At 63.9% G+C, this 115343-nt stretch carries 96 protein-coding genes, 2 rRNA genes and 1 pseudogene (1 of these 99 cut by a window edge); 48 read left to right on the top strand and 51 right to left on the bottom strand.

All coding sequences use genetic code 11. The annotated features are described in order from the left end of the window. Together C1931_RS02240 and C1931_RS02235 are read right to left on the bottom strand one after the other, a co-directional pair. Window positions 1-2734: the 5' portion of an XVIPCD domain-containing protein gene (locus C1931_RS02240; protein ID WP_108755256.1), read on the bottom strand. The gene continues 725 nt to the left of window position 1, outside the view; only the first 2734 of its 3459 coding nucleotides appear in the window; the start codon lies at window positions 2732-2734; its stop codon lies off the left edge, out of view. A gap of 51 nt (window positions 2735-2785) precedes the next feature. Then, window positions 2786-3418, bottom strand: a complete 633-nt coding sequence (locus tag C1931_RS02235) for a DUF1629 domain-containing protein (RefSeq protein WP_234412722.1) — start codon at window positions 3416-3418, stop codon at window positions 2786-2788. A 468-nt stretch (window positions 3419-3886) separates the two neighbouring features. Here C1931_RS02235 and C1931_RS02230 point away from each other — a divergent pair. Further along, a pseudogene (locus tag C1931_RS02230) lies at window positions 3887-4102 on the top strand (transposase); the annotation flags it as partial. Here the strand turns inward: C1931_RS02230 and C1931_RS20395 are convergent. From C1931_RS20395 to C1931_RS02200, 7 genes are all read right to left on the bottom strand, one after another. Then, complete coding sequence (locus C1931_RS20395) at window positions 4053-4250, bottom strand: hypothetical protein (RefSeq protein ID WP_199912443.1); 198 nt, start codon at window positions 4248-4250, stop codon at window positions 4053-4055. The pseudogene C1931_RS02230 and the gene C1931_RS20395 sit on opposite strands and share 50 nt — an antisense overlap. A gap of 47 nt (window positions 4251-4297) precedes the next feature. Next, on the bottom strand, window positions 4298-4927 hold the full coding sequence (locus C1931_RS02225) for a DUF1629 domain-containing protein (protein WP_108755255.1): 630 nt from the start codon (window positions 4925-4927) through the stop codon (window positions 4298-4300). 258 nt (window positions 4928-5185) lie between these two features. After that, window positions 5186-5815 (bottom strand): DUF1629 domain-containing protein, encoded by a 630-nt coding sequence (locus C1931_RS02220; RefSeq protein ID WP_108757624.1) that lies wholly within the window; start codon window positions 5813-5815, stop codon window positions 5186-5188. Window positions 5816-6017: 202 nt separating this feature from the next. Next, window positions 6018-6650, bottom strand: coding sequence for a DUF1629 domain-containing protein (locus C1931_RS02215; protein WP_108755254.1), 633 nt, complete (start codon window positions 6648-6650; stop codon window positions 6018-6020). A gap of 249 nt (window positions 6651-6899) precedes the next feature. Next, window positions 6900-7541 carry a DUF1629 domain-containing protein gene (locus tag C1931_RS02210; protein WP_108755253.1) on the bottom strand — a complete coding sequence of 214 codons (642 nt, stop codon included), beginning with the start codon at window positions 7539-7541 and terminating at the stop codon, window positions 6900-6902. A gap of 41 nt (window positions 7542-7582) precedes the next feature. Then, window positions 7583-7831, bottom strand: coding sequence for a hypothetical protein (locus C1931_RS02205; RefSeq protein WP_108755252.1), 249 nt, complete (start codon window positions 7829-7831; stop codon window positions 7583-7585). Between the two features lie 279 nt (window positions 7832-8110). Continuing rightward, window positions 8111-8755 (bottom strand): DUF1629 domain-containing protein, encoded by a 645-nt coding sequence (locus tag C1931_RS02200; RefSeq protein WP_108755251.1) that lies wholly within the window; start codon window positions 8753-8755, stop codon window positions 8111-8113. Window positions 8756-8961: 206 nt separating this feature from the next. Here C1931_RS02200 and C1931_RS02195 point away from each other — a divergent pair, with 206 nt between their 5' ends. Next, complete coding sequence (locus C1931_RS02195; protein WP_108755250.1) at window positions 8962-9591, top strand: hypothetical protein; 630 nt, start codon at window positions 8962-8964, stop codon at window positions 9589-9591. A 5-nt stretch (window positions 9592-9596) separates the two neighbouring features. Here the strand turns inward: C1931_RS02195 and C1931_RS02190 are convergent, their stop codons facing one another. Beyond that, the gene (locus C1931_RS02190) at window positions 9597-10607 is read right to left on the bottom strand and encodes a lytic enzyme (protein WP_234412864.1); all 1011 of its coding nucleotides are present in this window, start codon (window positions 10605-10607) and stop codon (window positions 9597-9599) included. A gap of 15 nt (window positions 10608-10622) precedes the next feature. After that, entirely contained in the window at window positions 10623-11240 is a 618-nt protein-coding gene (locus tag C1931_RS02185; protein WP_234412863.1) for a hypothetical protein, read from the bottom strand. Between the two features lie 365 nt (window positions 11241-11605). On the opposite strand from C1931_RS02185, the gene C1931_RS02180 reads away from it, so the two are divergent. The 19 genes from C1931_RS02180 (at window position 11606) to C1931_RS02090 (ending at window position 34517) form a co-directional block, all read left to right on the top strand. Then, window positions 11606-12160 carry a hypothetical protein gene (locus C1931_RS02180; RefSeq protein ID WP_108755249.1) on the top strand — a complete coding sequence of 185 codons (555 nt, stop codon included), beginning with the start codon at window positions 11606-11608 and terminating at the stop codon, window positions 12158-12160. Window positions 12161-12356: 196 nt separating this feature from the next. After that, window positions 12357-13118, top strand: a complete 762-nt coding sequence (locus C1931_RS02175) for a hypothetical protein (RefSeq protein WP_108755248.1) — start codon at window positions 12357-12359, stop codon at window positions 13116-13118. A 50-nt stretch (window positions 13119-13168) separates the two neighbouring features. Beyond that, a complete protein-coding gene (locus C1931_RS02170; RefSeq protein ID WP_108757621.1) occupies window positions 13169-14554 on the top strand; it encodes an NAD-dependent succinate-semialdehyde dehydrogenase in 1386 nt (461 codons plus the stop codon). Between the two features lie 316 nt (window positions 14555-14870). Then, window positions 14871-15368: a hypothetical protein gene (locus C1931_RS02165; protein ID WP_108755247.1), complete on the top strand. Its 498-nt coding sequence runs from the start codon at window positions 14871-14873 to the stop codon at window positions 15366-15368. Between the two features lie 189 nt (window positions 15369-15557). After that, on the top strand, window positions 15558-16067 hold the full coding sequence (locus C1931_RS02160; RefSeq protein ID WP_159095437.1) for a hypothetical protein: 510 nt from the start codon (window positions 15558-15560) through the stop codon (window positions 16065-16067). Window positions 16068-16280: 213 nt separating this feature from the next. Beyond that, window positions 16281-16781 carry a hypothetical protein gene (locus C1931_RS02155; RefSeq protein ID WP_159095436.1) on the top strand — a complete coding sequence of 167 codons (501 nt, stop codon included), beginning with the start codon at window positions 16281-16283 and terminating at the stop codon, window positions 16779-16781. A 587-nt stretch (window positions 16782-17368) separates the two neighbouring features. Next, window positions 17369-17869 (top strand): hypothetical protein, encoded by a 501-nt coding sequence (locus C1931_RS20220; RefSeq protein ID WP_159095435.1) that lies wholly within the window; start codon window positions 17369-17371, stop codon window positions 17867-17869. 1146 nt (window positions 17870-19015) lie between these two features. Further along, the gene (locus tag C1931_RS02145; RefSeq protein ID WP_159095434.1) at window positions 19016-19516 is read left to right on the top strand and encodes a hypothetical protein; all 501 of its coding nucleotides are present in this window, start codon (window positions 19016-19018) and stop codon (window positions 19514-19516) included. Between the two features lie 151 nt (window positions 19517-19667). Further along, window positions 19668-20168 carry a hypothetical protein gene (locus C1931_RS02140; RefSeq protein ID WP_108755242.1) on the top strand — a complete coding sequence of 167 codons (501 nt, stop codon included), beginning with the start codon at window positions 19668-19670 and terminating at the stop codon, window positions 20166-20168. An 11-nt stretch (window positions 20169-20179) separates the two neighbouring features. Then, window positions 20180-23161, top strand: coding sequence for an XVIPCD domain-containing protein (locus tag C1931_RS20215; protein WP_159095433.1), 2982 nt, complete (start codon window positions 20180-20182; stop codon window positions 23159-23161). 34 nt (window positions 23162-23195) lie between these two features. Then, entirely contained in the window at window positions 23196-23420 is a 225-nt protein-coding gene (locus C1931_RS02130) for a hypothetical protein (protein WP_108755240.1), read from the top strand. Window positions 23421-23566: 146 nt separating this feature from the next. Beyond that, complete coding sequence (locus C1931_RS02125) at window positions 23567-24433, top strand: hypothetical protein (RefSeq protein ID WP_234412862.1); 867 nt, start codon at window positions 23567-23569, stop codon at window positions 24431-24433. Window positions 24434-24435: 2 nt separating this feature from the next. Beyond that, window positions 24436-25824, top strand: coding sequence for an XVIPCD domain-containing protein (locus C1931_RS02120; protein ID WP_108755239.1), 1389 nt, complete (start codon window positions 24436-24438; stop codon window positions 25822-25824). 190 nt (window positions 25825-26014) lie between these two features. After that, the gene (locus tag C1931_RS02115; protein WP_108755238.1) at window positions 26015-27694 is read left to right on the top strand and encodes a hypothetical protein; all 1680 of its coding nucleotides are present in this window, start codon (window positions 26015-26017) and stop codon (window positions 27692-27694) included. After that, window positions 27691-29208, top strand: a complete 1518-nt coding sequence (locus C1931_RS02110; RefSeq protein WP_108755237.1) for a hypothetical protein — start codon at window positions 27691-27693, stop codon at window positions 29206-29208. The genes C1931_RS02115 and C1931_RS02110 overlap by 4 nt, the downstream gene beginning before the upstream one ends. Window positions 29209-29262: 54 nt before the next feature. Then, window positions 29263-31536 (top strand): hypothetical protein, encoded by a 2274-nt coding sequence (locus tag C1931_RS02105; protein WP_199913902.1) that lies wholly within the window; start codon window positions 29263-29265, stop codon window positions 31534-31536. A 4-nt stretch (window positions 31537-31540) separates the two neighbouring features. Continuing rightward, entirely contained in the window at window positions 31541-33088 is a 1548-nt protein-coding gene (locus tag C1931_RS02100) for a nuclease domain-containing protein (RefSeq protein WP_108755236.1), read from the top strand. Between the two features lie 627 nt (window positions 33089-33715). After that, a complete protein-coding gene (locus C1931_RS02095; protein WP_108755235.1) occupies window positions 33716-34084 on the top strand; it encodes a hypothetical protein in 369 nt (122 codons plus the stop codon). Between the two features lie 52 nt (window positions 34085-34136). Next, window positions 34137-34517: a hypothetical protein gene (locus C1931_RS02090; protein ID WP_108755234.1), complete on the top strand. Its 381-nt coding sequence runs from the start codon at window positions 34137-34139 to the stop codon at window positions 34515-34517. Window positions 34518-34645: 128 nt separating this feature from the next. Here the strand turns inward: C1931_RS02090 and C1931_RS02085 are convergent, their stop codons facing one another. Beyond that, entirely contained in the window at window positions 34646-36001 is a 1356-nt protein-coding gene (locus tag C1931_RS02085; protein WP_159095432.1) for a hypothetical protein, read from the bottom strand. Beyond that, window positions 35998-38130, bottom strand: a complete 2133-nt coding sequence (locus tag C1931_RS02080) for an ATP-binding protein (protein ID WP_108755232.1) — start codon at window positions 38128-38130, stop codon at window positions 35998-36000. Before C1931_RS02080 ends, C1931_RS02085 begins: the two co-directional genes overlap by 4 nt. Before the next feature lie 404 nt (window positions 38131-38534). On the opposite strand from C1931_RS02080, the gene C1931_RS02075 reads away from it, so the two are divergent. Then, a complete protein-coding gene (locus C1931_RS02075; RefSeq protein WP_108755231.1) occupies window positions 38535-40007 on the top strand; it encodes a DNA cytosine methyltransferase in 1473 nt (490 codons plus the stop codon). A gap of 1413 nt (window positions 40008-41420) precedes the next feature. Here the strand turns inward: C1931_RS02075 and C1931_RS20210 are convergent. The 3 genes from C1931_RS20210 to aceE all read right to left on the bottom strand — a co-directional run bounded on the left by C1931_RS20210 (window position 41421) and on the right by aceE (window position 47454). Further along, a complete protein-coding gene (locus C1931_RS20210) occupies window positions 41421-42359 on the bottom strand; it encodes a hypothetical protein (protein ID WP_159095431.1) in 939 nt (312 codons plus the stop codon). Further along, window positions 42356-44497, bottom strand: a complete 2142-nt coding sequence (locus tag C1931_RS02065) for an AAA family ATPase (protein ID WP_159095430.1) — start codon at window positions 44495-44497, stop codon at window positions 42356-42358. The genes C1931_RS20210 and C1931_RS02065 overlap by 4 nt, the downstream gene beginning before the upstream one ends. 269 nt (window positions 44498-44766) lie before the next feature. Then, the gene (gene aceE, locus C1931_RS02060; RefSeq protein WP_108755228.1) at window positions 44767-47454 is read right to left on the bottom strand and encodes a pyruvate dehydrogenase (acetyl-transferring), homodimeric type; all 2688 of its coding nucleotides are present in this window, start codon (window positions 47452-47454) and stop codon (window positions 44767-44769) included. A 577-nt stretch (window positions 47455-48031) separates the two neighbouring features. Between aceE and C1931_RS02055 the strand changes: the two genes are divergently transcribed. The 3 genes from C1931_RS02055 to C1931_RS02045 all read left to right on the top strand — a co-directional run bounded on the left by C1931_RS02055 (window position 48032) and on the right by C1931_RS02045 (window position 50004). Beyond that, window positions 48032-48595, top strand: coding sequence for a PadR family transcriptional regulator (locus C1931_RS02055; RefSeq protein ID WP_108755227.1), 564 nt, complete (start codon window positions 48032-48034; stop codon window positions 48593-48595). 63 nt (window positions 48596-48658) lie between these two features. Then, window positions 48659-49456: a siderophore-interacting protein gene (locus tag C1931_RS02050; RefSeq protein ID WP_108755226.1), complete on the top strand. Its 798-nt coding sequence runs from the start codon at window positions 48659-48661 to the stop codon at window positions 49454-49456. A 146-nt stretch (window positions 49457-49602) separates the two neighbouring features. Beyond that, on the top strand, window positions 49603-50004 hold the full coding sequence (locus C1931_RS02045) for a hypothetical protein (protein WP_108755225.1): 402 nt from the start codon (window positions 49603-49605) through the stop codon (window positions 50002-50004). A 474-nt stretch (window positions 50005-50478) separates the two neighbouring features. On the opposite strand, the gene C1931_RS02040 is transcribed toward C1931_RS02045, so the two are convergent. After that, entirely contained in the window at window positions 50479-51186 is a 708-nt protein-coding gene (locus C1931_RS02040) for a YceI family protein (RefSeq protein WP_108751972.1), read from the bottom strand. 83 nt (window positions 51187-51269) lie between these two features. Then, entirely contained in the window at window positions 51270-51860 is a 591-nt protein-coding gene (locus tag C1931_RS02035; RefSeq protein WP_108751971.1) for a malonic semialdehyde reductase, read from the bottom strand. Window positions 51861-51990: 130 nt separating this feature from the next. Between C1931_RS02035 and C1931_RS02030 the strand changes: the two genes are divergently transcribed. From C1931_RS02030 to C1931_RS02020, 3 genes are all read left to right on the top strand, one after another. Then, window positions 51991-52950 (top strand): mitochondrial fission ELM1 family protein, encoded by a 960-nt coding sequence (locus tag C1931_RS02030; protein WP_108755224.1) that lies wholly within the window; start codon window positions 51991-51993, stop codon window positions 52948-52950. Between the two features lie 104 nt (window positions 52951-53054). Continuing rightward, a complete protein-coding gene (locus tag C1931_RS02025; protein WP_159095429.1) occupies window positions 53055-53555 on the top strand; it encodes a hypothetical protein in 501 nt (166 codons plus the stop codon). Between the two features lie 100 nt (window positions 53556-53655). Next, window positions 53656-54219 (top strand): queuosine precursor transporter, encoded by a 564-nt coding sequence (locus C1931_RS02020; RefSeq protein WP_108755222.1) that lies wholly within the window; start codon window positions 53656-53658, stop codon window positions 54217-54219. Between the two features lie 506 nt (window positions 54220-54725). On the opposite strand, the gene glnE is transcribed toward C1931_RS02020, so the two are convergent. Beyond that, window positions 54726-57521, bottom strand: coding sequence for a bifunctional [glutamate--ammonia ligase]-adenylyl-L-tyrosine phosphorylase/[glutamate--ammonia-ligase] adenylyltransferase (glnE, locus tag C1931_RS02015; RefSeq protein ID WP_108755221.1), 2796 nt, complete (start codon window positions 57519-57521; stop codon window positions 54726-54728). A 412-nt stretch (window positions 57522-57933) separates the two neighbouring features. Here glnE and C1931_RS02010 point away from each other — a divergent pair, with 412 nt between their 5' ends. Continuing rightward, on the top strand, window positions 57934-59448 hold the full coding sequence (locus tag C1931_RS02010; RefSeq protein ID WP_108755220.1) for an acetyl-CoA hydrolase/transferase family protein: 1515 nt from the start codon (window positions 57934-57936) through the stop codon (window positions 59446-59448). 112 nt (window positions 59449-59560) lie between these two features. On the opposite strand, the gene C1931_RS02005 is transcribed toward C1931_RS02010, so the two are convergent. The 9 genes from C1931_RS02005 to C1931_RS01965 form a co-directional block, all read right to left on the bottom strand. Then, on the bottom strand, window positions 59561-60922 hold the full coding sequence (locus C1931_RS02005; protein WP_108755219.1) for a VOC family protein: 1362 nt from the start codon (window positions 60920-60922) through the stop codon (window positions 59561-59563). Between the two features lie 469 nt (window positions 60923-61391). Further along, the gene (locus C1931_RS02000; protein ID WP_108755218.1) at window positions 61392-61880 is read right to left on the bottom strand and encodes a hypothetical protein; all 489 of its coding nucleotides are present in this window, start codon (window positions 61878-61880) and stop codon (window positions 61392-61394) included. Window positions 61881-61911: 31 nt separating this feature from the next. Continuing rightward, window positions 61912-62661: an HAD family hydrolase gene (locus C1931_RS01995; RefSeq protein ID WP_108755217.1), complete on the bottom strand. Its 750-nt coding sequence runs from the start codon at window positions 62659-62661 to the stop codon at window positions 61912-61914. A gap of 93 nt (window positions 62662-62754) precedes the next feature. Continuing rightward, entirely contained in the window at window positions 62755-63177 is a 423-nt protein-coding gene (locus tag C1931_RS01990) for an EF-hand domain-containing protein (protein ID WP_108748269.1), read from the bottom strand. Window positions 63178-63404: 227 nt separating this feature from the next. Continuing rightward, window positions 63405-63776: a hypothetical protein gene (locus C1931_RS01985; protein WP_108751963.1), complete on the bottom strand. Its 372-nt coding sequence runs from the start codon at window positions 63774-63776 to the stop codon at window positions 63405-63407. Window positions 63777-63987: 211 nt separating this feature from the next. After that, window positions 63988-64707 (bottom strand): M15 family metallopeptidase, encoded by a 720-nt coding sequence (locus tag C1931_RS01980; protein ID WP_108755216.1) that lies wholly within the window; start codon window positions 64705-64707, stop codon window positions 63988-63990. Then, window positions 64634-66181 carry a serine hydrolase domain-containing protein gene (locus C1931_RS01975; RefSeq protein WP_108757618.1) on the bottom strand — a complete coding sequence of 516 codons (1548 nt, stop codon included), beginning with the start codon at window positions 66179-66181 and terminating at the stop codon, window positions 64634-64636. Before C1931_RS01975 ends, C1931_RS01980 begins: the two co-directional genes overlap by 74 nt. A gap of 101 nt (window positions 66182-66282) precedes the next feature. Next, window positions 66283-69306, bottom strand: coding sequence for a TonB-dependent receptor (locus tag C1931_RS01970; protein WP_108755215.1), 3024 nt, complete (start codon window positions 69304-69306; stop codon window positions 66283-66285). 42 nt (window positions 69307-69348) lie between these two features. Continuing rightward, on the bottom strand, window positions 69349-70824 hold the full coding sequence (locus C1931_RS01965) for a transglutaminase-like domain-containing protein (protein WP_108755214.1): 1476 nt from the start codon (window positions 70822-70824) through the stop codon (window positions 69349-69351). A gap of 133 nt (window positions 70825-70957) precedes the next feature. On the opposite strand from C1931_RS01965, the gene C1931_RS01960 reads away from it, so the two are divergent. From C1931_RS01960 to C1931_RS01935, 6 genes are all read left to right on the top strand, one after another. After that, window positions 70958-72391 (top strand): SH3 domain-containing protein, encoded by a 1434-nt coding sequence (locus C1931_RS01960; RefSeq protein ID WP_108757617.1) that lies wholly within the window; start codon window positions 70958-70960, stop codon window positions 72389-72391. Continuing rightward, window positions 72388-73482: a dipeptide epimerase gene (locus C1931_RS01955; RefSeq protein WP_108755213.1), complete on the top strand. Its 1095-nt coding sequence runs from the start codon at window positions 72388-72390 to the stop codon at window positions 73480-73482. The genes C1931_RS01960 and C1931_RS01955 overlap by 4 nt, the downstream gene beginning before the upstream one ends. Before the next feature lie 514 nt (window positions 73483-73996). Beyond that, window positions 73997-74845 carry a MurR/RpiR family transcriptional regulator gene (locus tag C1931_RS01950; RefSeq protein WP_108755212.1) on the top strand — a complete coding sequence of 283 codons (849 nt, stop codon included), beginning with the start codon at window positions 73997-73999 and terminating at the stop codon, window positions 74843-74845. Between the two features lie 13 nt (window positions 74846-74858). After that, a complete protein-coding gene (locus C1931_RS01945; protein ID WP_108755211.1) occupies window positions 74859-75638 on the top strand; it encodes a L,D-transpeptidase family protein in 780 nt (259 codons plus the stop codon). Further along, window positions 75635-76933: an amino acid permease gene (locus C1931_RS01940; protein WP_108755210.1), complete on the top strand. Its 1299-nt coding sequence runs from the start codon at window positions 75635-75637 to the stop codon at window positions 76931-76933. The genes C1931_RS01945 and C1931_RS01940 overlap by 4 nt, the downstream gene beginning before the upstream one ends. 120 nt (window positions 76934-77053) lie before the next feature. Then, window positions 77054-77365: a hypothetical protein gene (locus C1931_RS01935; protein ID WP_108755209.1), complete on the top strand. Its 312-nt coding sequence runs from the start codon at window positions 77054-77056 to the stop codon at window positions 77363-77365. A 97-nt stretch (window positions 77366-77462) separates the two neighbouring features. Here C1931_RS01935 and yiaA read toward each other — a convergent pair whose 3' ends face one another. Further along, entirely contained in the window at window positions 77463-77915 is a 453-nt protein-coding gene (yiaA, locus tag C1931_RS01930; RefSeq protein ID WP_108755208.1) for an inner membrane protein YiaA, read from the bottom strand. A gap of 166 nt (window positions 77916-78081) precedes the next feature. On the opposite strand from yiaA, the gene C1931_RS01925 reads away from it, so the two are divergent. Then, window positions 78082-79248 carry a PQQ-dependent sugar dehydrogenase gene (locus C1931_RS01925; protein WP_108755207.1) on the top strand — a complete coding sequence of 389 codons (1167 nt, stop codon included), beginning with the start codon at window positions 78082-78084 and terminating at the stop codon, window positions 79246-79248. A gap of 57 nt (window positions 79249-79305) precedes the next feature. On the opposite strand, the gene C1931_RS01920 is transcribed toward C1931_RS01925, so the two are convergent. The 4 genes from C1931_RS01920 to folB form a co-directional block, all read right to left on the bottom strand. Continuing rightward, window positions 79306-79833 (bottom strand): hypothetical protein, encoded by a 528-nt coding sequence (locus tag C1931_RS01920; RefSeq protein ID WP_108755206.1) that lies wholly within the window; start codon window positions 79831-79833, stop codon window positions 79306-79308. A gap of 143 nt (window positions 79834-79976) precedes the next feature. Beyond that, on the bottom strand, window positions 79977-82151 hold the full coding sequence (locus C1931_RS01915; protein ID WP_108755205.1) for a glycoside hydrolase family 3 N-terminal domain-containing protein: 2175 nt from the start codon (window positions 82149-82151) through the stop codon (window positions 79977-79979). 138 nt (window positions 82152-82289) lie between these two features. Further along, complete coding sequence (locus C1931_RS01910) at window positions 82290-83561, bottom strand: mechanosensitive ion channel domain-containing protein (protein ID WP_108748255.1); 1272 nt, start codon at window positions 83559-83561, stop codon at window positions 82290-82292. A gap of 64 nt (window positions 83562-83625) precedes the next feature. Next, window positions 83626-83979 carry a dihydroneopterin aldolase gene (gene folB / locus C1931_RS01905; RefSeq protein WP_108751949.1) on the bottom strand — a complete coding sequence of 118 codons (354 nt, stop codon included), beginning with the start codon at window positions 83977-83979 and terminating at the stop codon, window positions 83626-83628. Between the two features lie 353 nt (window positions 83980-84332). On the opposite strand from folB, the gene C1931_RS01900 reads away from it, so the two are divergent. Then, complete coding sequence (locus C1931_RS01900; protein WP_108755204.1) at window positions 84333-84986, top strand: hypothetical protein; 654 nt, start codon at window positions 84333-84335, stop codon at window positions 84984-84986. Between the two features lie 65 nt (window positions 84987-85051). Here C1931_RS01900 and tsaD read toward each other — a convergent pair whose 3' ends face one another. Next, window positions 85052-86077, bottom strand: coding sequence for a tRNA (adenosine(37)-N6)-threonylcarbamoyltransferase complex transferase subunit TsaD (gene tsaD / locus C1931_RS01895; RefSeq protein ID WP_108751947.1), 1026 nt, complete (start codon window positions 86075-86077; stop codon window positions 85052-85054). A gap of 166 nt (window positions 86078-86243) precedes the next feature. Between tsaD and rpsU the strand changes: the two genes are divergently transcribed. From rpsU to C1931_RS01865, 6 genes are all read left to right on the top strand, one after another. Continuing rightward, entirely contained in the window at window positions 86244-86459 is a 216-nt protein-coding gene (gene rpsU, locus C1931_RS01890; protein WP_002808376.1) for a 30S ribosomal protein S21, read from the top strand. A 133-nt stretch (window positions 86460-86592) separates the two neighbouring features. Continuing rightward, on the top strand, window positions 86593-87036 hold the full coding sequence (locus C1931_RS01885) for a GatB/YqeY domain-containing protein (RefSeq protein WP_108755203.1): 444 nt from the start codon (window positions 86593-86595) through the stop codon (window positions 87034-87036). 161 nt (window positions 87037-87197) lie between these two features. Beyond that, window positions 87198-88124 (top strand): YihY/virulence factor BrkB family protein, encoded by a 927-nt coding sequence (locus C1931_RS01880; RefSeq protein WP_108748250.1) that lies wholly within the window; start codon window positions 87198-87200, stop codon window positions 88122-88124. Window positions 88125-88182: 58 nt separating this feature from the next. Beyond that, a complete protein-coding gene (dnaG, locus tag C1931_RS01875; RefSeq protein ID WP_108755202.1) occupies window positions 88183-89925 on the top strand; it encodes a DNA primase in 1743 nt (580 codons plus the stop codon). Between the two features lie 22 nt (window positions 89926-89947). Then, complete coding sequence (locus tag C1931_RS01870; protein ID WP_108755201.1) at window positions 89948-90448, top strand: sulfur transferase domain-containing protein; 501 nt, start codon at window positions 89948-89950, stop codon at window positions 90446-90448. Window positions 90449-90476: 28 nt separating this feature from the next. Continuing rightward, a complete protein-coding gene (locus C1931_RS01865) occupies window positions 90477-91448 on the top strand; it encodes a bile acid:sodium symporter family protein (protein WP_108755200.1) in 972 nt (323 codons plus the stop codon). A gap of 108 nt (window positions 91449-91556) precedes the next feature. Here C1931_RS01865 and cyoE read toward each other — a convergent pair whose 3' ends face one another. The 4 genes from cyoE to C1931_RS01845 form a co-directional block, all read right to left on the bottom strand. Beyond that, window positions 91557-92450 carry a heme o synthase gene (gene cyoE, locus C1931_RS01860; protein ID WP_108755199.1) on the bottom strand — a complete coding sequence of 298 codons (894 nt, stop codon included), beginning with the start codon at window positions 92448-92450 and terminating at the stop codon, window positions 91557-91559. Between the two features lie 4 nt (window positions 92451-92454). Beyond that, window positions 92455-93618 (bottom strand): COX15/CtaA family protein, encoded by a 1164-nt coding sequence (locus C1931_RS01855; RefSeq protein WP_108755198.1) that lies wholly within the window; start codon window positions 93616-93618, stop codon window positions 92455-92457. Window positions 93619-93628: 10 nt separating this feature from the next. Next, complete coding sequence (locus C1931_RS01850) at window positions 93629-94198, bottom strand: hypothetical protein (RefSeq protein ID WP_108751940.1); 570 nt, start codon at window positions 94196-94198, stop codon at window positions 93629-93631. A gap of 109 nt (window positions 94199-94307) precedes the next feature. Next, the gene (locus C1931_RS01845; RefSeq protein ID WP_108755197.1) at window positions 94308-95015 is read right to left on the bottom strand and encodes an SURF1 family protein; all 708 of its coding nucleotides are present in this window, start codon (window positions 95013-95015) and stop codon (window positions 94308-94310) included. A gap of 57 nt (window positions 95016-95072) precedes the next feature. Between C1931_RS01845 and C1931_RS01840 the strand changes: the two genes are divergently transcribed. Continuing rightward, the gene (locus C1931_RS01840; RefSeq protein WP_108748240.1) at window positions 95073-95291 is read left to right on the top strand and encodes a twin transmembrane helix small protein; all 219 of its coding nucleotides are present in this window, start codon (window positions 95073-95075) and stop codon (window positions 95289-95291) included. Between the two features lie 20 nt (window positions 95292-95311). Here C1931_RS01840 and C1931_RS01835 read toward each other — a convergent pair whose 3' ends face one another. From C1931_RS01835 to C1931_RS01815, 6 genes are read right to left on the bottom strand one after another with little or no spacing between them, the layout of a single operon-like run. Further along, window positions 95312-96187 carry a cytochrome c oxidase subunit 3 gene (locus C1931_RS01835; protein WP_108748239.1) on the bottom strand — a complete coding sequence of 292 codons (876 nt, stop codon included), beginning with the start codon at window positions 96185-96187 and terminating at the stop codon, window positions 95312-95314. Between the two features lie 13 nt (window positions 96188-96200). After that, entirely contained in the window at window positions 96201-96791 is a 591-nt protein-coding gene (locus C1931_RS01830) for a cytochrome c oxidase assembly protein (RefSeq protein WP_108751938.1), read from the bottom strand. Next, a complete protein-coding gene (locus tag C1931_RS20205) occupies window positions 96788-97054 on the bottom strand; it encodes a hypothetical protein (RefSeq protein ID WP_108770947.1) in 267 nt (88 codons plus the stop codon). Before C1931_RS20205 ends, C1931_RS01830 begins: the two co-directional genes overlap by 4 nt. Before the next feature lie 8 nt (window positions 97055-97062). Beyond that, the gene (gene ctaD / locus C1931_RS01825) at window positions 97063-98670 is read right to left on the bottom strand and encodes a cytochrome c oxidase subunit I (RefSeq protein ID WP_108751936.1); all 1608 of its coding nucleotides are present in this window, start codon (window positions 98668-98670) and stop codon (window positions 97063-97065) included. A 59-nt stretch (window positions 98671-98729) separates the two neighbouring features. Next, window positions 98730-99662 (bottom strand): cytochrome c oxidase subunit II, encoded by a 933-nt coding sequence (gene coxB / locus C1931_RS01820; protein ID WP_108751935.1) that lies wholly within the window; start codon window positions 99660-99662, stop codon window positions 98730-98732. A gap of 11 nt (window positions 99663-99673) precedes the next feature. After that, window positions 99674-100150 carry a DUF2244 domain-containing protein gene (locus C1931_RS01815; RefSeq protein ID WP_108748234.1) on the bottom strand — a complete coding sequence of 159 codons (477 nt, stop codon included), beginning with the start codon at window positions 100148-100150 and terminating at the stop codon, window positions 99674-99676. 273 nt (window positions 100151-100423) lie between these two features. Here C1931_RS01815 and putA point away from each other — a divergent pair, with 273 nt between their 5' ends. After that, window positions 100424-103642 (top strand): bifunctional proline dehydrogenase/L-glutamate gamma-semialdehyde dehydrogenase PutA, encoded by a 3219-nt coding sequence (gene putA, locus C1931_RS01810; protein WP_108755196.1) that lies wholly within the window; start codon window positions 100424-100426, stop codon window positions 103640-103642. 101 nt (window positions 103643-103743) lie between these two features. Here the strand turns inward: putA and C1931_RS01805 are convergent, their stop codons facing one another. The 3 genes from C1931_RS01805 to C1931_RS01795 form a co-directional block, all read right to left on the bottom strand. Next, window positions 103744-104814 carry an AAA family ATPase gene (locus C1931_RS01805; protein ID WP_108755195.1) on the bottom strand — a complete coding sequence of 357 codons (1071 nt, stop codon included), beginning with the start codon at window positions 104812-104814 and terminating at the stop codon, window positions 103744-103746. Further along, window positions 104801-105409 carry a nicotinamide riboside transporter PnuC gene (gene pnuC / locus C1931_RS01800; RefSeq protein WP_108755194.1) on the bottom strand — a complete coding sequence of 203 codons (609 nt, stop codon included), beginning with the start codon at window positions 105407-105409 and terminating at the stop codon, window positions 104801-104803. The genes C1931_RS01805 and pnuC overlap by 14 nt, the downstream gene beginning before the upstream one ends. A gap of 376 nt (window positions 105410-105785) precedes the next feature. Next, on the bottom strand, window positions 105786-107213 hold the full coding sequence (locus tag C1931_RS01795) for an outer membrane protein transport protein (RefSeq protein ID WP_108755193.1): 1428 nt from the start codon (window positions 107211-107213) through the stop codon (window positions 105786-105788). A gap of 225 nt (window positions 107214-107438) precedes the next feature. Here C1931_RS01795 and C1931_RS01790 point away from each other — a divergent pair, with 225 nt between their 5' ends. Next, window positions 107439-108131, top strand: coding sequence for a rhomboid family intramembrane serine protease (locus tag C1931_RS01790; protein WP_108748229.1), 693 nt, complete (start codon window positions 107439-107441; stop codon window positions 108129-108131). A 342-nt stretch (window positions 108132-108473) separates the two neighbouring features. Here C1931_RS01790 and C1931_RS01785 read toward each other — a convergent pair whose 3' ends face one another. After that, window positions 108474-109886 carry a S41 family peptidase gene (locus C1931_RS01785; protein WP_108751930.1) on the bottom strand — a complete coding sequence of 471 codons (1413 nt, stop codon included), beginning with the start codon at window positions 109884-109886 and terminating at the stop codon, window positions 108474-108476. Window positions 109887-109993: 107 nt separating this feature from the next. Continuing rightward, complete coding sequence (locus tag C1931_RS01780) at window positions 109994-111295, bottom strand: peptidoglycan DD-metalloendopeptidase family protein (RefSeq protein ID WP_108755192.1); 1302 nt, start codon at window positions 111293-111295, stop codon at window positions 109994-109996. Between the two features lie 94 nt (window positions 111296-111389). Between C1931_RS01780 and C1931_RS01775 the strand changes: the two genes are divergently transcribed. Both C1931_RS01775 and C1931_RS01770 read left to right on the top strand, forming a co-directional pair. Further along, the gene (locus C1931_RS01775; protein ID WP_108757616.1) at window positions 111390-112052 is read left to right on the top strand and encodes a hypothetical protein; all 663 of its coding nucleotides are present in this window, start codon (window positions 111390-111392) and stop codon (window positions 112050-112052) included. A 79-nt stretch (window positions 112053-112131) separates the two neighbouring features. After that, window positions 112132-113844: a M28 family metallopeptidase gene (locus C1931_RS01770; protein WP_108755191.1), complete on the top strand. Its 1713-nt coding sequence runs from the start codon at window positions 112132-112134 to the stop codon at window positions 113842-113844. Between the two features lie 1127 nt (window positions 113845-114971). Here C1931_RS01770 and rrf (C1931_RS01765) read toward each other — a convergent pair. Both rrf (C1931_RS01765) and rrf (C1931_RS01760) read right to left on the bottom strand, forming a co-directional pair. Beyond that, window positions 114972-115086 (bottom strand): 5S ribosomal RNA (rrf, locus tag C1931_RS01765). 134 nt (window positions 115087-115220) lie between these two features. Beyond that, window positions 115221-115335 (bottom strand): 5S ribosomal RNA (gene rrf / locus C1931_RS01760). Window positions 115336-115343 lie beyond the last annotated feature (8 nt).

Here is a 115343-nt window from a genome sequence, read left to right as displayed (position 1 = left end):
CGTGGGCCATGGGCTCGCGTTCAGTGGGCTCGTCCCGCACAAGCTGCGCAGTGACAGGCGCTGCCTCGGCCTGCGTTGGCAGTGACTCAGGCGTAGTGTCGTGGCTCGGCTGCAGCGACGGCTCGGCAGCCACTGGCGTGGAATGCGTGGTAGCGGGACGTTCGGCCTCTACCTGCGGCGGCGGGTGCTGCGCCGCTTCGGTGCGCCGCTCGGGCTTTGCAGCTTCCTCAACCTGCCGGGATGGCTGGGAGGTGCGTGGGTCATCCGTTGTCAGCAGTGCATTGGGATCGCGCTCCCGTGTTGGGCCAGCCGGCAGCACCGGTGGCGCAGCTGCAGCCGTCGGCTCAACGGGCGTGGGCGGGCGATGCCGTTCCGCTGCGCGCTGTGCTTCGGCGACGGCGTCGGGTGCGTCGGCAGGTGCGGGATCGTCCGGCCGCGCATGCTGTGCAGCAGCCGACGCCACCTGCCCTGCATCCACCGTGGCAGCGCCCTGCCGATTCGCCTCCTGCAGCGCCTGCTGGTACGCCTCCTGCTCGCGCGGCGACAGTGCGGCAATACGCAGCTCGGGCGGCTCGGGTATCGGCGCCTGCTCGCCAGCGCGCTCGCGCACTTCGCGCCACGCCGCCTGCAGCTCTTCGGTGGTTGTCGTGGCAACCGGCCGGGCCACGCCGTCTTCGCCCACCTGGTAATGGATAATGGCGCGCGATTCACCCGCGACGCCGTCCACCGCGGGCGCAAATTGCTGCAGCGTGGGCCCATTGATGCCGTGCTGGCTGCGTGTACGCTCCATTGCCAGCTCGATGGCGTCCAGCCACTGCGGCGAAGGCGTGATGCCGGCCGAGGCGTATCTATGCCGGACCTCGTTGCGGTTCATCTCCGCGTTCGTGGGCGCCGGCCTGGCCTCCAGTTCGGCAAGGCTGCGCTCGAGCGCATCCAGCGATGGCTGCTGGATGGTGCGGGTCAGCTCCAGCTCCAACGCCATGTTGCCCTGGGCCACTACGCCCTGGTGCGACCATTGCCCAGCCGCATCGCGGTGATACAGGGTGTTGTCCGACCCAAGAATGGCATCGGGCTTGGCGCGCGCCGCGTCCACGGCGTCCGGCACCAAGGGCACGAAATCACTGGCGCGGCTTGCCGCGCGCGCTTCCAGGTAGCTGGCTGCGATTGCCGCCTTGCCATGCGCGATGTTGTCTTCAATGCGCTGCACGGCCTGCCGGTTCAACTCGGCCGCACGTTCCGGGGTGGCTAACTGGGTTTCGTACACGCCGCGATCGTTGGCCCCCACCACGTCTGTCTTGACCTGTCGGATCCATTGCTCGGTCTGCGGATCGCGCTGCCAGTTCTGGTTATCCAGACCGTTCACATCCTGCGGGCCAGCGGGAAGGTTGAACGGGTTCTGCGGCTCGGGCGCCTTGCCCAGTGCCAACTCGACAGCGCTCGCGCTGGCCTTGGCCCCCAGCTCACGCGCCTTTTCATAGCTGGCACCCACGCTGAACTCGACAGCGTTGGGCGAACGTTCGGCGGCATCCTCCAGCTTCGCCTGGCGCTGCCAGTTCAGCCTGTCGAACTTCCAAAGCACACCCGCCGCGTCTTCCTGCTGATACACCGCACGGTTGTCGAGCAGATCGGCGCCCTTGTCGAAGGCCTTGCTCATGAACAGCGCGTCGGCCGCCACCACTGCCGCCGGCACGAAGCTGGAGGTTCCGATGAGCGATGCCGTGGCCATGCCGCCCAACCAGCCCCCGCCACTGCGTGCGAGTGTGTGGTTGAACTCGGACTGGGCGGCGGTGCCATTGCCTTGCTGCAGGTGCTCGGAGATGCGCTGGGTGGTCAGGATGGCGTCCACGCCGGAGGCGAGGAGACCGCCGGAGCGGACGAGCTGGCTGGCGGAGGCTTCGCCTATGAGGAGGTCGAGGGTAACGAAGCCGCGTTGCGAGACGGGTTTGTATGCATGGGTCGCTGTATGGGTAAGATCATAGAGGTCTGCCCGGGCTCTACCGATGCCGGGAAGGTCGTCCACCAAGGTCTGCTGAACGCGAGCACGCGTCGCTTCGGAAAGCGCCAAACGGCCAGACTGCTCCGCATCCGATACCGCAAGCCGCATTTCCATTCGCCCAGCGACTTCACGCGCCAACGCATCACGCTCGCCAGGACCTGCCACAAGATTCTGAGGTTTGGCGAGAACCTCATCGAGCAAGCGCCCAACCCGCGAGTCCGACCGGACCATTGCCGCCCACTCTGACTCAACGGGACGCATGCGATTGAGCTCATTCAACTGATCAGCGTGATCAATCCTATACTGCGCTCTGGCACCAATCGTGCGAAGGTTGACCTCGTCGGTTTCACGCGATGTCATGAAGTTCGGCGTGGTAGCGAATAGGTCACCATTGATCAACGCCACCTTCAACGTGTCACGCAGCTCTTCGACCCGAGAGGCGACGCGCTTCAGTGCAGCTAGATCGTCGTTCAGGGCGGCGATACCGTCTCCAGATCTACCGATCGCGTTGATGGCATTGGTCACACCTGACGTATACGAGCTGCGCGTACGGCCCCGGTGCGGCGATGCTTCAAGATCTTCAGCGAGCCCACCGTTTACCGCAAGGTACAGGCGGTTGGCCGACGAGTCTGGATCCATCAAACCCCGCTCAACCAGCTTATCGAGCAGTTCGTTGTTTACGAACAGGCTCTTCTCAAGAACATGGTGGCTTTGCAGGATCACTCCATTGGACTGCATTCTCGCGATCTCCTTCGCAATGACTCTCGTGCAGAATTGCTCGCTGGGCGATCAAAGGCTGGCGGCATCCATCAGCCACACTCCACGCGTGAGGGGAGTGTTTCCAAATCCAGACTCAATCATCGCGTCACGCATGACGCGATCGCAGTACACATCTGCAGTGAACGGAGTCCTGAACACATGGGATCCAGCTACGACGTCCTTGCGAAAGGCGAGATTGGCGCCACCGGCTATGTCATAGAACTTGCCATTTGGATATCCATCCACGAGCACTTCCACGTTGGATGCTGCCTGATCAATTGCATCCAAGGTGCGAACGACTTCACATAGAAAGTATGAATTGTCCGCAGAGAAATCCGCAGATACAAACGCGCACTTCTTGAACTCGAACCCCTCCGGATCAACTCTTTCAAGTACATTCTTGAAAGCCTCGGAGACTAGCCAATAGCCTTTGAATCCTCCCTCAAGATCACGGGGCATTTCTCCAATCGAACTGTCATAGCGAAGGCACGGGACATCCCTCAGGCCCGAGAGCCCCCCGCTTCCGGGCGGCAGACTGAGGTGGCGTGCCAGCGGGATGTCCTGTTTGTTCTCCAACACTAATCCTCGTCCGCGGCCACCACCCCTGGTATCCGGCGTTACGAGGTAGAACTCGCCACTCCTCGGCGCGTTGACTTCTTTCACTCTGATCTCCCGATTCGAAGCATTCTCTGCCGTACACACGCCTTGGTGCCCCGGCCTCATCCGCCGCCGATTTCTCCGCCTTCTCGCATACAATTCCGTGCCAAGGCAAATCGCGTGCGCCGGCAACCAACGGCAGCTATGTTTGGACGGCTTCATCCACGATGGCCGGCAACGGCCCCCTTTTTACTCGGGGCTGGGCCTTCGGGCAATCGGAATGCAATGAAACCCCATATGGAACGGACCTGCGTCACACCCAGCGCCCGCCCTCACGGAGAGGAACCCATCGCCGGGCCAGGTCTCCAAGGCACCGGGCTGAGAACTCGAATACAGCCGTGACCAGCGCAGGGAGGTACTCTGGCCTTGCGGGTGGGGACCATAGCCCCCGGCAAAGGCCAGGACCCTCAAGGAGTTCAACATGCAAGGAAGACAGCTGATCTTGGCAGCTACGCTCGCGCTGTTCAGCGGAACATTGAGCTGCACGTGGTGAAGCTGCAGGAAGCGAAGAAGGGTTTTGTGCTTCTACCATGTCGCTCGGTGGTCGAAAGCAGTTTGGGTTGGGTCAACCGCTTCAGGCGTCTGGCCCGGGACTACGAGCGCCTACCTGAGACATTGGCTGGGCTCCACTTGGTCGTCTTCAGTATCCTGCTGCTGGGAAACGCCGCCAGCCTTCTTCAACGTCCATAACACGCTCTAGGTCCCCATTCCTTGGCTGATAGATTCTGTTAGCGGATTCGTGCTTCTCAATGAATCCCTCCTGCGCCAATAGTTGCAGGAGAGAATGACTGTCAAACTCAGCTTGCTCAAAAACATGGTGGCTTTGCAGAATTGTCATTGAGATCGCTCCTTCCTTGGCAGCAGAAACCAATCTATCGACAGAGATCAGTAGTCAGCTGAATCCTCCAACCAGACCCCGCGCGGATGCTCGCACCCACCAAACCCGCTCTCCACAAGGGCATCCCTCATGACTCTGTCGCAGACGATTCGTCGAGAATGAAGATCCATGAAGAGATGCGATCCACGGGTAACATCCTTATGGAACGCAAGACGCGCCCCGCCTGCAAGGCTGTAGTACTTGCCGCCAGGGTACCCGGTGCGCACGTTGACCACTGACGCAGCTTCGTCAATGGCGCCGAGGGTCCTCACAACCTCGCAGAGAAAGCGCGCATCTCCCTCCTGATGATTATCCTGGACGTACTCGCAGCGAGCGAAGGAAACCGCGTCCGGATCTACAGATTCAAGCACCCGCTTCAACGAATCAGATACCAGCCAATAGCCTTTGAACCCGCCTTGCAGGTCAAGAGGCAGTTCGCCCTTGCTGACGTCGAAGCGCAATTGCGGCATGACCGCCAGCGCTTTGAGCCCACCACTACCCGCAGGCAAGCTCAGAGCCTCAGCGAGTGGAACATCATCGGCATTGCTCAGCGTGATCCCGTGACCGCGCGCGCCTCCTCGGGTGTCTGGGTCGATCAGATAGAACTCGCCCTTCTTGGACGCATGCTGATTGGCCATTCTCTGTCTCTCACGTCTGTCACCGCAGTTACACTGCGTATCCTCTCTGAAATAGGCTGCCGCCAGAGCTCGGCGAGCCCCTAGCTCGCCCATTGGACCTCGCTCCCTCAAGTCTTGTCACAACGACTTCCGTGCGCTTGCGAACCGACCAATGAGAGACCGATGGCGTCCATCAGCCAAGCGCCACGCTTGAATGGACTGACGCCAAATACAGATTCGATCATGGAACTCCTTTCCAACTGGGAAGTCCGTCTGGCGCTAGTAGTCCGCAGCGTCTTCAATCCAGATACCGCGCGGATTCGCTGCCGTCCCAAATCCGTGCTCAACCAAGCAGTCGCGCAACACCCTATCGCAGTACACCCGGCTACCTGAGTGGATGTCCATGAACACATGTGCCGCACCTACCTCAGCAACTTTGAATGACAACTTTGCTCCACCGGAGAGGCTGTAGTACTTACCATTCGGGTAGCCTTCAAGGACCTTCACGCTGGATGCCTCTTCATCAACAGCGTCCAGAATCCGCCTGATTTCACATAGGTAATGTGGCTCACCTTCCGAGCCATCCTCAAGCTTGAAAGTGCACCTCGCGAAAGAAAAACCATCTGCGTCCGCTTGCTCCAAAACATCCTTGAGCGCCTGCGATACCAGCCAGTAGCCTTTGAAACCGCCATGCAGATCCGAAGGCATGTCGCCGATCTGGCTATCGTAGCGAAGCCTGGGAACCGTCTTCAGCGAAGTCAGTCCACCGATTCCAGCCGGATCGCCCATGAATGCAGGCCAGGGGATCTCATCCTCATTGTCCCACTCAACCCCGTGCCCCCGACCAGGCGCGCCGATATCGGGGCTGAGCACATAGAACATGCCTTTAGGCGGGTCAACCTTACTCATGTCTACCTCTTTCATCCTCGAGCTACTTTGCTGGGACGAACGCGAGCCAAATCTTGCCTGCAGGCGTCGCATGCTGGCAGCGCCGTTCTGTAGAACACCTTGGCGACCACAGGGCAACCACTACATTTCCGCCGGCTGGCTTTCGTTCCGATGCTCCCTGGGGCAACAGCCGTGCGTTCGCTTCTCAACGAACCCTCCAATGTCAGCCGGTCACCACGTCATGGAACCAGACCCCGTTTGAAGAGCTCTTGGTGACTATTCCGGCGGCTTCCACCGCCTCCTTGAAGACGCGATCACAGAACACACCTTCGTAGTACGGGAGGCGGAACACGTGTGCATCGCCAATGACCTCCCGTTTGAACGCCAAGCGCACATCGCCGGTAAGTCCATAGTACTTACCCTCTTCGTAGTCATCGCTGACAATGATCTTCAACTGAGATGACTCTTCGTCCAGCGCGTCCAACGTTCTTACGACGTCACATAGAAAGTACGAATCTCCGCTTGCTCCGTCGGCGTAGCGGTAATCGGTTTCGTTGAACGCAAATGCCGCGGGATCCACCGTCTCCATGACATGTCGAAGCCGTGCTGAGACAAGCCAATACCCACTCATGCCTGCCTCAAGATCCTGAGGTGGCCACCCCTCCGTCTCGTAGTACACAAGACGGGGAACTTCGCGGAGAGCTGGGAAGCCACCGCTATCCGGACGCAGTAGAAAGTGTGGAGGCGTCTTGAGTTCCGGTTCATTCACAAAGATTACGCCATGCCCCTTGCCGCGACGCCTTGCATCTGGCCGCAACTCGAAGTACTCACCCTTCTTCGGAATATTCGATGTCATGAGGGGCTGTCCTAGCGAATGATCGAGAGCTCGCAGTCATCGACTGCAGAGGACAAGGCTGCCAGATTTCCAGGCGAGCGCCTAAGCAGAAGCGTGCGCAGGCCTGGGAGGTTCTCAAACACCACACCCTGTCGCCTTCCCCGTCGGCTGGCATCCGGCATCAGTAGGACGAACTCGCACCACTCAGGATGACTCATGCGCGAAGGCTCCATTCCATGCAGATCATCATTCATTCCCTTTCCACGATGATCAGATGCGTGCTGCATCGATGAAGGAGATCCCACTCAGCCTTGTGGCCGTGGGAATCCCCGCCGCCCGGATGACGTCGACGAAGCAGCGGTCGGCGATGACAAACGTACTGAACGGAGTAAGGAACACGTGTGCGCCGCTCAGAGCGCTCCTGTTGAACGCCAGGCTCGCCCCACCGGTGATCGAGTAGAACTTTCCATTCACGAAGTCGTCGTCCACCTCTATGTCCAGCCGGGATCTGTCCTCATCGAGTGCGTCCAACTCACGCACGACATCGCATAGGAAGTAACGCGGTCCCCGCGCGCCGTCCGGCATGCGGATCTCACACTCCACAAATGCAAACGCTTCCGGGTCGACCGCGCACATGGCATTGCGTAGACGCTCGGAGACAAGCCAATAGCCATCGAAGCCACCCTCCAGATCGCGCGGCGTGGGCCCTAGAGATGCATCAAAGATGATGCGCGGCGTCTCGCGCAACTCGGGAAAGCCACCCCCCTCCGGACGCAGGATGAGTCGGGGCGGCGTAAGCAGCGCCTGCACATTGTCGAAGACGGCACCTCGAAAAGGATGATTCGTCTCCAGATCAGGCGCGAAGAGGAAGTACTCTCCCATCTCGGCCAGGCCATCGTCTGTGGGCTCCATCGCGTGCCTCCTTGGCATCCCTGTAGCGCTGCAACTCGCTTCTATACGGCCAGCACCAGATCCCCATTGATCAGCGCGACTTTCACAATGTCCTGCAAGTCCCGCACAGCGCCCACTGCCCGTGCAACCGCGGCCGCCTCGGCAGGCAGGTTGAGCCGGTTCTGCGAGGCATTCATATCGAAGGCTCCGGCCACGTCCAGACGCCGAAGCAGTGGGATGCCGGCAACGATGGTCGGCCCAATTATCAGTTGCAGGTCGAACCGCCCTTCCTGTTCATCACTATTGGACATGCTTCTCCCTTCCAATGGGCATAGGCAAGATGGCCAGCAACGGCCTCTTTTTACTCGGGGCTGGGCCTTGGGGCAATCGGAATGCAATGAAACCCCATATGGAACGGACCTGCGTCACACCCTGCGCCCGCCCTCACGGCGGGGAATCCACCACAGGGCCGAATACCCAGGGCACCGGCCTGAGAACTCGAACACAACCCTGTCCAGCACAGGGAGGTACCCGGGCCTTGCGGCTGGGGCCATCGCCCCCCGGCGGAGGCCAGAGTTCTTCTTGCAGCTTCAGATATCTGTTGCGTCCGTAAACCACAGCCCTCGGGATACTTCCCCGCCACCGATTCCAGCGGCCAGAACCGCAATCCGCAGTGCGCTGTCGCAGAACACCAGATTTCCTGAGTAAGGCGTCCGGAAAATATGCGAGGCTCCAATCACATCCTTGCGGAACGCCAAAGAGCTTCCTCCTCGAAGGTCGTAGAACTTGCCTCCTGGATAGCCTTCGTCTCGAACAATACGAAACGTTGAAACGTCTTCGTCGACCGCGTCTAGGACGCGAGTAACATCACATAGGAAGTACCTTGGCCCCTTGGAGCCATCAGCAAGCCTGTAGTCGCACGCCACAAATTCAAATGCGTCCGGGTCGAATGAGACGAACACGTCACGCAGGCGGGCCGAGACCAGCCAGTAGCCACTCATTCCCCCCTCGAGGTCCTCCGGAGGTTCACCCTTCTTGGGCGAGTAGACGAGTAGCGGTTTTTCGATCAGCGGAGGAAATCCCCCTCCCTCAGGACGGAGAACAAGCCGTGGAGGAACCCTAAGGTTTTTGACATTCTCGAACACCACGCCGTGCCCCCTCCCGCCACGAGTTGTGTCAGGCATCAGCATGAAAAACTCCCCACGCTTTGGCAGGTTTGACTTCGACGGCTCCATACTTCTCATCTTCCCCTGAATACCGGCTTCCAGCCTAATTGCAGGTGGAAGTTGCTGGAAGAGGTATTCATATCGAACACATCCCCCTGTTCAAGGCACCGGCCTGAGAACTCGAACACACCCCTGTCCGGCGCCGGAAGGTACTCTGGCCTCGCGGATGGGGGCCATAGCCCCCGGCAACGGCCAGGAATCTCAAGGAGTTCAACATGCAAGGAAGACAACTGATATGGGCCGCTGCCCTCGCGCTGTTCTGCGGAACAACCCATGCCCAGACCTCCGCCTCCGCCGCCGCTGCCGATGCAGATCTAGACGCGGAAATGGAAATCGTTACCCGCAACTACATCACTGAGAACCCCAGCGTTTCGATCGATGACGCCATCACACGGCTCACCATCCAGGGCGAACTCAATCCCACGTTCGAAGCGCTCAGGGACGAGTTCGCGGACCGCCTTTCCTCCCTTTCGTTGCGGCATGCCCCCGATCAGCACATCTTCGTGGAACTGACCGGAACCGACCCGGTGCCCAACCGGGTAGTGAAGACCGAAAGTGGAAGCACGCGCGTGGTGTTCGAGACCGGGAACGTGCACACGGAAGCGGAGTTCGATCGGATACTGGAACGGAACAACCCGCTGATCTTCAGCTCGATTCCAGGGTTGACAGGCATCTCGGGTTTTCCCGGCGAAAACCGCGTGCTGATCATGATCGAGGGCGATGCGGAAATGGCCAGAAGCCTGGACCCGCAGGTGAGGCAGCTGGCGCGCGCCATGGGGCTCCAGGTCGACATTGAGCCGACCCACGGCAGGTCACGCAATCTCTACACTGGACCTGAAAATTGAGAACCTCACGACCAAGCCCCGCCAGCCTTCCAGTTCGCTAACCCCATGCGCATGCCTCCCGCCGTCTGCACGCCAGCATCGCGCTGCTGCCTCTCCTGCTGACGTTGCTCAGCCAATTGCACGTCGATCCGCTGGCTGCGATTCACTTCGTCGGCAAGCGTCTGCTGCGGCTGGTTCAGATCGACCATCGCCCGATATCCGGGTGTCGTGCCCAAGACAAAAATCTTCCCCTCGTGAAGCACCGCCTCGCGCAACTGCTCTGGTTTCTGTATGCCGGCTTCCCTTGCCGCATTGACGGCAGAAAGCACCTGCCCATCACTAACAGTGGTCGCCAGCTCTGAACGCATGCGGTCATACAGTTGTTGCGAGTCCTTCGAGAGTGCAACTCGCTCAGGAGGCTGCGACCCTTCTACCTCGGTCAGCAGCTTTTGCAAGCGCGTTGGCTTCTTCGGAAGCGGATTCTCCTCAAGCGTATTGAGCTTGCTATTGGGGAATGGCTTGGGAATGCTCTTCAGCGCATCCAGATTTGGCAGCACCTTCATCGTCCCATCGAAGTCCCGGTCCGGACTGTCGAGCTTTGGCCGCAGCCCCGCTTGACGCAGGCCCGTCCATACGAAGTCGACGCAGCTGTTCGATGCTCCGTTGTAGTACAGGCCAAATTGCTTTTCGCTTCTATCGACACCAGCCTCGCCGTACGCCTTCAACTTTTCGTACTGTTCCTCGGTGATCTCCAACCGATAGGCGTAGCGCGGGTTCTGATACGTCTTGTACTCGTCCTTTACCACCTGACCGGGACCCATGACGCCGGTACTGATGGGAGAGAATCCATAGCCATCCTTGTCTTTCGAGTTGGATACCATGAAGTACGCGTGGCCAGCGGAGGAGGAATGGAGCGATCCGTCCTGGTTCGCCACCGTGGTACCCGGCGCTGCCAGATACACAGTCACGGTATAGGGGCCCTTGCCCTCTCCAGCGTGTGCCACGCCACCGGTACCAGCCTGGGATGAGTTCTGCATTTGACTCTCCATGTCTTACTTCACGTTGTAGTTGGCAACAAGAAGCTCAACCTTCAGATGTGCGATGCGCGGATTCTCCTGCAGGTTGGTCACCTGCAGACGATATCGTCCAGGCGACAAGCTCCCGGCTGTCGCACTGGCCACCTCGAATTGGCGATAGGCCATGGACATGTCGTATTTTCCGACCTTCACCAGGCTGTTTGAATCGGCTCCTGTCGGCGAGCGCAGCGGAAAAACGTCACTGCTTGCTTGAATGAAGACGGGGCTTCCGGGCACTGTCGAGGGGTTGAGCCGATGCAGGACCACCGGCGTCTCGTCGCTCCCATCCACCTTCCACAACTGCACTCGTAGGGGCAGCTCCGCCTTGTCCAGAAAATCCGCATCGCCGGGCTTCATGTCTGGGCGCCCCGGTGGGCCGCCCGTGCGGAAGCCAATCAGGAATGTCCGAGGCCGGGGATCATCTTCCCAAGGCGGCGGCAGCTCGAACCGCGCCTCCACTACGGCACCTGCGTGAACAAGATCCATCGGCTTGGCGACCGGGAAACCATCGCCATAGACAGGAGGTTGCTTGCCACCGCACGCGGCCAGTAGCAGCGGCAAGGGCAGCATCCATTGCTTGAACAGGTTCCTCATCCTCACCTCAGACCGTGGAGATACGTCGCGAACATAACGCGCGGCTTGTTTATACACCCCCATTGCCGTGGAACGCCTGAAGGATGCCTCCGAACGCCAGGGACTGAGCGCTGCGTCTCCGTTGCTCGTACGCGAAGGGTCTCTGTGCCTTGGAATGTGTCGACGGATCGACCTGATCCGTGCCAATTGCGACTCGTGAGAAGCATGAGCGATGGGAGGAGACCTGTTCGTATCCGTATAGTGGCTCCATCACTGGAATGGACCTGATGATGGACACTGTCATGCCGTTCAACTTCGATGCCCGAGAAAGTCCGCCGTAGTAGAACGGAGCGGAATCTCCATCTTCCACCTCAGGACGCTTCGAGATGCTCAGTTTGGTGGCGGCGATGGTCGCCAGCACCGCACCAACGACCATGAAGGATCAAAACATGCCAAGTACGTTCTATCCAGATGCGAAATCAGAAGCCGAGATGCGGAACGCGGTAAGGGTCAGCCTTTCCCGCCTGCAGGGCGGCGGGCCATCACCTGCAGAATATTGGTTTGTGTTCTTCCGCAACGACGAGCGCGTAGCTGTCGCGGGGGCGCAAGGAGGACTTGATTGGCCCATCAGAGAAGAGGGGTGTCGGGAGACAATTTACTCGCTCGATTTCACACATCCGCAGTCATTGAAATGCTTGCTCAGCGAGAAATCAGCACTGGGTAGCACCGAGGACGATTTTTCGTTTCTGCGCAGGATCGTTCATGCGCTGCTAGCGGCTGCTGGCTCCGGCGTCAGCTCACCGATCACCGTTCGCTACGTCGCCTTGACCACCCACGATGCCTTGGCCGGCGCGGGGGTGCCCGCGAACGCGCATCACGTGCTGGATTCGCTGGACAGCTACCTGCTTCTCGCCAGCCTGGAGATTCCGCCAAGGGATTGAGGACGGAACGCCTCAAGGGCCCGGCAAGGCGCCCGTGGTATGCGTCTATGAAAAGGGGGCGAACCCCAATGCCCCCGCCGCCCCTGACATCCCCATCACCCGCTTTCACGCCGCTGGAATCGCGGCCTGCGCACGATCAGTCACACCCCCAAGCAGACCCCAGCGACGGCCCCTAAAGCCTCGCCATCTGATCGTGATGCAGCAACTCGCCCCCGATTTCCGGAACCTGCGCGGCACCTTCAAGGTCGCCGGGCTGCTCGACGTAGGTACGCAGCTTTCCGTACTCCGCCGCAGCAATGGCCGCTTCGTGGTGCTGGACAGCTACACCCCCAGTGACGCCCAGCGCCAGGCCCTGCTCGGCCTTACCGCCGGCGGCACATTGGTGGACGCGATCATCAACGTGCGTCCGTTCCATACCCTGCACTGCGAGCCGCTGCACCGGCTGCTGCCCGCTGCCCGCCTGATCGGCACCCGTCGTCATCTGCAGCGGGCGCCGCACCTGCCGTGGGATCCGCACGTGATCGAGGACGTGGCCACCCAGGCCGACTTTGCCGACGACCTGGATTTCTCCATTCCCGCCGGCCTGGATCTGGTGCCGGCCAATGACAGCGCGCACGCCGGTTCGGTGCTGGTCCGCCATCGCCACAGCGGCATTGTCCATGTGGATGACACGCTGAACGTGCTGGCAGCGCCCGGCACGCTGGGCAGGTGGCTGCCGCAGTCGCGCCTGAAGTTCCACCCCACGCTGGCGCGCGCCCTGCAGGCCCGCGCCGGTGCCGCTGATGCGTTTGATCGCTGGGCCCGCGCATTGGCCGAGCGCTGGGCCGGCACCCCGTTTGTCTGTGCCGCCCATTCGGCGGTGCGCGAGCTTCCGGCCAACGGCTGGCGCGACGAACTGCTGAAGGCCCTGCACAACCTGCAGGGTGCGCTGGACCGCCATCGCCGTCGCTACGGCTGACACCGCTACTACCCACGCCCTTCCTTCCCCAAGACAAGGTGGACCTGACCATGACCAAGCAACAGCTCACGACCATCAACCCGCTTACCGAACAGGTGCTGGATACCTACGCCTACATGTCCGACGCGCAGGCAGCGGACACCGTCAAAGCCTGCCACGAGGCCTTCCTGCAGTGGCGCCTGCGCAGTCTGGAAGAACGCGCCGCGGTGGTGGCAGCCATTGCCCGCAAGCTGGAAGAGAAGAAAGAAGCCTTCGCCCAGCTGATGACCAACGAAGTAGGCAAGCTGATCGGTGACAGCCGCAGCGAAGTTGATCTGTGCGTGGCCATCTGCAAGTACACCGCCGAGCAGGGGCCGACGGTGCTGGCCGATGAAGAGCGCCCCTCGGCCAATGGCGTTGGCATCGTGACCCACTCGCCCATCGGCGTGGTGTACGGCATCCAGCCGTGGAACTTCCCGGCCTACCAGGCGGTACGTTACTCCATCGCCAGCTTGATGGCAGGCAACGGCGTGCTGCTGAAGCATGCCGAAAGCTGCACCGGCAGCGGCCTGCTCCTGCGCGATCTGTACGAGGAAGCCGGCCTGCCCAAGGGGCTGTTCGGCGTGCTGCTGATCAGCCATGACCAGTCCGATGCCATCATCGACCACGACCTGGTGCGCGCGGTAACGCTCACTGGTAGCGAAAAGGCGGGGCGCACCGTGGCCGAGAAGGCCGGCAAGGCACTGAGGAAGACCATGCTCGAACTTGGCTCCAACGATGCCTATCTTGTGCTGGACGATGCCGACCTGGAGCTGGCGGTGAAGACCTGCGTGAAGGGGCGCCTGTTCAACAACGGCCAGACCTGCGTCAATGCCAAGCGCTTCATCGTGACCGAGAAGAACTACGACGCGTTTGTTGAGGCGTACGCAAAGCAGTTCGAGCAGATCCGCATGGGCGACCCGAATGACGGCAAGACCCAGCTCGGCCCGATGGTGTCCAAGGCCCAGCGTGACACCCTGCACGAGCAGGTCAGCAAGAGCGTTGCCCAGGGCGCGCGGCTGGTGGTGGGGGGCGAAGTGCCGGCCAGGACCGGTTGGTTCTACCCGGCCACGGTGCTGGCCGATGTTGCGCCAGGCCAAGTGGCGTACGAGGACGAGCTGTTTGGGCCCGCTGCGGCCATCATCAAGGCGAAGGACGATGATGACGCCATGCGTATTGCCAACGACAGCCGCTACGGGCTGGGCGGCGGCATCTTCAGCCGCGATGTGAAACGCGCGCGTGAGCTGGCCACCACGTACTTCGATACCGGCATGGTCTGCATCAATGGCTTCAACGTGGCCGGCCCCACCCTGCCCTTCGGCGGGGTGAAGGCATCGGGCTACGGGCGTGAGCATGGGCCCGAGGGGCTGAAGGAGTTCGTCAACATCAAGTCGATTACGCTGCCGGCGGGGGCGTGATGTGGGCGGCTTCTGGAGGGTCACGGAGCGGGACGACCTCCCTTCAGGTGAGCGAATCGTTGATCGAACTGTGAACTCGAGAGCACTTCTGATCATGGCAAGCCTGCGCTGCTCACGCTGCACGCCATATAGTGGCCAGACCGCTGCAATGGATGTGCTGATGATCAGGAGTTCTCTACGGGCGTTGGGCGCTCGAACCGCCACATGTGGGCTTGTGGCTCTCTTGGCGATCGGAGTGGGTTGCGCGCGAACACCTGGTGCGTCCAGCGCCGGCGAGCGGAGCTCAGGACCTGAAGCACAGCCGTCCAGCATTCCGATGGCCGAGCTGCAGGCGCGCATCCTCACTTACGCAGATTCACTCAGGTCGCGCGCGGACATCAGTCCCGAGAAGTTCGGCGAGGCAATTGGATTCACTCTATTGCCCGTCCAAGGAAACAGCATCAAGACGCAAGCAAGGAATCTTGGCGTGGCGGAGGGCTACAACTACAGCGCGTCCTATTTCTCTGGCGAAGCGCCGGATGACTATCCCATGCACTCGATCATCTTCTATCAGGCGGGGAAGCCATCTGTCACCGAATCGCCCGACGGCGTCTGCTACTGGGACGCAGACAAAGCGGGGCGCGAGCTGGAACGGTTGGGGTACTCCGGGGGAGAGGAATCTCCATTCCAAAGAGGCGGTATCAGGAACTTTTGGCGTGCAGGTGGTGAGGGGAAACAAACGCTGAGGACCAGTCTACTCACCTACGCGAATGGGACGAGCCCACGTGCAGCAAGGTGCGTCTATGAAGTGCGGTTCGGAGGAGCTGACCAGTGACGGTAGGACAACCTGAAATCGAGCCACTGCTGGCAGACCTGAAGTCGGACAAGCAGCTGCCGATGTGTAGAGATGGATGTGCGGCGCGTGATGCTCTGCTTTCAGGACGCAAGCCTTTGGAGAGACGTGGATGCTGAGCGTACGATCAGAGCACACTGGCCAATGGGTTGAGTCGGAACGACTATGCCAATGGACTTCAAGCCACGCGGAAGTTCTGCGATTGACCCCAGCAGCGGCGTATCCATCCCGCAGCCTCGCATGCTACCCGCAATTCTGCCGGAAGGCGGAACAGGCATCGAGTTCCAGTACGCATTCCGTCGCAATGGCGATCGAGTGGGCGGTTTAGGGATCTTCGGAATCGAGACTGCATTGGTGATCAATGGTCACCGCGAGTGGCTGTACAAGCTCGAAATCACGCACCATTCGGCCTTCGATTCGATTTTTAGACTGAAGCGAAAGATTGGAAACACGGATGATGATTTCATCTTTCTTTCCGCCATTGCCCAGGGTCTTGTAGCTGTATTTGTAGGCAGCGCCAATAGCACCGAGCCACAGAGAAATGTGGTTGTGACTTCTCTCAACGCCCTCAGTCAGCATGGAGTTGCGCTGCCCCAGCACATTCCATACTCAGCGAATGGCGAGGTTGTCTTGGCAGAGGCATGCGTTCCCGACAGCCAATCGCAGGCGGTGGACCCGTAAGCAGATGCGTGTTCAGTTGCTTTTCCGCACAACCTCGCGGGGACCGACCAACAGAGCGGAGGGAAGTCCGCTATCGCCTCATCAGGTGGAGCGAGTTACCGGCTACATCGATGCGTTGGAACGTCATGCCCCTCCTTTCAGTCGCCCTCCCCTCCGACCCAGCTTTTCCCAAGAACGGGTCCCGATAGCACAGCAGATATGGTAACCACTATCATGCCTTTCAATTTTGAACCTAGAGAGGCGTCTGCCGTAGATGAGCAGAGCGGAATCTCCATCCTGCGACCCAGGATGCTCCCAGATGCTCAGCTGGATGGCAGCGTAGGCATTGAATACCAGTACACGTTTAACCGCGACAGCAAGACTGTGTGGGCCACTGGCTTCTTTGGCAAGCAGGCACTCATCAGCACGAACGGCGGTCGCGAACGCCGTTACACACTGGATCTTGGCCCTGATTGGGTACTCAATGACATGCTCAAGTTCAACGACTCACTCGGCAGTTTAGATGAGCCATTTGCGTTCATTCAGAGCCTTGCACAGGGTCTTGTGAATTCGTTCGCTGTACAGGTCGGCAACCTGCAGAACCTGCGCTTTGTAGCTTTCACCCACGCCGACGCACTGACACGAGCTGGGGTACCGGTCCCGGAGGGAACTCCAATCTGCGATGACGGCTCCATCATCCTCGCCAGCGTCTTCATCCGCGCTCACCAAGTCTGAGGGGGACCTTCATGGCCAGCTCAACCTTTGATGACTACGCCAGGACAACGTTCTCTGTAGCGACAAACGTAGCCGACGACAGCGCTATCAATACACAGAAGATGGACGAGGTGATCGACTATCTGAAGTGACCTCGCTCTGGCCCCAATGGCGCGGCGAGTGTTTCGGAATAGGTGAAAGGGAGGCTGCACAGCTTCCTCGACTCATCAAGCATTACACCGCTTGGGGTATGGGCCTCAGGAGCGCTCCAGGACACCATCTGGAAGGGAGGGGGCTTGCAGGCAACTGGAGGCGGGGCGGGTGACGCAATTGGCTTGCTGAGTGTGTGACACAGGGAGCACTCCTGTGCGTCCGCCCGCCGGGGTGTGGAGTACAGCAGGAACGCCTCATATAGTTGGCGCATGTGAAGCAAGAGACTCGCTTATGGGCCGCATCGTCAGACCGCCGACGCTGCTACCGTTGAATGAACGTTCGCGTGGGCGACCGGTCTGTTACCGATGGCGAAGCCCTCCTTGTTCCTGTGAACTCCGATTGGCCAATTTGACTGGTCATCACCAGTAGTCTCACCACGAAATGCAGGAATTGAGATGCCCTTCCACTTCCACGCCAAGCCCTACTCTTCGCTCGATCCGATCAGCGAAACAGAGATCCCCCTTCCAAGAATTGGACCGACTGTCCTTGAGGACGGCCGGCAAGGGACTGAATATCAGTTTTCCATCTATCGAGGAGATTCGCGGGTAGGCGGAGTAGGGTTCGATGGGTGGAATGAAATGACCCAGGATGTGGATCGCCCTGTCCACTCATTCGTCTTCGACCTTAGGCACCCTCAGGTCATCCAAGCCATGCTGAGATACAAGGAGAGGTTGGGTAGCATTGATGACGACTTCACCTATCTTCAAGGCCTTGCAGAAGGTTTCGCAATGTCATTCGCAGGTCGTACTGGCCATGATGAGGCCCTACGGTACCTCGCTGTGACCAGCGCACAGGCGCTAATGGAATCGCAGGTCCTTGTGCCTGCAACCGTCGCTCAAGGAGGCGATGGTTCCATTGTGCTGGCCAGCATCGACGTCCATGCACCCGGCGACTGAGGTCATATTCCATGGAGAGATTCATCGTCGATGATTCTGTAAAGACAACAATTGGCGGCAACTCGTCACGCGGCTATTGCGAGAATCGACGTTGCGACCTTTGACGTGCAGCTGAGCTCTACGCAGCGGCACTGCCCGCAAGCGGGTGAACGCAGAGTCAAGGCGCGGAACTATCATCATTTCCAGAGAGATAGAATGCCCATAGAATTCAGACCGGATTCGAACTCCGCATTCGATGCAGCGAGTGCAGTAAGAATCTCTTTTCCACGGGTTCTACCGGCAACTCTACCCGACGGAAGCGAGGCCATTGAGTACCAATACACTTTCCGTCGTGACGGAGAGCGGGTTGCGTCGCTCGGAGTTCTCGGCACCGAAACGCTTTCGGTTCATGTCAATGGAGACGAGCGCCTTTGCACATTGGACCTTAGCGCCAGTGAACTACTGGAGTCCATCTTGCGTTTCAAGGAGAGGATCGAGAATTCAGACGATCCCTCCCCCTTCGTCCGCGCTGTCGCGCAGGGACTGCTGAACGTATTCTCCAATCAACCTAGCACTTCTGAGAGCGTTCGTTACGTCGCCTTTGCTCGGGTTGACTCATTGATTCAACACGGCATAGCAATAGCTGAAAACAGCCTGCAGCTATGCGATGGAATGGTACTCCTGGCCAGCCCTTCTGTTCCGCAGCAGCGAGCCGAGGTTGGCTAGTACGCCTCTAAGTTTCCTACGAAATCCTGGACGGTCCATTCCCCTTCCAAGTGGGGTCCGTAGGAGCACTGCAGGACATCATGTGGAACGTAGGTGGGTTCACGGGCGACTGGAGGCGGGGCGGGTGACGCAATTGGCTCATCTAATGTGTGAACTAACGCGCACTACCAGCGCCGCCAAACGCTCGCCGGTGAAGTGGCTCGAAGTACAGCCGTATAGTGTTTCAGCCACTGCAAAGGAACTGCTGATGAAGAACGATCGGACGCATGCTCCGGACTTTGTACCAACGGTTTCATACGCTTTCGGTGACCATGTTCACGTCGATTCGCGACACAGTCTGCCTAGAGATTTGGTGACTTGGCAGACAGGCAGCGATTAAGCGCTGCGCTGACGAAACCGCACAACTCAAGTTCGACCCCGAAGGCCCCTCAGGAAAGCTCCATGCCTATCCGATTCATTCCAGTCGAGAACACCGCGTTTGACCCAGAAAGTGGCGTGACCATTTCCAACCCAAGAATTCTGTCCGCGATCAACCGGGATGGGAGCGAAGAGATTGAATACCAGTACGTGTTTCGTCGCAATGGGGAGCAGGTTGGCGGGACAGGATTCTTTGGCACCAAACAGGTCGTCGAACAGCATGGACGTCGCGAAGTTCGTTACACGCTGGAATTGAGTCCACACCAGGTTCTCGAGTCCATCCTGAGACTGCAGAGGGCATTGGGAAATGCAGAGGAAAAGTACTCCTTCATCCGCAATGTTGCGGAGGGACTGGTGAATGTGTTTTCCGGCCAAGTCAATAACTTCGAGGATCTTCGATATGTCGCTGTCACCACCGCAAGTGCGCTGGCATCTGCAGGCGTGCGCATCCCGGATCAGAATCTAGTCGGCTCCAACGTCCATGTTGTTCTTGCCGAGGCGTATGTACCCGCGGATGCGACCTGACGCGTGACATCATGAGGCATGACGGCTTGGCCCGGCGCCATCAGACCAAACGAATGGTCGGCAGCAAAAGGCCTACTTCCTCACGCAGAAGGCATTACGTCGTCATCAACTTGCCCCCATCGAATTCTTCATCTGAAAGCAGGACAAGATCGTGCCCATTGAGTTCACTCCGCAAGCTAGAACTGCCTTCGACGCGTTCAACGGCATAACCATTTCGTTCCCAAGAATCGTCGCATCAGACCTGCCAGATGGAAGCGAGGCCACGGAGTATCAGTACACCTTCCGACAAGGAGAGCGGATCCTTGCAGCCATGTCTGTACTTGGAACAGAGGAACGAACTGGGGAGGGTGAGCATTGGGGCTGGAAGCACACTCTGGACCTGAGCTCAACCCACACCTTGGCGTTGATTGCCAGGCTCAAGGCCGACCTCGGCAGTACCGATGACCCAATGGAATTTTTGCGGGCTATTGCGAAGGGGCTGCTGGCTGTTTTCGTCAATCAAACTGACAACTTTCGGGAAGTGCGTTACGTCGTTATCACGCGAGCAGGCGCCCTGACACAAGTTGGCATCGACGTCTCTGAAGGTGCCGCGTTGGTATCCGATGGCCAGATCATTCTGGCCGAGCTAACTATCCCAGCTCACGTCTTCTGAGGCGAGACAACATGGCCCAGTTCGCGTTCAAGGAATTTGTACTAGCCACATTGGAACCGGCAACGAATGTGGCTGATGGTAGTCGGCTTTCCGATCAGCAGAAGGCGATTGTTGTTGAGTATTTGACTTCTCCCGGCTCGGGCCCAGACGGTTCAACGAGCTACGAGGATTTCGTCAAGGAAAAGATGCACGTCCATCCACCTCGCCTTCCGAAGGATGTGGAGTACATTGCGTTCTCAGGGATCGACGGAAGAGAGATCTCAAACTTCGACAACGCAACCGAGTATCAACGAAACATTGGCGGCAGAGCAGCGATCATCGGCGGTACGCCGTGGGGACGATACATTGATTCGCTGAATGAGCACCCTGAGCACCATCAGGGCTTCCATGCCGTCAAGGACAAGTTCCGAGACTTCATGCATGCTCATGGATTCGTTCCCAGGGGGGAGCCAATCAGCGCTCTCCAAGACATGATGTGGAACGCTGGCAGCTCCCAGTTCCTCGAGAACGCCATCGGCACAGGCAAGCCCTTGGTAGCGTTTGTCGATGGGGCAAAACCCGGACGTGGGTTCGACAAATTTGAGCTACCCACCGCCCTCGAACACCCCCAGCTCCGCATCAACGGCTACCCCATAAGCGCCTTCGGTCCGGACCCGCTCACCTTTGCCAGCCAGTCAGCCGCCGAGTACCAGACCCTAGAGCGCACCCTCGCCCAGCACGCCACCACCAACACTGGCCAAGCGGTCGACGTCGCCCAGGTACGCCTGCACCTGAAGCCTATCGATGGCTATGACGCCATGGGCAAGACCCTCTTCGAAAAGCCCCTGCACGACTACAGCGCTCTAAGCCTTCACGAGATGTCCACCACCCGCGCGGAATGGGTCGCTGCTCGCTCGGCGCTGTCTACGGGCCCGCGTCTGTTCGCCGATCTTCCCGAGCCACTGCCCCATTCGCCGCTGCAGCCGGGCGCACCGCGCGGGCCTCCGGGCGTGGCAGTAGCCGAGGCAGTACCTCACGGGGTGAACCCCGGCATGAAGGCACTTGGCGTGGCCGGCGTCGCCCTTATGGCGCACGACTTCGCCACTTCCGGCCATAAGTGGGTTGAACTGAACTCGCAAGGCAACACCGCAGGGGCCGATTCCACTTCGGCGCATTTCGTCGGCCGCAACCTGGGCGGTGCGCTGGGCGGCTTCGCTGCCGGTGCGGGCATTGGCCTCGTAACCGGCTCGTGGTCGGGCCCCGGCGCTGTCGTTGCGGGCATCGCTGGTGGCGCGCTTGGCGCCCATCTGGGTGAACAGTGGGCCGCACAGAAGGACATCGAGCGGATCTATATCCAGCGGGACCCGTTGCACCGCACCTGGACGCGTAGCCCGGCAGACCCGGAGGGCCGCTGGCTGCGCGGCGCCGAGCAACAGCAGGTGCAGAGCGCCGATCTGGGGACTGGCGTGGAAGTGCGGCCCGTGCAGACGGCACAGGGCGCCGATGTCACCTTCAAAGCCGACTATGTGGCCACCGGCACGCTGGAGCGCCAGTTGAACTGGCAGGCCGCCCGCGCCTCTTACGAGCTGGGCCTGGCCAACCTGCCGCCGCCGCAGAATCCCTATCGACTGAATGCCAGTGGCTTGAATGAGCCGCCACCCAGCGCCTTCGAGACCGGAAGGGAGTTCGTACGCGATACCGTCTCCCGGCAATGGGAGCTGGAGATACGGGAAGTCGTTGATGGGCGCACGCCCATCACCCGGCGCGAACCCGTTCCGCCGGAACGCGAACTGGCCCTGGATGAGCAATCGCGCACCGTCATCGCGCAGAACGCGGCCAACACCCCCGCGTCGGTGGCGTCGCGCTACATGGTGGCCCACGAGCAGGGCCGCTGGAGTGATTTCGGCGACGCGCAGAACCCGTCCGTTCCGCAGGCAATCCGCAAGGCGCAGGGCGGCGCCGATACCCTGCGTGCAAGCGACGGCCGCAGCTACAGCCGCCATGCGGATGGCCAGTGGGTCCACGAGGGCGTGGCCTACGACACTCAGGCCAATCGCAATATCGGCGATGAGCTGGAGATCACCTGGCAGAGCCAGAACGCCGGCATTGCAGACATGGGCAGGATGGCCGAGCAGATCAAGGCCACCGTACACATCGCGCCTGAGGGCGTTCGCGGCCAAGTGGAGGCGCTGTACGCAAAGCACGGCATTCCCCGCACGGAGGAGCAGCTTGCCGCCACTACCGCTGCGGTGGAACAGAAGCTGGCCGCCGTTGGAAAGCAGACCGACATCACGCTGGAACTGATGCCCGACCCGCGCACGCACGCGCCCAGCGCGGACAGCGCCATCGCCTCCTTCGGCACTGCCCCGGGCAACCGCATGGAGCTGACCTCCACTACCACCGTGGAGGACATGGCGCACATGCAATCGGCCCATGGGGCCCCGTCCCCTACCCTGCCGCAGATGGATGGGCAGCAACGCGAACACCCGACCGATCCCGCCGTGGGACAGGAACTGGAACGCCGCACCCATACAGTGCAAGGCCACGCCGGCAAGGCAGCGGAGGAAGCCCAAAATGCAGGCAGCCCGCTGTTGCCGGGCCACCCCGACTACCCACTGTACGAGCAGATTCGCGATGGAGTAGCTGCCCTGGATGCCAAGCAAGGGCGCAGCTTCGACGCGATCAGCGAACGCATGAGCGCGAGCCTGCTGGTGCTGGCCAAAGACAGCGACCTGTCACGCGTGGACCACGTGGTGCTGAGCAACGCGACCGCGCAGGGCCCTGCAGGACAGACGGTGTTTCTGGTGCAGGGCGAGTTGAACGATCCCTCGCATCTGCGTTCTTCGATGCCCACAGCGCAGGCCGTGCAGACGCCGGTTGAGCAATCGCTGCAGCGGTATGAAAGCGTGAGCCAGGAAGCGCAGCAGCGTGCGATGAGTCGTGAGCTTGAGCAGCAGTCGCAGGAAGAGCGGATGCAGCAGGAGGTGAGAGGGCGTGCGGCGAGTATGGGGTGATCCCCCCCGGTACCCACGAATACCCTCTTGGACCATGACCGTGCTACCGATCGATCCCGCCTGGCTGGCCGCCTTCGATGCCGAGCTTCGCTACCTGTTCGCCATCGACCACCACGATGCTGGCATGGATGCCTCTCTGCTGGGCTGCTACGCCGATCTGCCGCCGCGCGAGGCGGCGCTGGCGTTTGGCAGTGACTACGATCTGGAGCGCGACGATGCGCTCTGGCCGCGCCCTGGGTTGGGCATCAGAGTTAAGTAAGTGACGCAATCGGCTTGCTGAATGGATAACTGAACTCATTCGACCTCAACTGGAACCCATTGAAAGATCAATCCTGTCGATAGTGGTCGACGCGCCAACCGCACGGCACGTATATTTCTCAGCTAGATGAGCAATGGATTGACTCCATGAAGATTGCTGCTTTCAGCTTCCGCTGTGCTGTCACGGCAGTGCTGACACTGGGCGCCGGCGGATGTATGAATTCCTCATCCATGGAATCGCAAAGCAAGGAGGCTGAAATGAGTGAAGATCCCGGCGTGCGCCGCACGATCAAAGGGCACACCTACACCACTGAACCTGTGGAGGCCAGGATCGGCCCGCACCGATTCATGTTCCCCGCCAACTACTACGACAACCAGATCGGCCCGTACTTCGATGGCAGCGTTGGGCTGACGGTTCTGTGGCCCGACCTGGGCCCCGCCCCACCGGGCACCCGCCCGGATCGTTCGATGGAAGACTTCCAGCGCTCTGTGGTTATTGGCCTGCAGCATATTGATCGCACTCCTATCAGAGGCTTGTTGAAGCGCTATGCCAGCACGGAGCAGACCTCGACGCCGACATCGGTACTGCGCAACGACCCAACCGAACGGCTTGATCTGCGGATTCCCCAGCCAGAGCGCTTCGGCCTGGTGCCCTATGCAATCAACGAAGCATTGATGCCTGCGTTCCAGAAGGCACTGGAGCAGGAAACGAAGATGCCCCAGCCCCGCAATCTGCGCATGGAGAAGGATTGGTACGTCGCTCGAAATGGCGATGGCGAACTTACAACCTTCATCAAGTGCGAGAGCGAAGCTCACTTCCCCGACGGTCTCACCATCTCCGGTGATCGACTGGCCGACACGGAAGACAGCCGGGTAGCCGGCTGCATTCACTACTTCGTGGACGTTGAGGACAGCATCTCGATCACTGCAACCTATCCCCGGGTCATTCTGAAAGACTGGAAGCGCATCGAGTCTGCTGTGCGCACCACCCTTGCCAAGTACAAGAGGTCCTGACAATGGCCGCTCAAGGAACAACTGACGCCCCCGGCCTGAGCCAACGCGATATTGATGTTCTGACCGCCTACGCGAAGTCTGGAAATCGCGAGCTCTACTGGAACTACCTGGCACAGCATGAAGGGTCAGATGGATACGGGAAGCTGGCCTTGGGCGTGGTGCGCAACGACAACATGCCCGGCGCCACCGCCAACAGCTATGCCCAGGAGTTTGCAGCGGACCAGCATGGCAAGGGCAGCGGCTTCGCTAACCGCGTTCTGAGCGAAAGGCAGTGGGACGACTTCGGTCAAACGCTGCTGTTGAGGGACCTGGAACAGCGCCAAAAGATGATGGAGGAGAACCGGCCTGACCTCGCCCTCAACCTGCCGGTAGCACGCGTGCAGCAAGCGCATGACGATGCGTTCAAGGATCACAAGCTCGACCCAAACTGCTGGACACCCCGGCTTCTGCTTGAGGCCGCCTATGCAAAGGGTGGCACGGAGGCGACACAGGCCATCTGGAAGAGCATGCTGGACAATTCTACGTATGGCGTCATCCGCGGTAAGGACACCGTGGTCAACGTCGCTCAGTACATGGAGCCAGCAGACGCTGCGGCCTACAGCGCTAGCCTGCTAAGGGCGGGCGCGCTGGCCAGCATCAGCGAAGCGAGCGTCGACCCGAATCACATCGGCAACAAGATCCGGATGCATGAATACTCGCCGGAACAGGACCAATGGCGGGTGGGCGCGGGTGAAGCCGTAAAGGCAAGTAGCCCCGTCGCCCGTGCACTGGGGCAGATCACGATTGAGGAAACCGATCGACAGACCATTGATCGGCTCAATGAAACACGGGAACTCCGCCTCGAGCGTCAGCAGAAGTCGCACGCGTTCCATCCCGACGATCCGCACCGGACGATCATGAAGAGCCCGGTGACCTTGGCGTCCGAACAGGTCCCCCTGCGCGAGGAATCCTTGGCAAGCGCCCAAGGCCTGCCGGCGGGCCACGAGAACGCCGCACTGCATCAGCAGATCAAGCAGCATGTTGCCGAAATCGACGCCGGGCTGGGCCGCCCCTTCGATGAAACCAGCGAAAGGCTGGCGGCGAGCCTGACCGTGAAGGCCGTCGAGGCGGGCATGCACCGGGTGGACCACGTCGCCCTCAGCAATGCCAGTCACCAGGCCCCCGCTGGCCACACGGTCTTCGCCATCCAGGGCGACCCGGCTGACCCGTCCCATCTTCGCGCGGCCATGCCCACAGCGCTGGCGGTACAGACGCCGGTCGAGCAGTCCATGCAGCAGCTTGAGGGGCTTCGTGTTGCAGGCCAGGAACGTGCGCTGGCGATGCAGAAGGAGCAGCAGAGCCAAGATGCACGCGCCCAGGAGACCCCACCCCATTCCATGCGGATGGGCTGATCGCCCACTGTCAGCAAACCCCGGCCGCAGCCTGATGGATGTCAGGCTAATCCCGACACCACATCAGACAAATCTGATGTTCTAAAGATGAGCAACACGTCACACTCTTGGCGGGGCCAGGCCGGGTCCTGCTCTCCCTGCTCGGATGAGCACCCTGCCAGGTAGATCATCTGTCGCAACAGGGGCTTATATGGGCAACATCAACGTATTCCTTCGGGAACGCCTTGTGGAGATCTCCGCGAAGCGGATTTACATCGCACCGAACATCGAAGAGAAGAAGCTCAACAACGCCATCGGCGCCTTTGACTACGCAGGAAAGCCGGGAAATGTGGTTGCGGTCTACGACGACACCCTGCTCGGCAGCGCAAAGGAAGGCCTCTTGTTCACTGGCGAACAAGTCATCTACCGCTCCCTGTTGGGCAAGCCCCAGCGGTTCCCCTACTCCGACCTGCTGAGCGCGCAGTATCTCGAGGTCCCCATTGAAGGCAAGGCCGGGAAGGTGGATAAGCTGGTCCGCCTTTCGCAGGTCAATGGCGCCAGTATCGATATCCGCGGCGCCTACCTGAATCTACCGCCGCTTGCCGATATTCTCCAGCAAGCCATCAGCAACTTCGAGAACCACCAGGAAGAGGCCCAGTCCATTCCTATCGAGGACATGGCAGAGTCGCTGAAGGTGGCATATGTCAAGATTGCAGTGAACGCGCCCCACGAGAACCGGCAGGAGCTCGGCCACAAGGTGTTCGCCGAGCTCATGCTGCTGATGACGCGCCTGAATCTCAACGAAGAATCGCGTATGGCTGTACGCTTGTATATCGCTGCAAGCGACCAGCGCGAGCTCGTTGAGAAGCTCGTTGCAGACCTCGACCAGGCCTGCCCTGATGGCCAGATTCACCTCGTCCACGTCTCATTGGTGAAGGAGCTCATCAACCTTCATCACTGTATGACTGGGCGCTATCGAGATCAGTTCGCCTTCCTCGACCTACACCAGCAGCTGTTCCGCGTCTCCGCGGCAGACATTGAACTGGTTGTACTCGCGATCAAAAGCGAGCACGACATGCTGAAGGAGGATGTCACCGACGATCAGCTGACAGAAACCATGAAGCTTCTGTCAGCCAAGGCCGCCGCGGTCGGCACGCCCTTGGCTGCTGTGTATCTGTCCGGGTCGGTCATTGGCATGTCTGCGGCTGGCATGACATCCGGGCTGGCCACGCTGGGCTTGGGCGGCATCCTTGGTCTTTCCAGCATGGCCACCGGCATTGGCGTGGCTGTACTCATTGGCGTCGGGACGTACGCAGGTATCCGCAAGCTGACCGGGGCCAATGAACTGACCCGATTCAAGCGAAGGGGCCTGATGCTTGCGGAAGTCATCAAGCAGACCCAGCTAACCCTTTCGCTGCTCGTATCGGACATCAACAGCGTCACGCTTCGGCTGAATGACCAAATCAAAATGCACGGCGCGCAAAGCGACAAGATCGAGAAGCTGATGCGGCTGATGACCCAGCTTACAGGCGCAGGCAAAGTGCTTAACGAGCGTTCTGAGGCCGCACAGAGCAGCGCAACAAAGCTTAGTTGCGCCCGCTATCTTGATGAGGAACGGGTTCGTAGCCTCACACGCGACCCCACCCGACAGGAGCTGGGGGAATGGATCATCAGCCACTATGAGCCCCGCATGGTGCAGGAGACCAAGGACGAGACCACCGTGGAGGTGGAACGACTTGTATTGAAGGCAGATTACGGCGTTCGGGAGCTGGAGGATCTCGCCCAGTCGTTCCAGGCGATTGGTTACTTCAGTGTGTCCGATGTGGTTGCCGGCAAGGTAACAGATCTTGCCAGCAAGGCCACCCGGGGCATTTCCAACCTGTGGTCATGACTCCGGACGAAGAGCTGGATGCGCACGGCAATCGCGTGCGTGTCCAGCTGCACCAGGTCGCCGCAATCGAAGCACAGCTCGGCAACATCTCGTCTGTGCTGGATACCATGGCGTTGGCCCAGGTCGAGCAGGACGTTCTACTGGACGACGCCATTGCGCTGGCAGAAGCAATGCTTGCCAGTGCCGATGCCTCTGTATTTTTCCCCGGGCAAGATACAGAGCTCTTACTCAACATTCATGCCGAGTTGCATTGCGAACCCGATGCCCAGCCCGGAGCAATAGCGCCGCTCTCGTTGATTGATGGCATTTCGATCTCTCCCGATACTTCGGACGAGGCGTACGAGGCGCAGTTGATTGCCTATGCGGCACGGAACAGGATCGACCTAACGGAAGATCCGTTCGCAGACCTGATGACACCCAGTCAACGCGTGGCATTCGAGAAGATGGTGCTCGAGGACTTCTCGTTGAAGGCCGCGGACTGTGATAAGTACGACTACATGCTGGCAGGTGCTTGCGGCGTAATCGGCGGCCTTGTCGATGTGCTTTTTGTGGGTGCGGCAAGCGCGACAGGAGGCAAGGATGCCAGCCCACTGGGCAACGCAGCTGACTCCTTTGTTCACGGGGCGGTACGGCAGTTTGCCCGCCTGATGGGCTGGAAGGGCCCCGCCGAAGGCAGCGATCCTACAAGAAGCGCGATAGGCTGGCTTGAGCGGACCTTTGGTATCAACTATGACCACCGCCATGGTGGCGATGTTGGCGGTCTGTTCAAGATGAGTACCCGCAACCACCACATCAAGAGCCTGGGTCATTCGCCTGACCTGGTCGGCCTGTTCTTCTCCATCCTTGATCAGTTCTGCAGCACCGCGCACTTCGTTGCCGATGGGAAGTTGGTCTCGGTGGATACGGAGACCTTCGAGCTGAAAGGCCGAACGCTTTCGGCAAAGATCTTCGCCGGTTTCGTCAACTGGATCGGCCACTTGTTCTCTGACGTTGCCGGGTCATCTGGGGCGCAGGGGCGCGGCTCCGGTATTCCGATGCCGTTCTATTCTCTGCTTCAGTTTGTGAATGCAGGAAGCTTCGGCAAGGATCGGCAGACCTTCGCCACCATTGCGGTCAGGGTTTTCGAGCAAGGCTATGATTTCCGCCATGGCCTGGCGATGGCAATACCGGTGATGCTGACCGAAGTTCTAACCCGCATTACCTGGGTGGTTAAGCAGTGGGCGGTGCATAACCGCCCGCTGTCGCAGTGCATGCCATTTGGCAGCATTCCCGAGCTTCGGAGAATGCTGCTCGTCAGCCATGGCAGCCTCTGCCTGGTGGATGTCGGCGACGCAGCACTACGCTTTGGCGGCGACATCATTGGCTTCCTGCTTAGAGGAAACATGGTGGCATGGGTGCGCTTCGGGTGCGTGTCGTTGACTGAGACGAAGGCACTCATCGCCGCCGGCAGCCTTGATCACGACGCCGTTGATGAGTACCTCGATGCCGAGTACGCACGCCTGCTGCGGGCATGACCGCGCACGGGCTTTCTTGTAAATTTTGTTCGATCTGCCAAGGGGATGGCTGCAATGGCCTTTGATCTGATTAATGACGCCGGACTGCGAGAAGCTAGCGCAAGAGCGCTGGAGCTACACCGGAATGGGCACAGCCTGGATAGCTGGATCTCGCGCGTCGCCGAATGGCTTGTTCATGTGGAAGGCGCTGACCACGACACGTTCGTCGGGCGCGACTTCCAACACCAACTTTGGGAAGTCCAGACCATCGCGGCTACCGGGCAGGGCCACATTGATGTGTCTGCCGTCATTGCCAACAAGGAAATCGCCGAGAAGCTCTGGTCACTCAAGCAAGCCAAGTTGCCCGACTCCTTCAGCGAGCGTGTTGCCTGGCTTGGCGCGGCGTGGGAAGAAGTAAGCGCGCTGGTCGTTGCGCTGACTGACCGCAAGCCCAGACTGAAGCAGTACCGCGTTTTCGCCTCTCTGTGGCCGCAGGACTTCACCACTGTTGCGCACTATCAGAAGCTGAAAAGCCTGGCCAGAGCGTTGGGGCTGAGCATTGGCTCCGACCACCGCACGGAGCTGCATCAACGTATCCTGCAACGGCTGGATAGCGCTGGCATCGTATTCCGCAGCCGCGAGGAACGCATGACCCTTCCGTGGGTCCTGTACGTGCACTACGTTCAGGAGAATGGCAGCGAGGCGACTGAGCTTCCCAGCGAGTCTGCTGGCGACCTCCGGCTCAACCCACTGCCCGCGGGACGCCGCCGGCGCGGCATGCTGGCTATCAACGGATCGGTTGCCAGCGTGCTGGCGATGCTGGAGTTTGCCAAGGGAGGGCGCAAGCGTGCGGACTTCCTTGAACATATCCGCTCGGTGAATCCAAAGCTGGCGACCAACTCGCTGGGTACCAACTTGAACGCGTTGATCGCTGAATGGGGCGCATTGCGCTCGTCTGGCGACGATCTGTTCCTGACACCGCGAGGCGAGGCCTTCCTGGAATCGGGCGAAACAGAGGAGGTCTCTGACTGGCTGCTCACCCAGATCCTGGGCTTCGACAATCTCCTTTACATGCTCAACCAGGCCCCCCTTCCGCAGAAGCAGGCGATCAGCCGCCTGCAGAAGGTCAATCCCGGCTGGACCAGCAACTTCGCCCCGACCGTGCTCATCAACTGGATCAAGGGAATGGAACTGGCCGAGCTGGATGCCGGGAAGGTCCTGCACCTGACCCAGCGGGGCCGTGCGTGGGCGTCCCGTATCCATTGGACACCGGGCGAGCTGTCCCCCGTAGTGAAGGATGCCGACGAGGTACGGACGGATTCGCCCGTCGATGAAGTTGAGGACCTCTGGTCGAACCTGCCCTCGCTTAGCGAGATCACCGCATCGTTCCCCGCCGATCTGGCTTTCGACCCCAGTCTGATTGCGCAGTTGCACGCCGGGCTGTGGAACCGCAGACACCCGCGCCGCCACTTCGCCGTACTGACCGGGTTGAGCGGCGCCGGCAAGACTCAACTTGCTCTGGGCTATGCAAAGGCACTGTGGGCTGGCGTGGCTGAGGCCGATCCAGGGCAGCGTGGGTACCACATTGTTGCCGTACAACCGGGGTGGCATGACCCGAGCAGCCTGCTTGGCTATGTCAATCCGATCGACACCGATGTGTACATGCGCACCGGCTTCCTGGAGTTCCTGCTGCGTGCGATTGCAGATCCTGACCGTCCCTACGTTGTGCTGTTGGATGAGATGAATCTCTCCCATCCCGAGCAGTACCTGGCGCCCCTGCTGTCGGCCATGGAGAGCGGCGATGCGGTTGAGCTGCATGCGCTTGGGGATGAGGTTGGCGATGTGCCCGGACACATCGACTATCCGTCCAACCTGGTCATCATCGGCACGGTGAACATGGACGAGACCACCCACGGGCTGAGTGACAAAGTGCTGGACCGCAGTGCCGTGATCGAGTTCTGGGACATACCGGTGAACGACTACCCCGGCTGGACATCTTCGGCGTTGGGCGCAGAAGCACTGGCACAGGTAAAAGCTGTACTGAACGCACTGATGACGCCGCTGCGTGCCGTTCGACTGCACTTCGGCTGGCGCACGATTGCCGATGTGCTGGGCTACGTGGAAGCCGGCGTGGAAGGGGGTGCTCTCACCGCGGCCCAAGCCTTGGATCACTCTGTGTATGCCAAGATCCTGCCCAAGCTGCGTGGTGAAGACACCAAACGGCTACGGGATGCCTTTGATGCGGTCGCAGGCGTGCTGGAAAGCCATGGGTTGAGCAAGTCTGCCGGCAAGGCACGCGAACTCTGTGCGGATCTGCGCGAGCAGGGAAGCGCGCGGTTCTGGCGCTAATGCGATGACAGCACTGATCTGCCTGGACCAGTCGGGCGTCGAATTCCACCTGATACCTGGCGCCGTCTGCGGCGGCTTTCGTGAGCGGGGGGTCTACCAATTCCCGGCAGTTCCGGCAAACGCCTTGCTCTATATTGACGAGGCGTTGCTGGATACGGTGAGTACCAGCAGCGGACCGATGCTGCAGTGGTGCCCCGGCTTCTATGCCGGCCAGGTGTCTGTCGAGCTTGTGGATAGGGCCGGCCACCGGCTGGCCACGTACCACCTGGATGTGGCACCTGACGAAGGAAAGCTGGGGTCCGACGTGTTCCAAGGCATGTTGGACGACCTTTACGCGTTCGATCCTGCACTGGTTCTTGGCACCGAGGCCGCCCAGTCTGCAATCGGCGTGACCGGCGATCTGACAACGGTGTTGCTGCAGTACGCGCGATTGAGGCGCCATGCTGATGCCGCACTTGCCGCCTTCACAGCAGTAGCCGAGCGCCCTCTTACCCGGCTACGGCACGAGCGCCGGCGGATCCCTTTTCACCAGGTGAAGCGCATCGATGCCACATCAGCGCGAAGGATGATGCGTCATCCAGATGCTGGCGCCGTTCTCCGCCGGCAGCCGGGGTTGGATACGTGCGCGCCGCCGATGGAGGTGATGCACTCCTACGAGCACCTGGACAACCCCGCGAACCGTGCGCTGGCCCGCGCGTTGGCCGCGTTGCGTCTGCGCTGCAGCAACGTGGAAGAGGCCCTTCGGCGGATAGCACAGCACGAGGACGCCGAAGGCGCTCGCACGCCGCTGGCTACTCGCATGGGTAGAAAGTTGATGTTTCTGAATGCCTTCTCTGCACGACTGCGCAGCCTGGCAACGCGCGATCCGTATGCTGCAGTCGCGCGCGCAGAGGTCGATGCATCGGGACTGACTGCAATCTCCGCCAACCCCACTTATGCAAGAGCGTACCGCCTGGGATGGGCAGCGCTTCGCCCGGGCGTGGATGGACCGGATCGAAACGAATCGCTATGGCTGAGTCCTACCTGGGAGATCTATGAACGCTGGTGCTTCGTGCAGGTCGTTCAGGCAGTTCGCGCCCTCTTCCCCGGGCTGACATGGGCATGCAAGCGCAGCGCGACGGTAGATATCGTCCGGCACGTGGGCACATGCGAGGGGACTCGCGTAGAAGTCTTGTTGCAGCGAACCTTCTCCACAGCGGAACAGGGCACATCGGGCATGAGCAGCGTTTCGCTGCAGTTGAAGCCTGACATTGTGGTAACCACCGAGATTGGAGCAGACAAGAGGATGCTGGTGCTGGATGCCAAGTACCGCACCTCGCGGAAGAACGTACTGCACGCCATGCGTTCCGCGCACGTTTACCAGGATGCGCTGCGTTGGAATGGGCAGCGCCCCGACTGCTCACTACTGTTGGTGCCACGTGCCGGTGGAGCCCCGTGGCTGGAGGATGTGGCGTTCCACGCCAGCCATCGAACTGGCGTGCATGTACTGTCGCCTGACCAGGGGCCAGATGAACTGCTGGAGATGCTGCGAAGGTGGGTAGGGCCGGCTTAGGTTGTCTGGCGTGGCCCCCTCACGCCATCCCATAGCAACCGGCCGCGCCTGGATATCCTGCTGCTACGCCGACCTGCCGTCGCGCGAGGCGGCGTTGACGTTTGCGCTCTGGCCACGCCCTGGATTGGGCGTCAGTGTTAAGTAGGTGACGCAATCGGCCCATTTTGATCGCGGGCGCTGGATTAGGGTGTGTCGCAATTGAGCAACTCGCCTGGCGAGAAGTGCGCTACGCGTTCGACGTCGCGGTGGCAGCTTAACTTTCGCCGCAACCACTGTGCCGCAAGGGGTTTCGCGGCTTTTCTCCCATGCCACAATGCTGGAAGCGTCAGAACTCACGGCCTTTTGGGCTGCGGTGTCTTGGCATCTCGCTAGCACGCGGGTACACCTTGGGGTGCCATCGATGAAGGGTGGCCGGGTGTCGAAAGCCCGTTCTATAGCGATGTGTTTACGCTTGTCAGCCGGCGTCACCTTTGCGTGGCGCCGGCTGACAATCCGTTCGCGTTCCATGGCGGGCGGTGCGTGGGGGTCTTCGGACCCACCGGCTTCGCTATAGACCGGCTTTCGAACCACGCACCGTCCGCCGCCCTTCGGGGTGGCGCTGCCGTCTGTCCTGTACGGAGCACTGCCATGAACGCATCGGAATTCCGCCCCCTGCACGCTGCCATCGACCCGGCCAATGCCGAGCCCGAATTGGACAGCGCTGCAGACCCCACCGCCTTCCTCGCTACACTGCGGCCCATCCAGAGCGGTGCCACCGCCGATGGCCAGCCGTGGCCAGAACGCTCGGCAGCGCCGGGCCGCCGTATGGCCCTGGCCGATGCAGATTGCGCCCTGGCCGGCCTGCGCGTGGTGCAGGAGATGCTGTTGGCCGGAGAGCGCGCGCGACAGAACGGAGAACCCGCGCAGCACCTGGGCGACCGCACGATGGAAGGGCTGATGCTGGCGTGCGTGGCGCTGACTGCGCAGGCCAGCGCTTGCCTGCAGGTGCGCGGGTAATGCCTGCGCTGTGGGGCTGGCGCGCTGCGGCTTGGTTGCCGCAGCGCGGCCCATGAGGGTGCCGCCTGTTGTTGTAACCAGCACGCTCATGGTGATGGGCCTGGTGATTTCGGACTACTACCTTCCCCAGGCAACGCTGGAGGTGAGGGCCTACCGCAGCCTGTCGGATTACTCCTTCGGGGTCATGCGGCAGGAGGCTGAGGCGTTTGCGGAAGCGCGCGGTGGCGTCCGGTTGGAGGAGAGCCCGAGGGATGGGAGTGAGCGGTACTTCGTACTGCTCGCCGACGGGCAGCCGGTGATGCTGGTGGACAACTCTTCGATGCAACTGGTTGTGATGGTTGCCGGGGATGCGGGGGAGCGGGCTCCGGATCTGCGGGACTTGCGGGAGCAGTGGCGGGTGCGAACTCGGCCGGATTGGGATCGGTGGCGCTAGCAAGCATTTCTAGTGATGTCGATGATGCTATGAAAAGACCCATGAGCAGAGCACCGGACCTTTGGCTCACATCCTTCGACACAGTGGCTGCGCTAAGCGCCGTCGTCTTTGCAAGGGCGCCAGTACCACTAATCACCGAAAAATCTCAGAACCCCCGGCCGGCGAGCATGCGTAGCATAGTGATGTGCCAACTCCTCAACCACCGCCCTGCGAAGGCGATATCGCGGCGTCACTCCGAGGAGCTGGGCTCCAGATCGCGCGACAAACCGATTACATGAAATCAGCAATCTGTGATCCGAAACATCCTCTCCGGACGCCAAAGAAATCACGCCGACGTCAAACACGGCCAACGAGTTAAACCTCCCCTTCTTCTTCGAATAGTAATTTTCCAATTTCAACTCAGAGCTTTTGAAAATAACCCCAAACAGATATCGATGAGATAGCACCTTCCCCTGCACATCATCACACTCGGGCGTGAGCGTGACCAAAACTGGCCTAAGCGACTCCGGCAACTCGCCCCATTTCTCTTCAAATATAAAATCATTTCTGACCAAGTCCGTCCAGCACGAACTGAACTCTGACTTGAAGTTGCCGTCCCAAGACGATACGTCTACAACCGAAACCACACCTCTGGCCGCAGGCCCTAACGTAGAATCTTCTCCTAGAACCTCAAGAAGATAATGCCCGTTCAGCAAAGAGGCGGAAACCGCCTTCGGCCTATCACCCAAGTGCCCTCTCAGCACGTCTTGAAGCTCATGATCTGCGGACAGTGAAGAGTTCAAAAGCCTGTCTTCAAGAAGAGGAAGCAGGGCAAGATCCATCGCCTTTACGGGCAAACCTTCGGCCTCCTTCCCCACTGTCTCCTTCGCCAAGTACCCCAACAAAGCCAACCACGAGTCAAGCTTATCGTGCTGATCATTGTGCCGCCCGGTGGCGAGCTCATAGATTCTAGACGTCGAACTCGCCGCCGCTTGAAATACCCTTTCCTCCCAAGAAACCGAGAGCATCAGTGGCCCACACTTCTTTACCTCCCTAGCTATCAGATCGACCAATTGCTCTCGCAGCCGGTCGTCGTCACCGGCATTGAGAACCAAATTCTTGTCAATACATCCAAAATGGGTCGGGGGTGATACACCTGCGGCGGCGACTCGATCGACGACCTGAGCAAACATCTCCTGAGCGTCATCAGGATACTGGGTCCAAAACACAATTGCGTATGGCCCATCCCCCACCACTCGCTTCAAAAGCGAAATCAGCGCCTCAGCATGTGTGGCGACCCCATGCATGCGTCCCTCGGCGAGATGGATGTCGGAGAAGATCAGCCTGATCCCCCCAACTGAACCTTCTGGACTTGGAACCAACACACCCGAATCGAACCAGATTGGCATCACCCAATAACCAGCAGAAGCCAAGGCAGAATAGATCTTCTTGAGGTGATCTTCGTCATTATCGATTGCTACGACCCGCATATTATTTGGGATCATTTCCGGCCACCAAATTTCAGCATTACAGCAGCCCCATCATAAGCTTCCGAAAGTCCATATTCATCTCTAACGGCTTCAGCGGTTGTCAGCTCGAGCCCGCCACCTATGGAATCCATTACGAGCTTCGCGTAGTAAAGACCAAGCCCCATACCATCGGGGCGATTGGTCACAAACGGAATTCCCAATTGATCCAACGGAAGCTCAAACCCGGGCCCGTTGTCCACTACACCAAGGACTCCGCCACTCGCCTCATCCCAACTGGATACGAATGCGATTGCCGCCCTTCGACCACACACTTCGCTTTGATATCTTGACCAATATATCGCGTTGTCGAGGACATTATTCAAAGCCCCGATAATGACATTGATTGGACCCTCAACATCAAAAGACGGAGTGCCATCTACCACACTAACCCTATCAGACAGAACGATATTGTGGCGATCAAATCGCCCCGCGCTCATCCCTAGAACTCGCGAAATTACGTTCTTTACACTTATTTTTCTCTGCTTTTCACGAGAAAGTAGAGGCTTGAATGTGTCTAGAAGCTTGCGGAGATGCGTAACTGTTTTGTGAATATCTTCCCGACTGACGTTCCCCTCTAACTGCCTCGCAACTGAATCGACTCCGTGAACCATTTCATGAAACGCAAGCGACAAATTCAAGCCTGCCATTCCAGATGTAACCATTACATCGCGGAAACCATCCAGCTGCTGCTGGATAGACGCGACAATAGGTCGAACCTCTTTCTCAACATTTGCAGACTTGGCAATTTCTGAGAGACGCGATAATGCTTCATTTATTGGAAGTGACTCTGAATCGCCTTTTAGCGCAGCATCGACTTTCCGGCGGTCGGGACCATGAATTCGCTCAAATTTATCGAATATGCTTAGTACTACTCGATGGAAAGCGGCAAAGACAGAATTTTCGTCAAAACCTTCTCGATTGGTCTTCTCAATCAGCCCACTGCTAAGTCCCTTATCAAGGTCCACATGTGCAACTAGGCTGTCCGCGCCAAGCTTGCCCGTTGGACGTGCAATCCTTCTCGCGTTCAGCCCAAGCCAGTCATCACCGGACTCTCCGTAATTGAATACACGAACTCCATCTCTGTACACCCGAACTCCGGCCTGAGAGCGCATCCATTCTTTGAACTGCTTTATCGCGCCAAGCTCCCTCAGAATCTCTGGTCGCTTGTGAAATGCATAGATCTCCCCACTTATTGGACCAATCCCGGAGAGCAATCCTGGATCAATAGTGATTTCCGATGCTGAAGCGCCACTAATTTCGTCCCCGTCCTTAACCAAGCTAAGGCGCTCTTCAGACGAGTCCTCGCGCTCCTCCAGAGCCTTAAATTTCGGAGGCGAAAACCGGTATGACCAATGCAGTATTCCGTTCAAATCCAAGGTGAACTTAAATACCCAAACTGCTGATCGGAGCAGCTCCTGTACAGACGGCAAGCCCTCTAGGTACTCTTCGTTCCCCGGCACAGTTAGCTTGACGTCAAAATGGTCTAGTTTTCTTACCGGGCTACTGAGCGACGTAACCAATCTGTAAAGCTCTCTTATGTCTCGACGGGACCATTCCGGCCTAGAGAGATTAGTGATCCTAACTAAGGTTCCCGAACTTTCCCCATGGAAGATCTCAGGAACTTCACGCGTCACCACACTTACGCTGAGTCCATCACCCAAATACTTAGAGGAACCAACGAGCTCATTCCAGTCCACGCGGAAGGTGAACTCACTACCCCCTTCTCTCTTGGTGACTACTTCAACAGTTCCACCAAGCTTCTGAACGGCCAATCGACCGACCCCCTTTTCCCCAAGGGGCAGCCTTCCGTACTTTGGGGATCGTCGAAGGTTGGCTTCATTCCGCTTATAGTCCGTACCGATCTCCAGCCAGCCACGCTCGATGTCCTGGTCAGACATGCCGCTTCCATCATCCCGCACCTGGATGTACGGCTGGCCGTCGAGCAGATTGAGTTCGACCTCGACGTTGCTCGCATCGGCGTCGTAGGAATTCTTTACAAGCTCAAAGACTGCAAGACGATCATGACCGATCAATTGGTCACCCAGAAGCTTCAGAATGTGCGACTGAACCCTCAATTTCTTTTGATCCGACACGATCTCCTCCATCGGGACAGGTTACTCGGGCAATGCGTCCGTCACCATAGCGGCAATCGCACCTCGCATCTTGAGCGTCGCCAATCTACTCATACAGCACGCAAACTTCGGGATCTACTCCGGAACTGCTTCTTGGCTGCTCCCGACCTTCAATGCTAAGGCGCGCACTAGCGCCGCGTCATGTGCTCGGTCCACTCCTCCCACAAGAATGCTTGGACTACGGTGATTCCCAGCGACGGCTGGTTGAACTGAGCGGTCGTCTGGACAAAAGTCGGTACAGAGCTTCGTCAGATGTTCTTTGCTAGCCGAATTTGAACTAGGCTCAGGCGATTGTCCACCTCGGCCGTTGACACTGGCTTTTAGCGAGCGATCGAATCAGAATGGTCACTGTGCGGCATCTGATTGACAGCTGAGATATGGATAGAATTCTTGATCAAAAAATACGCCGAATTGCAAGTGGTGAAGCGCCACGCGTCCTAGACCTGTTCTCTGGTTGCGGCGGCATCTCCCTCGGCTTTCATCGTGCCGGGTTCGACATCCTCGGCGCCGTTGAGATGGACCCCGATGCGGCTCGATCACACGCAATCAACTTTCACAACAGTGACCCGTCGCACAGTGGTCCAGTAGATATTACCAACACCTCCCCGCTGGAGCTAGCGGAGACCCTACAGATTGATTCTGCTGAACGGTCAATTGATATCATAACCGGCGGTCCGCCGTGCCAGGCTTTTGCGCGAGTTGGTCGCTCGAAGTTGCGGGAGATTGACGCACATCCTCATGCATTCCTGCACGACCCACGCGCACAGCTATTCCGACGGTACTTGGCATATGTCAGAGCTTTCATGCCAGTTGCGGTACTGATGGAGAATGTTCCGGATATATTGAATCATGGCGGCCACAATATCGCTGAGGAAGTGTCCGAGAATCTCACCAACCTTGGCTATGTCGTTCGCTACACTTTGATTAATGCCGCCTTGTACGGCGTTCCTCAGATGAGAGAGCGCATGTTTCTCATTGCCTACAGGAAAGAGCTCGACGTAGTTCCAAAGTTCCCAGTCCCCACACACTGGACCGAACTCCCGCCCGGCTATCACGGATCCAGAACAGTTGCGCTTAAGGCACTGAGAGGCATGGCGGTGCCATCGAGATTTTACTCTCCTGCCCCCTCTCCAGCCCCATCGCTTCCGCCATCAGTAACAGTTGGCGAAGCAATCGATGACCTCGCTGAAATAGATCCGGAGAAATTAATAGCCGATGGAAAGCTCGGCCGAAGGAAAGCCGATCTATCCACGATTTCGAGATACCGGCTGCCTAGTCCCACCACCTATCAGCGGCTAATGCGTGAATGGCCCGGGTTTATCGGCGACAACAATGGAGCAACCGCTCATGTTGTCCGCTATCTACCGAGAGACTATAGAATTTTCTCAGAAATGCGGCAGGGCGACCAGTATCCTGAAGCATGCGCCGTTGCTGAAAGAATCTTTAGAACTGAGCTACTTAACCTACGCCTTCGCGGGGTCTCGATTAATGAGGGCTCAAAGGGTTATGCGTTGCTCCGGGCACAGTTTGTACCGCCATATGATCCGAATAAATTTCCGAACAAATGGAGAAAGATATGGAGGGACAAGCCGGCACGGACCCTGATGGCCCATCTTGGCAAGGATAGCTACAGTCATATCCACTACTCCCAAGGCCGCACCATTTCGGTTCGCGAGGCAGCTCGACTCCAGTCGTTTCCGGACGGGTTCCAGTTCAGCGGAGCTATGAACGCGGCGTTCAAGCAGATCGGAAATGCAGTTCCTCCCGTCCTGGCGTATGAACTTGCCAAATCCATCAAGGAATCGCTCATCGAAGCGGCTGCTCGAAAGTTGGAGGGTGCGGCCAGCTAGCTCCGGATGACGTTGAATAGATAGACAGTTTTTGTCGTAATTGGCACGGCGAGGCTACAATCTCGTCATGACTACTGATCCTTCACATCCCGTTGCCGATGCCTGCGAAGACTCAATGGCTCGCCCCACGTCCCTGTCGTCGGCATCGCTTACCGTCGACTCGATTTATCGGGGCGGGCGCAGGGGGAACGCGGGCGATGACCCCCTAGTTCCGTTGCTTGGCGTAAGCAATCAGGGAGGTTTTAGGCACCTCGGGAAGCGGGAGTGTCCGAGGATGGTCGTCCTGACAACCACTATGAGCGAACCGGACTGGCCGGATTCCTTAGACCTCGAGACAGGCGTCTTGACTTACTACGGTGACAATCGCAAGCCTGGCCAGGAGCTTCATCGCACTCGGCGCTGGGGCAATGAGATGCTCAGAGATATGTTTGGTCGAAGTCATGATGAAATTCTTCGAAGACAAGTTCCGCCTATACTAGTATTTCGGAATTCCGGAACGTATAGGGATGTTGTTTTTGTTGGGCTTGCTGTGCCCGGTGCAATTGGCGTTAGACAAACAGAGAGCCTCGTGGCGACTTGGCATCAACTTGCCGGGCGCCGCTTCCAGAACTACCGAGGGATCTTTACGATTCTTAATGTAGCCACCCTCGATCGAGCTTGGTTAGAGGACATCCAGCTAGGGAACGCACACACAGGTAATGCGCCAAGCGCCTGGATTGATTGGGTAGAGCATGGACGCTACGACCCATTGAAGGCAAAATCGAACCAGACTTTTCGAAGCAGATCTGAACAGATACCTCAAAGCTCCGAAGACCTCCGACTTATAAAATCTTTGGTTGACTATTACAAGGATGATCCAGTTTCCTTCGAGAGCTGCGCAGCAAGAATTACACAAATACTGCTTCCAAACACCACCTCCTTGGATGTAACACGACCCTCCCGAGACGGTGGAAGAGACGCGATTGGCCGGTATCGAATCGGACCCTTTAGCTCTCGGGTTGAAGTGGAATTTGCCATGGAAGCAAAGTGCTACTCACTTAATAACGCGGTCGGAGTGAGTCAAACATCCAGACTGATCTCCCGTCTCCGCCATCGTCAATTCGGAGTCCTTGTCACCACCTCCTATGTCAACAGCCAAGCTTACAAGGAAATTATCGAGGACGGACATCCCATCTTGATAGTTTCCTCCGTGGACATTGTAAATGCACTCAGGCAGGGCGGAATTAGAAACGTCTCTGACCTGCTGAACTGGCTGGTTTCGGATGATCCCTGCCCAGAGAAACGATGAACGCCGGAGCGTGCGGAAGGCAGTCGACTTACACTGATGTATTGCTTCAAATTCCAGGCTCTAGCGCAGCCACCGATAGAAGCGACATCAGCTCGACGACCTCCTCCGCATTGACACAAAAAGGATCACTGATCTTCTGAGCTTCGCAGGGCGCATGAGTCAGTGTTGGAAAGTTTGCTGCGTAGCTCTCCGAGATTAGCAGCTATCCCCTGAAGCTCAGCATTGACTAGGTACTCAACCATTCCCGCGTACTCAGGATCATTCTCCTTCTTTGCAACGAAAGCATTTACGCGCGCCTCCAACAAGGGCATGTATTCGCGCAGAGCCGATTGGCTCAACGTGGCGGCGAAGGCCGCTTCATTGGCGATTGCAAGCGCGTCAGACCGTATGGCAAGGGCTATACCAGTCCTGGCTTCAACGAGCTTCCTTCTATTTAGGCCGTAAATACGAATACTGGCTTCCGCGTAAGCCGAGTTTTCGCTACGCTCTTGATTCGGAACAAGCACCATGACCCCATACATAGTGCTCCATGCGAGGTATTGCGATGGATCACGCTGTGTTGGGTCAATTAAAAGAGGATCTTCATTATCGAGCAAGTCGGTCTCGGTGACGGCGCGAGTAGATCCGGGCGCCAAGGGAAAATTGTCAAGCTTTCCGCTTTTACGTAATGAATTACTCCACGCACCAGTGGCCGGATCGAAGTGCTGGCCTTTCTTGGTCCTATTGCACATGATGCAGGACGCAAGGAGGTTGGTCCACGAGGATGCCAGCCACCAGTAGCCGGTGTGCGCCGGTTCATCACTAATTCTTGCCTTAGGCCTGAAGTGCTCTATGTCCGTCGGTGAGCTGGTCATATACCGGGACTCACAGTATGCACATTTGCCGTTGAAGAGTAATTCAATGCTCTCGACGACAGATGGAGATTTGTACACCTTGAATGCGTAGGATTTCTCCTTCGGCGTCGAGTAGTACTGTTTAACCTTCGCCCTTTCGATTGCGGCTGGGCTTTCCGCATCTGCCAAGGCTACCGGCATCTCCACACTTGAGCGATCTATCTTCTTCATTGGCGCATTGCCCTCTTGAGAACCGCCATTACTGCATCAATGGAATCAGCTCGCGCCTCCGCACGATCGCTGATGCTGAGACCGGCGTTGTTTCTCAGATGCCTCGTAAGCGCCTCGGCCAGTATCTGTCGATCTTGGCTGCTCCCAATAAAAGGAATTCCTTCGTACTCCTTCAGCAGTTCGTCGCGCTCTCGCTTACGCGATAGCGTCATTTCTTCCTCTGGCACTCCTGCAATTTCCGCGAGCCTGCGTACCGCATAGTCTTGCTCGGGGTCATCGGTGCTCGAAAGTCCAAAGTGGTCGGACGAAAGGATTTGCTCAATTCTGAGCTTGGATACGTCAGGCAGATCAGAGTGAAGATGCGCCCGCCCGTCATCATCACGTTCGATAACCAGTACTTCACCTCGCTTCATGCCACGAAGGCATAGAGGGTCATGCGTAGTGCATATAAACTGCACTCGCGGCATTGCATTGCGCAGCGCCGACATGACACGCATCTTCCACCGAGGATGCAGATGAACCTCTATCTCATCGATCAGAACAATTGCCTCGGCAACCTCGAGATTATCCCACCGCCCAAGCAGCTCTCTCATAATGTCGATTGTCATTGCAAAAAGAGACCTGTACCCATCACTCAAGTGTTCGAGGGGGACGGAATTTCCGCGGACCTTTACCGTTATCTTACGCTGCTCTGACCTCAGTATTGAATCGTCATCCCCAAGATCAAGAATTGATCTGAGCGCGCGTGCAACCGCGTTGAATGTGTGCTCATCCTGTTCTTCAAGCCAGTCTCTCGGGTCCCGGAGGGTGGATTGCGGATTAAACAGGGTAGCATTGAAGTACGCCCCATGTTTACCAGGCGACTTGGCAGTAAAGTATCGTCGCGCACCGTAAGCCAAAACCTGACAGTCCACATCAGCATCGACAGATAGCCCTCCGCGCTGGTCCGAGAAGACTTTTCTCGATTCACCGTTAAGAAGCTCAACTTGGATATCTATTGCATTCGATGTTGACATCCAGCGACCGCGAGGATACCGAAGTCTGGCGCGCTCCTCCTTAGTGGAAAGCGCAATTTTTATTGCCTGCAGAATCGATGTCTTACCACTTGCATTTTCACCAAGCAGCATTATACACGGCGCATTTTCGTCACCACTATTAGCGAGCAATGAGACGCCCCGGATCGATCTGTACTCTCCAACAGTCATTTGCGAAAGATATGCATTCCTTGCAGGGCGAGGATAATCAATCGCTTTAAGGTACGGATTATGGATAAGGAAGCCAATGTCTCTCCTATTCATTCGACTGAATAGTTCAAGCGCCTCATCATCCGCCATTGGAGAGAACACTCTTTGCAATCGTGCGAACAGAGCTTGCGTCCTCAAGCGTTCTGTTTTTACAGGCGACTGATGCGCCACCCTAAGAAGGTTCTGCAGGAAAATTTCGACCACCCCGCGAAAGTGGAAAGATCCCGTGAAACTCGCGAGCGCGCGTGCTAACCCGTCATGCATTGAAGCGAGGAAGGCAGCCTGTAGTTGGCTGAGAACTTTAGCGCGTTCTCTAACTAGCTCAGGTCGATTTAGATTGACGAGCGCTATGGTTGCCTGCCCCTTTCGACTTCGTCCGACGGCCTCGCCATCTCGCGTAAACTTTAGATGATCTGACGGTGAGTCAACGTATGGATCCAAAAGAAGCGTCTTCTCACGCCGCACAGCTTGGTTCCAGTCTGAATCAGGGCCGACAGGGCTCCCCTCCAGTGGAAAGCCTTCCCCTTTGGCTAGTCGGCAGTCGGTGCAAAGAACTATCAGATTCTTCCATTCGTATGCGAACCAACCGTAGTATTGAATGTCTGGACGCACCCCTTCTGAAGTAACTGCGTTGCTAGTCGGCCTGTAGTGAGTTACGGCGATATCGCTAGGCAAGGGAAGCTCGCAATAGGCGCAACTGTTGCCCTGATTTTCCGCAATCCTGTTAGCGACTTCCGGGTGGTTCACGACCTTTCTGTCAAACGGTGGACGGCGCTTCTGGCGCTCTTCAACATCGAGTCGGTAGTAGGCAGCTAAATCGACGAGTTGAGCCTGCATGTTTCTTGCCAAAAGCGGCGCCGGCTTGGAGGCCCCGAACCGTTTGAGCTTCTTCACGGTCACTCCCTGAGTTCAATTTTATCTGATCAGAATGTTAATCCAGAGCTGATTCAAGATAAACAGGACCCGCTTCGGTCGACCTCGTACGTCCTCTAGTGCAGTGCTCTTGCACCCTTAATCATTGCCCAATCTCGCGCTCGATCTGGCTGATTCAATTGCGACTAGCATCGACCGGGATGCCTATGGAGTATGCCGCGACGGGCTTTACAAAAAAGGGGGAGGCAAATCGCCCCCCCCTCTTAGCTTTGCTATCAGAGAACTATCAGTCAAACCCCAACAGGGTTAGCCTTCTCCGGATCAATCTTATACTGCTTGATCGCCCGCGCCACATCCTTCGCCGTCATCTTCCCATCCTTGGCCAGCGCCGCAATCGCGGCATGCGCGATGTAGTACCGGTCAACCTCGAAGAACCGACGCAGGTTCGCACGGGTATCCGAACGGCCAAAACCATCCGTGCCCAGCACCGTATAAGACATCGGCACGAACGCACGAATCTGGTCCGCATACGCACGCACGTAGTCGGTAGCGGCAATCGCCGGGCCCTGGCGGCCGTCCAGCAGCTCGGTCACATAGGCCTTGCGCTGCTCACCTTCCGGGTGCAGGCGGTTGGCACGTTCCACGTCGAAACCATCGCGACGCAGTTCGTTGAAGCTCGGGCAGCTCCAGATATCGGCGGTCACGCCGAAGTCCTTGTCCAGCAGCTCGGCGGCGGCAATCACTTCACGCAGGATCGTGCCCGAACCCAGCAGCTGCACGCGCAGGTCGCCCTTCTTCGGCTTGCCGGCGTCGGTCAGCAGGTACATACCCTTCACGATGCCTTCGGCTGCACCTTCCGGCATTTCCGGGTGGGTGTAGTTTTCGTTCATCAGGGTCAGGTAGTAGTACTCGTCTACCTGGTCTTCCATCATGGCCTTGGTGCCGTGCTGCAGGATCACCGTCACTTCGAAGCCGAAGGTCGGGTCGTAGCTGCGCACGTTCGGAATGCCACCGGCCACCAGATGGCTGAAGCCATCTTCGTGCTGCAGGCCTTCACCGTTCAGCGTGGTGCGGCCGGCGGTGCCGCCCAGCAGGAAGCCGCGGGTACGCATGTCGGCGGCCTGCCAGGCAATGTCGCCCACGCGCTGGAAGCCGAACATGCTGTAGTAGATGTAGAACGGCAGCATCGGCACGTTGCTGACCGAGTAGCTGGTACCGGCGGCCATCCACGAGCTGATCGCGCCCGGCTCGCTGATACCCTGCTGCAGCACCTGGCCGCTCTGGTCTTCGCGGTAGAACATCAGCTGGTCGGCGTCGACCGGCTTGTACTTCTGGCCGAACGGCGCGTAGATGCCGATCTGGCGGAACAGGCCTTCCATACCGAAGGTACGGGCTTCGTCGGCCACGATCGGCACGATGTGCGGGCCCAGTTCCTTGTCACGCAGGGTGATGTTCAGGCTCTGCACGAAGGCCATGGTGGTGGAATAGCTGCGCTCGCCGCTGCTCTTCAGCAGGCGCTCGTAGGTTTCCAGCTTCGGTGCGTTGAAGCTCTTTTCGGCCTTGCGGCGGCGCTGCGGCAGGTAGCCACCCAGCGCGGCACGGCGTTCCTGCAGGTACTGCACTTCCGGCGAATCCGGGCCCGGGTGGTAGAACGGCACCTGGCCGTCGGCCAGCTGCGCGTCGGTCACCGGAATGTTGAAGCGGTCGCGGAAGTGGCGCACCGCTTCGTCGTCCAGCTTCTTGGTCTGGTGGGTCGGGTTCAGCGCTTCACCGGCGCTGCCCATGCCGTAACCCTTCACGGTCTTGGCCAGGATGACGGTCGGCATGCCCTTGGTGTTCACGGCCTGGTGGTAGGCGGCGTACACCTTGTGCGGGTCGTGGCCACCACGGTTCAGGCGCCAGATGTCGTCGTCGGAAAGACCGGCCACCATGGCGGCGGTTTCCGGGTACTTGCCGAAGAAGTGTTCGCGGGTATACGCGCCACCGAAGGCCTTGCAGTTCTGGTATTCGCCGTCGACGGTTTCCATCATCAGCTTCTTCAGAACACCGTCGGTGTCCTTGGCCAGCAGGGCATCCCAGTAACCGCCCCACAGCAGCTTGATCACGTTCCAGCCGCCGCCACGGAACACGCCTTCCAGTTCCTGGATGATCTTGCCGTTGCCGCGCACCGGGCCGTCCAGGCGCTGCAGGTTGCAGTTCACCACGAAGATCAGGTTGTCCAGGCCTTCACGGCCGGCCAGCGCAATGGCGCCCAGGGTTTCCGGCTCGTCGCTCTCGCCGTCGCCGATGAAGCACCACACCTTGCGGTCGCTCTTTTCGATCAGGCCACGGTTTTCCAGGTAGCGCATGAACTGCGCCTGGTAGATGGCGGCCAGCGGGCCCAGACCCATCGACACGGTGGGGGTCTGCCAGTAATCGGGCATCAGCCACGGGTGCGGGTACGACGACAGACCGCCGCCGTCCACTTCCATGCGGAATTTGTCCAGCTGCTCTTCGCTGATGCGGCCTTCCAGGAAGGAACGCGCGTAGATGCCCGGGGCGCTGTGGCCCTGGATGAACAGCAGGTCGCCCGGGTGGCTGTCGCTGGGGGCGCGCCAGAAGTGGTTGAAGCCCACGTCGTACAGGGTGGCACCGGAAGCGAACGAGGCGATGTGGCCGCCCAGGTCGCCCGGCTTGCGGTTGGCGCGCACCACGGTGGCCATCGCGTTCCAGCGGATGATGGAACGGATGCGCCATTCCAGCTCGGCATTGCCGGGGCTCTTGGCCTCCAGCTGCGGCTCGATGGTGTTCACGTATTCGGTAGTGGGAGAGAACGGCAGGTACGCACCCGAACGACGGGTCAGTTCCACCATGCCTTCCAGCAGCTGATGCGCGCGCTCGGGGCCCTCGACATCAATGACGGCCTTCAACGACTCGATCCACTCCTGGGTTTCAACAGGATTGGTGTCGTTGTTCAGCACTTCGTTCAACCAGTTCATTAGCGCTCCCATTACCGCACGCACGCGCGCGACTGTTGTATAGATTTCTAGACCGCAAAGTGTAGCGCACCAAGGGCTTTCGTCACTTCGCTACGCTGCCGTATGGAGGCGTTTGGCCTGTGTCCGCAAGGCCTGTCCCGGGCTGTCCCGGCGCCGGACAGTCTGGTTTTTCAGGCACCTGCGGGCGGCAGGCCCCCTGCCCCGGTGTCGCTTCTGCACCGCTGGGTGCATCGGCAGGACGCAGTGTTACCGCTGGCGATGACCGTTGTAGGGCAAGGCCTGCGCCGTTGTAGGGGCGTTCTGGCGGCTGGCGATGAACCGCCGCCAACATGTCGCGCCTGCCTCTGGATTGGCCTTGGGCCGGGCGGGAAGCTGCACCGCGCAGGCAGCCCCTTCCCCTGCGGCGCCCGCCACCTGGCGCCGCAGCTGCTTCGCCCAGAACCCACCGCAGCTTTGCGGTGGGTTCTCTCGTTTGGGCCGCCGTGGCCTGAATGCAGCATGGGTTTGGCCCGAATCTGGACTTGTCCGGTCCAGCTTATCGATATATCGTTTGCGCACTCGTTACCGATATATCGAAATGAGCCGATCCGCTACCCTGCGGGCCCGCCCGGCCCCATCCCCCGAAGTGCCCCGCCGCAATGGCCAGCCGCGCGTGCTGAGCCGCGGCGACCTGCGCCTGCTGGTGCTGGCCCTGATTGGCGAACAGCCGCGCCACGGCTACGAGCTGATCCAGCACATCAGCGGCTTGTTCATGCAGGCCTACACGCCCAGCGCCGGCACCATGTACCCGCTGCTGGCCAGCTTCGAGCAGGCCGGCTGGGTGGAATCGCACGAAGAAGACGGCCGCCGCGTGTTCCGCATCACCGCCGCCGGCGAATTCGAACTGAAGGTGCAGCGGCCGCAGGTGCGGCTGGCCCAGCGCCGCGCGTTCGACCGCGCCCGCGAGATCACCAAGGCCTCGCTGCCGGCGCCGCTGGCTTCGGCCCTGCGCGAGTTCAAGCAGGCGCTGGTGCGCCACCACGGCCGCTGGAGCGAAGGCGAGGCCGAACAGGTGGCCGCCCACCTGCAGCACGCCGCCGCGTTGTTGAACGGATCCCTGGGCGATGGACCGCTGCCGATCACCCCGACCGAGCCAGACTGACGCCCGCCAGGTCTTCCCCCTTTGCCGCGCGCCCCGCGCGACCTTACCGCTACAGGTACTGACATGACCGACCATGAAAACAAGCGACTGCGCCTGGATGTGCGCTTCCGCCAGCTGACCGTGCTGCGCACCGAGACCGTAACCCCGCACATGCGCCGCGTGGTGCTGGGCGGTGCCGACCTGGCCGGCTTCGATTCGCCCGGCGCCGACGACCATATCAAGCTGTTCTTCCCCAACAGCAGCGGCGAGATGGTGCTGCCCACCATGACCGCCGAGGGCCCGCGCTACCCCGAAGGCAAGGAACATTCGCCGGCGCGCGATTACACCCCGCGCTGGTGGGACCACGAGACCGGCGAGCTGGCCATCGACTTCGTGCTGCACGACCAGGGCATTGCCGGGCCGTGGGCACAGCGCGCGCAGCCGGGCGACACCCTGGCCATCGGCGGCCCGCGCGGCTCGTTCGTGGTGGCCGACACCTACGATGCCTACGTGCTGATTGGCGATGAAACCGCGCTGCCGGCCATCGCCCGCTGGCTGGACGTGCTGCCCGAACATGCCGAAGTGCAGGCGTGGATTGAAGTGAGCGACGAAGACGAGCGCCAGGACCTGCCGCAGTACGAAAACGTGCGCATCCACTGGCTGGAGCGCAACGGCTTCCCGGCCGCCACCAGCACCCTGCTGGAAGACCAGTTCACCGATTTCGAAGCCCCCGACGGTGACACCTTCTACTGGATCGCCACCGAATCGCGCCGCGCGCGCATGATGCGCAAGTTCCTGGAAGGCCACCTGGGCGTACCGCGCGACTGGATTCGTTCCACCGGCTACTGGAAGGCCCACCCGGACGAAACCGACGGCGATTGATGATGTGGGGTCAGAGCCCTTTCCGCAGGAAAGGGCTCTGACCCCTTCGCACTTCCAAGGTCTTCCCGGGTCAGAGCCCTTTCCTGCGGAAAAGGATCTGACCCCGCTACAATCGCGCTCCTTTCCCGCACCTGTGAGGCCCCACCATGGGCAAACTGACCCTGGCCGGCATCGACAAGCTGCGTACCCGTTTCGCCGATGACACCGCCTGCGATACCGCCCTGGCCGCCTTCGCCGACGCCGCCGCCCTGCGCGCGCCGCTGCGCGAACTGCTGGACGCCGAGCACCGCTACCTGCAGGCCGAATTCGAAGTGGCCCAGGTGGCCGACGTGCTGCGCCGCGACCAGAAGTACGCACCGGTGGGCCGCCCGTCGGTGCACATCGTGCAGCTGCGCAAGCAGCAGGCCGCCACCAAGCAGGCCGCCCTGATCGCCCGCCAGGTGGTGGCGCAGGCCGCGCAGACCTTCGTGCGGGTAAGCGGAATGACCGTGAAAGCCAAGCAGAGCCCGAGCGACGCATGCGCCGCATGGTTGATCGCGCAGCGGTGATTGCAGGGGTACGGCGGCCATGACATGGCGCGCGTGCCAAAGCGGGTTTCGGCGGCCATGACCCGGTAGGGGCCAACCTTGGTTGGCCCACGGGATCACAGGCGTGCCAACCAAGGTTGGCACCTACCAAAGCGAATTCCGGCGGCCATGACCCGGTAGGGGCCAACCTTGGTTGGCCCACGGGATCACAGGCGTGCCAACCAAGGTTGGCACCTACCAAAGCGAATTCCGGCGGCCATGGCCCGGTAGGGGCCAACCTTGGTTGGCCCACGGGATTACCGGCGTGCCAACCAAGGTTGGCACCTACCAAAGCGAATTCCGGCGGCCATGACCCGGTAGTGGCCAACCTTGGTTGGCCCACGGGATTATCGGCGTGCCAACCAAGGTTGGCCCCTACCAAAGCGGTTTCCCCAAAAAAGAAGGCCCGCTTTTCAGCGGGCCTTCTGCCTTCTCACGACGAGTGAGCGGGTTACATCAAGCGGCCGGCTTTTCGCCGGTGGCTTCGGTGGTGATGCGGATCTTCACTTCATCGCTCACGTTCGGGGCGTACGCGCCCACGCCGAAGTCGCTGCGCTTCAGGGTGGTGGTGGCGTCGAAGCCCGCCGCCGGCACCTTGGCCATCGGGTGCTCGCCACCGCCGTTGATGGTCACGTCCAGGGTGACCGGCTTGGTGATGCCCTTGATGGTCAGGTCGCCGGTGACAGTCAGCTTGTTGGTGCCGGCCGCTTCAACCTTGGTGCTCTTGAAGGTGGCATCGGCGAACTTGGCGGCGTCGAAGAAGTCGGCGCTCTTCAGGTGTTCGTCGAACTTGGCGGTGAAGCTGTTCAGGCCGCTCAGCGGCAGCTTCACTTCCACGGTGCTCTTGGTCACGTCGGCGGCGTCGTACACCAGGGTGCCTTCCACGTTGCCGAAGTGGGCGCTGGGGTTGGAGAAGCCGAAGTGGCTCCACTGGGCCAGCACGTCGGTGTGGCTCGGGTCCAGCTTGTAGGTGCCCGAGGCGATCTGGATCGCTTCGGCAGCCGGGGCCGCAGCAGCGGCGTCGGCGGCCGGGGTGGCAGCCTGTTCGGTGGTGGCCGGGGCGGCGGCATCGGCGGCCGGGGCAGCGGTGTCGGCCGGCTTCGAGCAGGCGGCAATGGCCAGGGTCAGGGCCAGCGGCAGCAGCAGTTTACGGGTGGCGCTCATCAGGAAACTCTCCGGATCGTAGGGTGGGTACACGGTGCAGCAGGGGCCCGCCAAGGTGGCTGGGCCGAAACCGAGACAGCGACTTACGCGATGCGCGCCGCTTCGTCGAACGACAGACGCGGCAGACGGGGGAACAGGCCCGAGGGGTCACCGTAACCCAGGTTGACCAGGAAATTCGACTTGATGCTGGTGCCGGCGAAGAACGCTTCGTCCACCTTGGCATTGTCGAAGCCGGACATCGGGCCGGCATCCAGGCCCAGCGCGCGCGCGGCCAGGATCAGGTACGCACCCTGCAGGCTGCCGTTGCGGAACGCGCCTTCGTGGCGGCCTTCACGCGGGCCGTCGAACCAGGCCTTGGCATCGGTGTGCGGGAACAGATAGGGCAGCTTTTCGTGGAAATCTTCGTCGAAGGCCACGATGACGGTGACCGGCGCGGCCAGGGTCTTGTCATGGTTGCCTTCGGACAGCGCCGGGGCCAGCTTGGCCTTGGCTTCGGCCGACTTCACGAAGACGAAACGCGCCGGGCTGCCGTTGGCGGCGGTGGGGCCCCACTTCAGCAGTTCGTACAGCGCGTGCAGCTGGCTGTCGTCCACCGGCTTGTCGGTGAATGCGTTCTGGGTGCGGGCGGTGCGGAACAGCTGGTCCAGTGCAGCAGCGTCAAGCGCGTGGGACATCGTGGATCTCCAGGGCAGCAACAGGGAAAAGGGCGAAGCAGCGCAGGGGCTGCGGCGCGAAACAATGAGCCGCAGTGTAGAGTGTCGCGACTGTTGCAACACCCAGCAGGGCTGAAACGAATTAATGCCAATGGTGAAACGATCGAGCGCGCCGTGGACGATCACGGACGGCCGTGCAGGCAATGTGCGCCAGGCCGTGGCGCTGGCCTCGGCGCTGCGCCTGGGCACCCACCGCCCGCTGGTATTGCAGCCGCGCGCACCGTGGCGCTGGCTGTCGCCGCGCCGCCTGCCGGGTGATGTACATGGTTACGGTGAGGCGTTGGCGACACTGGCGGCCGAGCCGCCGCCGCTGGCGATCGGCTGTGGCCGCCAGGCCGCCGGCGCGCTGCGTGTGCTGCGTGCCCGTGGCAGCAAGGTGGTGCAGATCCTGGACCCGCGCATTGCCGCCCACCATTGGGACCTGCTGGTGGTGCCCGAACACGATGCCCTGCGCGGCAGCAATGTGCTGACCCTGCTGGGCAGCCTGAATCCGGTGGACGATGACTGGCTGAGCCTGGGCCGCGCCGCCTTCGCCGATTTCCATGCCCTGCCCGGCCCGCGCACCGCGCTGCTGGTGGGCGGGCCGACGCCGCTGGCGCCGTGGGACGAAGCCGGCATGGTGCGCGTGTTCCAGGCCCTGGCCGAACAGCTGCGCAGCGAAGGCGGCAGCCTGCTGGCCACCACCTCTCGGCGCACACCGCCGGCGCTGGCCGAAACCCTGCGCGCCATCTTCGCCGACCTGCCGCATGTGATCTGGGGCGACGGCGGCGATGGCGTGAACCCCTATGCCGGCCTGCTGGGCTGGGCACAGCGGGTGGTGGTGTCGCCCGATTCGGTGAACCTGCTGTCCGAGGCCTGCGCCACGCGGCTGCCGGTGGCGGTGGCGCTTGCCGATACCGCGCAGGGCCGGTTGGCGCGCTTCCAGCAGCAGTTGCGCGAACGCGGGCGCCTGCAACCGCGCTGGCTGGACTGGCAGTGCGCGACCATCGAGCCGCTGCGCGAAACCACGCGGGTGGCCGCCGAAGTGAAGGCCCGGCTGGGGCTGCGCTGACGCCAGGCGCGCCCGGACCGGCCGCACAACGCCGCCACGGGCATTGGGTATGATCGGCCACGCGGGGCCGCCCCGCGCCCGCTCGCTCCATGGAGGAACAGACGATGCGTACCCTGCCCTGCACTGCCGCCGCCCTGGCACTGGCCCTGGGCCTGCTGGCCACCGCCCCTGCCGATGCACGCCGCGTTTACCGCATCGTGGAAAACACGCCGGAGCCGGTACGCCTGGATGTTTCGCCCGGCCTGGTGGCCAGCATGGCCGCCGCCGACGAAGCCGCACGCAACCCGCCGCCGGGCCAGGCGCCCACGGCACCGTCCAACGGTGCGCCGCCGCCGATGCAGGTGGTGTCCATCGGCACCAACGTGGATGGCGAACGCGAGGTGCTGCTGCAGCAGCCGGGGCAGCCGGGTAATACCGCTGCGGTGCGCTGGCCGAACCAGGCAGGTGACCCGTCGGTGCTGTTCCATGTGGGGCAGCAGGTGCAGTTCGACCACACCCCGTCCGAAGGCCGGAAGGGGCTGATGGCGCGTGACGCGCAGGGCCGCCCGCTGACCCATATTCCCGAACCGGCGCCGGCTTCGCAGGGCTGGACCCCGCAGTACTGAGGCTGCCGTACTGAGGCTGCCGCGCCGCCTGAACGGCGGTTTTTGGCGTTGCGTGGGTACGGGGGGATAATGGCCGATTCCTTTTTCCTTCCCGCCCGCCATGCCCGTGCGTCCTGCCCCCGTGTTTGCTCCCCTGACCCCGCGCGCCCTGGTGCTGGCTGTGCTGGCCATGGGCGCGGTGGTGCTGCTGTCCAACGTACTGGTGCAGTACCCCATCAATGACTGGCTGACCTGGGGTGCCTTCAGCTACCCGGTGGCGTTCCTGGTCAGCAACCTGATCAACCGCCGCTTCGGCCCCGGCCCGGCGCGCCGCGTGGCGTGGATCGGTTTCCTGGTGGCGGTGGTGCTGTCGGTGTGGGTGGCCACCCCGCGCATAGCCATTGCCTCGTGCTCGGCCTTCATCGTGGCGCAGCTGCTGGACATCACCGTGTTCGACCGCCTGCGCCGTGGCAGCTGGTGGCGCGCACCGATGGTGGCCACCACCTGCAGCGCCACGGTGGACACCACCATTTTCTGGTCGATCGCCTTTGCCGGTTCCACCCTGCCGTGGGTGAGCTGGGCCGCCGGCGACCTGGCCGTGAAGCTGGCCATCGGCGTGTGCCTGCTGGCCCCGTTCCGCGCACTGCTGTGGAAGATGGCGCCGCTGCGCAGCGAGCTGCGCTGAGCGCGGGTTCCCGGCCGGCCACATGACCCGGTAGTGGCCAACCTTGGTTGGCCCGCGGGCTCCGTGTGTGCCAACCAAGGTTGGCACCTACCAAAAGCACATTTCCCGGCAGGCCACATGACCCGGTAGTGGCCAACCTTGGTTGGCCCGCGGGTTCCGTGCGTGCCAACCAAGGTTGGCACCTACCAAGAGCGCATTCCTGGCCGGCCACATGACCCGGTACTGGCCAACCTTGGTTGGCCTGCGGGTTCCGTGCGTGCCAACCAAGGTTGGCACCTACCAGAAGCGGGTTCCCGGCCGGCCACATGACCCGGTAGTGGCCAACCTTGGTTGGCCTGCGGGTTCTCTGCGTGCCAACCAAGGTTGGCACCTACCAAAAGCGCATTCCCGGCCGGCCACACGACCCGGTAGTGGCCAACCTTGGTTGGCCTGTTCCGCGTGTGCCAACCAAGGTTGGCACCTACCAAGCGCGGGTTCCCCAGAGCGGGTTCCCGGCCGGGCGCGGATCACGCGAACGGCAATCCTGCAGCCACGCACGCGGCGGTAATCACGCTGCAGGCGTCTTCAATCGCGGGGGTGGGCGGGGCCAGGCGTGGGCGGCGATCCAGCGTGCAGGCCAGGCCGACATCCAGCAGCGCGGCATGCGCGCCCTGCAGTTGCTGCGCGGTAGCGGCAGGCAGGAATTCCGCCACCGCCAGTGCGTCGATCAGCGAGGGCGTGTCGCGCGGCTGCAGCAGCGCGGGCTGCTGTGCGCTGCGGGCCAGTACGCCGGTCTGCAGCAGGAATTCCAGATCCACCACGCCACCGCGCCCCTGCTTCAGGTCGAAGCGGCCGGTATCGCTGCGGTCCAGTTCGCTGCGCATGCGCCCGCGCATCTTCAGCACGTCGGCATACAAAGTGTCCGCGTCGCGCACGCGGCCCAGGGTCTGTGCGCGCACCTGTTCGAAATCAGCCAGCAGGGTGGCATCGCCGGCCACGCCGCGCGCACGCACCAGCGCCTGGTGTTCCCAGGTCCATGCGCGCTCGCGCTGGTATTCGGTGTAGCTGGCCAGCGAGGACACCAGTGAGCCCTTGCCGCCATCGGGGCGCAGGCGCACGTCGATGTCGTACAGGCGGCCGGCGGCGGTGACCGCCCCCAGCAGCGCCATCACCTTCTGCGCCAGACGCGCGTACCAGCGCCCCGGTTCCAGCGGGCGCGGGCCATCGCTGGCTTCCACGCCGGCCGGGTGGTCGTGCAGGAACACCAGGTCCAGATCGGAACCGAAGCCCAGTTCCAGCCCGCCCAGGCTGCCGTAGCCGATGATGGCAAAGCGCCCGCCCGGCACCTGCCCGTGCGCGGCGTGCATGTCGGCCTCGGCCAGGGCCAGCACGGTCATCACCACCGCCTGCGCCAGCTCGGCCAGTTGCCGGGTGCTGTCCACCGCGCCCTGGCGGCCATCCAGCGTGGCCATGGCCATGCGGAAACTGAGCGCCAGGCGCGTTTCGTTCAACCAGCGCAGCTGCGATTCGGGGTCTTCCACCGGCAGCACCTGCCGGCATTCGGCCAGCATGCCGGTGAAGGCGGGCATCGGTCCGGACACGCGCACATCCAGCAGTTCGTCCAGCAGCAGCGGATAGGCGGCCAGGCGTTCGGCCAACAGCGCGCTGCGTGCCAGCACATCCACCAGCCGTGCCAGCGCGCTGGGTTGTTCGTCCAGCAGTGCCAGGTAGCTGGTGCGGCGCAGGACCGCCTGCAGCAGGCCGAGCACGCGCTTCAGCGCGGCATCGGGCTGCGGCGAACGGGTGGCGGCATGCAGCAGCGCCGGCAGCACGCGATCCAAGCGCGCACGGGCGTTGTCAGAGAGCGCCTTCACCCCGGTGCTCTGGGCGAAGTCGCGCAGCGACTGGTCGGCGCCGTTGGCGTCGAAGAAGCCGGCCTCGGCCAGCAATTCGGCATTGCTGCCCTCGGGCAGGCTGCGCCAGTAGCTGGCCAGCGCATCGGGCGCGGCCTGGCCCTGGCGCGGCGCCAGCAACGCAGCGAATTCGGTACTGACCCGCTGCTGCTGTTCGGCCAGCGCGGCGCGCAACGCGTCCCAATGCGGGTAGCCCAGGCCCGTGGCGATGCGCTGGCGGTCCAGCGGGTCGCTGGGCAGCACGTGGGTCTGGGCGTCGCGCAGCATCTGCAGACGATTTTCCAACCGCCGCAGGAACAGGTAGGCCTCGCGCAGTGCCGCGCCATCGTCCGGAGCGATCTGCCCGGCGTTCACCAGCGCCTGCAGCGCCACCAGCAGGCGACGCTCGCGCAGCACCGGCTCGCGGCCGCCGCGGATCAACTGCAGCGCCTGGCACAGGAATTCGATTTCGCGGATGCCACCGGCGCCGCGCTTGATGTCTTCATGCAGCTCGCGCCGGGCGACTTCGGCGGTGATCGCCGCCTTCATCTCGCGCAGGCCGTCCAGCGCGGTGAAATCCAGGTAACGGCGGTACACGAACGGACGCAGGCTCTGCAGCCAGGCCTCGCCGGCGGCGATATCGCCGGCCACGGTGCGCGCCTTCAGCCAGGCGTAGCGTTCCCAGTCGCGGCCTTCGCGCTGGAAATACTGGTCCATGGCAGCGAAGGACAGCGCGACGCGGCCAGCGCTGCCGAACGGGCGCAGGCGCAGGTCCACGCGGTGGCTGAAGCCATCGACCGTGGTGTCGTCCAATAGCTTGGCCAGGCGCTGGCCGAGGCGGGCGAAATATTCCTCGGCGGCGAGCGGGCGCGGGCCGTCCGATTCGCCGCCGTGCGGGTAGGCGTAGACCAGGTCGATATCGGAACTGAAGTTGAGTTCGCCGCCGCCCAGCTTGCCCAGGCCGAACACCACCAGCTGCAGCGGCTGGCCGTCGCCATCGCGCACCACGCCGTGGCGCTGGGCGAATTCCTGCTGCAGCGCCTGCAGGGCCAGGCGCAGGCAGTCTTCGGCCAGCACGGTGGCGCCGGCCAGGGTCTGCGGCACGTCGTCCAGGCCGGCCAGGTCGCGCCAGATCAGCCGGGTGGACATGGCGGTGCGCCAGCGCCGCAGCTGCGCCGGCCAGTCGCTGGGCTGCAGCGGGTCGAGCACCGGCGCCGGCACCGGCGGGCAGCCCGGCGCGGCCAGCTGGGCCAGCAGGCTGGGTTGGCGCACCAGGGTGTCCAGAGCGAAATCGCTGGCCACGGCCAGTTGCGCCAGGAACGGCAGCCGTTCAGCGGCGATGGGCTCGGGCACGGCCTGGGCCAGGCGCGCCAGGGCGCGGTCTACCAGGGGCTGCAGGGAAGCGGGCACTTCGGCGGGGGCAACGGTCATGCCCCGATTCTCGCGGGGCCGGATGTCTTTGCCAACGGCTGGCATGGCAGCGGGGTCGGATCCCTTTGCCGGCGGCAAAGGGCTCGGACCCTACCCCAACGCTCGCTCCATTGGGGTCAGAGCCTTTTGCCGTTGGCAAAAGGATCCGACCCCATCCCTGCGTATTCAGCTTGGGCGCCAGGCAATAAAAAAGCCCGCTTGCAGCGAACTGCCAGCGGGCTCTGCTCCCTCCCCCACGTCGGGATGCAGGGCCATCGTGCGGGCTGCGGACGGACAATGCACGCTGCACTGCAAAACAAAACTGCTGGGTATGGTAGCCCCGGCCCCGGAAAAGCCATTCCACGAAGGTAGAACGCCCCGTACCGGGGGGGATGGCCGATAATCGAGCTTTCCCCCCAGAAACACTGTCGTCATGTCTGTTGATCGCATCGCCAACGCGCGTCTTCGTGACCGCGTGGTCTCTGCCGAGGCCGCAGCCGCGCTGATCCAGCCCGGTGAAACCGTGGCCATGAGCGGCTTCACCGGCTCCGGTTACCCCAAGGCCGTTCCCGTGGAACTGGCCCGCCGCATCGAAGCGGTGCACGCCCAGGGCAATCCCTTCCAGATCAAGCTGATGACCGGCGCCTCCACCGCGCCGGAGCTGGATGGCGCGCTGGCCAAGGCCGATGGCATCGCCATGCGCATGCCCTTCCAGAGCGACCCGGATGCGCGCAACCGCATCAACGAGGGCAAGCTGGATTACATCGATATCCACCTGAGCCACGTGGCCCAGCACGTGTGGTTCGGTTTCTACGGCGAGATCGACACCGCGGTGATCGAAGTGTCGGCCATCCGCGAAGACGGTTCGCTGGTGCCGTCCACCTCGGTGGGCAACAACAAGACCTGGCTGGACCTGGCGAAGAAGGTGATCGTCGAGGTGAACGAGTGGCAGCCGGCCGGCGTGGATGGCATGCATGACATCTACTACGGCACCGCCCTGCCGCCGCACCGCAAGCCGATTCCGCTGGTGAACGCCAACGACCGCATCGGCGATACCGCGCTGCGCTGCGACCCGGACAAGATCGTGGCCGTGGTGCGCACCAACGGCCCGGACCGCAACAGCCCGTTCAGCCCGATCGATGCCACCAGCGAACAGATCGCCTCGCACCTGATCGAATTCCTGAAGCACGAAGTGAAGAAGGGCCGGCTGCCGCCGAACCTGCTGCCGCTGCAGTCGGGCGTGGGCAATATTCCCAACGCCGTGCTGGCGGGCCTGGCCAAGAGCGGTTTCCGCGACCTGGCCGCGTTCACCGAAGTGATCCAGGACGGCATGCTGGACCTGCTGCGCGATGGCGTGCTGAGCTATGCCTCGTGCACCGGCTTCGCGCTCAGCCCGCAGGCCAACGAAACGTTCAAGGAACACATCGATTTCTACCGCGAGCGCATCATCATGCGCACCCAGGAAATCTCCAACCATCCCGAACTGGTGCGCCGCCTGGGCTGCATCGGCATGAACGGCATGATCGAGGTGGATATTTACGGCAACGTGAATTCCACCCACGTGATGGGCACGCGCATCATGAACGGCATTGGCGGTTCGGGTGATTTCGCCCGCAATGGCTTCCTGTCGGCGTTCCTGAGCCCGTCCACGGCGAAGAACGGCAGCATTTCGGCGATCGTGCCGATGGCCAGCCACGTGGACCACACCGAGCACGACGTGTCGGTGATCGTGACCGAACAGGGCCTGGCCGACCTGCGTGGGCTGACCCCGCGCAAGCGCGCGCAGGTGCTGATCGACAACTGCGCGCACCCGGATTTCCGCCCGCAGCTGCAGGATTACTTCGACCGCGCCAGCCGCGAAAGCTACGGCAAGCACACCCCGCACCTGCTGCCCGAAGCGCTGTCGTGGCACCAGCGCTGGCTGGATACCGGCACGATGAAGGGCTGATTGCTGTCGGGGTCAGAGCCCTTTTCTGCCGAAAAGGGATCTGACCCCGATCATGGCGCGCGTCGGGGTCGGATCCCTTTCCAACGGAAAGGGCTCTGACCCCACCCCCGCATCAACCGCGCAGCGCCGCCAGCGATTCAGCCTGCAGGCGCTCGTAGATCTCGAACTCGTCATTCACCGCCACGCCCAGCGCCTGCTCGAAGGCCTCGCGGTTGGCGTGCGCGGCATAGGCGCGCTGTTCTTCGCCGCCCAGGTTCGACTGGAAGATGCCGGCGGCGCTGACCGGCAGGAAATCTTCGTAGACGATCGGGTCGGCCGTGGCCAGGCCCGCCGCCACCAGCACTTCGGCCGGTAGATCGGCCACGCGCTCCGGCGCGGCACGGCCGGCCTCGGTCAGCTGGTAACGGTAGTAGCCCAGGCCTTCCTGGCGCAGGGTGTCATGGTCGTCGGGGAAGCTGGCGAACACCGCCTGCAGGCGCTGGCCGTAGTCGCCGCCGGTGCTGCCGGCACCGCCGGCGTCGCGCGCCTGCGCCAGCAACTGGTCGTACAGCGCGCGGCCCTTCGGGGTCAGGGCCAGGCCGCGCTGTTCGATCTCGCCGAAGCGCGCGGTATGGGTGCCGGCGTCGCCGCCTTCCGCATCCGGGAAATGCACGGCCTCTTCCAGCGCCTTGAAGCTGGTCTGCCGCAGCAGGATCGGGCAGGCGCGGCGCGGCGGGCCCTCGATCACCGCCTTGGCGGCCATGCCCTGTTCGATCATCGCGCCCTGCGCCGCATCGATATCCAGCGTGCGCGGGGTCAGGTGGTTGATATGCGGGCCACGGAAGCTGACCACGTCGGCCACCAGCCGGTGCGCGTTGTGCAGGGCGTGGTAGGTGGGCAGATCCACGGTGGCATCGCCGTGCCAGCGGAAGGTTTCCAGCGCTTCGGCCACGAAGCGTTCGGCATCGGCCTGCGACAGGCCACCGTCACGCTCGGCCTGGTCGATCAGCGCCAGCGCGCCGTCGGTGAAGATGCGGCGGCGCTCGAGGATGCGTGCGGATTCGGCGCGCAGGGTTGCGTCTTCGATCAGTTCCAGCCGCAGCAGCGAGGTGAACACGCGGAACGGGTTCTGCGCCAGCGCGGCGGCAGTCAGCGGGCGGAAGGCGGTGGAATGCACCGGCACGCCGGCCACCGACAGGTCGTAGTAGCCCACCGGGTACATGCCCATGACCGCGAACAGCCGGCGCAGGGTGGCCAGTTCCTGCACGGTGCCGACGCGGATGGCGCCATGGCGCTCTTCGTCCAGGCGCGCACGTTCATCGTTGCGCTGCAGCTGCGCGGCCAGGGCCGGGTCTTCTTCCAGAACCTGCGTGTTGATGCGCTCCACCAGGTCCACCAACGCGCCGTACAACGGCACTTCGGTGCGGTACATGCGGGACATGGCCTGGGCGAACAGGCGGCGGATCAGATCAGGCGAAACGAAAGAGGCGCTCATCGGTTACTCGATCACGGGAACGGGGAACAACGCGAATCCCTATTGTCGCCGCAGCGCGCGGCCGCGGCGAGACGCACAGCAGCATGACGGATATCGGTAGCGCCGGGCCATGCCCGGCGGATTGCTCTGCTTTGGTGGGTGCGAACCTTGGTTCGCACCGATCTGGCAGGGGCCGGGGCAAAGACGTGCGAACCGAGGTTCGCACCTACCAGCCCCCCCGGCAGGCATGGCAGTAGGCGTGGACTGCTTTGGTAGGTGCGAACCTTGGTTCGCACTGATCTGGCAGCAGCCGGGGCAAAGACGTGCGAACCGAGGTTCGCACCTACCAGACCCCCGCCGGGCATGGCAGTAGGCGTGGATTGCTTTGGTGGGTGCGAACCTTGGTTCGCACTGATCTGGCAGCAGCCGGGGCAAAGACGTGCGAACCAAGGTTCGCACCTACCAGACCCCCGCCGGGCATGGCCCGGCGCTACCGGCCCAGCTGGCGCTTCAGGGTGGCATCGAGGGTGATCGGCCGGTCCCAGTGCTCGAAGCTGGCCACCACGGCGTGGCGCACGGCGCGCACGTGCAGATTGGTCGGCTTCACCGGCATGCGCTCGACCACCGCTTCCCAGCCGCCTTCCGGGTTCTGGCTGAAGGCGCGCACGCTGTCGCGGCAGGTCTGGCCGCTGGCCTTGGCCCAGAAGCAGGCGAAGTAGATATCGCCGGCCTGCCAGCCATGGGCAGTGAACAGCGCGCTGACATAGGCGCGCGGCACGTCGGCATAGCGCGAGACTTCGTCCAGGAAGGCGTCAGGGTAGCGCTCGGCGTAGTGGTTGATGTCCTGCAGCTGGGCATCCAGCCAGCCGTCGCCGCTGTTCACTTCATAGGCCGCCGAACGTTCGGCGGTCTGCTGGGCCAGCACGGTAGCCGGCACCAGCAGCAGGATCGACAGCAGCGCGCGCAGGATCAGGTTCATGCCCCGATTCTGCCGTAGCCGCTGCGCCCTGTCAGGCCGCGGTGGCCTTGGCCTCGATGGCGGCCAGCGCGGCCGGCCAGTCCCAGGCGGTATCGGCGGTGACCATGCGCGGCTCGTCCTCGGCCACGCCGTGCTCGGTTTCGTGGGCCCAGGTAACCGCGTACGGGGTATGGATGCCCCAGCCACCCAGGGTGACCACCGGCTCGATATCCGAACGCAGCGAGTTGCCGACCATCACGAACTGCGAGATCGGCAGTTCGAACTCGGCCAGCACGCGGGCGTAGGTCTGCGGGTCCTTCTCGGACACGATCTCGATGCGCGGGAACAGGTCGTGCAGGCGCGCAACATCGATCTTCGCTTCCTGGTGGAACAGATCGCCCTTGGTGATCAGCACCACCGGGTAGTCTTCGGCGATGGCCGCCACCGATTCGCGCACACCGTCGATCAGCTCAACCGGGTGGCGCAGGGTGTCATGCCCGATGTCCAGGATGCGCTGGATGTCCTTGGCTTCGATGCGCTGGCCGGTGATGTCGATGGCCGCTTCGATCATCGACAGGGCCATGCCCTTCACCCCGTAGCCGAACACGCCCAGATTGCGCTGCTGTACTTCCAACAGGTGGCGCGCGGTGCGGGTGTCGTGCACGTCGATGTAGCGCGACAGCAGGTCCAGATAATCCTGCTCGGCCTTGCGGTAGTAGTCCTCGCTCTTCCACAGCGTATCGTCACCGTCAAAACCGACCAGGCCGATGGCGCGCGACGGCGCGGGCATGGAGGTGTTCATCGCACAAGGATACAGGCCCCCGGCACGCAGCAAAAACCCAGGCGGCCGAAGCCGCCCGGGTCCCCATGCACCGGTTGTCCCGACGGTGTTGGATCAGCGGCCCGGCGCGGCGTTGCCACCGGCCGCGGCGCCCTGCTGGGCCGCCACGTAGGCCTTGTACTCATCGGGGCTCAGTTCCCCGTCCTTGTTGGCGTCGGCCTGGTCGAACACCTGGGCCAGGCCCGCGTTCACCTGCGCCTCGGCCTTGCTGATGGTGCCGTTGCCATCGGTATCGATGCTGGCCCAGGTCTGGCCGCCGCCACCGCCACCGCTGGCCTGCGCCGACGCTGCGGCCGCCGCGTTGCTGGCCTGGTCAGCGGCCTGGCCGGCCTGTGCCGCCGACTGCTGGGCCTGCGCGGCCTGGTTCTGTGCCTGCGCGGCCTGCTGCTGGGCGGACTGCGCCATGGCCGGGAGGGTGAGCAGGCTGCCAGCAGCAACGACCAGGGCGATCAGGGGCTTACGGTTGCGAATCGTCATAGGGGATGTCTCCTTTGGGTGGTGTTGCGCGGCCTGTTGTTTCCGCACGGCACCTACCCTGCCACCCCGTTTCTGAATCGATTTTGCGCCACGACCGGTGCCACCACGCGGCATTAACCACTCGGCCACGCGCATGCTTTAGCGCAGTGGTTAGCGCCAAGTGAGCGGCTCATAAGACGCGCATTCAGCGCGCGCGGATTTAACCTGCAGGCAACGAAAAACCTGCGTCAGTCGACGTTCTGCGCGGATGACCGCGAACTGAACACGATCCATCCCAGCGCCACACCGGCGAGCGCGCCGGCGATTTCCAGCACCACCCGGCTGCCCAGTTCATTGGGATCGTGGATGGTGGACAGGAAGATGCGCGCATACAGCGGCGACTCCAGCCGCACGATGCCCATGTAGAACAGCTTCCAGATATCGATGCCGGCGCCGATGATCACCGCCAGCACGCACGCAGCACCGATGGCCTGGTTCACCGAACCGCCCAGGCCACGCACCACGCGCAGCATCAGCAGGTACATCAGCAGGCCGACCAGCAGGGCGATGCCGCCGGCTTCCAGGGTGCCAAGCAGGCCGAAGTGCAGCGGAAGGTTCATGCGGGCGCGCGTGCGGGGAGAGGCGGCCAGTGTAGATCCACGCCATGCGTGGATGAAATCCTGGGCGGCCATCGAACACCATCCACGCGTGGCGTGGATCTACTGCACGGGGCTGTTGGTAGGTGTCGACCTTGGTCGACACGGTAGATCCACGCCATGCGTGGATGAAATCCTGGACGGCCATCGAACACCATCCACGCGTGGCGTGGATCTACTGCACGGGGACGTCGTAGGCGGTGCCGGGGTCCGGTTCGGGCTGCAGGGTGTAATGCCACCATTCCTGCGGGTAGTTGGCGAACCCGCGCCGGGCCATGGCCTGCAGCAGCTGCTGGCGGTTGCCGCGCTGCGCCGGGGTCAGCCCCGGTGTTTCGGTGTGCGCGCGCACGCCGAAGAAATCGAAATCGGTGCCCATGTCCATCACCACGCACGTGCCCGTGCGGCAATCCAGCAGGCCCAGGTCGACGGTGGCGCCACGGCTGTGGCCCGAACGTTCGGCGATGTAGCCGTCGGCCAGCAGCTGCGGCTTGTCCAGGTCTGGGTACTGCACGGCCTTGCGCGATTGCTCACGCGGATCGTGCACCCAGGCCATGAACGCCTGTACCGCGCGCACGGGCCGGTAGCAGTCGTATACGCGCAGGCCATAGCCGGCGCTGCGCAGGTCGGCTTCCACCTGGGCCAGCGCCTGCGCCACCGGTGCCAGCAGATAGCAGGCCGGCGCCTGGTAGCCCGGCACGGGGGCGCCGGTGAAGTTGTTGGCGCCGGCGTAACGGATGTCGAGCTGGATCTGCGGCGACACGGTGCGGATCTCGACCAGCCCGGCCGCCGCAGCATCAGTGGCTGGGGAAACTCGTGGTGGCTCAGCGGCGCGGGACGTAACCACCGCTGTCAGCGCAATCGCCAGTGCGAGTGAAGTGCAGATCCTGGAAGTCATAGCTGAAGTCGATCTCGGGGTCGATGGCACGCAGGTCCAGCGTTGGCGGCGCGCCGTCGCCCGGCTGCAGCCATGCCTGTGCCTGCTCACCCAGCGTATCCCAGTGCAGCAGCCAGCGCCCCTGCACCTGCTGCACGCTGGCCTGTAGCTTCGGTGATTTTTCCACGGCAAAGCGCAGCCCCTTCGGCCCGGGGCACAGCGATGCGGCACCCAGCCAGGGATCACGATAGCGGCCCTGCCAGCGCGTCAGGTCGTCAGACGTAGCCGCGGGCGCCCCTGCGGTGGAGGGCAGCCCGCCAGCGCTGGCCGCACGCACCGCGCGATCGGCGGCCAGTTCGGCCAGATAGCTCATGGCAGAGGCGGCCTGCTCGGGCGCGGTGTAGCCCTTCAACATCGACTGCATCAGCGCGGTGCGTGCATCCTCGCCTTCGCCATTGATCAGCATCACCACGCCCACCTTGCGGTCGGGCAGCAGCGCCAGCGAGGAGTACATGCCCGACAGCGTGCCGGTGTGCGCCACCTTCCACTGCCCGTCCATGTCTGACACCCGCCAGCCATAGCCATAACCGTAGAAGTGCGCGTTGTCCCAACGGCGCTGGCGCTCGCCCAGCGGCATGGGCATGTGCAGGGTCCACAATGTGCGCCGCTGCTCGCTGCCCAGCCAATCGGGCACCAGCGCAGGGTCCAGCAGCACCTGCATCCAGCGCGTCATGTCGGCCAGCGAACAGCGGATGCCACCGGCGGCCATCGATGTCAGATCAGGGCTGTGCGCACCATCGGCGTTGACCACCGCCGGTTGCCCATCGCGAACGGTATGTGGCTGCGCCACGTTGCCCACGCGCTTCACCGACCACGCACCCACCTGGCAGCGCCGCATGCCCAGCGGCTGGAACACCTGTTCGCGCAGCAGCTGGTCATAGGGCTTGCCGCCGGCGGCGGCGGCCACTTCGCCAGCCACCACATACATCAGGTTGTCGTAGGCATAGCCACTGCGGAAGCTGCTGACCGGCTTCAGGTGGGCCAGCCCGGCGATGATGTCGGCGCGGGTGTAGGTATTGGGCTCGGGCCACAGCATCAGATCGCCAGCGCCCAAACCAAGGCCGCTGTTGTGGATCAGCAGGTCGCGCACCTGCATGTGCTCGCCCACCCAGGCGTCATGCATGCGGAAGGCGGGCAGGTACCTGCGCACCGGGTCATCCCAGCGCAGTTTTCCCTGCTCCACCAGGCGGGCCAGCAGGGCGGCGGTCATGGCCTTGCTGTTGGACGCGATCTTGAACAGCGTGTCTTCGTCGATGCGTCCGCCATCGCCGCGTGCGCCCTGGACGTAGCGGTAGGCCACGCGGCCGTCTTCCACCACGGCCAGGGCGATGCCTGGCAGGTGCTCGTGCTGGACCACGGCGGCTACGTCGGCATCGATGTTTGCGGTGCTGGTGGCCTGTGCGTGGACTGCCGGTGCCAGTGCCAGCAGGGCGATGCCGGCGCAACGCCGGCAACGGCCCCGCACGCGGTGTCGCGCACCCTGCGAAGCGCAGTCGAGCAAGCTCGACGCTACCGGGCGCGCGCCGGCGGCGCGACTCAGAAGTTCCACGTCACCACCAGCTGGGTGTAGCGCGGGGCCTGCCAGCGCGTGCCCGTGCCGAAGGTGGCTTCGCGGTACACGCCCGGCTGCGCTTCGTAGCGCTGGTGCACGTTGATGGTTTCCTGGTTATTGAACAGGTTGTACACCGACAGCCGCGCGCTCAGGTCGATGCCCTCCACCGGCAAGCGCCAGGTCACGTTGGCACCCAAGGTCCAGGTCCACGGCAGGCGACCGAACGCACCGCGCGGGCTGTACTCGAACTGGCGCTGGTCATACGGGCCGGAACAGTTGGCCACGCACAGCCAGCCGGTGCCGCCGCCGCTGCCCTCGCTGGAGGTACTGCCGCCGGCGATGCTGTCGTTGGGCCACATCACGCCATAGGCGGTGATCGGGCCACCGGACTGCACCTGCAACGTGGTGCCGAACGACCACTGCTTGTTCAGCGCATACGCCGCGCGCAGCTTGAACTGGTGGCGGAAATCGTTGAACAGCACGCCATAGCGTTCGTTGGTGGCCGGGTGGTCCCAGAACTGCACCATGCCGGTGTCGCCGTAGTTGGTGTCCGAGTTCACCGGGCCTTCGAAGTTGCCTTCGCTCTTGGACCACAGGTAGGAGGCGTTGAACAGCCACTTCTCGTCCCAGGCGCGGTCGATCTGGAATTCCAGCCCCTTGTAGGTGCGCTTGGGCTTGGAATATCCGATCACTTCGCCGCTGCCGCCCTTGCGGTAGCCGCTGTTGGCGGTATCGATGGTGATCCAGCCTTCCTGCGCGCAGCCGATGCTGGAATCGCCCCAGATCGTCAGCGATTCGCCGGGGTTGGCGATCGGCCACAGGGTGCTGGGGGTCGGCCCGCACGGGGTGTAGTTGATGCGGATGTCATCCAGTGCGCGGGTCATGCGCCGGTAGGTGGCATTCACGCCCCACGACCAGGCCTGGTTGATCATGCTCTGGAAGCCCAGGATGTACTCGTCCTGGTAGACCGCCTTCAGGTCCTTGTCCACGCTCTGCCGCAGGTCGGCGCCGCCAGTGTTCATGCGCGTATCGGTCGGGCCGATCTGCTGGCCGATGATCGGCGCCATGTACGCCGAGCCGGTGGGCGAGGTCTGCTGCTGCCAGCCTTCCAGCACGTAGTAGCTGTATTCGTCGGTCAGGCCGCCGGCGAAGTTGACGTTGATGTTGTTGGTGACCGGCAGGTAGTAGCGGCCGGCGTTGCCGAACAGCTTGGTGCTGCCATCACCGCGCATGTCCCACGAGAAACCCACGCGCGGCGCCACCAGGTCGTCCATCTTGATGAAGGCGTTCCCCTGCGCGGTACGGTTCTCGAAGCGGTCCCAGCGCACGCCCAGGTTCAGCATCAGGTTCGGGGTGACGTTCCAGATGTCTTCCAGGTAGAAGGCGTTCGCTTCGGTTTCGAACTTGCCACCGGACTGGCGGTTGCGTGCGCGCAGCATCTCGGTCACGCCGGCCGGCACGTAGGCGTTGGCACCATCCCACACTTCATCGCCGGGGCGCGCCACGTAGGCGGTATAGCTCAGCGCAGTGGGGCCGGGGTAGCGGGTGGACTGTTCGGTGGTCATCAGTTCGCGGTCCACGCCGAAGCGCAGCAGGTGGTCGCCCAGTTGCCACTCGAAATCCAGGCGCGCCACATCGCGGGTGTCATCACGCTCGGCCACCGCGGTACCGGTGGGATGGCAGCCGGCGCGCAGGCCCTGCAGCTTGTACAGGCGCGTGCCGTAGGTGCTGTCGGTGAACACCGGGCTGCAGGCCTGGTCCAGCGACGAATTGGTGAACGCACGCTGGTTGTTCTGGCCCACCATGGCGCGGGCGGTGAAGTTCTGGCCAAAGTGGCCGGTATAGGTGGCCGACCAGTTCTTGCCGCCGGTCTCGGTTACCGAATCGCCGCCCCAGGCGCCGATCTCGTCCTCGTCCCAGTCATAGCCATAGGACGCGTTGGTCACATCGCCTTCGTCGGAAAACGCCAGCAGGGCCAGGCTGTGGTTGTCGTTGATGTTCCAGTCCAGCTTGGCGCCCCAGAAGCCGTTGCCGGAATCATTCTTGAACCAGGTACTGCCATCGGACGAGGTGTTGTGGCCCTTGTCGCTGCGGTCTTCGTACATGGCAAACAGGAACAGCTTGTCCTTGATGATCGGGCCCGAGCCCCAGACGTTGGTCTTCAGGAACGAGTTGTTGTCACGGCTGCCATAGGAATGCGCACTGCCATCGCGGTGGAAGTGGTCGCCCGCGCTGGAACGCCAGGCGCTGGGTTCGGCGGTCACTTCCACGCCGCCCTTGAATTCGTTGCTGCCCGAGCGGGTGACCGCATTGATGACACCGCCGGTGGAACGGCCGAACTCCACCGAATAGCCGCCGGTCTTGACCTGGAATTCGTTGAAGAACGCGAACGGCGCGGTGCTGAAGCCGCGCCGGGTGTACATGTCAGTCACGTTCAGGCCGTTGATGAACACCGCGTTTTCAGCCACCGACGAACCGGCGAAGGACAGCCCACCGAACGAGGAATTGCCGCCCACCACGCCCGGCGCCATCAGCGCCACCGCCGACAAGTCCTGCGCCACCGGCAGGCGCGAGATCTCCTGGCGGTTGATGTTGAACGAGGTTTCGGTGGAATAGACATCCACGCGGTTGACCACGCGCGTGCCGCGCACCTGCAGGGCATCCAGGTTGGTCACGCCGCCACCGCTGGCCAGGTTCACCGTGGTGGTGCCGCCCACCGCCACGCTCACCGCCACCTGCTCGCCCAGGGTCTGCCCATCGCGGCTCAGCTGCAGCTGGTAGTCGCCCACCGGCAGCTGGCCCAGGCGGTAGCTGCCATCGGCGCCCACCGTCACCGTGCGGGTCAGGCCGGTGCTGCTGCTGACCACGGTGATCTGGTCACCGGCGCTGGCCCGGCCGGCCACCGCGCCGGTCACGTTCTGTGCGAATGCAATGCCCGGCGCGATCACGCCCAGACACGCGCCCAGGGCGACGCTCAACGCCGCCCGCTTGATGCTGTAAGCCTTCATCCCCTGCTCTCTCCTGCAAGAATTGAATGGTGTGGAATGGATCTAGCGGATGTCGCGCTGGGGTTGCCTGGCGGGCAGTACCTGCCACTGGAGGTCATAGCTCCACTGGTCGAAGTACAGGTTGCCGCCTGCCCACTCGGCCTCGCCGCGCTGCGAGTCGACCGTTTCCGAGCGGTAATGCTGTTTGGCCGGCACCAGGGGCTGGCCGAAATCATCGTTGAAGGCGATGCGGTAGCCGTCCAGGCCACCCAGGTAGAAGTCGCGCAGCGCAGGCACATCGCTGGCCAGCGCGCCGGTGGTCACGTCCATGGGCAGCCAGCCATACGGCGCCAGGTAGACCTGCCCCCAGTCGTGCAGGTTGTTGTAGCCGCTGCCATCGTCTGAAAACACCATGCCCGACTGCCAGCGCGCGGGAATGCCGTTCATGCGCAGCAGGGCGATCAGCAGCAGCGTCTGCTGGCCGCAGTCGGCATGGCCGGCGCGCAGCGCGTAGTCGCTGATGTTGCTGACCGTGGAATACTCACGCGCACCGGCCCAGGGAATGCGATCGACCGCGGCGAACAGCCTGCGTACCACTTCATACGGCCGCGTTTCGTCCTGCAGCACCTGGTCGGAGAACAGCTTCAGCGCCGGGGTGAACTGCACATGCGGCACCTGCTCGGCCAGGTACGGCTGCAACGCGGGGTCGGCAGGCGTGGCCTGCACGCGCGCCGGATCGATGGCCGTATGCCGCGCGAAGATCGTCAGCGCATAGCGGATCTCGAAGCGGGTGGGTTGCCCGGCCACGGCTTTGGCTTCCATGTACGCCGTGCGCTGCAGGGTGCCGGCCGGCGCCACCTGCGCGTTGCTTGGCGTGCTGCCCAGCCACTGCAGCTGTTCCTGCTGGCCGGCAATCTCGCGCGGGTATGGAATCCACGCGCGCACGGTTTCGCCGGCCGGTACCGCATCGGCTTTCACCGTCAGCGATTGGGTGAACTCGATGCGTTGCGGCAGCACCGCGGCGATGCCGGTGCGCGCGGCCGCGGCCAGTACTTGCTGGTGATGCGCGTTCAGCACTTCATTGGGGCCGGGCGCTGGCAGCGGCGCATCGGCACGGCGGCGCGCACGCGCTTCATCACTGAGCAGGAACAGGTTCGACGGCGCGCGCTTGAAGTACCAGCGGGTGCCGTCGATATCCAGGTGTTCAATCAGCCCGCGCTGGTCCCAGCGCGCGAATTCTTCGTCGGTCAGGTCGGGAATCCAACGGCGCACGGCCGCCTGTGCGGCGGCGCGGTCCAGGCTGAAATCCAGACGGATGCGGCGCATGCGCTCGTCCTGGAACTGCAGTTCGGCGGTGCCGTGCGCTTGTGCGATCAACGCCTGCGCCTGCGCGAAGTGGCCGGCGTCGACGGCATCGATCACCTGCAACAGGCGCACGCCAGACGACGGTGCCGCCGCAGCCGCGCACGCCCACAGCAGCAGCGCGGCACCCAGGCCGGCGGCAACAGGCAGACGCGGTTTGCGAACGACGGATTCCACAGCGACACTTCCCCAGCGCGGGTGGTAACGGCTGTGTAACACGGGCGGCAGGGGTGGTCAATAATTTATTCTTGCTTTCGCCGCCGAAAGGAATAAATATTCCTAACAGGCATTCGAGGAGGGTGTGCAGCGCATGATCCTGGCTTCCCGCAAACCGCGCCGTGGCACCTGGCGCCGCTGGTCCCTGGCCCTGTGCCTGCTGGCCACCCCGGTCTTCGCACAGGCCGCACCCGATCCCGGCGCTCCGCTGCCGTACGTGATCGGGCTGCACGAGGCCTACCTGACCCCGGACTACTGGGCCGCGCGGCTGGACAATGCCGATGCACCGATCCTGGACCGCGCGCAGATCCAGGCGCAGAACGCGCGCATGCGTGCGCAGGATGCCCACATCCAGGATATCGCCGCGCTGCCCGCGCAGCTTTCGGCGCAGCAGGTGCGCGCCAGCATCACCGCCCTGTCGCAGTGGCCGACGCGTGCGCTGTACAACGACGTCGGCCAGGACATCGCCCCGGCCCAGCGCAGCGCGATCGAGGCCAACCTGGGCCTGCAGGGCGTGCCGGCGCAGGTCAGCCCGGCCTATGGCCTGGTGGTGAAGCGGGCCGCACTACGCACCTTCCCCACCCGTCAGCGCGTTTTCAGCAGCCGCGGCGATACCGATATCGATCGCTTCCAGGAATCGGCGCTGTTCCCCGGTGACAAGGTGGCCGTCGTGCACCGCAGTGCTGATGGCCGCTGGCTGTTCGTGCACAGCGAACGCTACAGCGCCTGGATCGAAGCCGAAGCCGTGGCCACCGGCGAGAAGGCCAGCGTGGTTGGCTATGCCACGCAGGGCCCGTACCGCATCGTGACCGGTGCAGTCGCTCATACCGCCTACACCCCGGAAGAACCGCGCGTATCGCGCCTGCAGCTGGACATGGGCGTGCGCCTGCCGGTGCTGGCCGACTGGCCGGCCGCCACCGCGGTGAACGGCCAGCAGGCGCATGCCGCGTGGGTGGTGCAGCTGCCGGTGCGCGAAGCCGACGGAAGCCTGAAGCTGGTGCCGGCCCTGCTGCCGCGCTCGCAGGACACCGCCGCCGACTACCTGCCGCTGACCCCGCGCCTGCTGCTGCAGCAGGCCTTCAAGTTCCTGGGCGAACGCTACGGCTGGGGCCACGACTACGACACCCGCGACTGCAGCGGCTTCGTTTCGGAAATCTACCGCAGCTTCGGCGTGCTGCTGCCGCGCAATACCAGCGCGCAGGCGGTCAGCCCGGCGCTGGACCGCCTGCCCTTCACCGACAAGGACAGCAAGGCGGTGCGCGATCGCGCCGTGGCCCACCTGCAGGTGGGCGACCTGGTCTACATTCCCGGCCACGTGATGATGGCCATCGGCCACGTCGACGGGCGCACCTGGGTCATCCACGATACCGCCGGCGGCAGCTGGTTCGGCGCCGACGGTAAGCGCGTGCAGGCCCATCTGAATGGTGTCTCGGTCACCCCGCTGGAACCGATGATGGCCAGCGACACCGTCCGCTACATCGACCGCATCACCAACATCCAACGCCTGCGCACCAAGACCCCTGAATGAAGATCACCGCCATCGAACTGGGCATGCTGCGCGTGCCGCTGAAAACGCCGTTCAAGACCGCCCTGCGCACGGTGGAAACCGTGGAGGACGTGGTGGTGCTGGTGCGCACCGATACCGGCCACACCGGCTACGGTGAAGCACCGGCCACCGCGGTGATCACCGGCGATACCCACGGCTCGATCATCGAAGCGATCCGCCACTTCATCGCCCCGCGCCTGATCGGCCAGGAAGTGGTCAACCTCAACCGCCTGTGCGGCCTGGTGCAGACCGCAATGGAGCGCAACACCAGCGCCAAGGCGGCAGTGGAGATCGCCCTGTACGACCTGTGGGCGCAGCTGCACGGCGCACCGCTGTACCAGATGCTGGGCGGCGGCGACCCGGTCATCACCACCGACATCACCATCAGCGTGGACTACATCGACAAGATGGTGGCCGATTCGCTGTCGGCCATCGATCGCGGTTTCGAATCGCTGAAGATCAAGGTGGGCAAGGACATCGGCCTGGACATCGAGCGGGTGAAGGCGATCCACACCGCCGTGCAGGGCCGCGCCCTGCTGCGCCTGGATGCCAACCAGGGCTGGACCGCCAAGCAGGCGGTGCACGCCATGCGCACGCTGGAAGAGGCCGGCGTGGTGCTGGAACTGCTGGAACAGCCGGTGAAGGCCGCCGACATCAACGGCCTGAAGTACGTGACCGACCGGGTGAACACCCCGGTGATGGCCGACGAAAGCGTGTTCAGCCCAAGCCAGGTGATGGACCTGATCCAGCAGCGCGCGGCGGACATCATCAACATCAAGCTGATGAAGACCGGCGGCCTGTCCAACGCGATCCGCATTGCCGACATTGCCGGCATCTACGGCGTGCCGTGCATGATCGGCTGCATGATCGAATCGAGCATCAGCGTGGCCGCCGCCGTGCACCTGGCCGTGGCCAAGAGCGATGTGATCACCAAGGTCGACCTGGACGGCCCCTCGCTGGGCCAGTTCGACCCGGTCAGCGGCGGCGTGCACTTCAACGAATCGGAAATCAGCATTGCTGATGTACCCGGGCTGGGCATCACCGAAGTGCGTGGGCTGGAGATGCTGGGTTGATTCATGCCTTGCGGCTGGATTGGCGTACAACTGACGCTGGGTCGCGCGTTACTTTTCTTTGCGCGCAAAGAAAAGTAACCAAAAGAAACGCTCCGCCATCCGCGAGCCGACGTGCTGCGCACGCCGGTGCCCTGCGCTCCTCGGTCCGCCGAGGGACGGCGCGGAACTCGCTGCGCTCAGACACCCGCGCCTCTTCGCCCTCGCCGGACCTGCGGTGCTCGGCTCGCTACAAGGCGGATTCAAGATCCAAGGCAACAGCCGCCGGTAGATCCACGCCACGCGTGGATGCACTTGCCTCTGCCCCACCCCGTATCCCCTTCGCGGCTGGCACGCGCGCGATCTGTCCAGGGTCGGGCGGGTGGGGCTTGCGGGGGTGTCCGCCGCACGGATGCGGCGGCCAAGCCTACACGGACGTACTTGCGGCGTCCCCCGCAAACCCCACCCGCCCGACCCAACACATGACCCGCTCTCCGCGACCCACCGCAACGCCTTTGATAACCCCCGGACGCCCCCCATGCCGCCCCTGCTGAAAATCCGCGCCGAGCGTGGGCAGATGTCGGCCATCGAACGCCGCATCGCCGATTTCATCCTGGACAACGCCCACCTGCTGCGCGATTACTCCTCGCAGCAGCTGGCCAGCGCGCTGGGCATCAGCCAGTCCAGCGTGGTGAAGTTCAGCCAGAAGCTGGGCTTCAAGGGCTACCCGGACCTGAAGTATTCCATCGGCCAGGACGTGGCCCGCGCCGGCAGCGCCGCGCCGCAGGCCCCGCATGAGCCCGAGGGCGGCGACGACTACCAGCGGCTGGACGACGCCCTGCAGCGCAGCAAGGCGCAGGCCGAGGAAGAAACCCGCGCAGCCAATCCACGCGAGGAAATCGAACGCATCGTGCAGATGCTCGATGGCGCGCCCAAGCTGTTCGTGTACGGGCTGGGCGACGACGGCCTGTACGCACGCGAATTCGCCATGCGCCTTTCGCTGCTGGGCCTGCTGGTGGTGCCCCACACCGACCCGGTGCTGCTGCTGGCCAACCTGTCCGCCGCGCGGCCCGGCGATGTGCTGCTGGTGTTTTCCGAATTCGGCCACCTGCCGCAGCTTTCGCACCTGTCGCGGCAGTTCCAGGACATGGGCGGCAAGGTCGTCTCGATCACCCGCCATACCGCCAACCCGCTGCGCGCGCACGCCGCCGCGTCGCTGGTGGTCTGCGCGCACGACCGCGCGCCGCAGGTGGCGCAGCTGCTGTACCGTAGTGCCATGCACGCGCTGCTGGATTTCCTGTTCGTGCTGCTGTGCCATGCCAATCCGGATCGCCAGCGCCAGCTGGCGGTGAACCTGGAGCGGATCGACCACCTGTTGGATTCCTGACCGGAGTACCCGCATGAACCGCTTGTTCCGTCGTGCCGTCAGCGTGGGTCTGTTGATCCTGCTGCCGCAGTTGCCCGCCGCCGCCCTCAGCCCGCTGCCGCCGCCCCTGGCACACAGCAACCAGCTGGTGGTGGTGGTGACTGACGACTGGGATGCCACGCAGGGCAAGCTGCAGGCCTACACGCGCGGCGCCAAGGGTTGGCAGCCGCAGGGCCCGGCATTCGACGTGGCGATCGGGCGCAAGGGCAGCGCCTGGGGCCTGGGCCTGGCCGCCGCGCCGATGGATGGACCGCAGAAACAGGAAGGCGATGGCCGCAGCCCGGCCGGTGTCTTCGCCATCGGCAGTGCCTTCGGCTACGCTGCCAAGGCCAGCACCGGGCTGACCTATCTGCCGATGCAGCAAAGCAGTTACTGCATGGATGTACCGGCATCGCCGTACTACAACCAGGTGGTGGACGCGCGCGAGGTGGGTGCCGAGGCGGTGAAGGATTCCACCGAGCCGATGCGGCTGGACCTGCACAACAAGGGCGACGTGCGCTATCAACAGGGCTTCATCATTGCCCACAACGCCGGCAACGAACCCGGCCGCGGCAGCTGCATCTTCGCCCATCTGTGGCGCCAGCCCGCCGAAGCCACCGCCGGCTGCACCGCCATGACCGCCGCGCACATGCGCACCCTGCTGGCCTGGCTGAAAGATGACGCGCAGCCACGCTTCGTGCTGCTGCCGCGCGCGCAATACCTGCATTACCAGGACCGCTGGCAACTGCCCGCATTGACGGGGGCACTGCGTTGAGCGCACAGGACGAACCGCAGCTGCAGCGCGCGGTCAGCCGCTGGCAGATCGTCGGGCTGTCGATCAACGATGTGATCGGCAGCGGCATCTACCTGCTGCCGGCGGCCACGGTCGCCCTGCTCGGCCCCTTCAGCCTGTGGGGCGTGGTCGCCGCCGGCATCGTGGTGGCCCTGCTGGTGCTGTGCTACGCGCAGGCCGCCAGCTACTTCGATGAACCCGGTGGCAGTTACCTGTACGCGCGCGAAGCCTTCGGCCGTTTCGCCGGTTTCGAGATCGGCTGGATGATCTGGCTGACCCGCATCAGTTCCGCCGCCGCACTCAGCAATGCGCTGGCCGATGCCGTGGCGCGCTTCTGGCCCTGGGCCGGTGCCGGCGTCGGCCGGCTTGCGGTCATCGTGCTGTCGCTGGGCTTCCTGACCGGGGTGAACATCATCGGCGTGCGCTCGGCCGCGCGCACCGGCATCGTGCTGGTGATCGGCAAGATGCTGCCGCTGCTGCTGTTCGTGGCCATCGGCGCGTTCTACATCGATCCACAGCTGGCCTTCTCCGGCCAGCGCCCGGATCCGCACGACCTGCAACGCATGGGCGAAGCCGCCCTGCTGCTGCTGTACGCCTATGCCGGGTTCGAGAACATTCCGGCCGCCGCCGGTGAATACCGCAACCCACGCCGCGATATTCCCTTCGCGCTGATCACCATGATCGTCACCGTCACCGTGATCTACGGTGCGGTGCAGCTGGTCGCGCAGGGCACCCTGGCCGGCCTGGCCAGTTCGGCCACGCCGCTGGCCGATGCCGCCGCCGGCTTCGGTGGCGAGGCGCTGGCCCTGATCCTGACCGTGGGCGCCACCATTTCCATCCTGGGCACCAACAGCAACACCATGATGATGGGCCCGCGCTTCCTGTTCGCCCTGGCCCGCGATGGCTACGGGCCGAAGGTGCTGGCGCAGGTGCATCCGCGCTTCCGCACGCCGGCCGCCGCCATCCTGTGCCAGGGCGTGATCGCGCTGGGCCTGGCGCTGTCCGGTTCGTTCGTACAGCTGGCCCTGCTGTCGATGACCACGCGCCTGTTTGCCTATATCGGCACGGCGGCGGCAGTGCTGGTGCTGGCCAAGCGCTTTGCCGACCGGCCCGGTGCGTTGAAGCTGCCCGGTGGCCCGCTGATTCCGGTGCTGGCACTGCTGCTGTGCCTGGCCCTGTTCATCAGCGCAAGCTGGCAGAACATCGCCGCCGCGCTGATCGCCTTCGCCATCGGCGCGGTGATCTACAAGCTGCCGCGCAAGACCGACATCGCGTGATCGGGGCCGCCGGGCATCGCCCGGCGCTACCGTGGGGATACCTGCCCTTCACGCAACCGGCCCGGGCTGTTAACCGCGGCCCGGGCACGATCAGGCTTCGTCCACCACGGAGCCCAAGCGATGAGCCCCGACTACCAGATTCCCGGCCGCGTGCCGGAAGACAGCACCCCGCGCCAGGCCGTTTCCGACTATTGGCGCGACCGCTACACGGCCGAGCCGTACTACGACGAAAGCCTCTACTTCGACGACTATGAACCGGCGTATCAGCTGGGCCATTCCGCGCGTGCGCAGGACATCATCCGCGCCTACGAGGACGTCGAGCGCGAGCTGGAAGGCCGCTGGGCGCAGGAACGCGGCAAGAGCCGGCTGGAATGGGCGCAGGCGCGCAACGCCGTGCGCCGTGGCTGGGAAGAATCGCCCAGCATCAAGTAGCGCCACGCCATGCGTGGCTGTGTCCTAGTAGAGCCACGCCATGCATGGCTACGCCCACGAACCGAGCCGAGCAATGCCCGGCTCGGCCGCGGACGCCTCAGTCCTGTTCCGGCAGCGGCGGAATCGCCGTTCCCCGCGGTGCGTCACCCGCACCTGCGGCGATCAGGTCGCGGGTGTTCTTCTGCACCGCCACCGCACCAAACAGCGACAGCGCGAAGGCCATTCCATAGAAGCCCTTCTCGCTCAGCGCCAGGGTGGCGTTCCACAAGCCCACCAGCAACAGCAGCAGCGCCGACAGCAGCGCAAACCAGCACAGCGCGTAGTACAGCCCGCTCACCGGGATGCCTTCCACCCGGTCGCGCACGCTCTTCTGCAGGGAAACGGCGGCGAACAGGCCGAACAGCAGCAGGGTCAGGTAGTAGCCTTTTTCGTTCAGCGCCATCTGTGCGTTGAACAGGCCGATCAGGTAGGCCACCGCCCCCAGCAGCAGGGCCACCCACGAGGCGGCGATGAAGGCGGGGGACGGTCGTGCGGTAACGGGGGTGTGCATTGCAGATCCTTGCAGACTGGCGGGCATGCATTGCCCGGGCACGGCCACCCTAGACCATTGGCGAAGCGCCGCACAGGGGGCAGCAGGACCTTCGGGCCACGACCGTCACCCCCACGGTGGTATACAACACAGAGCCTGGCCATCCGCATCCCCGTTGGAGATACCCATGACCCGCACGCCCCTGCTGCTCGCCCTCGGCCTGTTGCCGATCCTTGCCACCACTGCCTGCAGCGCCGCCGGCCCGGACACGGCAGCCACCTCCGCAGCCGCCGCAGCGCCGGCCAGCACTGGCGAGCGCCCGTTCACCGCCACCGAAATCAGCCGCTTCGACCAGCCCTGGGCCATGACCTTCCTGCCCGACGGCAGCCTGCTGGTGACCGAAAAGCGCGGCAAGCTGCAGCACTTCGATATCGCCAGCGGCGCCAAGCATGAGATCCGCGGCGTGCCGAAGGTGGCCTATGGCGGCCAGGGTGGCTTCGGCGATGTGATCCTGCATCCGGATTTCGCCCGCAACAATGTCGTTTACGTCAGTTATGCCGAAGAAGGCACGCTGGACACGCGCGGCGCGGCCGTGGCCCGTGCCACCCTGGCACTGGACGCGCAGGGCGGTGGCGAGCTGAAGGATCTGCAGGTCATCTGGCGGCAGACGCCGAAGGTCAGCGGTCAGGGCCACTACGGCCACCGCCTGGCGTTCGGCCCCGATGGCAAGCTGTGGATCGGTTCCAGCGAGCGACAGAAGTTCGATCCGGCGCAGGACATGGGCAGCAACCTGGGCAAGATCGTGCGCCTGAACGACGACGGCACGCTGCCGGCCGACAATCCCTTTGCATCGCAGGGCGGCGTGGCGGCGCAGGTCTGGTCGCTGGGCCATCGCAACATCCTGGGCATCGCCTTCGATGGCAACGGCAAGCTGTGGGCGCAGGAAATGGGCCCGGCCGGCGGTGACGAGCTGAACCTGATCCAGCGCGGCTCCAACTACGGCTATCCCATCGTGTCCAACGGCGACCACTACGATGGCCGCCCGATTCCCGACCACGACACGCGCCCGGAATTTGCCGCGCCGAAGGTCACCTGGAACCCGGTGATTTCCCCGGCTGGGCTGATCTTCTACAACGGCGCGCTGTTCCCGCAGTGGAAGGGCAGCGCCTTCATCGGCGGCCTGTCGTCCACCTCGCTGGTGCGCGTGGCCTTCGACGGCGACAGCGCCCGCGAGGCCGAACGCTTCAACATGGGTGAGCGCATCCGCGAAGTGGAACAGGGCCCGGACGGTGCGCTGTGGCTGCTGGAAGATGGCAGCAAGGCACGCCTGCTGAAGCTCACGCCGAAGGCCTGATCACCCGGCAATGCGCAGCTGGAACGGCCCCGCATGCGGGGCCGTTTCGTTTTCCACTTACTGGATGGTGATGACCTTCACTTCGCTGCGCGTGCACGCCGCATCCAGGCACGTGCCGTTCAACCAGACCTGGCCATCGCCGATCATCACGCCCTGCTGGTTCACGAAGACCTTGCCGAAATCCTGTTCGGACACGGCCTTGACCACCGCCGGGGTGATGATGGTTTCGTAGTTGCGCTGGAATTCACCCGGGCCGGTGATCTTCCTGCCGCCGGCAACATTGAGCGGAAAGCGCACTTCCTCCACCACGGCCGCACGGTCGCCGCCGACCACGGCAGTCTTGAACGCGTTGAACACCTTTTCGTATTGCGCGGCGTCGCCCAGCACGCTGTCGATGCGGGCACGCGCGTCGTCGGCGCTGGTTTCAGCCGGCGCGACCGCGGGGGCGGCGGGTTCAGCGGCAGGCGTGGGCGCGGCCGCAGCGTCCATCGGCGGCGGTGCGTCGGCCGCCGGTTCGGCCGGCGCGGGCGGCTGCGAACAGGCCGCCAGCAGCAGGGCCGGCATCAGGAAAGCAATCTTGCGCATGCGCGGACTCCATCGGATCGAAAGCCCGATGGTAGCGCCGGGCCACGCCCGGCGTGTTCGTGCATCGTGAGCAAGGCAACGCCGGGCATGGCCCGGCGCTACCGCTTGCCGTAGATCCACGCCATGCGTGGATCAGGGCGAAATCAGCCCTTCAACAGCTCGAACTGCACCGCTTCACCGGCCGCCGACGAGGCACACACCCACACGTCGAACTGGCCCGGCTCGGCACGCAGCACGCCGTCGCGGCCGGTGAACGCCAGCTGCTCGCGGGTCAGGGTGAACACCACCTCGGTCGATTCACCCGGCTGCAGGGCCACCTTGCGGAAGTCCTTCAGTTCACGCACCGGGCGCACGCGGCTGGCCACGCGATCGTGGATGTACAGCTGCACCACTTCTTCGCCGGCCACGCGGCCGGTGTTGGTCAGGATGGTGGTCACGGTGAGGGTGTCATCCCAGCCCAGCTGCGCGGCGCTGAGCTGCGGCACGCCGTAGGCGAAGGTGGTGTAGCCGATGCCGTGGCCGAACGGGTACAGCGGCTCGTTCGGAATCTCGCGCCAGCGCGCCTTGAATTCCGACATGGTCGGCAGTTCCGGGCGGCCGGTGCGCGGGTGGTTGTAGAAGTACGGCTGCTGGCCGGACACCTGCGGGAAGCTGACCGGCAGGCGGCCGGACGGGCTGTAATCGCCGAACAGCACATCGGCCACGGCATGGCCGGTCTGCGTGCCCAAGTACCAGGTAACCGCCACGGCATGCGCATTGCGCACCGCGCCCTGCAGGGCCAGCGCGCGACCATTGCGCAGCAGCACCACCAGCGGCTTGCCGGTCATTGCCACGGCCTCGGCCAGCGCCTGCTGTGCCGGCGGCAGGGTGATTTCCACGCGCGACTGCGCTTCACCGCTGTACCGCTGCGGTTCGCCCAGTGCCAGCACCACCACATCGGCACGCAGCGCAGCGGCCACGGCCGCTTCGGTGCCGCCCGGAATGGCCGCTTCCAGCTCGCAGCCCGGCACGATTTCCAGCAGCGCTGCATCGCCGATGGCGGCGCGCACGCCGGTTTCCAGATCCACGTAGCGCTGCTTGTCGCCGAACAGGGTCCAGCAGCCTTCGATGTTCTCGCGGTCCTGCACGAACGGGCCGATCAGCGCGATCTTCTGCCCGGTCTTCTGCAGCGGCAGCACGCTGTCGCGGTTGTTCAGCAGCACGATGGAACGGCGTGCGGCGTCGCGCGACAGTGCGTCGTGGGCGGCGATGTGCGCGGTGTCCGCTTCGCGCGCCGGGTCCAGCGAACGGTACGGGTCGTCGAACAGGCCGATGGTTTCCTTCAGCCACAGGATGCGGCGCACGCCTTCGTCCAGCACGGCCATCGGCACTTCGCCGCTTTCCACCAGGCCCGGCAGGTGTTCGGCGTAGAAGCCACTCTGCATGCTCAGGTCCAGGCCGGCGGTGAACGCCTTGGCGGTGGCATCGCGGTCGTCGGCGGCGTAGCCGTGGGCGACCAGTTCCATGTCGGCGGTGTAATCGGAAATGACCACGCCCGGGAACTTCCACTCACCGCGCAGGATGTCGGTCAGCAGTTCGGCGTTGGCACTGGCCGGCACGCCGTTGATGTCGTTGAACGAGGACATCACGGTGATCGCGCCGGCATCGAAGGCGGCCTTGAAGGGCGGCAGGTGCACGTCGCGCAGGGTCTGCGGCGAGATGTCCACCATGTTGTATTCCATGCCAGCCATCACCGCACCGTAGGCGGCGAAATGCTTGGGCGTGGCCAGCAGCGAATCGGCGGCGCGCAGGTCGCTGCCCTGGAAGCCGCGCACGCGGGCGGCGGCGAACGCACAGCCCAGCACCACGTCCTCACCGGCGCCTTCGGCACCGCGGCCCCAGCGCTGGTCGCGGGCGATATCCACCGCCGGCGCGTAGGTCCAGTGCAGGCCGGCTGCGGTGGCCTCGATGGCGGTGGCACGGGCGGTGCGCTCGGCCAGGTCCGGCTCGAAGCTGGCTGCTTCGCCCAGCGGGATCGGGAACACGGTGCGCATGCCGTGGATCACGTCGGCGGCCAGGATGACCGGAATGCCCAGGCGGCTTTCCTCGGTGGCCACCTGCTGGATGCGGCGGCCCAGTTCGGCGCCCACGCCATTGAACAGCGAGCCGACCTTGCCCTCGCGCACCTGCTGCAGCACCTGGTCGGCGTTGCGCACGTTCGCTTCCGGGTTCACGTCCGGCGCGAACGGACGCACCATGTCGGCGAAGACACCCAGCTGGCCGACCTTTTCCTCGACGGTCATCTGGGCAATGAGGGATTCGATGCGATCGGAGGCCACCAGCTGTCCTTATGAAAACGTTTACAAGCCCGGCATTCTAGCGTTCCCGGGCGGTTTGGCGAGAGGTTTCTACGTTCAGTTTCGTGCGCCCGCCCACAGTCTGGGCGTTCCATACGGGTGCGGACGCGAGGGTGCAGCTTACTCCGAGCCGGCCTGCTGGCGCTGCCCGGCCATCAACATGGCATCGCTGGAGGCCTGGAACACGCGCAGCCCGAAGGCCGGCAGGATGGCCAGCAGGTGGTCGAAAATGTCCGACTGCACCGCCTCGTACTCCGCCCAGGCGGTGCTGCGGGTGAAGCAGTACAGCTCCAGTGGCAGGCCTTCGGTGGTCGGCTGCAGCTGGCGCACCAGCAGGGTCATGTCCTGGTGGATGCCGGGGTGGTTGCGCAGGTAGCGCTCCACGTACACCCGGAAGGTGCCCAGGTTGGTCACCCGGCGGCTGTTCACATCGGCCACGCCCTGCTCGCGCAGGCGCCCGTTCCACTGCCCCAGCTCCTGTTCCTTCTGCTGCAGGTAGTCGCCCAGCAGGGCGAACTGGCCCAGGAACTGCAGATCGCCGTCATCCAGGAAGCCGACGCTGTGCTGGTCCAGGTACAGCGCGCGCTTGATCCGGCGGCCACCGGCTTCCTGCATGCCACGCCAGTTCTTGAACGATTCGGTCACCAACTTCTTGGTCGGAATGGTGGTGATGGTCTTGTCGAAGTTCTGCACGGTGATGGTGTGCAGGGCGATGTCGATCACGTCGCCATCGGCGTTCTGGCTGGGCATTTCGATCCAGTCGCCAATGCGCACGCGGCCGTCGCCACTGATCTGCACGCTGGCCACCAGCGACAGGATGGTGTCCTGGAAGATCAGCATCAGCACCGCGGTGGCCGCCCCCAGGCCGGTCACCAGCGGCCCCAGCTTCACCCCCAGCAGGGTGGCCAGGATCGACAGGCCGGCGGCCACGAACACCACGATCTTGACCACCTGCAGGTAGCCCTTGATCGGCTTGTTGCGGGCATCGGGCTTGCGCTCGTACAGGTCGTTGGCCGCGTCCAGCGCGTGCGACACCGCCAGCGCCAGGGTCAGCACCGCCCAGGCGGTACACAGCGCCACTACGCCGCTGACCAGGCGCGGCGGCAGATCGGGAATCAGGGCCACGCCCGAGGCGATCACCTGGCTGGGCACCACGTTGGACAGGCGCGCGATGACCCGCATCAGGTGGCTGCCTCGGCCGGTATCGGCGCCGGGCAGGCGGCTGATCAGCCGCCGCAGGCCGCGCAGCAGGATGCGCTTGGTCACCCAGTTGGCCAGGCCGGCGGCGACCAGCAGCGCCGAAATCATCAACGCCAGGTAGGCGCCGGGATAGGGTTCCAGTGTGTTCTGCAGCTGGTCCAGCCACTGTACCGCCACCACCGCGTCCACCATCCGTTGTCTCCTTGTTGTTGTGTCATGCAGGCCGGCGCGTGGCCGGCGGAAAAACCCGCGTCCGTCAGTCGCGCGAACGCTCGATGATCACACCCACCGCGCGCGCGCCGCGCACCGCACCGGGCTTGCTCAGTTTCAGCCGCAGCCACTTCACCTCGAACTCGTCAAGCACGATCTGCGCGCAGCGCTCGGCCAGGGTTTCCACCAGACCGAACTCCGATTCGCGCACGAACTGTTCCAGGCGCTTGCTCACCGCCTTGTAGTTCAGGGTATGGGCGATGTCATCGCTGGCAGCCGGGCGACGGTTGTCAAAGCCCATCTCCAGATCGAACACCAGGTCCTGGCGGATGCGCCGTTCCCAGTCGTAGATACCGATCAGGGCGTCGATGGTCAGCCCTTCGATGAAAACCTTGTCCATTGCGGTTACCAGCCGAATACAGACGGCCATGGTACCGGCACGGCGGTGAGCCTGCCCGGAACGGGGGGTGGCGGTGGATGCGGCGGAAAAAACAAAGGGCCCTGCTAGCGGGGCCCTTTGGTACCTCTCAACGTCCCCAGGGGAAGCTGGAATCCAGCCGCGAGTCCCGGAGCACACGCCGCAAGGTTAGGAGTGCCACCCAGCCCAGTCAATTGGCAAATGCGACACGGCAGACGACAGGGTGAAAAACCGAGCCGATCCACAAAAAACACTGACGATCCTGATGCCGTTTTCTGATGTTCCTGCCTCGTTCCCAAGGTCAATGTGAAGCCACGTTCCCTGGGAGTGAGTTGATGAAGGAAAGCAGGATCCTGCAGGCAGCGCTATCCCGGCAGAGATGGTCGACCTACGAACGCATCGCTTCGCGTTGCGTAGCCGAACCCGCCACGCTCTATGCCTGGAACATGCAGATGTGTGCTGCTCTCCTGCCACCGCTGCACATCTGCGAGGTCGTGATCCGCAATGCAGCCGCTACGGCGCTGGCGCATCGCTATGGTCGATGCTGGCCTTGGCATCCAGCGCTGCTGCGCAGCCTTCCTGCCGAAGGCGCGCTTGCATCGCTACGCGATGCCTGCGGCAGCGCCGGAGCTCCCAGGGATGTACCGGAGGTCATCGCCAAGCTGCGATTCGGCTTCTGGCAGCAATTGTTCGCTCGACGGTTCGAGCATTCGATCTGGGCCGGCACCATGAGCCTGGTGCTGCCACACGCACCGTCGGCGCCGCTGTCCGTCCTGCGTCGGTCCATCCATGCCGACCTCGACCGCATCCGCCACCTGCGCAACCGCATCGCCCACCACGAACCCATCCTGGAGCGCGACATCGGTGCCGACCTGGCCGCGATCGGGCGGCTGATCCATGCGCGCTGCCCGCATACCTTGGGCTGGCTGCAGCGCCATGAGCGGGCGACGACAGTATTGGCGGCATCGCCGTTGGGTGCCCGCCCGTAAGGTGCCCGCCAGGCGTGGCCCGGCGCTGCCGGCGCGCGTGGTTTACGCCGCCGGGAAATCGTCGTTCAGACCGCCGGCAGGGTTGCCATGTCCCAGCGCGGGGTCACCTCGACCTTCGGCGGGTTGTGCTGCCCGGCCTGCAGCCGCAGCGCGCCGGCGAAGGCGATCATCGCGCCGTTGTCGGTGCACAGCGCCGGGCGCGGGAAGCAGGCACGGCCGCCCAGGCGTTCGGCCATCTGCTGCAGGCGCGCGCGCAGGCGCTTGTTGGCGCCTACGCCGCCGGCCACCACGATCACGTTGGTGCCGGCCGCTTCCAGTGCGCGCTCGCACTTGATGCTCAGCGTTTCCACCACCGCATCTTCGAAGCCACGGGCAATGTCGGCGCGGGTCTGCTCGCTCTGGTCGCTGTCGCGCCAGGCCATCAGGACCTGGGTCTTCAGGCCGGAGAAGCTGAAATCCAGCCCCGGCCGGTCGGTCATCGGCCGCGCGAAGCGGTACACGCCGGGCGTGCCCTGCTCGGCCAGCCTGGCCAGCTGCGGGCCACCGGGATACGGCAGGCCCATCATCTTGGCGGTCTTGTCGAAGGCCTCGCCGGCCGCGTCGTCCAGGGTTTCGCCCAGCAGGCGGTACTGGCCGATCGCATCCACCGCCACCAGCTGGGTATGGCCACCGGACACCAGCAGGGCCACGAACGGGGCCTGCGGCGGGTCGTCTTCCATCAACGGCGCCAGCAGGTGGCCTTCCATATGGTGTACGCCCACCGCCGGCACCTCCAGCGCCCAGGCCAGCGAACGGGCCACGCCCGCCCCCACCAGCAGGGCGCCGACCAGGCCGGGGCCGGCCGTGTAGGCCACCCCGTCAATGTCGTCCACGCCCAGCCCGGCCTCGCCCAGGGTCTGGCGGATCAACGGCAGCAGCTTGCGCACGTGGTCACGGCTGGCCAGCTCGGGCACCACACCACCGTATTCGGCGTGCAGGGCGATCTGGCTGTAGACCGCATGGGCGCGCAGGGCCGCGCTGCCGGCCAGGTCGGTGTCATACACCGCCACGCCGGTCTCATCACAGGAAGATTCGATGCCAAGGACTCGCATGCCTGCTATTATGACGCCCCTGCCGGTCCCTCGGGGGCTGTGCAGAACCCTCTGCAATCGAACCACCGGCCCGTATTCAGGGTTGGCCGCTTGCAGTTTGTCTTTTCGCCGCTATAATGTGCGGCTCGCCGGGCGTGACCCGGTTCTACTGTGTCCCGGAGATTCCATGCCCAGCGTCAAAGTCCGCGAGAACGAGCCCTTCGAGTTTGCTCTTCGCCGCTTCAAGCGCACTTGCGAAAAGGCCGGTGTGCTGGCCGAAACCCGCAAGCGCGAGTTCTACGAAAAGCCGACCCAGGAGCGCAAGCGCAAGGCCGCCGCTGCTGTGAAGCGTCAGCTGCGCCGCTCGTCGCGCGACGTCACCAAGCGTCAGCGCCTGTACTGATCGGACGCATCTTCATTGCGGCGGGCTCGTCCTTCCGCAGTGGAGTCGAAGCCGGCACGCGCGAGCGTTGCCGGCTTTTTGCGTTTCCGGGCCCGGGCATCCGCCCCGCCCCACCACCACCACGAGGTTCCTCATGAGCATGAAGCAGCAGCTCACCGAAGACATGAAGGCCGCCATGAAGGGCGGCGAGAAGCACAAGCTGGGCGTGATCCGCCTGATCAACGCCGCCATCAAGCAGAAGGAAGTGGACGAGCGCGTCGAGCTGGATGACACCGCCGTGATCGCCGTGCTGGACAAGATGGTCAAGCAGCGCAAGGACTCGGTCAGCCAGTACGAAGCGGCCAACCGTGAAGACCTGGCCGAGATCGAGCGCGCCGAGATCGTGGTGATCGAAGCCTACCTGCCGGCCAAGATGGGCGAAGCCGAGATCGTGGCCGCCATCCAGGCCGCCATGACCGAAACCGGCGCCAGCACCCCGGCCGACATCGGCAAGCTGATGGGCGCGCTGAAGCCGAAGCTGGCTGGCCAGGCCGACATGGGCCTGGTGTCCAAGCTGGTCAAGCAGCAGCTGTCGTAAGCCAGCCCTTGGGGTCAGAGCCCTTTCGCGCGCGAAAGGGATCCGACCCCATCGCAGCATTCCCGGGGTCGGATCCCTTTCGCCACGCGAAAGGGCTCTGACCCCATCGCGGTCCCCGGCGCTTCACCACGCCTTCGACCCCCGGCTGCTACAACAGCCGCATGGTCGAACCGGCACCCCGCGTCCCCGTGAATCTGCAAAAGTACGTCCAGCGCCTGCAGGACAGTTTCCCGATGGCGGTAGGCAAGCGCTTCGTCGACATCGATGTGCTCACCCAAGCCGCCTCGGTCTCCTTCTACGCCCTGCTGTCGATGGCACCGCTGCTGGTGCTGCTGCTGTGGCTGACCGCCTCGCTGTACCCGCCCGCGCAGCAGGCCCTGGTCGAACAGATCAGCTCGGTGGCCGGCAGCAGTGCCGCCACGGTGGCCGAAACCGTGCTGAAGAACGCCGACAACCAGCCCGACGTGGGCTCGCTGGCCGGGCTGTGGAGCACCCTGCTGCTGTTCATCGGCGCCACGGCGGTGTTCGCCCAGCTGCAGAACGCACTGAACCTGATCTTCCGCACCAGCGGCGAACGCCTGGATGGCATCAAGGCCTGGTTGCGCAAGCGTGTGTTCTCCTTCGGCGTGGTGCTGGCGCTGGGCTTCCTGCTGATCCTGTCGATGACCGCCACCACCATGCTGCAGGTCGCATTCGCGCAGCTGCCGTCAGTGCTGCCGGCCATCGGCTACCTGACCAGCCTGCTGCTGTACGCGGCCGGCTTCGCCTTCATGTACCACTACCTGCCGGACCGGCGCGTGGCCTGGCGCCAGGCCTTCATCGGCGGCGTCATCACCTCGGCGCTGTTCGCGCTGGGGCGCTATGGCATCGGCGTCTACATCGCCACCGTCGCACCGGGCAGCGCCTACGGGTCGATGGGTGCGCTGGTCATTTCGCTGGTCTGGATCTACTACGCCACCGTGGTGTTCTTCGTCGGTGCCTTGATGACTGCAGTGATCGACGAACGCCTGCGCGCGCGCAACCATCTGGCGCTGGCCGGCATCGATCCGGCAACGGCGCAGGCAGATGCCCAGCAAGGGGTAAACTAGGGGCACTGTCTGTTCCCCTCTGCGTGGCCCTGCCGGCCGCGCCCCTGCCCTGTTGCCCATGGCCCGTATCCCCGACGCATTCATCGACGACCTGCTGGCCCGCTCCGACATCGTCGAGGTGGTCGGCAGCCGCGTGCCGCTGAAGCGCCAGGGCAAGGAATACGCCGCCCGCTGCCCGTTCCACGATGAACGCTCGGCCTCGTTCACCGTCTCCCCCACCAAGCAGTTCTACCACTGCTTCGGCTGCGGCGCGCACGGTACCGCCATCAGCTTCCTGATGAACTACGACCGCCTCGAATTCCTCGACGCGGTGGACGAACTGGCCAAGCGCGCCGGCATGGAAGTGCCGCGCAGCGAGAACCCGCGCAGCGCGCAGCAGCAGGACGAAGGCCGCGAGCTGTATGCCGCGCTGGATGCGGCCATGAAGTTCTTCCAGAAGAACCTGGAAGGCAGCGACAAGGCGCGCGCCTACCTGGATGGCCGCGGCGTGGACGAAGAGAACCGCGCCCGCTTCCAGATCGGCTACGCGCCGGACGGCTACAGCGGGCTGCGCGATGCGCTGGGCAAGGACGAGCGCAAGATGAAGCTGCTCGACCGCGCCGGTCTGTTTTCCAAGAACGACCGCGGCCACGTCTACGACAAGTTCCGCGACCGGGTGATGTTCCCGATCTTCGACCGCCGTGGCCGGGTGATCGCCTTCGGTGGCCGTGTGTTCGAGAAGGACGACGGCCCCAAGTACCTCAATTCGCCGGAAACCGCGCTGTTCCACAAGGGCCGCGAACTGTACGGCCTGTGGCAGGTGCGCCAGGCCAACCAGAAGATCGAACGGTTGATCGTGGTCGAGGGCTACATGGACGTGGTCTCGCTGTTCCAGTTCGGGGTCACCCAGGCGGTGGCCACGCTGGGCACGGCCACCACGCCCGACCATGCCGAGCTGCTGTTCCGCAACGCGCCGGACGTGTTCTTCTGCTTCGACGGCGACGCCGCCGGCCGCCGCGCCGGCTGGAAGGCACTGGAATCGGTGTTGCCGCGCATGAAGGATGGCCGCCAGGCCTTCTTCCTGTTCCTGCCCGATGGCGAGGACCCGGACACCATCGTGCGCAAGGAAGGCGCCGAGGTCTTCAACGAACGCCTGAAACAGGCCACGCCGCTGTCGCAGTTCTTCTTCGATGAACTGACCCGCGAGATCAACCTGGGCACGCTGGACGGCAAGGCCCGCCTGGCCGAACGCGCAAAGCCGATGCTGGCGCAGATTCCCGACGGTGCCTTCGGCGACCTGATGAAGCAGCAGCTGGCGCAGCTGACCGGCCTGGGCGGCGGCAACGCGGCGGCCGCGCGCGCGCCGGTGCCGCAGCGCGCGCCGGCCCGGCAGATCCAGCCCATCGCCAAGCGCAGCCTGGTGCGCGGCGCCATTGCGGTACTGCTGCAGCAGCCGTCGCTGGCGCTCACGCTGGGCGGCAAGCATCACTTCCAGGGCCTGCGCCTGCCCGGCGTGGAGCTGCTGCTGGAACTGCTGGGGCTGGTCGAACAGCGCCCGGACATCAGCACCGGCGCCCTGCTGCAGCATTTCGACGGCCGCGAAGAGCAGGCCTCGCTGCACACGCTGGCCGCGCAGACCCTGCCCGGCGATGAGGCGGTGTGGACCCAGGAACTGCACGACGCCGTCGCCCAGCTGGAGAAACAACTGCTGGTGCAACGTCTGGACGAACTGTTGGCAAAGCAGCGCCAGCAGGGCCTGGACGATACTGACAAGTACGAACTGCGCGAGCTGTTGAAGGCGCGCGCCACCCTGCGCCTGTAGGGCGGCCAACCACGGAGAGACCATGCTGCTGCGCCTGACCTGCCTGCTGTTGTTGTCGCTCTGCATGCCCTTGGCCGCGCTGGCCGGGGAGAATCCGATCAACGAAGTGCGCCCGGGCCTGCATGCCGGCGGCCAACCCAGTGCCGCGCAGCTGCAGGCGCTGGCCGCGCAGGGCGTGCGCACCGTCATCGACCTGCGCCAGCCCGATGAAGACCGCGGTTACGACGAGATGGCCCAGGCCGAAGCACTGGGCCTGCGCTACGTGCGCATTCCGGTAGCCGGCGCCGAGGGCCTGGATGCAGCCAACGTGCGCGCCGTGCACCAGGCGCTGCAGCAGAACCAGGGGTCGGTGCTGCTGCACTGCGCCTCGGGCAACCGCGCCGGCGCCGTGCTCGCCCTGGTCAACGCACGCTACGAACAGGCCACCCCGGAACAGGCCCTGCCATTGGGCCAACGGGCCGGCCTGAAATCCCTGGAAGCCGCCACCCGCCAGCGTCTGGCGGAACCGGTCACCTCCCCCTGACCCCCACGTACCAAGGAGCCTGCCCACCATGACCCGCTGGTGGTCGCGCCTGCGACCGGACAACTTCACCCTCGCCCTGCTGTGCACCGTGGCCCTGGCCTCACTGCTGCCAATGAAGGGCGCCGCCGCCATGGTGCTGGACGATGTCACCACCGTGGCCATCGCCGCCCTGTTCTTCCTGCACGGCGCGCGCCTGCCTCGCGAATCGATCATTGGCGGCATGCTGCACTGGCGGCTGCACCTGACCATCCTGGCCTGCACCTTCATCCTGTTCCCGCTGCTGGGGCTGATGTTCAAGCCGCTGTCAGGCTGGCTGCTGACCCCCGAGCTGTACCTGGGCGTGCTGTTCCTGTGCACGCTGCCGTCCACCGTGCAGTCGTCCATCGCGTTCACCTCGATGGCGCGCGGCAACGTGCCGGCCGCGGTCTGCAGTGCGTCGCTGTCCAGCATCCTGGGCGTGTTCCTTACGCCGCTGCTGCTGACCACCCTGGCCGGCACCTCCGGCGGCGTGCACGACCCGCTGCATGCGATCGGCGGCATCATGCTGCAGCTGCTGGTGCCGTTCGTGGCGGGCCACCTGCTGCGGCCGTGGATTGCCGGCTGGGTGGAAAAGCAGCGCGCGCTGCTGCGCTACACCGACCAGGCCACCATCCTGCTGGTGGTGTATTCGGCGTTCGGCGAAGCGGTGACCGAAGGGCTGTGGAGCAAGACCCCGCTGCTGTCCCTGTTTGCCGTGGCCGTGGTGGCCGCCGTGCTGCTGGGCATCGCCATGCCGCTCATCACCTTCCTGGCGCGCCGCCTGCACTTCAACCGCGAAGACGAGATCGCCATCGTGTTCTGCGGGTCGAAGAAGAGCCTGGCCACCGGCGTGCCGATCGCCAAGGTGTTGTTCGCCGGCGGCAGCCTGGGCGCCATCGTGCTGCCGGTGATGATCTACCACCAGATCCAGCTGATCGTCTGCGGCGTGATCGCGCAGCGGTATGCGCGGCGCGCGCCCTGAGTCCGGTAGCGCCGGGCCATGCCCGGCGGAGCGCAGACGGGGTCAGAGCCCCTTCGGGGATCCGACCCCTATCGGTAGCGCCGGGCCATGCCCGGCGGCATCAGCCGGTCACATCCAGGGCAGGATCCAGTGGTCCACCAGCAGGAACGCGAACAGCGCCATCAGGTACACGATGGAGTACTGGAACATCTTCATCGAGAAGAATTCATCCGGCGGGTTCTGCATGCGCCAGGCGTACCAGAGGAACACGGCATTGAGCACGATCGCCCCGCCCAGGTAGAACGGCCCGCTCATGCCCACCAGGTACGGCACCACGCACACCAGCGCCAGCACCACCGAATAGGCCAGGATCTGCTTGCGCGTGTGCACCACGCCGTGGGTGACCGGCAGCATCGGGATCTTCGCCTTGGCGTAGTCCTCGCGGCGGAAGATCGCCAGCGCCCAGAAGTGCGGCGGGGTCCAGATGAAGATGATCAGCACCAGCAGCGACGAATACGCCCAGTCCGACGAGCCCTGCATGCCGGTGATCGCCGCCCAGCCCAGCATCGGCGGCATCGCGCCGGCCAGGCCGCCAATGACGATGTTCTGCGAGGTCGCCCGCTTCAGGTACACGGTGTAGATCACCGCATAGCCGATCAGCGAGGCGAAGGTCAGCACCGCGGTGATCCAGTTCACCCACAGCAGCAGGATCGCCATCGACAGCACGATCAGCACGCCGGCGAACACCAGCACCTGCCACGGCTTGACCTTGCCCACCACCAGCGGGCGCCACGAGGTGCGCGCCATCTGCGCGTCGATATGCGCATCCAGCAGCTGGTTGATGGCAGCGGCCGCTGAGGCGGCCAGCCAGATGCCCAGGAAACCCAGCGCGCCGGCGCGCACCTGTTCCCAGCTGGGTACGCCCGGAATGGCCAGGACCATGCCGACCAGGGCGGTGAAGACGATCAGGGCCACGACTTTGGGCTTGGTCAGGTCCCAGTACTGGCGATAGTTGGAAAACATGCGATCAGTCCGGCGCGCGCAGGCGGGCCAGCAGGCTCACCAGCACGAACAACAGGGCAACGGCCACGCCGTTGTGGGCCACGGCCACCGCCAGCGGCAGGGCCAGCTTCACGTTCAGGATGCCCAGGGTGACCTGCAGCACCAGCAGGGCCACCAGCGCACTGGCCCAGCCGCGCATGCTGGGCAGGCGGAACAGGCGCAGGCCCAGCCACAGCAGGTAGGCCACCACCACGATGGCGAACAGGCGGTGCGCCATCTGGATGGCGATGCGCGAAGCGCCATCCAGCACGCCCCCTTCGTAATCCACGCCGATGCCGCGCCACAGGGTGAAGCCTTCCACGAAGTCGTGCTGCGGCCACCACTGGTTGGCACAGCGCGGGAAGTTGTCCAGCGACGCACTGCCACCACCGCAGGCCAGCGCGGCGTAGTTGGCGCTGACCCAGCCGCCCAGCGCGATCTGGGTGACCAGCACGGCCACGCCGATGCGCAGCAGCCACTTCAGCTTCGGCGCTTCGGCCAGGGTGATCGGCAGGTGCGTTGCCCGCCAGGCCATCCACACCAGCAGGCCGAACATCAGCATGCCGCCCAGCAGGTGGCCCATCACCACGATGGGTTTCAGCAGCAGGGTGACCGTCCACATGCCCAGCAGGGCCTGGAAGATCACCACCGCCAGGGTCAGCAGGGCCGCCCGGGCCAGGTCGATGTTGCTCCAGCGCAGCGCGGCGATCAGCAGGATCGCCTCACCCACCAGGGCCAGGCCACTGGCCGTGCCATGCCAGCCCATCATGTACAGCGGTATGCCGGCGGCCACCAGCACGCAGGCGGTCACCACCGCGGTGCTGCCGAAGCGCCGCTTGCGGGTGGCCAGCAGGGCCAGGGTCAGGATCTCGATGCCCAGCGCGCCGGCCAGGAAGCGGTGCACCTGCTCGCGCCAGGCCTTGTGGGTTTCCAGCGGGCGGATCTCGGTAGCCGGGTGGCCGATGGTTTCTTCCACGTGCTGCGGCCAGGTGGCCTGGCCATAGCAGGTCGGCCAGTCCGGGCAGCTCAGGCCAGCATCGGACAGGCGCACGAAGGCGCCGAACATGATCGTGCTGGCGGTCATGATCATGGCGAACCACGCCAGGCGGTGGAAATTACGGTGCAGCGCCGGACGCGCGGAAAGGCTCATCAAACGGGACTCACTTCAGTTTCAGCAACGTGGCCATGTCCTTGCGCAGGCCCCCCAGGTCACTGCCGGGGGCATGGCGCATGATCACGAAGCCGTTCGGATCGATCACATAGACCGGCAATCCGGCCGGATCGTCGGCACCGGGCAACGCCGCGCGCAGGGCGGGCGACGGCGCCAGTGGCCGCAGCGCGGGCAGTGCGGCGATCGGCGCCGGTGGCGTGCCCAGCCACAGAATCTCCACATTATCGGCGTTATGGCCGAACAGCTGCCACACCTTGCCCAGTCCCTGCGACAAAGTGACGCACTGCGCGTCGCAGGCCCCGGCCGGCGCTACCAGCAGCCGCCAGGTGCGGGCCTCGGGGTTCCACGGGTAGGGCTGGCCGTTGGCCAGGGTCGGCGGCTGCTGGCGCAGGTCCACCGGTGGCTGCAGCAGTTGCCCGGCATTGCGGTGCCCGGTGGGCTGCCAGCCGGTGAAGCGCAGCACGGCGGCCAGCGCCATCGCCCCGAAGAACACGGCGAACAGCAGCAGCAGGGTGCGGCGGCCGGAACCACGTGCCTGCGGGGTGGTGGCGGTGTTCATGCGGGCATTTTCTCATGGTTGGGTGGAAGGAAGCGGCCGACGCTCTGGTAGCCCCCGACCTTGGTCGGGGGAAATGGTGCCAACCAAGGTCGGCACCCACCGGAGCCGGTCAACGCCGCCGCCGGCGCCATTCCAGCACCAGCGCCACCACCAGCACGGTCAGCGCCAGGCCGAACCACTGCACGGCGTAGCCCAGGTGGCGCTGCGGCGGCAGGGTGTTGGGCAGCAGGTCCAGATCGCGCTCGTCGCCGATCGGCAGCGCCGGGTCCAGCCGCAGCACCCGGTCGGGCAGCGCGGCCAGGCCCAGCGCGCGGGCCAGGCCATCCGCTGGCAGGCGGCTGGCCAGCCAGCGCCCGGGCTGCCCGGTTTCACTGAACGCCGGGCCCAGCGCCAGGCCGGCCGACGGCGGCGGCGCCAGCAACCCGCGCACCGTCAGCGGCGCCGACAGCGCGTCCAGCACCGGCAAGGTGCGGTCCGGCGGCAGCGCGCGCCAACCCAGGTCCACCAGCAGCACGCTGCCACTGTCACTGCGGAACGGCCGGTACACCTTCACCCCGGCGCGGCCGTGGCGCATCTGGTTGTCCAGCAGCACCACGCCGGGCAGGAAGCGGCCGTGGTCGGCCACCCCGTGCAGTGCACCGGGCGCCGCCAGCGCCTGCGCCAGCGGCAACGCCTGCGCCACCGCCGACCCCTGCGCATCCAGCAGCGCCTGCTTGGCATGCATGCGCTGCAACTGCCACAGGCCCAATGCGGTGAAGCCGGCCATCGCCAGCAGCGCCAACAGCCAGCCGATCCAGCGTGTGTGCTGGCGCATCATGACAAGTCCACGCAAACGCGGTCAGATAGGCGCATCCACCCTGCCCCCGAGCCGTGCATGAGTGATTCGCTGAAGACCCTGCTGGTGATCGCGTTCCTGATCGTCATCGTCTGGAATCTGGGCGCCGGCCTGTACTATCTGCTGGTCGACCGCGGCCAGACCAAGCGCACGGTCAATGCGCTCACCCGCCGCATTGCCGTGTCGGTGGCGCTGATCGCGCTGGTGATCGTCAGCATCTACATGGGCTGGATCAAGCCGCACGGCGTCGGCGGCTGAGGGTACCTGCCGCTGCGCAGTCAAAGGACGTAGACGAACAGGAACAGCATCAGCCACACCACGTCCACGAAGTGCCAGTACCACGCGGCGGCTTCGAAGCCGAAGTGGTTGTCGCGGGTGAAGTGGCCCTTGGCCGAGCGCAGCCACATCACGATCAGCATGATCGTGCCCAGCAGCACGTGCGCACCGTGGAAACCGGTCAGCATGAAGAACGTGGAACCGTAGATGCCCGAGCCCAGCGTCAGGTTCAGTTCCTTGTAGGCGTGGATGTATTCCTCGGCCTGCAGGGTCAGGAAGAACGCACCCAGCAGCACGGTCAGGCCCAGCCACACCAGCAGCTGGCGGCGGTGGCCGCCCTTCAGGGCATGGTGGGCGATGGTCAGGGTCACGCCGGAAGTGAGCAGGATCAGCGTGTTGATCAGCGGCAGGCCCCAGGCGGGAATGGTCTGGAACGCACCGCCGATCGCCGCCGGTCCATTGGTCGGCCAGCCGGCCGAATAGCCCTGCCACAGCAGCTCGTTGGTCATCACCCCATCGCCTTCGCCGCTCAGCCACGGCAGGCCCAGGTTGCGGGTGTAGAACAGCGCGCCGAAGAAGGCACCGAAGAACATCACTTCGGAAAAGATGAACCAGACCATGCCCATGCGGAACGAGCCATCGACCTGGCGGTTGTAGTGCCCGGCCTGCGACTCGCGCACCACATCGCTGAACCACCAGAACAGGGTCAGCACCAGCATCGCCAGGCCGGCATAGAAGGTCCAGCGGCCCCAGCTGGCATCGTTCAACCAGCTGGCCACGCCCACCATGGTCACCATCATCGCGATGGAGCCCACGAACGGCCAGCGGCTCTGGGCCGGGACGAAGTACACATTGGCGTCGTGCGGGGTCTGGGCCATGTCGGTTTCCGGGTCAGGGAGCGGCGTGCGCGCCTTCCGAGGTAGCGGCTGCAGCCAGCCGATCGGACAGCGCATCGTTGCGGTAGAAGGTGTAGGACAGGGTGATCGTCTTGATCTCCGGCGGCAGGTCGGGATCGACGATGAAGCGCACCGGCATGTCGCGCTTCTCACCGGCCTGCAGGGTCTGGGCGGTGAAGCAGAAGCATTCGGTCTTGCTGAAGAACCCCGACGCACGTGCCGGCGCCACCGAGGGCACGGCGCTGCCCACCACCGCGCCTGCACTGTCGTTGCGGGCGAAGTACAGGGCTTCGTTGAGTTCACCCGGCACCACGTCCATGGTCAGCTGCTCGGGGTGGAACGACCACGGCAGGCGCGAATTCACCCCGCCGTCGAATTCCACGCGCACGGTGCGCTTGCCGGTGGCGGCGCCGGTGCTGGCTTCACTGCCGGGGCCGCGCTCTAGGCGCACGCCGAACACTTTTTCGCAGGCGATGCGGTACAGCGGCACCAGCGAGAACGTCAGCAGGAACACCGCCACCGCCACGCCGATCAGGCGCGGCAGGCCGGCGCTGCGTGAGGTCGCGGTGGCCGGTGCATCGCTCATCGGCCGATCACCCCGCTGAGGATGAAGCCCACGTAGACCAGCACGGCGATGGCGCCGACCCACAGTGCGGTGCGGCGGGCGCGCTGGCGCTGCTGGTAAAGCAGACCGTTGGTCGGCTGCATCTCGCCAGTCGACCAACGGTCGACTCTACCGCTCGGCTGCTCTTCGCCCTGGTTCTGGTAGAGCCGACCGTTGGTCGGCTGCTCTTCGCGAGTCGACTGACAGTCGACTCTACCCATCGGAAACGGGTTCTCGTTATGCATGGCCCACCTCAATGCGTGATGTCATCGTGGGCCAGGTCGCCCGGGCGCAGGGTTGGCGGCGTGGTGAAGGTGTGCGCCGGTGCCGGCGAGGGTAGCGTCCACTCCAGCCCGCGTGCACCCTCCCAGGAACGATCGGCGGCCTTTTCACCATTGCGCAGCGACGACAGCAGGATCGCCGCCATCATGAACGGCGTGGCGAACATGCCAAACGCACCGATCGAGCTGATCAGGTTCCAGTCGGCAAACGCCACGCTGTAATCGGGAATGCGCCGCGGCATGCCGGCCAGGCCGAGGAAGTGCTGCGGGAAGAACAACAGGTTCACGAACACGATCGACCACCAGAAGTGCACCTTGGCCCACTTCTCGCTGTACATGCGCCCGGTCCACTTCGGCCACCAGTAATACACTGCTGCGATCAGCGCGAACACTGCACCGGTCACCAGCACGTAGTGGAAGTGGGCCACCACGAAGTAGGTGTCGTGGTACTGGAAGTCGGCGGCGACGATGGCCAGCATCAGGCCGGAGAACCCGCCGATGGTGAACAGGATGACGAAGGCCACCGACCACAGCATCGGCGCTTCGAAGGTAAGCGAGCCGCGCCACATGGTGCTGACCCAGTTGAACACCTTCACCCCGGTCGGGATCGAGATCAGCATGGTGGCGAACATGAAGTAGATCTCGCCGCCCAGCGGCATGCCCACGGTGAACATGTGGTGGGCCCAGACGATGAACGACAGGAAGGCGATCGCCGCGGTGGCGTAGACCATCGCCTGGTAGCCGAACAGCGGCTTGCGGCTGAAGGTCGGGATGATCTCGCTGACCACGCCGAAGGCGGGCAGGATCATGATGTAGACCTCGGGGTGCCCGAAGAACCAGAAGATGTGCTGGTACATCACCGGGTCACCGCCACCGGCGGCATTGAAGAAGCTGGTGCCGAAGAACTTGTCGGTCAGCAGCATGGTCACCGCGCCGGCCAGCACCGGCATCACCGCAATCAGCAGGAACGCGGTGATCAGCCAGGCCCAGCAGAAGATCGGCATCTTCAGCAGGTCGATGCCCGGCGCGCGCATGTTCAGCACCGTGGCGATGATGTTGATCGCGCCCATGATCGAGCTGATGCCGGCCACGTGGATGGCGAACACGCTGAAGGCCACGTTGTAGCCGCCCTGCAGCGACAGCGGCGGGTACAGCGTCCAGCCACCGGCCGGTGCACCGCCGGGCAGGAACAGGGTCAGCAGCAGCAGGCTGAAGGCCACCGGCAGCAGCCAGAACGACCAGTTGTTCATGCGCGGCAGCGCCATGTCCGGCGCGCCGATCTGCAGCGGAATCATCCAGTTGGCCAGGCCCACGAAGGCCGGCATCACGCCACCGAAGATCATCACCAGTGCATGCACGGTGGTCATCTGGTTGAAGAATTCGGGCTTGACGAACTGCAGGCCCGGCTGCGCCAGTTCGGCACGGATCACCACGCTCATCGCCGCACCGATGATGAACATGATGAAGCTGAAACCCAGGTACAGCGTGCCGATGTCCTTGTGGTTGGTCGAGAAGAACCAACGCTCGAAGAAGCTCTGGTGGTGGTGGTGATCGTCGTGCCCAACTGCCGAGTGCGCCATTGCAAAACACCTCTCAGAATCGGTTGTCACCGCGGCCGCAGGCGGCCACGGGTGTTGGATCAGGCCCCGTCGGCCGGCGCCGCCGGCGCCGCAGCGGGCGCGGCGGCATCAGGTGCGGCTTCCGCTGCTGCAGGTGTGGCCGGTGCAGCAGGCTCGGCAGGCGGCGCCGGCTTGCGCTGCGCCAGCCACTGCCTGAAGTCTTCCTTGGACACCGCCTCGACCACGATCGGCATGAAGCCGTGGTCCTTGCCGCACAGTTCTGCGCACTGGCCGCGGTACACGCCGGGCTGCTCGATGCTGGTCCAGGCTTCGTTGATGAAGCCGGGAATGGCGTCCTGCTTCCAGCCCAGCGCCGGCACCCACCAGGCATGGATCACATCGTCGGAGGTGATGACGAAGCGCACCTTGGTATCGACCGGCAGCACCAGGCGGTTGTCCACGTCCAGCAGGTAATGCGGGTGGCTTTCGCGGTCGGGCACGATGCCACTCTGCCGCACCCGGTCCGATTCGCGGTCCAGGCGGCTGGTGAAGGTCACGTTCTCGCCCAGGTATTCGTACTTCCACATCCACTGGTAGCCGGTGATCTTCACCGTCATCTCGGCATCGCGGGTGTCGTACATCTTGATCAGGTTGGCCGTGGCCGGCCAGGCCATCACTACCAGGATGATCACCGGAATGACGGTCCAGATGATCTCGGCCTTGGTGTTGTGGCTGAAGGTGGCCGCCACCGCGCCCTTGGACTTGCGGAACTTGAACATCGCATAGCCCATCGCGCCGAACACGATGACCCCGATCACTGTGCAGATGATCAGCGACAGATTGTTCGACTCCCAGGCCAGGCGCGAGGTCTGGGTGACCCCCTTGCCCATGTTCAGCTGCCACGGCTTGGGATCGGCCGCCTGTGCCCAGGCCAGTGCCGGTACCAGTCCCCCGGCCACCACCGCGGCGGCCGCTGCAACGCACTTCGTGCCCCACCTGCTGCTTTGCTTCATTGCCTAGACCCTTAGCGTCGTCGGTTGCCGCCATCGCTGGCGGCGAGCAAGCCTTCAAGCATTTCAGCAAGCGTCTGGCGTTCGGCCGGCGCGAGGAAACTCCCCACCTCCACCTGCCGTCCGCTGGATGCCAGCCGGACCCTCTCATCACCGGTGACCAGGCGTACCCAATGCGGGTGCGCACGGAACACCGGCGAACCACCGGGCGTGGGGATGACCTCCACACACGCCGGCACTACCCGGATCTCCTCCTGCCGTTCGCCGCTGCGCCACAGGGCGCGCAGGGCGGCTGCCAGCAACAGGCTATACAGCAGCGCGAACAGGGGGGCGAATACATTGCCAGCCAGCCAACCGACGGCCGAAACCAGCCACATCGCCCCGCCCAACACGGTGAACAACAGGATGAACTGCCGGGCATCGAGCGCCCGTGGGGGACGCAGCCGCAGCTGCGTACCTGACCCATCCGGAGCTGGAAGCACCTCGATCATGTCGCAACCGCGTTCCTGCCGCGGGAAACGTCTCGATGGTAGCCCTGCCCTCTCGCCGGTAGCAAGGGTGCATTCACACTTTTTCCGATGTTGCAATACAGCATGAGCCCGGCGGCGCGAATGACGAATTCGGCACAAAAAAGCCCGGCTGGGCTGAACAGGCTGAATCCACCGCCATCAGGGGCTATCAGCGTTCATCAAGGGCGCTGAGAGGCCCTTCCCGGCGGCCAAAAAATGATTAAAATCGCCAAGTTTTCCACTGGCCGGACCGGCATGAACGCACCCTCTTCCTCCCCCACCGCCAACGACGCGCCGCGTCCGGGCGCGCTGCTGTCGCCGGAACTGCCGGCGCCCCCCAACCCGTTCCGCCAGGCCATCACCGACGCCTGGTTGAAGGACGAGGCCAGCCACGTGCGTGACCTGCTGGCGCAGGCGCGCCTGCCGGCCGAGGAGCAGGCCCGGGTGCAGGCGCTGGCCGCCGACCTGGTCGGCCGGGTGCGCGTGCGCGCCAAGGACCAGGGCGCGATCGAAGCCTTCATGCGCCAGTACGACCTGGGCAGCGAGGAAGGCGTGCTTCTTATGTGCGTGGCCGAGGCGCTGCTGCGCATTCCCGACCAGGACACCGCCGACAAGCTGATCCGCGACAAGCTGGCCGATGCCGACTGGGAAAAGCACCTGGGCGGCAGCGACTCGGTGCTGGTCAACGCCTCCACGTGGGGCCTGATGCTGACCGGCAAGCTGGTGCAGATGAACGATGCCACCCGCGCCGATGCGCCCAGCGCGTTCAAGCGCCTGGTCGGCCGCGTGGGTGAACCGGTGGTGCGCCTGGCCGTGCGCCAGGCGATGAAGATCATGGGCCACCAGTTCGTGATGGGCCGCACCATCAGCGAAGCACTGGCGCGCTCGCACAAGGGCGACAGCGCCAGCTACCGCTATTCCTTCGACATGCTGGGCGAAGGCGCGCTGACCATGAAGGACGCGCTGCGCTACCTGGAAGACTACCGTCGTGCGATCCACGCCATCGGCGGTGATCACAAGGCACGCGGCGGCCGCCCCGACGGCGACGTCAACAACGCGCCGGGCATCTCGATCAAGCTGTCGGCGCTGTACCCGCGCTACGAACATGCCAAGCGCGCACGCGTGCTGAAGGACCTGGTGCCGGGCGTGCTGGAACTGGCGCAGCTGGCCAAGAGCTACGGCATCGGCTGCACCGTCGACGCCGAAGAATCGGACCGCCTGGAACTGTCGCTGGACATCATCGAACAGGTGTTCTCCGATGCCTCGCTGGCCGGCTGGGATGGCTTCGGCGTGGTCGTGCAGGCGTACCAGAAGCGTACCCCGTACACCATCGACCACCTGGCCGACATGGCGCGCCGCGCCGGTCGCCGCCTGCAGGTGCGCCTGGTGAAGGGCGCCTACTGGGATGCCGAGATCAAGCGCGCGCAGATCGAAGGCTATCCGGGCTACCCGGTGTTCACCCGCAAGCAGAACACCGACGTGTCCTACCTGGCCTGTGCCAAGCGTCTGTTCACCCATGCCGACGCGATCTACCCGATGTTCGCCACGCACAACGCGCACACCATCGCCGCGGTGCGCAGCATCGCCAACGGCGGCGTGTACGAGCACCAGAAGCTGCACGGCATGGGCGATGACCTGTACGCCGAAGTGGTGCCGGCCGATCGCCTGGGCCTGCCCTGCCGCGTGTACGCACCGGTGGGTTCGCACGAAGACCTGCTGCCGTACCTGGTGCGCCGCCTGCTGGAAAACGGCGCCAACTCCAGCTTCGTCAACCGCATCACCGACGAGCGCGTGCCGATCGCCGACCTGGTCCGCGACCCGGTCGAGATGGTCGCCTCGTTCGAATCGATTCCGCACCCCAAGATCCCGCTGCCGGTTGACCTGCTGCGCAGCCAGAACCACGACAGGAAGAACTCCATGGGCGCCAACCTCGCCAACGACAACGAACTGCGCGCCCTGGCCGAGCAGATCAACGCGGCTGTAAAGCCGTGGCAGGCCGCGCCGCTGGTGCCGGGTGCGGTCACCACCGGTGCCTCGCTGCCGGTCACCAACCCGGCCGACAGCCGCGACGTGGTGGGCCAGTGGCAGGCCGCCGACGCCGCCACCGTGCAGAAGGCGCTGGCCAATGCCGTGGCCGCGCAGCCGGCCTGGAACCGCACCCCGGCCGCCAGCCGCGCCGCCATCCTGGAACATGCCGCCGACCAGCTGGAAGCGCGCATGCCCGAATTCATGGCGCTGTGCGTGAAGGAAGCCGGCAAGAGCCTGCCCGACGGCATTGCCGAAGTGCGCGAAGCGGTGGATTTCCTGCGCTACTACGCCAAGCAGGCGCGCGAGCAGTTCAGCCACGCCGAAAAGCTGCCCAGCCCGACCGGTGAATCCAACGAGCTGCAGCTGCACGGCCGTGGCGTGTTCGTCTGCATCAGCCCGTGGAACTTCCCGCTGGCGATCTTCCTGGGCCAGGTGGCCGCTGCCCTGGCCGCTGGCAACAGCGTGATCGCCAAGCCGGCCGAGCAGACCAACCTGATCGGCTACTACGCGGTGAAGCTGCTGCACGACGCTGGCGTGCCGGCCGAGGTGGTGCAGTTCCTGCCGGGCGACGGTGCCACCGTCGGTGCCGCGCTGACCGCCGATCCGCGCGTGGCCGGCGTGGCCTTCACCGGCTCCACCGAAACCGCCCGCGCGATCAACCGCGCCATGGCCGCGCGCGACGCCGCCATCGGCGTGCTGATTGCGGAAACCGGCGGCCAGAACGCCTTCATCGCCGACTCTTCGGCGCTGCCGGAACAGCTGGTCAAGGACGCCATCGGTTCGGCCTTCACCTCTGCTGGCCAGCGCTGCTCGGCCGCGCGCGTGCTGTTCGTGCAGGACGACATCGCCGACAAGGTGATGACCATGCTGGCCGGCGCAATGAAGGAACTGAAGGTCGGCAACCCTGGCCTGCTGTCCACCGACGTCGGCCCGGTGATCGACGCCGACGCGCTGAAGATCCTGCAGGACCACGCCGCGCGCATGGACCGCGAAGCGCGCCTGATCGCCGCTGCCGAACTGTCCGCCGAAGCCGCCCATGGCACCTTCTTCGCACCGCGTGCGTATGAACTGAAGGACCTGGGCCAGCTGCAGAAGGAAGTCTTCGGCCCGGTGCTGCACGTGATCCGCTGGAAGGGTGAGCAGCTGGATGCGGTGATCGACCAGATCAACGCCACCGGCTACGGCCTGACCCTGGGCGTGCATTCGCGCATCGACGAAACCGTGGACCGCATCAGCAACGGCGTCCACGTCGGCAACGTCTACGTCAACCGCAACCAGATCGGTGCGGTGGTGGGCGTGCAGCCGTTCGGTGGCCAGGGCCTGTCCGGCACCGGCCCCAAGGCCGGCGGCCCGCACTACCTGCTGCGCTTCGCCACTGAAAAGACGGTGACGGTGAACACCACCGCCGCCGGTGGCAATGCCTCGCTGCTGACCCTGGGCGACTAAGACACCCCTCCCTTCCACGGGTGTGATGGATGCACGGAAAACCCCGCGAAAGCGGGGTTTTTTGTGTCCTTCCGGTGGCGCCAGGCGATGCCCGGCGGCGCTTACCCGGCCACCACGCTGAAGCGGTTGTCCGCGCGCATCGCCAGCTCGGCCTGTACCCGCGCCACCCGCGCGTCCAGATCGCCTTCCAGCAGCACATATGGCACCCCACGCGCCTGCAGCTGCTGCAGGTACCACGCGTGCTGCCGTGCGCGGAATTCCACGCCCACGCGCGTGCCATCCTGCTCGAAGGGAATGTCCGGCGCGCACAGGAACAGCAGGTCGTAGGGCCGCGCTGCGGCGCGCTGCAGCTCCGCTGGCGCCGTCTGGAACATCCAGCCGCTGTAGCCCAGCGTGACCAGCGGGGTGGTATCGCAGAACAGCCAACGGTGCGCGTGCTGCGCCGCCTGCTCTTCATGCTGCGGCTGGGTCGCGGCGATGCGCAGCAGATCCTGCGCGTGCAGCGCACCGCCCTGCTGTTCCCACAACGTACGGCCAAACTCGGGCACCCAGGCCGTGCCCAGGCGTTCGCCCAGCACCCGTGCCAAGGTGCTCTTGCCGGTGGATTCGCCACCAATGAAGGCGACGCGCTGCACGTGGTCGGCATACACCGCCGGCGACAGGCTGCTGCGGTGTGCATGCGGATCAGCACGCAGCTGCGTACCACTGGCCTGGCCGATGTCGGTCGCGCGGTCCAGCCGGTGATGCTGCACCGCTGCAGCGAACTGCTGGGCCAGGGCGGCGGCGAAACCATCGCCATAGTCTTCGCCGGTGAACACGGCCTGCACCGGCCCACCGAACAGCGCCAGGCACAGCCACGCGGTGAAGTCGCGCTGCACCTGCTCGCTTTCACTGTCCTGCGGCAGCGCGCGCACCGCCACGCCATGCGCGCGGCACAGGGCGGCCAAGCGGTCGTCATCCAGCACCACGATGGTCGCCTGCGGGAAGCGCGCCCGCAGCCAGCGCTCGCGCCTCTCGGCACTGTAGCCGGCGAATCCCGGCTGTGACCACCCGATCACCAGCAACTGCTGGCAGCGCGCGGCAGCGAACTCGATCAGCCGTTCATGGCCGCGATGCAGCGGGCAGAACTTGCCCACCACCAGACCGCGCGGCACCTTCTCAGGCAGTGGCATCGGCCGCGCCCGGCGCCGCGCGGTCGGCGCGCATCAGCGTGCGCCAATGGCGCAGCGCCACCAGCGCATTGATCCAGAAACCGATATACAGGATCGAGGTCAGATGCAGGCCGCGGCTGTAGTAAAGCGGCACTGCAATGGTGTTCACCAGCAGCCACACCCACCACGATTCCAGCTTGCGCTGCATCATCAGGATCTGCGCGATCACGCTCAGCACCAGCACTGCCGAATCGATGTACGGCGCATAGGCCTGGGTCAGGCGGGTCAGCATCCAGCCATAGCCCAGCGTGCCCACCACCGCCAGCGGCAGCAGCCACGCCCAGGCGCGCGGGCGCAGCGAGGTGATCGGCAACGGCGCGCCGTGGTCACCCCGCAGCCATTGCCACCAGCCCAGCACGCTGATGACGATGAAGAAGCCCTGCAGCACCATGTCGGCGTACAGGTGCGAACGCTCGAACACCGCAGCGAACAGCGCGCAGCCGACGATGCCCAGCCACCAGGTGTGCACGTTGTTGCGGCCGGCCAGCAGGATCGAGCCGGCCACGGCGATGTTGGCAGCCAGCTCCAGCTGGAAATTGGGATCGGACAGGTTCATGCCACTATTGTCGTCGATCCACGCGCCGCGCGTGGGCGGCCACGACCGGATCGGTGCACGCGATGTGGATGGCCCCAGTAGATCCACGCCATGCGTGGATGAGCCACCACCCGTAGATCCACGCCATGCGTGGATGACCCACCACCCGTAGATCCACGCCATGCGTGGATGGCGCACCACTAGTAGATCCACGCCATGCGTGGATGACCCACCACCCGTAGATCCACGCCATGCGTGGATGACCCACCACCCGTAGATCCACGCCATGCGTGGATGGCGCACCACTAGTAGATCCACGCCATGCGTGGATGGCGCACAAAAAGAAAGCCCCGCTTGCGCGGGGCTCTCCCTGTACTGCGTCAGGCCGTGGCCGTTATCAGAACTTGTACTGCATCGAAGCGGCCAGCACGTCGCCGGTCACCTTGTACTTGCCGGTCACGGTGTTGCCGGTGGCCGAGGTCGAGGTGATGTTCGGATCCTTGGTGAACAGGTGGGTGTAGCCCACGCTGTATTCCATCTTCTCCGACGGGGCCCAGGTCAGACCCAGCGACAGCCACTTGCGGGTGGTGTCCGGCACGCGCACGTCGCGGTGGGCATCGGTGGTCGGGGTCTGGTCGTACGCCAGGCCGCCGCGCAGGGTCAGCTGCTCGTTCAGACGGTACTCGGTACCGATCGAAGCGAAGGTGGTGTCGCGGTAGTGGAACGGCAGCACGCTGTCGGGCTGGTTGGAATCGTAGTCAACCGTGACCTGGTCGAACTTGCTCCACGCGGTGCGCGAAACGTCGGCCATGATCTTCCACTGGTCGTTCACGCGGTGGCTGACGCTGACCGTGGCGCTGGCCGGCAGGGTGATGGTGGCACGGCCGTTGCTGTCAACGAAGGTACCCGGGGCAGCGCTGGCCAGGAACGCGGCCGCAGCCGGGGTCATGGTGAAGTCGGCCTTGCCGTCGGTGATCTTGTGTTCCACTTCCGAGCGGTAGCTGAAGGCGATGTTGGTGCCTTCCACCGGGCTGACGGTCATGCCCAGGGTGTAACCCACGGACATTTCGTCGCCCTTGATGCGCAGGTAGCCATCGGCGGTACCCGGCGAGAAGCCCAGCTGGGCAGCCTGGATACCGGCCTGGCGGGCAGCGGCAGCGGCCTGGGCCTGGGTGCCGCCACGGGCCAGCACGGTGGCAGCAGCACGCTGCTGGGCGCTGGCGTTGATGGCGGTGCCGGCATCGACGGCGCTGGTCAGGTCAACGTCCAGGCGCTCGACGAACACCGACGCACCGAAGGACAGGTACGGGTTCACGTCGTAGGAGAACGCGGCGCCCAGGTCGACGGCCTGCAGTTCGGTCTTCACGCCGTTGTAGCGGCCGACCCAGTCACGGTCGTATTCGGTCTTGAAGCCGAACGGCACCGACAGCGACACACCGAAGTGCATGTTGTCCTTTTCGCCGAACGGCACGTGGAAGTAAGCGGCCGGAACCGGGGCGATCATGCCGGCGTCGCCGCCGTTGCCGCCGGAAATCGGGGCGCCGTTGCCGTACTGGCCTTCGCCGCGGAACTTGGCGCCGAAGCTGATGGCGCTCACGTCACCCTGGAACTGGGTGCCGTCGAGCAGGCGCATCGAGGCCGGGTTGGTGGCGACCACCGAGGCATCGCCTTCGGCAGAGGTCGAGCCGGCGAACGCGCGGCCGAGGCCCTTGGCGCTGTTTTCCTTCAGCTGGAAGGCAGCGGCGTTGGCATCGGCGGCGGCCAGCGCACCGGCAACGCCGACGGCCAGCAGGGTCAGTCGGGCAATGGTGGAAGCAGTTTGCATCGTGTTCTCTCTCCGGTAAGCGGTGATGGTGCTCTGAGTGCGCCTGCGCCTACCGGACCCGAAGGCCCGCCAGAACGCGCCGGATTCCCCTCCCGACATACGACGCCGTATGCGAGTATCACTCAGAGACGTTAATGAAACAATAACAGCAGCGGGGCTTTTCCCTTCGCAAAACATGAACAGGCGCCTCCCCGCACAATGCCCGCGCACGCTAGGCTAGCGCCCATGTTCGTCTCGCTCCCCTCACGCAAGAAGGCGGCCCTGCGCTGGGCCACGCCCGTGCTGTTTGCGTCAGTGTGGCTGGCGTTCCTGTGGTCGATCTCACGCCCGGACGACGCCCGTCGCAGCCTGTGGCTGGACTGGGGCGCCCTGTCCACCGGCCTGACCCACCCGCTGGACTACTGGGCCACGCTGCAGGACGGCAGCGTGCTGCGCCTGTTCACCGCCCTGTTCCTGCACGCGGACTGGTCGCACCTGCTGGGCAACCTGGTGTTCCTGCTGATCTTCGGCCTGCCCGCCGAGCGCGTGCTGGGCCCGTGGCGGTTGCTGCTGCTGTTCCTGCTGGGCGGGGCGGTATCGAACCTGGTGGCGATCTACACCATGGGCAGCCCGGACCAGATCATCATCGGCGCCAGCGGTGCGGTGTCGGCGCTGATCGGCGCCTATCTGGCGCTGTTCCCCGGCGCACGGCTGGGGGTGGTCATTCCGCTGGGCCTGTTCCTGGAATTCGTGCGCGCCCCGGCCTACCTGCTGATCGGCGTGTGGGCGGCGCTGCAGGTGGTGTTCGCCTACATCGGCCCGACCTTCGGCATGGTGGCCTGGTGGGCGCACATCGGCGGCTTCCTGTTCGGCCTGCTCTACGGCGTCTACGTACGCGCCGCGATCGCCCGCAAGCTGCGCAAGCGCCACGGCTTCTAGCCATCTGCTTCGTAACGTCGGGCTTGCTCGACTGCTTTGGCCTGTCCGTAGAGGCGAGCTTGCTCGACTGCTCTGGCCTCTCCGTAGAGTCGAGCTTGCTCGACTGCCTTGGCCTGTCCGTAGAGGCGAGCTTGCTCGACTGCTCTGGCCTCTCCGTAGAGTCGAGCTTGCTCGACTGCTCTGGCCTCTCCGTAGAGGCGAGCTTGCTCGACTGCTCTGGCCTCTCCGTAGAGTCGAGCTTGCTCGACTGCTTCAAGCAAAAACAGTCGAGCAAGCTCGACTCTACCGACCACGTGCGTCAGCGCAGGGGAACGCATCGCCGGGCACGGCCCGGCGCTACCGTCAGGGCTTGGTCGGGGCCGGGGCGGGCTTTGCTTCCGGCTTCGCTTCAGCCTTCGCCGGCGGCTTGGCTGCAGCAGCCTTGGCGGCCTCGGCCTTCAGCCGCGCGGCCACCGAACCGGGGTTCTTCAGTTCGGCCAGGGCATCGTCGATGGGGCCGTCGCCCGGCAGCACGGCGCCGGCGCTGTAGCCCTCGGTGCCTTCGTCGTCACCACGCAGGTGGCCCGGCAGGGTCGCCTCGCTGTAGTCGCTCAGGCTGGCCGGCAGCGCGTCTTCTTCCGGCGTGGGCGCCGGCTTCAGTTCCACGTCCGGCACGATGCCGGTGGCCTGGATCGACTTGCCGCTGGGCGTGTAGTAGCGCGCGGTGGTCAGCTTCACCGAGTCGCCGTTGTCCAGCGGCAGCACGGTCTGCACCGAGCCCTTGCCGAAGGTGCGGCTGCCGACCACGCGTGCCCGCTGGTTGTCGCGCAGCGCACCGGCCAGCACTTCCGACGCACTGGCCGAACCGGCATCGACCAGCACCACCACCGGCGCGCCCTTCAGCAGGTCGCCCGGGGTGGCGTCGAAGCGTGCATCACTGATACGGATGCGGCCGCGCGTGCTGACGATGTTGCCCTTCTCCAGCAGATCGTCGGCCACCTGCACGGCGGCTGTCAGCAGACCACCGGGGTTGCTGCGCAGATCCAGCACCAGGCCCTTCAGGCTGCCGCCGGACTGCTTCTGCAGCTGCTGCACGTGCTTCTGGAAATCAGCGCCGGTGTCGGCCTGGAACGTGGCCAGGCGGATATAGCCGTAACCCGGTTCCAGCAGGCGGCTGCGCACGCTGGTCACGCGGATGGTCTGCCGGGTGAGCGGCACATCGAACGGCTTGGGCTTGCCCTCGCGCACGATGGTCAGCACCACCTTGCTGCCGGCCGGGCCGCGCAGCGGTTCGCTGGCATCGATGGCGCTGATCGGCTTGCCGTCGATGGCGATGATCAGATCGCCCGCCAGGATGCCGGCCTTGGCCGCAGGCGTATCGTCAATCGGAGAAATCACCTTCATCGAAGCGTTGTCGGGCTGCTGCTGCAGCTCCACGCCAATGCCTTCATAGGCGCCGTTGGCCTGTTCGTCGAAGGCCTCGGCGTCTTCCTTGTTGAAGTAGGTGCTGTGCGGATCCAGGTCCAGCAGCAGGCCGCGCACCGCCGACTGCATCAGCTTGTTGTCGTCCACCGGGTCCACGTAGGCCGCACGCACGGCGTTGTAGACCGCCACGAAGCGCCGGATATCTTCCAGCGGCACCTTCGATGTCACCGCCTCTTCGTTGCTGGCGGCCTGCGCCGGGGTTTCGGCGGCGGCCGCAGGCGCGGTCTGCTGCGCCCAGGACAACGCTGGCAACAAGGCCAGCAAGAGGGTGGCGGTACGGGCTGCGCGCATGGATCACTCCTGTCGACGGTGGCATCGTGCCCAAGGCACATGCACCGATTATGCGCGAAGCGTGGATAAATTCCCGTTGAATCCCGCGGCCATGCGGCCGCCAGGATTCAGCGGCGCTGCAGCCAGCTGTCCGGATTGACCGGTTGGCCACCGCGGCGCAGTTCGAAGTACAGCGCGGTGACGCCCTGGCCGCCGGAGTTGCCAACCTTGGCCACCGCATCGCCGCGGCTGACGCGCGCGCCGGCATCCTTCAGCAGGGTGTCGTTGTGCGCGTACAGGCTCATGTAGCCATTGCCGTGGTCGACGATCAGGATCATGCCGTAGCCGGTCATCCAGTCGGAGAACACCACGGTGCCATCGGCCACCGCCGTGACCGTGCTGCCGGCCGGCGCACCGATCAGCACGCCGCTGCTGGTACGGCCATCGGGCAGCTTGCCACCGTAGCGGGCCAGCAGATTGCCCGACAGCGGCCAGCCCAGGCCGCCGACCTTCGGCGCGGGCGCCGAGGCCACTGCCGGCGGTACCTTGGTGGGCGGCGCCGGGCGGCCTTCGGCCTTGGCCTGGCGGGCCGCTTTCTCGGCCGCCGCCTTTTCCGCCGCCGCCTTGCGTGCAGCGGCGCGGCGCTCGGCTTCGGCGCGGGCGGCAGCGGCGCGCAGGTTGGCCAGCAGGGTTTCCAGCGCCTTGGCATCCTGGCCCAGCGCCTGTTCTTTCTCGCGCCGGTCCTTGAAGCGTTCTTCCAGCGACGCCACCGTCTGCGCCCGTTCGCGGCGGTCGGCAGCCAGCGTGGCGGCCTGCTGCTTCTGGTCGCGCTGGGCGCCCTGAAGATGCTGCTGGCGCTCGGCGATCTGGGCCTGCAGCGTCTCCAGTTCCTGCAGATCCGCGGTGAGGGTGGCGATGCGCTCGGCGCGCTCGCGCTGCAGGTAGCGGTGGTAGGCCAGGGCGCGGTTGGCATCGGCCACGGTGTCCTGCGACAGCAGCAGCTTCAGCGGCGCGTGATTGCCCAACTGGTAGGCCGCGCGCAGCAGGCCGGCCAGTTCGCGGTGCTGCTTGGCCAGGGTGGCCTGCAGTTCGTTGCGGCGCTGCTCGGCCTGGGCCAGCGCCTGGGCCTGTTCGCGCAGCGCGCTTTCAGTCTGGGCCAGGCTGCGGCCACTGCGGGCCACTTTTTCGTCGGCCTCGCGCAGTTGCCGCGATGCCTGGCCACGCTGGCCCTCGATCTGCCGGCGCTCCTGCGCCACGTCCTTCAGCTCGCTGCGCAACTTCTGCAGCTTGCGCTCGGCCTCGCGGGTGGACGCGGTCTGCGCCCCGCCCGGCACCGGCAGTGCCAGCGCCAAGGCCAGCCCCAGCAACAGGCAACGCGCGCCGCGGACGGCGATGTGATGCTGGCGTGAGGGGAAGACGTTGTGGCGCAAGGGCTTTCCAGTGACTTCAGGCAGTTGCAGGGGGTGCCGGGGAATGGTGACATCTCCGCACGCGGCCTGCCAGCCGCACAACAACGAGGTCCCCATGAAAACCCATTCCATTCCGCTGCTGTTGGGCCTGCTGCTGGCCGCCGCGCCGCTGGCGGCGCAGGAAAACATCAGCAAGGTCAACGGCAGCATCGGCGCCGATCCGGGCCAGCGCTACGGCAAGCTGGACACCGTCAATGGCAGCATCCGCGTGGGCGAAGGCGTGGAAACCGGCAGCATCGACACCGTCAACGGCGGGGTGACCGTGGCCGACCGCGCACGCACCGGCAGCATCGAGACGGTGAACGGTGGCGTTCGCCTGGGCCGCGAAGTGATCGCCCACGGCGATGTCAGCACGGTCAACGGCAGCATCTTCAGCGACGCCGGCAGCCAGATCGAAGGCGGCGTGGAAACGGTCAACGGTGGCATCGGCCTGGTCAACAGCCGGGTGCGCAAGGACGTGGAAACGGTGAACGGTGACATCACCGTCGGCATCGGTTCGCAGGTGTCCGGTGGCGTGCACGTGCGCAAGCCGAACTTCAGCGTCTCGCTCACCACCAGCCGCAAGCCGCGCATCATCATCGGCCCCAATGCCGTGGTCAGTGGCCCGCTGGAATTCGAGCGCGAGGTGGTGCTGTACGTGCACCGCAGCGCCCGCATCGGTCCGGTCACCGGCGCCGACGCCATCCCGTTCGACACCGATACCGCCCCGGCGGATTGACGTCGTGCTGCACCGGGGACTGATCCCCGTTCCCTGGCCGTGCCTGGCGCGGCCCCCATCTGTATCCAGGATACCGACGATGCCCCGTAAACTCCTTCTGTGCCTGGCCGCTGCGGCCGCGCTCAGCGCCTGCAAGGGCGAAGACACGCCCGCCGCCGCGCCGGCCACCGATACCGCTGCAGCGGCCAAGCCGGCCAGCCACGCGTTCTCGCCGGACATCAACGCCGCCGACTTCAGCGAGATGGTGAAGACCCTGGCCTCGGATGAGTTCGAAGGCCGCGCCCCCGGCAGCAAGGGCGAAGAGCTGACGGTCAACTACATCCGCGACCAGATGCAGCGCATCGGCCTGCAGCCGGGCAACGGTGACAGCTGGTTCCAGGACGTGCCCATGACCGAAACCACGGCCGATGAGTCGACCGTGCTGAAGATCGAGCAGGGCGGCAAGACCACCGAACTGAAGTTCGGCACCGACATGGTGGTCGGCACCCGTACCGGCCAGACCGAAGTGAAGCTGGATGCCAGCAACCTGGTGTTCGTCGGCTACGGCGTGGACGCCCCGGAGCAGAAGTGGAACGACTACCAGGGCCAGGACTGGAAGGGCAAGACGGTGGTCATGTTCGTCAATGACCCGGGCTTCCACGTCGACGACCAGACCCTGTTCGACGGCAAGCGCATGACCTATTACGGCCGCTGGACGTACAAGTTCGAAGAGGCCGCGCGCAAGGGTGCCGCCGGCGCACTGATCGTGCATGACACCGCCGGCGCCTCCTATGGCTGGGATGTGGTGAAGAACTCCTGGGCCGGCCCGCAGTACGACCTGCCGGCCAAGGATGATCCGGAGCGCCGCCTGCCGGTGCAGGGCTGGCTGAGTGCCGAGGCCGCCAAGGCGCTGTTCGCCGGTGCCGGCCTGGACCTGGCTCAGGCGTACAAGGACGCCAGCAAGCGCGGCTTCAAGCCGGTACCGCTGCAGGCCACCGCCTCGGTCGACCTGAAGAGCCAGGTCGCGCAGAAGCAGTCGCGCAACGTGGTGGGCGTGCTGCCGGGCAGCAAGCGTGCCGACGAAGCCGTGCTGTACATGGCCCACTGGGACCACCTGGGCAAGCATGAAGGCGAGGAAGGCGACAACATCTACAACGGTGCCGTGGACAACGCCACCGGCGTGGCCGGCATTCTGGAAGTGGCCGAAGCCATGGCCCACCAGGACCCGAAGCCGGAGCGCTCGGTGGTGTTCCTGGCGGTCACCTTGGAAGAGTCTGGCCTGCTGGGTTCGAAGTACTACGTGGCCCACCCGACCTTCCCGCTGGACAAGATTGCCGGGGTGATCAACATCGACGCGATGTCGGTGGCCGGCCGTGCCAAGGACGTGACCGTGACCGGCTTCGGCAGTTCCGAGCTGGAAGACATCCTGAAGCCGCTGGCGGCCGCACAGGACCGCACCCTGCACGGTGAAACCTCGGTGCAGAGCGGCTTCTACTTCCGTTCCGACCACTTCAACTTCGCCAAGGCCGGCGTGCCGGCCCTGTATGCCGACGGCGGTGAGGACCTGCGCGACGGCGGCGTTGACGCCGGCCGCAAGGCAGCGACCGACTACGGCAACAACCGCTACCACGGCCCGAAGGATGAATTCGACGCGGCCACCTGGAAGCTGGATGGCACCGTGGAAGATCTGCAGCTGATGTACGGCGTGGGCAAGGAACTGGCGGGCGGCGATCGCTGGCCGAACTGGTACGAAGGCAATCCCTTCAAGGCCGCCCGCGACACCATGATGAAGAACAAGGCCTCGGCCCCGTAGCGTCGAGCGTGCTCGACTGATTCACTTGGACGAGGAAGCGGCGCCCGACGGGGCGCCGTTTTTTTATGCCGCCGCCAGGGGTAGGTGCCAACCTTGGTTGGCACTGCTTTCCGCCGGGCATGGCCCGGCGCTACCCATCAACGCGTGGCGTGGATCTACCGGGCGCTTGGTTTCGCGAAAAAACCATCCACGCACGGTAGGTGCCAACCTTGGTTGGCACTGCTTTCCGCCGGGCATGGCCCGGCGCTACCCATCCACGCATGGCGTGGATCTACCGGGCGCTTGGTTTCGCGCCAAACCCATCCACGCACGGTAGGTGCCAACCTTGGTTGGCACTGTTTTCCGCCGGGCATGGCCCGGCGCAACCCATCCGCGCATGGCGTGGATCTACCGGGCGCTTGGTTTCGCGAAAAAACCATCCACGCACGGTAGGTGCCAACCTTGGTTGGCACTGCTTTCCGCCGGGCATGGCCCGGCGCTACCCATCCACGCATGGCGTGGATCTACCGGGCGCTTGGTTTCGCGCCAAACCCATCCACGCACGGTAGGTGCCAACCTTGGTTGGCACTGTTTTCCGCCGGGCATGGCCCGGCGCAACCCATCCGCGCATGGCGTGGATCTACCGGGCGCTTGGTTTCGCGAAAAAACCATCCACGCACGGTAGGTGCCAACCTTGGTTGGCACTGCTTTCCGCCGGGCATGGCCCGGCGCTACCCATCCACGCATGGCGTGGATCTACCGGGCGCTTGGTTTCGCGCCAAACCCATCCACGCACGGTAGGTGCCAACCTTGGTTGGCACTGTTTTCCGCCGGGCATGGCCCGGCGCAACCCATCCGCGCATGGCGTGGATCTACCGGGCGCTTGGTTTCGCGAAAAAACCATCCACGCACGGTAGGTGCCAACCTTGGTTGGCACTGCTTTCCGCCGGGCATGGCCCGGCGCTACCCATCCACGCGTGGCGTGGATCTACTGGGGTCAGCCCTGGTAGGTGCCAACCTTGGTTGGCACTGTTTTCCGCCGGGCATGGCCCGGCGCAACCCATCCGCGCATGGCGTGGATCTACCGGGCGCTTGGTTTCGCGCAAAGAAAAACCCCGCTGCGTGAGCAGCGGGGTTTTGGGTGTAAACCCTGGCGATGACCTACTCTCGCATGGCTTGAGCCACACTACCATCGGCGCAGCTGCGTTTCACTTCCGAGTTCGGGATGGGATCGGGTGGTTCCACAGCGCTAATTTCACCAGGGAGACGGTTGCAGCAGCGCTTGCAGCGCCAGCTCGCGATCTTGCCCTTGGGGCGGAAGGTACCCGGAAAAAGCAGTGCCTTCACTTAATAAGAAAAAACCCCGCTGCGTGAGCAGCGGGGTTTTTGGGTATAAACCCTGGCGATGACCTACTCTCGCATGGCTTGAGCCACACTACCATCGGCGCAGCTGCGTTTCACTTCCGAGTTCGGGATGGGATCGGGTGGTTCCACAGCGCTAATTTCACCAGGGAGGCTTT

The sequence above is a fragment of the Stenotrophomonas sp. YAU14A_MKIMI4_1 genome, from assembly GCF_003086855.1.
In the GTDB taxonomy this organism is placed as follows: domain Bacteria; phylum Pseudomonadota; class Gammaproteobacteria; order Xanthomonadales; family Xanthomonadaceae; genus Stenotrophomonas.
This window is presented reverse-complemented; position numbering and strand designations above follow the sequence as displayed.

Bases quoted from the DNA above. Each gene is read 5' to 3' on its own strand.
- C1931_RS20395 (WP_199912443.1), bottom strand. From the start codon at position 4,250: ATGACAATTCTGCAAAGCCACCATGTTTTTGAGCAAGCTGAGTTTGAC.
- C1931_RS02225 (WP_108755255.1), bottom strand. From the start codon at position 4,927: ATGGCCAATCAGCATGCGTCCAAGAAGGGCGAGTTCTATCTGATCGAC.
- C1931_RS02220 (WP_108757624.1), bottom strand. From the start codon at position 5,815: ATGAGTAAGGTTGACCCGCCTAAAGGCATGTTCTATGTGCTCAGCCCC.
- C1931_RS02215 (WP_108755254.1), bottom strand. From the start codon at position 6,650: ATGACATCGAATATTCCGAAGAAGGGTGAGTACTTCGAGTTGCGGCCA.
- C1931_RS02210 (WP_108755253.1), bottom strand. From the start codon at position 7,541: ATGGAGCCCACAGACGATGGCCTGGCCGAGATGGGAGAGTACTTCCTC.
- C1931_RS02205 (WP_108755252.1), bottom strand. From the start codon at position 7,831: ATGTCCAATAGTGATGAACAGGAAGGGCGGTTCGACCTGCAACTGATA.
- C1931_RS02200 (WP_108755251.1), bottom strand. From the start codon at position 8,755: ATGGAGCCGTCGAAGTCAAACCTGCCAAAGCGTGGGGAGTTTTTCATG.
- C1931_RS02195 (WP_108755250.1), top strand. From the start codon at position 8,962: ATGCAAGGAAGACAACTGATATGGGCCGCTGCCCTCGCGCTGTTCTGC.
- C1931_RS02190 (WP_234412864.1), bottom strand. From the start codon at position 10,607: ATGCAGAACTCATCCCAGGCTGGTACCGGTGGCGTGGCACACGCTGGA.
- C1931_RS02185 (WP_234412863.1), bottom strand. From the start codon at position 11,240: ATGAGGAACCTGTTCAAGCAATGGATGCTGCCCTTGCCGCTGCTACTG.
- C1931_RS02180 (WP_108755249.1), top strand. From the start codon at position 11,606: ATGCTCAGTTTGGTGGCGGCGATGGTCGCCAGCACCGCACCAACGACC.
- C1931_RS02175 (WP_108755248.1), top strand. From the start codon at position 12,357: ATGCAGCAACTCGCCCCCGATTTCCGGAACCTGCGCGGCACCTTCAAG.
- C1931_RS02170 (WP_108757621.1), top strand. From the start codon at position 13,169: ATGACCAAGCAACAGCTCACGACCATCAACCCGCTTACCGAACAGGTG.
- C1931_RS02165 (WP_108755247.1), top strand. From the start codon at position 14,871: ATGGCCGAGCTGCAGGCGCGCATCCTCACTTACGCAGATTCACTCAGG.
- C1931_RS02160 (WP_159095437.1), top strand. From the start codon at position 15,558: ATGGACTTCAAGCCACGCGGAAGTTCTGCGATTGACCCCAGCAGCGGC.
- C1931_RS02155 (WP_159095436.1), top strand. From the start codon at position 16,281: ATGCCTTTCAATTTTGAACCTAGAGAGGCGTCTGCCGTAGATGAGCAG.
- C1931_RS20220 (WP_159095435.1), top strand. From the start codon at position 17,369: ATGCCCTTCCACTTCCACGCCAAGCCCTACTCTTCGCTCGATCCGATC.
- C1931_RS02145 (WP_159095434.1), top strand. From the start codon at position 19,016: ATGCCTATCCGATTCATTCCAGTCGAGAACACCGCGTTTGACCCAGAA.
- C1931_RS20215 (WP_159095433.1), top strand. From the start codon at position 20,180: ATGGCCCAGTTCGCGTTCAAGGAATTTGTACTAGCCACATTGGAACCG.
- C1931_RS02130 (WP_108755240.1), top strand. From the start codon at position 23,196: ATGACCGTGCTACCGATCGATCCCGCCTGGCTGGCCGCCTTCGATGCC.
- C1931_RS02125 (WP_234412862.1), top strand. From the start codon at position 23,567: ATGAAGATTGCTGCTTTCAGCTTCCGCTGTGCTGTCACGGCAGTGCTG.
- C1931_RS02120 (WP_108755239.1), top strand. From the start codon at position 24,436: ATGGCCGCTCAAGGAACAACTGACGCCCCCGGCCTGAGCCAACGCGAT.
- C1931_RS02115 (WP_108755238.1), top strand. From the start codon at position 26,015: ATGGGCAACATCAACGTATTCCTTCGGGAACGCCTTGTGGAGATCTCC.
- C1931_RS02110 (WP_108755237.1), top strand. From the start codon at position 27,691: ATGACTCCGGACGAAGAGCTGGATGCGCACGGCAATCGCGTGCGTGTC.
- C1931_RS02105 (WP_199913902.1), top strand. From the start codon at position 29,263: ATGGCCTTTGATCTGATTAATGACGCCGGACTGCGAGAAGCTAGCGCA.
- C1931_RS02100 (WP_108755236.1), top strand. From the start codon at position 31,541: ATGACAGCACTGATCTGCCTGGACCAGTCGGGCGTCGAATTCCACCTG.
- C1931_RS02095 (WP_108755235.1), top strand. From the start codon at position 33,716: ATGAACGCATCGGAATTCCGCCCCCTGCACGCTGCCATCGACCCGGCC.
- C1931_RS02090 (WP_108755234.1), top strand. From the start codon at position 34,137: ATGAGGGTGCCGCCTGTTGTTGTAACCAGCACGCTCATGGTGATGGGC.
- C1931_RS02085 (WP_159095432.1), bottom strand. From the start codon at position 36,001: ATGATCCCAAATAATATGCGGGTCGTAGCAATCGATAATGACGAAGAT.
- C1931_RS02080 (WP_108755232.1), bottom strand. From the start codon at position 38,130: ATGGAGGAGATCGTGTCGGATCAAAAGAAATTGAGGGTTCAGTCGCAC.
- C1931_RS02075 (WP_108755231.1), top strand. From the start codon at position 38,535: ATGGATAGAATTCTTGATCAAAAAATACGCCGAATTGCAAGTGGTGAA.
- C1931_RS20210 (WP_159095431.1), bottom strand. From the start codon at position 42,359: ATGAAGAAGATAGATCGCTCAAGTGTGGAGATGCCGGTAGCCTTGGCA.
- aceE (WP_108755228.1), bottom strand. From the start codon at position 47,454: ATGAACTGGTTGAACGAAGTGCTGAACAACGACACCAATCCTGTTGAA.
- C1931_RS02055 (WP_108755227.1), top strand. From the start codon at position 48,032: ATGAGCCGATCCGCTACCCTGCGGGCCCGCCCGGCCCCATCCCCCGAA.
- C1931_RS02050 (WP_108755226.1), top strand. From the start codon at position 48,659: ATGACCGACCATGAAAACAAGCGACTGCGCCTGGATGTGCGCTTCCGC.
- C1931_RS02045 (WP_108755225.1), top strand. From the start codon at position 49,603: ATGGGCAAACTGACCCTGGCCGGCATCGACAAGCTGCGTACCCGTTTC.
- C1931_RS02040 (WP_108751972.1), bottom strand. From the start codon at position 51,186: ATGAGCGCCACCCGTAAACTGCTGCTGCCGCTGGCCCTGACCCTGGCC.
- C1931_RS02035 (WP_108751971.1), bottom strand. From the start codon at position 51,860: ATGTCCCACGCGCTTGACGCTGCTGCACTGGACCAGCTGTTCCGCACC.
- C1931_RS02030 (WP_108755224.1), top strand. From the start codon at position 51,991: ATGGTGAAACGATCGAGCGCGCCGTGGACGATCACGGACGGCCGTGCA.
- C1931_RS02025 (WP_159095429.1), top strand. From the start codon at position 53,055: ATGCGTACCCTGCCCTGCACTGCCGCCGCCCTGGCACTGGCCCTGGGC.
- C1931_RS02020 (WP_108755222.1), top strand. From the start codon at position 53,656: ATGCCCGTGCGTCCTGCCCCCGTGTTTGCTCCCCTGACCCCGCGCGCC.
- glnE (WP_108755221.1), bottom strand. From the start codon at position 57,521: ATGACCGTTGCCCCCGCCGAAGTGCCCGCTTCCCTGCAGCCCCTGGTA.
- C1931_RS02010 (WP_108755220.1), top strand. From the start codon at position 57,934: ATGTCTGTTGATCGCATCGCCAACGCGCGTCTTCGTGACCGCGTGGTC.
- C1931_RS02005 (WP_108755219.1), bottom strand. From the start codon at position 60,922: ATGAGCGCCTCTTTCGTTTCGCCTGATCTGATCCGCCGCCTGTTCGCC.
- C1931_RS02000 (WP_108755218.1), bottom strand. From the start codon at position 61,880: ATGAACCTGATCCTGCGCGCGCTGCTGTCGATCCTGCTGCTGGTGCCG.
- C1931_RS01995 (WP_108755217.1), bottom strand. From the start codon at position 62,661: ATGAACACCTCCATGCCCGCGCCGTCGCGCGCCATCGGCCTGGTCGGT.
- C1931_RS01990 (WP_108748269.1), bottom strand. From the start codon at position 63,177: ATGACGATTCGCAACCGTAAGCCCCTGATCGCCCTGGTCGTTGCTGCT.
- C1931_RS01985 (WP_108751963.1), bottom strand. From the start codon at position 63,776: ATGAACCTTCCGCTGCACTTCGGCCTGCTTGGCACCCTGGAAGCCGGC.
- C1931_RS01980 (WP_108755216.1), bottom strand. From the start codon at position 64,707: ATGACTTCCAGGATCTGCACTTCACTCGCACTGGCGATTGCGCTGACA.
- C1931_RS01970 (WP_108755215.1), bottom strand. From the start codon at position 69,306: ATGAAGGCTTACAGCATCAAGCGGGCGGCGTTGAGCGTCGCCCTGGGC.
- C1931_RS01960 (WP_108757617.1), top strand. From the start codon at position 70,958: ATGATCCTGGCTTCCCGCAAACCGCGCCGTGGCACCTGGCGCCGCTGG.
- C1931_RS01955 (WP_108755213.1), top strand. From the start codon at position 72,388: ATGAAGATCACCGCCATCGAACTGGGCATGCTGCGCGTGCCGCTGAAA.
- C1931_RS01950 (WP_108755212.1), top strand. From the start codon at position 73,997: ATGCCGCCCCTGCTGAAAATCCGCGCCGAGCGTGGGCAGATGTCGGCC.
- C1931_RS01945 (WP_108755211.1), top strand. From the start codon at position 74,859: ATGAACCGCTTGTTCCGTCGTGCCGTCAGCGTGGGTCTGTTGATCCTG.
- C1931_RS01935 (WP_108755209.1), top strand. From the start codon at position 77,054: ATGAGCCCCGACTACCAGATTCCCGGCCGCGTGCCGGAAGACAGCACC.
- yiaA (WP_108755208.1), bottom strand. From the start codon at position 77,915: ATGCACACCCCCGTTACCGCACGACCGTCCCCCGCCTTCATCGCCGCC.
- C1931_RS01925 (WP_108755207.1), top strand. From the start codon at position 78,082: ATGACCCGCACGCCCCTGCTGCTCGCCCTCGGCCTGTTGCCGATCCTT.
- C1931_RS01920 (WP_108755206.1), bottom strand. From the start codon at position 79,833: ATGCGCAAGATTGCTTTCCTGATGCCGGCCCTGCTGCTGGCGGCCTGT.
- C1931_RS01910 (WP_108748255.1), bottom strand. From the start codon at position 83,561: ATGGTGGACGCGGTGGTGGCGGTACAGTGGCTGGACCAGCTGCAGAAC.
- folB (WP_108751949.1), bottom strand. From the start codon at position 83,979: ATGGACAAGGTTTTCATCGAAGGGCTGACCATCGACGCCCTGATCGGT.
- C1931_RS01900 (WP_108755204.1), top strand. From the start codon at position 84,333: ATGAAGGAAAGCAGGATCCTGCAGGCAGCGCTATCCCGGCAGAGATGG.
- tsaD (WP_108751947.1), bottom strand. From the start codon at position 86,077: ATGCGAGTCCTTGGCATCGAATCTTCCTGTGATGAGACCGGCGTGGCG.
- rpsU (WP_002808376.1), top strand. From the start codon at position 86,244: ATGCCCAGCGTCAAAGTCCGCGAGAACGAGCCCTTCGAGTTTGCTCTT.
- C1931_RS01885 (WP_108755203.1), top strand. From the start codon at position 86,593: ATGAGCATGAAGCAGCAGCTCACCGAAGACATGAAGGCCGCCATGAAG.
- C1931_RS01880 (WP_108748250.1), top strand. From the start codon at position 87,198: ATGGTCGAACCGGCACCCCGCGTCCCCGTGAATCTGCAAAAGTACGTC.
- dnaG (WP_108755202.1), top strand. From the start codon at position 88,183: ATGGCCCGTATCCCCGACGCATTCATCGACGACCTGCTGGCCCGCTCC.
- C1931_RS01870 (WP_108755201.1), top strand. From the start codon at position 89,948: ATGCTGCTGCGCCTGACCTGCCTGCTGTTGTTGTCGCTCTGCATGCCC.
- C1931_RS01865 (WP_108755200.1), top strand. From the start codon at position 90,477: ATGACCCGCTGGTGGTCGCGCCTGCGACCGGACAACTTCACCCTCGCC.
- cyoE (WP_108755199.1), bottom strand. From the start codon at position 92,450: ATGTTTTCCAACTATCGCCAGTACTGGGACCTGACCAAGCCCAAAGTC.
- C1931_RS01855 (WP_108755198.1), bottom strand. From the start codon at position 93,618: ATGAGCCTTTCCGCGCGTCCGGCGCTGCACCGTAATTTCCACCGCCTG.
- C1931_RS01850 (WP_108751940.1), bottom strand. From the start codon at position 94,198: ATGAACACCGCCACCACCCCGCAGGCACGTGGTTCCGGCCGCCGCACC.
- C1931_RS01845 (WP_108755197.1), bottom strand. From the start codon at position 95,015: ATGATGCGCCAGCACACACGCTGGATCGGCTGGCTGTTGGCGCTGCTG.
- C1931_RS01840 (WP_108748240.1), top strand. From the start codon at position 95,073: ATGAGTGATTCGCTGAAGACCCTGCTGGTGATCGCGTTCCTGATCGTC.
- C1931_RS01835 (WP_108748239.1), bottom strand. From the start codon at position 96,187: ATGGCCCAGACCCCGCACGACGCCAATGTGTACTTCGTCCCGGCCCAG.
- C1931_RS01830 (WP_108751938.1), bottom strand. From the start codon at position 96,791: ATGAGCGATGCACCGGCCACCGCGACCTCACGCAGCGCCGGCCTGCCG.
- C1931_RS20205 (WP_108770947.1), bottom strand. From the start codon at position 97,054: ATGCATAACGAGAACCCGTTTCCGATGGGTAGAGTCGACTGTCAGTCG.
- ctaD (WP_108751936.1), bottom strand. From the start codon at position 98,670: ATGGCGCACTCGGCAGTTGGGCACGACGATCACCACCACCACCAGAGC.
- coxB (WP_108751935.1), bottom strand. From the start codon at position 99,662: ATGAAGCAAAGCAGCAGGTGGGGCACGAAGTGCGTTGCAGCGGCCGCC.
- C1931_RS01815 (WP_108748234.1), bottom strand. From the start codon at position 100,150: ATGATCGAGGTGCTTCCAGCTCCGGATGGGTCAGGTACGCAGCTGCGG.
- putA (WP_108755196.1), top strand. From the start codon at position 100,424: ATGAACGCACCCTCTTCCTCCCCCACCGCCAACGACGCGCCGCGTCCG.
- C1931_RS01805 (WP_108755195.1), bottom strand. From the start codon at position 104,814: ATGCCACTGCCTGAGAAGGTGCCGCGCGGTCTGGTGGTGGGCAAGTTC.
- pnuC (WP_108755194.1), bottom strand. From the start codon at position 105,409: ATGAACCTGTCCGATCCCAATTTCCAGCTGGAGCTGGCTGCCAACATC.
- C1931_RS01795 (WP_108755193.1), bottom strand. From the start codon at position 107,213: ATGCAAACTGCTTCCACCATTGCCCGACTGACCCTGCTGGCCGTCGGC.
- C1931_RS01790 (WP_108748229.1), top strand. From the start codon at position 107,439: ATGTTCGTCTCGCTCCCCTCACGCAAGAAGGCGGCCCTGCGCTGGGCC.
- C1931_RS01785 (WP_108751930.1), bottom strand. From the start codon at position 109,886: ATGCGCGCAGCCCGTACCGCCACCCTCTTGCTGGCCTTGTTGCCAGCG.
- C1931_RS01775 (WP_108757616.1), top strand. From the start codon at position 111,390: ATGAAAACCCATTCCATTCCGCTGCTGTTGGGCCTGCTGCTGGCCGCC.
- C1931_RS01770 (WP_108755191.1), top strand. From the start codon at position 112,132: ATGCCCCGTAAACTCCTTCTGTGCCTGGCCGCTGCGGCCGCGCTCAGC.